Origin of the sequence: Shewanella sp. Actino-trap-3, from assembly GCF_002836275.1 — a bacterium.
GTDB classification, from domain to species: domain Bacteria; phylum Pseudomonadota; class Gammaproteobacteria; order Enterobacterales; family Shewanellaceae; genus Shewanella; species Shewanella psychromarinicola.
Map to the genome: position 1 here is coordinate 3,517,958 of NZ_PJCE01000001.1, position 115,343 is coordinate 3,633,300.

The window sequence follows — 115,343 nt, forward strand, 5'->3', positions numbered from 1 at the left end:
GTTAATTCTAAATGTAAGTCCAAAACTTCAATTTAACCAATTGCCTGCCGCAGGCTATCGTGCAGATAATCCAGCGAGACGCCGCAAGCACTTCCATGTGGGCTTAACCAAAACATCCCTGTTTAGGATACTCGCTGGCTCATCTGCACCTGAAATTTTTATTCCTTCGATTTAGCTTTATTTATGGCTGCCAGTTATTTAAAGCTTATAACTGATTTAACACTTTCAGGTTTCATATTATTGAGGACGTTGAAGAAAATGACGCCCCATCGGAAGTGTTAGCATTTTCGAATAAGTCCGAAGACGGTTACAAATGAAGTTAAAAGCTGGGTCAATCCCCATGGCGACCTTTTCGCTCTGTTATTTAAGTCAATAGGGAAAATGTAGCGGGGCGGCTGGGCCAATTCTTTAACAAAGAACCAAGAGGGAATAGCCGTTGATTTCCTCTTGGTCTGGTGTGGGTGAAGCGCCACGACGTTAGTGGCCGCAGGCCATATGACATCTTAATCCAAACGAAGTTTGGCCGTAAAAAGGTTATGAATACTTAATATTCATATCAATCATTGGTTCGCGCGAGCCTTTTTCTGCCCGTAATCTGGCTAAATACTGTTGCCATAATTCAGTTTGATTACTGCATAAGTTATGTAGCACCTTCCAAGAATACAAGCCTGTATCATGACCATCATCAAAGATGATTTTAACGGCGTAATGTCCAACCGGTTCGAGGGTTGTGATATTGACGGCTTTCTTATGGGTAACTAATATTGGGTTGCCATGACGCTGCACTTCAGCCGAGGGTGAGAATACCCGTAGCATTTCACAGCTGATGTTGTAGGTTTGGCTGTTATCGAAAGTGACTTCTAATAACTTGGATTGACGTTTAAGCTTAATGCCGGTCACAGTGGGCGTTGATTGAGTCATGGTATTTCCTGCACAAAAAAAGTGATTAGTCCATTGTGGCACTAATCACTCAATAGTTGCTATGGCAAGAGGGTGATAACAGGCAAATATAGCGTGATTTATCACACTTACTGACGGTTAACTATGGGCCATCTCTATAAAATGAAGCGGCTTAAGTCTTCATCTTGTATCAAGGTATCAAGATGGTCATTAACATACTTAGCGTCAATGACAAACGTCGAACCTGATTTTTCAGAGGCATCATAAGAAATCTCTTCCATCAATTTTTCCATCACGGTATGCAAACGCCGAGCACCAATATTTTCAGTGCGCTCATTGACCTGCCATGCGGCTTCTGCGATTCGTTCAATACCCGACGCTTCAAACGTAACGGTTACACCTTCCGTCGCCATTAAGGCAATATATTGCTCCGTAAGCGAAGCATAAGGTTCGGTTAAAATACGCTTGAAATCAGCAGCGGTAAGGGCGTCCAATTCAACTCGAATCGGTAAACGGCCTTGAAGTTCTGGGATTAAATCAGACGGTTTTGACATCTGGAATGCACCAGAAGCAATAAACAAAATATGGTCAGTTTTCACCATGCCATGCTTAGTGTTAACAGTGCAGCCTTCCACTAATGGCAGTAAGTCACGTTGTACCCCTTCACGTGATACATCGGGGCCAGAGCTTTCGCCGCGCCGACAAATCTTGTCGATTTCGTCTAAAAACACAATACCATTTTGCTCAACAAGCTCGATGGCTTGCTCTTTTAAGTCTTCTTGATTGACCAGCTTAGCGGCTTCATCTTCAACTAACTGTTTGTAAGCATCTTTAATTTTAAGCTTTTTATGCTTAGAAGTACTTTGACCAAGATTTTGAAATAAGCCTTGTAACTGATTGGTCATTTCTTCCATGCCTGGCGGTGCCATAATTTCAACTCCAACTTGAGGAGCCGCAATTTCGATTTCAATTTCTTTGTCGTCGAGTTGACCTTCGCGTAGTTTTTTACGGAAAACCTGACGGGTGGTAGAGTTATCTTTTTTGTCGGTATCCCAGTCATCTTTTGGCTTAGGTAATAGCGCATCTAGGATACGCTCTTCGGCCATTTCTTCGGCGCGATGACGGCATTTTTTCATTTGACGTTCGCGGGTCATTTTCACCGCAGAGTCAGTCAAATCTCGGATTATTTGTTCAACTTCTTTACCGACATAGCCGACTTCAGTAAATTTTGTGGCTTCAACTTTAATAAAGGGTGCGTTAGCCAATTTGGCTAAACGACGGGCGATTTCAGTTTTACCTACGCCTGTAGGGCCAATCATTAAAATATTTTTTGGGGTCACTTCATGACGAAGCGCCGGCTCTAATTGCATACGGCGCCAGCGATTACGAAGAGCGACTGCAACCGAGCGTTTGGCATTTTGTTGGCCGATGATATGCGAGTCTAGTTCGTGAACAATTTCACGAGGTGTCATTTCAGACATAACGGTTCCTTATCTTTACGCTCGAATTAGTAGTCTAACTTTTCGATAGTTTTAAATTGGTTGGTGAATACACAAATGTCGCCAGCAATCGTCAGGGATTTTTCTGCGATTTCTTCGGCGCTTAACTCGGTATTTTGCAGTAATGCTAAAGCAGATGCATGGGCATAGTTTCCGCCAGAGCCAATTGCAATCAAATCATGTTCAGGTTCAACAACGTCGCCATTACCGGTAATAATTAATGATGATTCAGTGTCTGCCACGACCAGCATGGCTTCGAGTTTGCGCAGCATTTTGTCGGTGCGCCAATCTTTGGCCAATTCGACAGCAGACTTTAATAAATGGCCTTGATGCATTTCAAGCTTAGCTTCAAATCGCTCAAAAAGCGTAAATGCATCAGCAGTACCGCCAGCAAAACCGGCTAAGACTTTATTGTGGTATAGGCGGCGCACTTTACGTGCATTACCTTTCATCACGGTATTGCCTAGAGACACTTGGCCATCACCAGCGATGACAACTTGATTATTGCGGCGTACGGATACGATAGTAGTCACGTTAAATCCTCTTTACTAATACATCAACGGGTGATTAGGGTGAATGCAATTGTTGATTGATAAAATGGATATGGGGACAAAATGACAGATATCAAGAGATACGTAATAAAAAGCCCTGTTCGAGTGGACAGGGCTAGGAGATTTATGCTTTATAACCGATCGCTAGCGTTAGTCCAACGACAAAAGTATGCAGCCATTTAAACCCGCTCGTTGCATTTTGTGGCGGTTATTTTCTGCATCGCGTTTGTTAGGAAAAGGCCCTAATACCACGCGAAACCACAATCCGTTGCTTCCCTCACTGCGGCGCACTTGTGCCTCTACGCCTTGGAAGGCTATTCTGGCTTTCATTTCATTTGCTTGCGACTCTTTCCTAAATGATCCACATTGCATTTGATAGATGCCGCTGGACACAACGCCTGACTGCGGCAAGTCTATTTCAACTTGTTTGTTTTCAAGTTCTTCCAGATAAGTCCACTCTTCCTGTGGCTTAGGTGGCAGTGCATTGGGATCTGTCTTGATGACTTTTTTAGGATCTTCTGCAGTCGAAGTTTGCACCGTTTTCGTTTTCGGTTGCTGAACGGGCTCGGTCACGACGGATGAGTCGGAGCTGCCATTAATGGACCATAAGAAATAGCCAAAACCGATGAGTAATGTGAGTATCACAAAAAAAGTCAAATAGGGAAAAGGGCCCTTAGGTGCTTTTTTTCGTTGTGGCGCGCGGGCTTTAGTGCCCGCACGAGGTTTGCGATTTGCGTAGTCACGACTCATAATTACATCCGCTCTAGGGTTTCAATGCCAAGTAGCGATAAGCCCGTTTTTAACGTTTTTGCGGTTAATTGTGAAAGTAATAAACGGCTCTGTTTTTCAGTCTCGGTTTCGGCAGCAAGCACAGGACAAGCTTCATAAAAACTCGAAAACTCGCTCGCAAGCTCATAAAGATAACCGCACAATACATGCGGTAAACCTTTGTCGGTCATGCGGGCTAATACTTCACCAAACTGCGCCAGTTTAGTGCCTAAGTCTTTTTCTTTTTGATGCTCAAGCACAATCTTAGCTTGGCTAAGATCAATATCTTCAGCACGCTTGAAAATACCGGCGACACGGGTGTAGGCATATAATAGATAAGGTGCGGTATTACCTTCAAAGCTGAGCATTTGCTCGAAACTGAAAATGTAATCACTGCTACGGTTTTTGGACAAATCTGCATATTTGACTGAGCTTATCCCCACTACGCGTGCAATTTCAGTCAGTGTGGCTTCATCCATATCTGGATTTTTGCTGCGAACCAGCTCAAGTGCGCGGACATCGGCTTCGTCAAGTAAATCAACTAATTTAACCACACCACCAGAACGGGTTTTAAAAGGGCGTCCATCTGCGCCATTCATGGTGCCAAAGCCCGTGTGCTCGAGTGACATTTCTGGGCGAACAAATTTGGCTAACTTAGCAAGACTAAACACTTGTTGAAAATGTAATGCTTGGCGTAAGTCGACAAAGTACAAGGCGCGATCGGCTTTTAGTACGTTTGAGCGATAACGCATGGCGGCAAGATCTGAGGTGGCATATAAATAACCCCCATCCGCTTTTTGGATAATAACAGGCAGAGGTTCACCCTCTTTGGTGCGAAAGGCTTCTTGGAATACCACTTTAGCGCCATTGCTTTCGACTAATAAACCTTGTGCATCAAGATCGTGAACCACTTGAGCTAAGTCTGCATTATAGGCACTTTCGCCGTGAACATCGGCACGGGTTAAGCTAACCCCTAAACGCTTATATACATCATGGCAGTGGCTTAATGATATGTCGTTAAACTCGCGCCATAATTTATTGCAGTATTCATCACCCGATTGAAGCGCGACGACCAGTTGGCGTGCCCGGGTGGCAAATTCGGTTGATTCATCAAAACGTACCTTGGCCGCACGATAAAAACTTTCTAAGTCAGACAATTCCATTTTGGCTTGTTCGCCATTGGCTGCGCGTAACTCTTCCATTAACGCCAGTAGCATACCGAATTGGGTGCCCCAGTCGCCTACGTGGTTTTGGCGAATGACGTTATGACCTAAATACTCGAGCGCACGCACCACGCTGTCACCAATAATGGTAGAACGTAAGTGACCTACGTGCATTTCTTTGGCTAAGTTTGGCGATGAATAGTCAACAACGATGGTTTGCTTAGCCGGCAGTGTGATGCCTAAATGCGCATCATCCAATGCATTTTGCAGTTGGTTGGCGAGGGCATTGTCATCAATGAAAAAGTTAATAAAACCTGGGCCAGCAATTTCCACTTTGGCCACATAAGATGATGCCGGCAAGGTGTCAATAATCAGTTGTGCTAATTCGCGAGGGTTCTTCTTAGCCACTTTGGTCAGCATCATTGCAAGGTTAGTCGCTAAGTCACCATGACTTTTATCTTTAGTGCGATCGACCTGAATGCGAGCTTGAAAATCAGCTGGCACAATTCCTTGTTTTTTGAAGGATTCGATGGTTTGTTCTAGTAAAGATTCAATATGTGATTTCATGGGCTTTTACTTGCACTAATTCGTTAAATGAATGACATGACGGAACCGCATATTTTAGCCGTTTATGGGGTGTGATTGCTATCTGCTTTAACGGAAATATGGGTTTTTTTGTATTGAATACTAACCTAAGTGAAGTTTAAGTCATATATAAGGTCGGTTAACCCAGCAATGTTGCTGTTTAATTACATCAAATCCTGTGGATCACGATCGATACTCCAACGACAACGCTTACTTTCAGGTATTTGTTCAATTTGGGTTAATACCCGTTCAAATTCAGTTTGTAAACGCTGCCTACTCTTGGCTTGCAGTATTAATTGGCGTCGATATTTGCCTGCTTTGCGATCAAGGGGGGCCGGAATTGGGCCAATGATTTCAAAGTCCTTATCTTGTGGTAATAGTTCACTGGTTCGGGCTAAAAAAGCATCAGCATCTTCTGCTAAATGCGCTTCTGCACGAATTAATACCATGTGCCATGCGGGTGGTAATAATGCTTGTTGGCGTTCTTTTAGCTGACTGCGAGCGAACTCACCATAACCGCGTTTCAATAAATCACGTAAAATGGGGTTATCACTTTGATGGGTTTGCAGTAGCACTTTACCGGGTTTGTCTGCGCGGCCAGCACGGCCCGATACTTGAGTATATAGCTGGCCAAAACGTTCTGGTGCACGAAAGTCAGCACTGAATAATGCGCCGTCAACATCAAGTAATCCGACTAAGGTCACATCTGGGAAGTGATGGCCTTTTGCGAGCATCTGCGTGCCGACAAGGATTTTATATTTTCCCATATAAATTCCCTGCAACTGCTGCTCTAGTGAGCCCTTTCTTCGCGTGGTGTCTCGGTCAATACGCACAACGGGGTGTTTGGGAAACAGTTTGATTAATTCTTGTTCTAGCTGTTCGGTGCCTAAGCCGTGACCCATTAGCATGGTGCTACCACATTGATGGCATTGGCGTGGGATAGCATATTGATTGCCGCAGTGATGACAACATATTTCATTTAAGCCTTGATGGACGGTAAAAAAGGCATCACAGCGATCGCATTCATGTAAGTGACCACATTCATGGCACAGCAAGGCGGGAGCAAATCCACGGCGGTTTAAAAACAGAAGCACCTGATTACCCGCGTCAAGGTGCATACGCATTTCATTAATCAATGATGTAGACATGCCGGCTTTTAGTGGCTGCGAAGTAATATCGACAATACCTTGCTTGACCTTTTGGGCCGCACCGGCACGTTCGCTCAGTTCAAGGTGATGATAGCGTCCTGATAATGCATTTTGTAAGGTTTCTAACGATGGTGTCGCCGACCCTAAAACCACCTGGATATCTTCAAGGTGTCCGCGCATTACCGCTAAGTCACGGGCGTGATAGCGCACTCCTTCCTGTTGTTTAAAGCTACTGTCATGCTCTTCATCCAGAATAATTAATCCAGGGTAGGCCATCGGCGTAAAGAGTGCTGAGCGAGTACCAATGATAATTGCCGCTTCGCCCACACGCGCTTGCCGCCAAGCCTCAAGTCGTTGATTATCGGTTAGTCCTGAGTGGATCACCGCAACATTGACTTCGAAACGGCGTTTAAAGCGATTAATGGTTTGCGGCGTTAAGCCAATTTCCGGAACAAGAATGAGTGCTTGTTTGCCTTGTTGTAAAATAGTCTCAAGCAAGGTTAGGTAGACTTCGGTTTTACCTGAGCCAGTAATCCCTTCTAATAAGGTGCAATGAAACCCTTGTTGTTGCGTTAGCACCGACACCGCGACGGCTTGTTGCTTGTTAAGCTTATGGGGTGATTCATTCATGATCAGCTGTTGACGCCAACTTAAATCATGGCTGAGCACTTTTTGTTGCCGTTCAATCCACTCTCTTTGCTCTAATGCCTTTAGCGCGGGTTTGCTTAATTGTTGGGTAATGAATTCATCGTGGCTAATTGAGTTGGCCAGCAATAACTCATACAGTTTTTTTTGTGCTGGCGCACGTTTTAATACGCTAGAATCAGCATTGCGTCCTTGTTGGCTTAAATGATATTCAATCACCGCCTGCGGTGCAGCGTCTAGGCCTTTTCGCAATGCAACCGGCAGTGCTTGGCTGAGCATTTGTCCTTGAGTGGTAAAGTAATACCGGGCGGCCCATAGGGTTAATTTATAGAGCGAATCAGGTAACAATGGGGCATCATCAAGTACAGCAGTGACAGATTTTATTTGTTGCGGTGCCAAGTCACAGCTATCAGTAATAGCGGTAATTAAGCCTATGAGTTGTTGAGGGCCAAATGGGACTTTAACTCTAAGACCTATTTGCAATCCCGCTTGATGTTGCTCTTTTACGCGATAACTAAAGTTTCTGCGCAAGGGGACGGGTAAGGCGACTTCAACAAACACGGGCATAAGGCTTCATCATTTTTCAATTTTATAGTGGATTGCTGATCAGTTTACCTCTAAGTGTCATCAAAGAGATAGGGCAACATATATGCGTAAAGGACTTATTGAGGTCGGCATCATAGTCTTTGGATTATTGGGTAATATTGCTGCAGTAACGGCTCAAGTGGATCATGTCAGTATCAATAGTCGTCAATTTGAATTGAATCAAATAGCCAGATTAAGAGTCAATATAGTGGCTCAAAATGATCATGTGTCGCGGCTAGGGTTTTATATTCATCAGTTATATGATGGTAAAGTTCAGCAGCAGCAGTGACGTTAGCGGTAGTGGCTGTTTTTGATGCACAGTATTCGGTTAATGGTGCTATCTTAGTCTCCAATGTTGATCATCAGCATCACCTTATCGAGAGTTTGCTCTTGTTTGTCAGTAATGGGTTGCAGCTGATTGTGTTAATTTATATAGTTGTTCGTGCGAATACTTTTGATCCTTATAGTTATTAAGGTTGAAAAGTAAACAATAATAATAAATTACAACCAGATAAGCTTAGTGTAAGAACATTATTAGTCAGTGCTGTTAGTAAGCGAAGTAGTGTATAAGGGCATTAAATATCATGGTTTTACAGCGTAATTTTGCGCTGTGTTGAAGCGATTTATAATCAAAAGGATTGATTTAATGAGAAGCTTTAAGGTGCTAGCAATATTAGCATTACTGGCTGTTGATAGTATTTCAACGGTTATTGCACAAGTCAGTCATATCAGTATTGATACCATTCCATTTGAAAGTGGACAATCTCCTAACCTAACCGTGCAAATCATAACCGATCAACATGATTTATCACGGCTGACTTTTTATTTACGACAAATTTATCAAAATAATATAGTGTTAGAAAAGCTTACTGTAGAACGACGCGATGGTGATGTCTTTGTGTTAAACGGTGCTGAAAAAATACACGATCCGGATGCAGCACTTATTGTATCTGAATACAGTAATGCTAAATGGCTGCAATATTCGCCGGTATCTATATTCTCTCAAGCCATTGTCCAGGATCAGTACCAGCCAGTTGCCATAAAAACGATGAAGTCTCCTTCGGCATTACCGACATCGATACCCAAGTCAATAAATACCAAGGCCATCGCATCACCTCAAGATGCGCCAATGCAAAAGAGAGTGGATCAATGTCAGATCACTTTGTTAGCAGATGATACCTTATGGAAAATTGCTGTGCGTTATCGCAAGCAATGGAATACAAACCTCTATGGCGCAATGCTTGCCCTTTACCAAACTAATCCATCAGCATTTCATCAAAATAATATTAGCCAACTGCGATTAGGAAACTCATTACGCTGCCCATCAGTGGAGACGCTTTCGTACTATCAAGATGTCGCTGTAGATAAAGTAATATTTGATAATTTAGTGGCTACTCAAGGTGGTCAGTCTCAAGTGGTACCAACGCCGGTGTTACCCGTTAGTACATCGGTTGTCGCGACTCAGCCGGTATCAACAAATGGCTCAATCAATTCAATCGACAGTAAAACATCTGAAAGTAATCAACAATTAGCGATTATTGATAAAACACAAATAGTGCCTCAGCCAACACCCGTCAATAAAGTAGCCAAGACATCAGCCCCTGCGCAAAAAGGCATGCAGACTGATGGACAGGATAAAATCTGTGTAATTGATAAATCTCCACAAGATACGTTATGGCGTGTTGCCGATCGTTACTATCGACAATGGCAAATCAGTGTCTTCGGGGCAATGCTGGCGATTTATGATGCAAATCCGAATGCGTTTGCAAATAATAAAATTTACTTACTGATGGCAGATAGCCGTTTAAAATGTCCCTCTAGGGTGATATTGAACCAATATCAAAATTCGTCGGAGGCCCAAGTTACCTACGAGGCTCTAGCACGCAGGCATAGGTAATCATAGTATCGTTTAGAAATTCTACTTGTTTGTGTACAGGAGACACTGTATTATCTTGCGCCTAAAACATATTGTTATTAACTGCATGTGGTGCTCAACTTCGGGTTGGGAGAGCGACATGGCCTTCAATTTAAGGTAACCCCAAATGAAAACAGGTATCCACCCAAATTACGCTGAAATTACTGCAACTTGTAGTTGTGGTAACATCATCAAAGTGAACTCAACTGCAGGTAAAAACCTACACTTGGACGTATGTGGTGCATGTCACCCATTCTACACTGGTACTCAGAAAGTTGTTGATACTGGCGGACGTATTGATAAGTTCAACAAGCGTTTTGGTATGCTTGGCAAAAAATAATTGCATTGCAATTATTTTTAATAAGGCGCCTTTGGCGCCTTTTTTATTGCTTATAGTTAACCAATCCCATCTCTTAACTCGAGTTGAGGATAAATAACCTCAATTCTGGCGAATAAACGGTTATCAACCAGCCCTTTGTTACGCTCTACGTGTTGTATCTACTTACCATAGGCCAGTTATTGCCGCGTCAATACGCCTTGTTAGCAAAACAAATGCAAGTTTGATATTGCAGACTTGAAATAAACCTATTTTTTACACGTTACTCCATCTCTTATCCCGAATTGAGGTTAACCAGTATTGTGCTGAGGCGAAAACTAATTTTTTAGTGATAAACAATATAAAAAAAATAAAGGCTACTTTATTGTTATTTAGACAAAATAAACTGCAAATATCAACCTCTATATCCGATTGTTATCGTAAATCTTGTTATTTTCCTACATTTTTAACTTATTGATTTATATATATTCATATTCGAAGAGTTAGATTAATAAAACATACCCTCTGTTTTGGCCCACAACACCTCCTATGATTAAGTTTTTGATTTATATCGTCCTTGTATTAGCGTATTGTGATTAAAATTTTCGATGGTTAGCAAGCTCACTGTAAGTGTGTACTGCGGATCATACTTTCCTTCATAGATAGCGCATTTCAGGATGTATAAAATGTCAGATATTCGTCAACAAGCCCTCGATTATCATGAATTCCCCATACCAGGTAAAACAGCTGTTTGCCTGACAAAACCCGCTCAATCGAGCCACGATCTTGCTTTGGCATATAGTCCTGGCGTGGCAGAGCCTGTTAGAGAGATCGCATCGAATCCTGAAAATGCCTATCGATATACTAATAAAGGCAACACTGTCGCGGTGATCACCAACGGGACCGCTATTTTAGGACTGGGTAATTTAGGTCCATTAGCTTCAAAACCTGTTATGGAAGGCAAATCTCTGCTCTTTAAACGTTTTGCTAATATTGACTCGATTGATATTGAAGTGAAACACCGCACCACTGAAGATTTTATCAATACCGTTGAGTCTATTGCCGATACTTTTGGTGGGATTAACTTAGAAGACATTAAGGCGCCAGAATGCTTTGAAATTGAACGAGAGCTCATTAAGCGTTGTAATATTCCGGTGTTTCATGACGATCAACATGGCACTGCTATTGTCACGGCTGCCGGCATGTTAAACGCGCTCGAAATTCAGGGTAAAAAAATTGACGATGCAGTATTTGTCTGTTTAGGTGCTGGTGCAGCTGCGATCGCGTGTATGACCATGATAGTAAAATGTGGTGCATTACGAGAAAATGTCTACATGCTCGACAGACAAGGCGTTATCCATACTCGTCGTGACGATATCAATGAATACAAAGCATTATTTGCTAACAATACTGACAAACGCACCTTGCAAGATGTGATGAAGGATGCCGATGTATTTTTAGGATTGTCAGGAGCGAACCTTTTGGCTGCTGATGATATCGCCTTAATGGCACCAAACCCGGTTATTTTTGCTTGTTCAAATCCCGATCCAGAAATTAAACCTGAATTAGCCCATAGCATCCGTAAAGACTTAATTATGGGTACGGGTCGTAGTGACTATCCAAATCAAGTAAACAATGTATTGTGCTTCCCGTTTATTTTTCGAGGCGCGCTCGATGTCCGTGCGGCTGTGATTAACGACGAAATGAAGCTGGCTGCTGTGTATGCTATTGCTAACCTTGCGAAGGAGCCTGTCCCTGCTGAGGTATTAGCCGCTTATCCAAACGTGTCATCATTGAGTTTTGGTTCACAATATGTGTTGCCTAAACCAATGGACCCAAGATTACTGCCGCTAGTTGCTCGAGCAGTATCACAAGCGGCAATCGATTCTGGGGTGGCTAAAATCATCACCTTGCCGACTGAATATCAGGTATAGACAGTTAGCTATAAATAATCAGCGATAGATGATCTGCTATAAGTCATCACATGATGGTAAAAAAATATCGTTAATTAAAGGGGCTTTTGCCCCTTTTTATTGGCTATTGCAAAAACATGATTAAAAACGAGTAGTGAACTTGCCGAGCACAATCGTTATACTGGACAAAATTTGAGTTATTAATAAAATAAATAAATCCAGCAGGATAGCGGATAAATGAAACTCACCAAGATCCTTACCAAAAAACTGACCAGCTTTTGGCTGCTTTCATTAGCCGCAGTGGCTTTTGTGTTTTTACTGTGTGCGGTGATGGGCTTTACTCAATTAACCTACACTTTTCAGCAACAGAAAGTCGCTGAATTAGAAACCATGTTAGCTGCTGACTATCAACAACATGGCAATAATCAATTTTCTACTTGGTTACCCCCTTTGCTAACGGCTTATAACGCGGTTGATTTTTCTCTGTCGCAAGGCAGCCAATTAGTTTATCAATTTCATCGCAGTAAAGCCGACACGCCCAGCAGTAGTTTGACCCTATATCAGACCCAGTTAAGTCATGGAAAATTATCGATGACGATAACCTTACCTCCACCATTTTCTTTACATGATCTTGGCTGGCATGAGCTGATTATGCTCGTCATTGGTTTTATCAGCATAGGTATTTTTGTGCGTTTTGGTTATGGTTGGTATTCCAGAGAGTTAGATGGGATTGAACAACTCGCTCTGCGCAGTAAGCTCATTTTAGACGGTCATTTAAAGCAAGCTGCCGATATGCCGACTAATGGTAAGCCAAGGATGATAAACCGTGCGATCAGTCAATTGCTCGCCGAGCTCGATGATGCTCGCAAAGAACGTGGCCGCTTAGATCAATTTATTCGTAAGGATACTTTCCTTGATAAACAAACTCAGATTGGCAACCCGATATTCTTTCAAAACCGTCTTGATGGATTGAGCCATAATCAAAAAATGATTGCTCATGGCGTACTGATGTTGATTGAGTTTGATGATGTTGATTTAGTCGAAGACCAATACGGTGAGAGCGGTGTTAAGACCATGCTTTCATTAACAACCCAAGCTATTACAGCTGCATTAGTCCAATATGAAGACAGTATTTTTGCGCGGCGTAGTTACTCACAATTAGCCATAGTCGTACCACAATTATCCCAGGTCGAAGCGGATCAGTTAGCCCAGCGAATACTCAAAACCTGCCTTGCATTACCTTTTTCTGGCATAGGTAATCCTGATAATTTTCTACACTTAGGCTGTGCGTTTTTTAAAATTGCAGATTTACAAGTTCAACTTGTTGAAGAAGCAGAGATGGCACTTCGAGCAGCACAATTACAACGGGTTAATAACTGGTTTATGTACGACAAAGGCGCGTTAGATGAACAAATTGCTAAAGGTTCTGTACGTTGGCGTAGTTTCATTGAAAATGCACTGGTTTCAAAAAGATTTTTTACCTTACAGCAAGTTATTGTCGATAGCGATAATCAGATTTTACATTATGAAATATTCAGTCGTGCTCGTGATTTACACGGTAATGATGTGCGCGCAACACTGTTTATTCCGATGGCCAATAAATGTGGATTGATGCCACAGATTGAACGCCAAATGTTGGAACAAGTACTCTTCAGGTTAATGTCCGAAAATACATCAACCTACAGTATCAACTTAAGTCTATATAGTTTGACCAGTAGAGCGTTTGTTCGTTGGTTACAATCGACGTTATTGGAACATCGCCCTTTAGCGGCTCGACTTATTTTTGAAGTGTCGGAAGACATCATTGTTAAAAACCAGAAAAATACTTCACTGCTTAAAACGCTCGATATGTTAAGAAAAATGGGCGCTAAATTAGCGGTAGATCATGTTGGCCAATATGTTGTGGGGACTCACTATATTCAGGAGTACCACTTTGATTTAGTGAAATTACATCGTTCGATCGTGCGACGAGTACATCAACGTTCAGAAAATCAATTGTTTATACGCAGTCTAATTGGTGGCCTTTATCGCGCCGAAGTGAAAGTTATTGCTGAAGGTGTTGAATGTTTTGAAGAATGGCAAACGTTAAAAATTCTAGGCGTGAGTGCTGCTCAGGGAGAGTTTTTGGGGCAAAGATCTGAAGTTTAAGTATTATAGTGCTATGTTTGCTGTAATTCATTCACGTTAGATCTTGTTTATCAATAGATTGCACTTTATCGTAAGTAGATATGTGGCATATTTATGATGATTTATAGCATTAACGCAATAATAACAAACTGTAATCGTGATAAAATTGCCCGGTAATACTAGAAAACACCATATATCTTAATCGAATTGTATCGATGTTACGTGTTGGTGTATTAGATTTATAATGTCGTTTTTTGATGTTGTACCTCTGCTCAGCAATCTTAACTAACTAATTAATATGTTAGTGAATATGGACTACCCAATGGACAATGGTTTTTTGAGTAAACTAGCTTTTTGGCAGACATCGCAATTTATGGGTAATGTAGGCGTATTTATCACTGGTAATTCGCTGTGGGTGTGTCACCCCCAACAAGGTCAAATCGCGCCAGTTATCAGTCAGATTTTAGTACAAAAAAACAATTTGCTTCAAGCCTTTGAAACACTAAAGAGCCAGTTTGGTCGAGTTCGGGTGCAATTAGTACTGTCGCAGCAGTATTATCAATTATTACAAGCTGACAAACCCAATGTCGAACCTGGCGAAGTGACTCAGGCGTTGATCTGGTCTGTTAAAGATATGGTGTCAGAGCCCGTCACCAATATTTATCTGGATTATTTTGAGTCCAGTCTTATCTCCAGTTCAAAAGTGAATGTGGTGGTTAGTAGCCGTCAGTTTTTAACTCAAGTGGCGAGTGCTTGTGATGCTAACGGATTAGATGTTGCTGGGATAAGCATTGAAGAATTAGCATTAAGCCATCTATTAGCCCACGATAATATGGCACATATGTTGGTAGCCCACTTGCCACAACAAGAGTTGTTGTTGTTGGTTGTTAAAGCGGGCGAAGTGTTAATGCAACGTCGAGTGAGAGGGTTTAATCAGCTTAACAAAGCGACTTTAGAAGAGTTGAAGCTGGGCTTAGCCGATAATCTCAGTTTAGAAATTCAACGGTCTATGGACTATTTTGAAAGCCAATTACGTCAAGCTCCAGTGGGATCGATTAGTATCTTGGCTGAAGGTGATAGTTCATCATTAGCCAATCTTGTCGGCGCTAACTTTAATCAAAAAGTGGTTTCCGTGACTCACGATGGCGTACCAAATTTACTTGCTCAGTTAGCGTTGCAGGAATTAGCTCGAGGTGAAGTGTGATAAAAACCGCTGTTAATTTATATTCCACAGATTTATTGCCGAAAAAACAAAGACTGACCTTTATAAGACTGATGCTTGCATTGGCCTTTCTCTGCGGATGCAGCGCGGTACTTTATGCAGTAGGACTGTGGCATGCCGATGAGTTGCAAACCCTAAACCAGCAGGCAAGCAGTGAGAAAAATCGTTTAAAAAACCAGAAAAGTCAGCTTGAACAACAAATTGCTGCCCGTAAGCCCAATGGGGACTTAGTGGCAAAGGTTGAGCTTGAACAGCAGCGTTTAGATCTAAAAAAACTGTTAAAAGATGAACTTAGTCAACGCAATACTCTGATTAGCCAAGGTTACTCGCCAATGCTGACTGACTTGGCCGCCGTGGCGGATAGCAGTGTGTGGTTGAGTCATATCACCATTGAACAGCAAAACAACGATGCTCAACGCATTGAGTTTGAAGGTTACGGTCGTCATCCGCAAAGTATTCCATTATGGATAGATAAACTCAAAACCACTTCAACATTAAAGGGTTATGCGTTTTCAGCAATGACGATGGATCGCGGCGAAGCACAACCGTTGGCGTTTAAATTAATAAGCCAACCCATTGCTAAGGAGTCAGCACAATGAAGCAGCAATGGCTGGTGTGGTCGTCAAAATTTGATGTGTTAAGCCCTCGAGAGCGGATATTGATTACGTTTGCTCTGCTAGTTGTGGCAGGGATGTTGCTGTTTATGCCATTAGAATCGCAATGGAAACAGCACCAAAGCTTACAAAACCAGCTTAAGGGACTAGAACAAGAAAATTCGATTTCCTTACAGCAAGTGGCACTCTATGAAGAGCGTTTACAACTTGACCCTAATAAAGATTATCAGCAACGGTTACAAATCATTACCGAGCAGATGCAATTGATTGATGCCGATCTCACCGATCAAATGGTTGATATGGTTCCCGCGGATTACATGCCAACAGTATTAGCCAACTTGTTGGGTAATGTGAAAGGCGTGACATTAATCTCGTTTGCCTCCATTGCACCCAAAGCCTTACTGAAAGTGGGTGATGGCAGTAAAGTTAACCTCTACAGTCATGGTATTAAGCTGATGTTACAAGGCGATTATTTTTCTATTTTAGCGTTTATTAAAGCCGTTGAAACAATGCCAGATAAATTGTATTGGAAACGTTTAGATTACCGTGTTGAATCTCATCCCGATGCGTTAGTTGAATTAGAACTTTACACACTGAGTGTGAATAAGGACTTTATCAGTGTTGCGAAACAAGATTAATCCCATGGCGTATGCATCCTGCCTAATGATGCTGTTAGTGTTTGCTGCCAACGCACAGACATTACGTGATCCAACCTTACCGGGTCAGGGCTTTATTGCCGTTAAGGCCAAAGCTGACAACCAATCTTTGGTGTTAAACAGTATTGTTAACGGCCAACATAGCTATGCAGTAATTAATAATATTATTCTTTCGGTGGGTGACGCAATTAGCGGCAGTGGATTACGTGTATCAAAGATTAGCAAAGACTATGTCACCTTGTCAGATGGAAGAAAACTTCAGCTATTTCAGTCGATAACAGAGCGGTAGGATAAGAATAAAAATGAATGTAATTAAATATGTTACTCCTCTGATGTCGCTGTGCCTAGTTGCTTGCCAAACGACAGATAGACCCGATCCACAAACCGCAAAAGCGGCCTTGAATGAGTCAAGGCAACAAGCTGAGACCCGTCAAGCCACTGTGCCACCACCAGCGGTTATGCCAGAAGATGTTCAACGTGAGCTTAATGGTAATAATGTGTTGAGCTCATCAGCAAGGGCCTTACCTGCAGAGCGTCGTTTTGATGTGTCAGCAAATGACGTTGATGCGAGAGTGTTCTTTCCAAGCTTAGTCAAAGACACGCCCTTAAGTGTTGCGGTACATCCTGATGTGCAAGGTAACATTTCGTTATCATTAAAAGCGGTCACCTTGGCAGAAACCATTCAGGTTGTTGAAGACATTTACGGTTACCAAGTTAAGCGCGAAGGTCGTATTTTACGGGTGTACCCATCGGGTATGAGAACCGAAACGTTCCCATTAAATTATATCTATATGCAGCGAGAAGGTTTGTCATTAACCTCGGTGAGCTCTGGTCGTATTTCCGATCAAAATAGTAACTCAAGCAGCAGCGGTAATAGCAGCTCGAGCAACAACAGTAGTTCGAGTAACAACAATAACAACAGTAGCAATGGTAATGCCAACAGCAGTGACAATACCAATGGTACGTTTATTCGTTCGACGACCAAGACGGATTTTTGGGGTGAGTTAGAAGCCACCTTAATGTCAATTATGGGTGAAACCGGTGGCGGGCGACAAGTCGTGGTGACACCTCAAGCAGGGCTGGTAACCGTTCGGGCTTTCCCAGATGAATTACGTCAAATCCGTAGCTTCTTACAAATAGCCGAAAGCCATTTACAGCGCCAAGTGATTTTAGAAGCAAAAATTATAGAAGTAACCTTATCTGATGGTTACCAGCAAGGGATCCAGTGGGAGAATGTTTTAGGCCATGCCGGCAATACCAACATTGATTTCAGTACCTCAGCAGGACAAGGCTTAAGTAATGCCATTACATCTGCCATTGGCGGTGTCACCTCGATTAATTTCACCGGAAGCGATTTTAGTAGCATTATTAGTTTGCTGGATACTCAAGGTGATGTAGATGTGCTTTCAAGTCCTCGTGTTACGGCTTCTAATAACCAAAAAGCGGTCATTAAAGTGGGTAATGACGAATACTTTGTCACGGATGTATCAACAACGACAGTGGCCGGCACCACTCCAGTAACGACGCCACAGGTTGAACTAACGCCATTTTTCTCCGGCATTGCCTTAGATGTAACGCCTCAGATTGACGAAGATGGCAATGTAATATTGCATGTTCATCCCTCAGTGATAGATGTGAAGGAACAAACTAAAGAGATAAAAATCAGTGATTCAACCTTAGAGTTACCGTTAGCGCAAAGTGAGATCCGTGAGTCGGATACGGTTATCCGCGCCGCTTCTGGTGATGTCGTGGTGATTGGTGGATTAATGAAGAGCGAAAACATTGAAACCGTATCAAAAGTACCGTTATTGGGTGATATTCCTTTTCTGGGCGAAGCTTTCACCAGCCGCACTAAATCTAAAAAGAAAACCGAATTGATTATTATGTTGAAACCAACGGTTGTCGGTGGTGACACATGGAAGGATGAGTTAAAGCGCTCACAAGATTTAATAGAGCGTTGGTATCCTTCTAAGTAGTGGCGGTTGGTGATTGATAGATAAGTTGCCGTAGGCGGTTGATAAGTTTGGCGGTTGAAATTGATAAGGGATAGCCAGTAATTATGTATTTGCAGCACTTTGGCTTAAGTCAGTTACCCTTTACACTTACCCCAAATACGGGTTTCTTTTTTGGGTTGTCGCCGCATGTGGAAGCCTTACAAGTACTCCAAACTGCATTACAGACAGGTGAAGGTTTTATCAAGGTCACTGGTGAAGTGGGCACAGGTAAAACTTTGGTTTGTCGTAAGCTGATAAATGATTTACCGGCTCAATACCATTGCGCTTACTTACCTAATCCCTATTTAACCCCTAAAGAATTACGCTGGGCTGTAGCGGGTGAACTTGGCTTGGCTTTACCTAACAAATTAGATCAGCAACAGCTGACAAGGCTTATCCATGAGCGTTTGTTAGCGTTAAATCACCAAGGCTTTCACGTAGTGTTAGTGTTGGACGAAGCACAATCATTACCTGATGACAGTATTGAAGCGTTGCGCTTATTTACTAACTTAGAAACCGAAAGTCGCAAGTTGTTGCAAGTCGTGCTGTTTGGTCAACCAGAATTAGACGAACGTTTGGCACAAGCTAAATTTAGACAATTAAGACAACGTATTACCTTTAGCTATGATCTGCGTCCGTTAACATGGGATGAAATACAAGCTTATATTCATCACCGACTTGCTGTTGCGGGTTATCAAGGGCCGGAATTGTTCGGTACCGCGGATATTAAACGCATTGCCAAAGCCGCTCGAGGGATCCCGCGTTTAGTAAATATATTGGCGCATAAGAGCTTATTGCTGTGTTATGGCCAAGGTGAAAAAAAGGTACTGTCGCGGCATTGTCTCGCGGCAATAATGGATACCGAAGATGTTAATTTACAACATAAAGTGACGTACTCTCGTGTCAGTATGCTGCTCATTATATTGCTTGGGGCTGTGATGTTGTTTATCGGATTGAATGGCCCAAATTGTTGTGGTGAATGGATGACACAAATAAGCGAAATTAAATGAGTGTGATTATCAAAATGCTCAAAGATTTAGAGCAGGGTCAGCAGCCCGGAATAGACAACCCATCGGCACCCCCCGTGGGAGAATTCGTGCGTCCTCAAATTCAGTATCAATCCGTCGCTAAATCTCGCTCAGCATCTATTGGTCTTATTATTGTTGCAGCACTATTGATCCCCACGTTGTGGTTTGGTGTGTCGATGTACCGCCAAGCCAATATTCAAATGGTCAGTGAGCCAGGCGCTGTCAGCGCTTCTGCGAGTAAAGAAACCCAATCATTTCTGAGTCAGCCACAAGATAATGATGGCGTTGCTACTGAGTCGCCTAAGTTGTTAGTTGTAAGCTCAACAGCGACACCCATTCAAGCTCCTATGCAAACAGCCACTCAGGCGAACACTGTCGCAATAACTCAAGACAGTATTCAAGATAATGTTCAAGACAGTACTCAAGACAGTACTCAAGTCAGTCAGACAACGGATACCTCAGCAGTGGGCACTGGGTTTGTGGCGACGGCTGAAACTATTGACATGTCTTCAGAATTGGCACCACAAACCAGCGTTAAAGTCGCTGAAACAGTCAAAACACCCGCGCAAATAGCGGCAGCCTTAGTCACAGAAATAGCCACAGAAACAGTCACAGATAAGCCCAGTGTTTTAGGCTCGAATAAGACAGCCCCAAATAACATCGGACCAAATCAGACTGTATCGAATAACGCGGTATCAAGTAAGATTGCCTCGACTAATATGTCATCTAATAACATTGCACCTAATAACATTGCCCCCACGCAAGGCTTAACCACAGCACCATCGTCTGGTTTGCCTGCACAAGCTCCAATTGTGATACAAAAGCCTGTGGAGATGACGGTCAAAGAAGTGGTTCTCACTAAGACGCAAATGGCGCAATTGCAATATCAAAAAGCGATGGATGCAGAGCAAGCGCAGCGCCTTGATGATGCAGCAGGTTACTATTTAGAAACGATTATTTTACAGCCGAGTTTACATAAAGCCCGTAAGCAATTGGCCAAAATTTATTATGGGCAAAGTAATTTTACGGCGGCAATGCTATTACTCGAAAGTGGAGTCAGTTTGTTTCCGCAGCAATGGGAGTTTTATGTGATTCTGTCGCAAATCCAAACTCAAATGAATGCTTATGATGCCGCATTGTCGACAGTGGCCATGATCCCCGATAACTCTTTATGGGCTCGTGATAAATGGATAGCCCAAACCGATTTAGCCCAAAAATCGAAAAATTTTGCTTTAGCCGAGGCTGCTTATCGTCACTTATTGTTATCCGAATCGACTAAACCTCGCTGGTGGATGGGCTTAGGTTATTCACTCGATTCGCAGAAAAAATATCCCCAAGCCGCTCAAGCTTACCGATCAGCATTAAGCTATGAAGGATTATCAACTTCAGCCATGACATTTATTGAAAAGCGTTTAGATCAGTTAGGAGCAAACCGATGAAGCCTAAGTTAAAGATGCGGTTAGGAGATCTTCTTGTTCAAGAGCTGATTATCACCGACGAGCAATTACAGCAAGCATTAACAGAGCAACGTAGCTCAGGTAAAAAGCTGGGTCGGACATTAATTGATTTGAACTGTATCACTGAAGATCAGTTACTTAAGTTTTTATCTCAGCAGCTTAATTTACCGTACCTTGATATTAGTCGTCGTCCGATTGCCGCCGAAGTGGTGAATATTCTCCCCGAAGTACAAGCGCGACGTTTTCGTGCTTTAGTGGTGGAGAGTCACTCTGACCATGTGTTAGTTGCCATGAGTGATCCCGCTGATTTGCAGGCTATCGACAACATTGAAGTATTAGTTGCCCCTAAGCAGTTAATGATCGCGGTGGCGCCAGAACAACAATTACTCGATGCGTTTGACAACCTTTACCGCCGTACCGATCAAATTGCAGCGATTGCCGGTAAGCTTGATGAAGAATATGCCGCTGATGACATGTTCGACTTGGCTAATTTGACGCAAAGCGACAGTGATAACGAAACCACCGTGGTGAAGTTATTACAGTCTATTTTTGAGGATGCGGTTCAAATGCGTGCCTCAGATATTCACATTGAACCCGGCGATAAAGTCTTGCGGATCCGCCAGCGTATTGATGGTCAATTGCATGAGAACATTCTCAGTGAGGTTAATATTGCCTCGGCCCTGGTATTACGGCTTAAATTGATGGCGGGATTGGATATTTCAGAAAAGCGTATGCCACAAGATGGCCGTTTTCATATGGAAATAAAAGGTCATCAAATCGACGTGCGGATGTCGACCATGCCGATTTATCATGGCGAATCTGTGGTGATGCGTTTATTAGATCAAACCACCGGCCTGCGCACCTTAGATGAAACCGGCATGCCAGCGCATATTGTGGCGCGTATTCGTAAACAGATTAAACGTCCTCACGGTATGTTGTTAGTTACTGGGCCAACAGGTAGCGGTAAAACGACCACCTTGTACGGTATTTTAAGTGAGCTTAACACTGCAGATAGAAAGATTATCACCGTAGAAGATCCGGTTGAATATCAATTACCGCGAATTAACCAAGTCCAGGTTAATCATAAGATTGGTTTAGACTTTTCTAACGTGCTGCGTACCACGCTTCGTCAAGATCCCGACATCATCATGGTGGGAGAAATGCGTGACCAAGAAACCGTGGAAATTGGTTTACGAGGTGCATTAACCGGTCATTTCGTGTTATCGACGTTACATACTAATGATGCTGTTACCAGTGCGTTGCGATTACTCGATATGGGCGCGGCAAGTTATTTGGTTGCCAGTGCGCTGCGGGTCATTATCGCTCAGCGTCTGGTTCGACGTGTTTGCCATAATTGTGCGGTAGATTATCTGCCCACAGCGGCTGAACGTAGCTGGCTTAACAGTGTGACTAAAAGAGATATTAGCAGCGCCACGTTTAAAGTGGGCAGCGGTTGTCAAACCTGTAACGGCTCAGGCTATCGCGGCCGAATTGGTATTTTTGAAATACTCGAACTCGATGAGAACATGATAGATGCCATGCGCACCGGTAATCCGCAAGATTTCGCTCGTGCAGCCCTGCGCAGCCCTAACTTTATCCCACTGGCACATTCCGCGATGGAGTATTTATTCTTAGGCACGACCACACTCGAAGAGGTGTCAAAACTGGTTGAAGATGTCAGTGAATCGAAAGTGGCCTTGTCGGAAGATTTGATTAGCCAACAAGATATTGGATTGTAATAATGCCAACATATCAATATCGAGGACGTAATTCACAAGGGCAGGCTGTTAGTTCACAGCTTGAGTCTGCCAATGAAAGCGCGGCGGCCGATGCGTTGCTTTCCCGGGGGATTATTCCACTAGAATTACGTGAAGTGAAAACCAAGCAATCTTTTTCAATGAGCTTGTTTCAAAGCAAAGTGTCGCTGGAAGAATTGCAAATATTTAGTCGGCAAATGTATTCACTGACCCGTTCAGGTATTCCCATTTTAAGGGCGATTGCAGGCTTATCAGAAACCACTCATTCTGATCGGATGAAACAAGCCTTAGATGATATTTCACAACAGCTCACTTCGGGCCGACCGTTATCTTCGGCGATGAATCAACATCCGGAGATATTCGATTCGTTGTTTGTGTCGATGATCCATGTGGGTGAAAATACCGGTAAGTTGGAAGATGCCTTTATCCAGTTGTCAGGTTATATCGAGCGAGAACAAGAAACTCGTCGGCGGATTAAAGCGGCAATGCGTTATCCCATGTTTGTATTGATCGCCATTACCATTGCGATGGTTATTTTGAATATTATGGTTATCCCTAAGTTTGCCGATATGTTCTCTCGTTTTGGTGCAGAACTACCATGGGCGACAAAAATATTAATTGGCACCTCTAGCCTGTTTGTTAATTTCTGGCCCCACATGATAGTGCTATTGATTGGCGTTGTAGTGGGTATTCGATATTGGCATCATAGTGCAAAAGGTGAAAAACAGTGGGACTTATGGAAACTGCATATTCCTGTTATAGGCTCCATTATTGAGCGTTCAACCTTGTCGCGTTATTGTCGCAGTTTTTCGATGATGATCAGTGCGGGTGTCCCCATGACCCAAGCATTAAGCTTGGTAGCCGATGCGGTGGATAACGCTTATATGCATGACCAGATTGTCGGGATGCGCCGAGGTATTGAATCGGGGGAGTCAATGCTAAGGGTATCCAATAGCAGTAAGCTGTTTACGCCGTTAGTACTGCAAATGGTGGCCGTGGGTGAAGAGACGGGCCAAATAGATCAGCTATTAAATGATGCCGCTGATTTTTATGAAGCCGAAGTCGATTACGATTTAAAAAATCTGACGGCAAAACTTGAACCTATTTTAATCGGCTTTGTTGCTGGCATTGTATTGATACTGGCACTGGGCATTTATCTTCCTATGTGGGATATGCTTAATGTGGTCAAAGGCGGTTAACGCATAATGCACATTATTGATGGGATAGCGGCATGCTGAGCCAGCAAAAAGCGGATCATGAACTGCTTAGCATTTATGGCAAGGTCATTGCTATTGTGGTGTTGTTAGTGTTGCTGGCTATTTTCGGTATACGTTATCTCAATACCGCGTCAAATATAGGTGGACGGGGTCTAGAGCTTGAACAAAATCGTTTTTTGAATGTGTTAGCTATGGTGCGCAGTCAATGGTTAGCTTCTGGTCGGCCGGATAAAATGCAGCTGTCATGGCATAATTTGGCATCAAATGTGCTTACTTCACAGAGCAATAAGACAGCGTCAAAAAACGGTCGAACCAACACCGACGAGATTAACGACGATGCTGATCTCGTTGGCACCGATAATTGGATTTCTTTATCTGACCAAGGTTGGCCAATCATTGATACGAATGATGTTCAAGGTTGCGAGCGACTATGGGGTCAATTACTGGCCACTAATCTTCAACAGTTGCATATTACGGTTGATTATCAGTCTGATACTAATATTTGCCGCTACTCTTCAGATAATAAAGCCAGTTTAAGTTATCAATTGCAAACGGGTAGAGTGATTTTTTTAATTAATGACGGATAGAGGGTGTTCCATCAGTGTTAAAGTGTTAATAAGCTGATAATATTAGCTAAGTTAGAGCTGAACCAATATTATTTCTGTTGTAGGCGCAATATAGAAGAGTAAAATATTATGAAATTGAAACAACAAGGTTTTTCATTGATCGAGTTGGTCATTGTTATTGTTATCCTCGGTTTATTGGCCGCCACAGCGATCCCGCGTTTTTTAAATGTGACCGATGATGCAGAAGACGCCAGTGTAGACGGTGTAGCGGGCGGCTTAGCCACTGCGGTGAGTTTTGTGCGTGCCCAATGGGAAGTCGATGGGCGTCGTAATGATAATGTCATTTTAGACGGCACCAGTGTGTCACTAGACATTCGTTTTGGTTATCCAACAGGCACCTCAAACACCAGTGCAACCGCTATGAATAGCACCCGATGTCAGGAAGTCTTTGATTCAGTGTTACAAAATGCGCCAAGAAACGTATTGGCTAACCAAGATGCAAGCGCTGTACGCTACACCGTTAGTGTACTAGACGGTGCTGGCGGTTCATCGATCGATATCGATGGCCAAACAGTCAACAACCTTGATTTATGTGTGTATCATCAAGTGGCCTCACTAGTACTCAATCAGAATGGTGTGCCTACACCTGCACCTGACTTAACGACTGCGGATGCAAAAGGCGTGATATATAATCCAGGTACAGGGCAAGTATTAAGCTTTACCCAAACACCCTTCACGCCATAAGTTAATAGTTTATAGTTTGAGGTGTTTACCATTGAAATGATTAATAAAATATGCTGTTATTAGTCTAAGTGTTATTTAGCTTAAGTGTTAAACAGTCACCGTGTTAAGCCGTCATTGTCACTAAAAGTGATAGTCGTTTTAATTGGTTATCGTTAATCAGTTATAGTCGTTTCAAACAATAGCTGGAAGTTCAGCTCGTGCCATGTTTTACCAAGGTTTAATACGGTTCAACGAGTTGAGATGTTAAATATCTGATTTTATTATATAAAAGGTAAGTTAAATGCAAGTTAACATGCAAAAGCAACAAGGTTTTACCCTAATCGAATTAGTGGTTGTGATCATTATTCTCGGTATTTTAGCGGTAACGGCAGCACCTAAGTTTATGAACCTGCAAGGTGATGCTTATCAATCGACGTTAAGTGGCTTAAAAGCATCGTTACAAGGTGCAAATACTTTAGTTTATTCAAAAGCTGCTATTGCTGGCGACGAGAAAGATGCTGATACCACTGTTCAGATTAGTTCAGACTCTAGTGACACTGCAAAGATTACTTATGGCTATTTACAAAATGATGCCACATCTTTAGGTGATATGTTACAAATAGATACAGCGTCAGATTGGACTATTGTTGCTGGTGCTGATTTGACAAAAGCAACCGTATTGTACCAAACCAGCTCGCCATATGCTGCAGTAGGTACAGGTACACCAGTAACCCCAGCTGTTGATTGTCATTTAGAATACACTCCAGCAACATCGACCACATTACCTATATATACATTAAAGACAGATGGTTGTTAATAATGTTTAAGTAATAAAAAGCCTGCTTTTGCAGGCTTTTTATTATCTGTGGTATATCTAAAAATAAGATAGATGCTTTCCACTATGTATTAAGTAATTGTCATTAACTCGGCACTTAAATGAGCTCATCAATATTACTGTTAGACAAAGTGCAAAGATGTAAACTCACTTAAAATCAATCCCAAATATTTATATGATAAGCGATTTCACACTATCCTTATCAACCCAGCTTTAGCTTAAGAATAAACAGACAATATCGGCTGTTGTTACCATAATGAATAAGTTAATATAAGTAGCTAAAATCATTATGGTTTAATGCATGTTGGACGGTATAAATGTTCATCAAGTAGAATGAGGACATCGCATAGTGAGTCAACAACGCAATATTCAGCTGGGATTTACCTTAGTTGAATTGGTTACCACCATGATTTTGATCGGCATTTTGGCCGTGGCGGTATTACCGCGGCTGTCATCTGACTCATCTTTTAGTGCCTATAGTTTGCGTAATGAATTTATCAGCGAGCTACGTCTGGTCCAGTTACAAGCGATGCAAAATACCGATCAGTGTTATCAAATTGAGGTGAATGCCAGTGGCTATACCTTAGGTTATTTTAGTGACCGTTCAGGTAATACGTGTAGCAATTCAGTCCGTACCGAGCAAGCACAATCTTTTAGTGGTGGCGCCCATATCGCCCTTGCCAGTACCGCCAGCCAAGTGTTTTCGATTACCTTTGATAGTTTAGGGCGGATAATATCTCCGCTGTGTTCAGGACATTGTTTTAATGCTGTGGCAGATGAAACCCTCGCCATAGCAGTAGAGTCTGAGGGTTATATTTATGCCCAGTAAGCCTCAACAGCCTCAAGGTCGTTATCCATCACAAGGTATAAGTGGCTTTACCTTAATCGAACTCGTGGTGGGTATGATGGTGATAGCTATTGCGATAGTGATGCTCACCAGTATGCTGTTTCCCCAAGCGGACAGGGCGGCAAAAACCTTGCACAGAGTGCGCTCGGCCGAGTTGGCTCATTCGGTAATGAATGAAATTTGGGGTAAGCGTTATGACCAAAATACTAATGCTAATGGCGGTGTCCCAGCCTGTGATAGTCCAGCAGGTTCAGCTTGTTCTTATGCTTTAGCAGTGGACGGAACCCCATTTCTTGGGCCTGACGGTGAAAGCCGCGACACCTTCAATGACATTGATGATTATGATGGGTTAAGTGAATCGGATAATATGCTCGACTCAAGCCAAACCTATGCCCAAGCCTATCCTCGTTATAAACTGAAAGTGTCAGTGTCATATATTGACTCGACTACGAAAGCGCAAAAATTAATTACCGTCGCCGTGACCACGCCTGCCAATGAAGTGATCAATTACCAAGCGCTAAGGAGTAACTACTAATGCCTTGTCGCCGCCGATCAAAACGTGCTGGTTTTACCTTAATAGAAATGGTTACAGTGATTTTAATCTTGGGCATTATTGTGGTTGGGGTCAGTAGCTTTGTTATTTTTGGCACCCGCATTTTTGTCGAATCAAGCGCGGTTGATCAAGTGCTCAGTCAGAGCCGATTTGGGATCGAGCGGATGACTCGGGATATCCGCCGTGCCGTGCCTAATAGCATGCGCGTGCTAACCGCAACCGATGGCAGTTATCAATGCCTAGAATTATTACCCATTAGCACCAGCACATCGTATCTTAATGCGCCGTTTTTTCCGCAAACAGCGCAAAATAGCTTAACGGCGATTAAAAGCGTTGGTTCAATTACCGCCGCTCAATCAGTGCTGATTTATCCATTAACAACGACAGAAATCTACCATCCCCTAGGGACAACCGCTAAACGATTTACCGTGCAAAGTGTGGCAGCATCGGGCGACCAGCTGACTATTAATTTAACTCAAAGCGTGCGCTTTACTGAGGCTTCGCCATTAAAACGCTTATACCTTGCCGATAACCCATTGAGTTACTGCTTTATTAACACCGCCAATAATATAGAGCTGCGCTTATATCAAGACTATGGTTACCAGCCCAATCAACCGTCACCAACAATGTCGCCAACAGTGATGGGTGATGGGGTATTGATGGCGCAAAATATTACTAATACCTTAGCGGTTAATCCAGCCATTATTTTAATGCCATCAACACTTATCACCAATGCTATTGTGCATTTACAACCGGTATTTAGCGTCAATGGTGAAACGTTCAATTATCAACATCAAGTGCAGGTGATGAATGTACCCTAAGCTGAAATTAAGCCAACATTCGCAACAAGGCAGCGCACTTATCATAGGCATTTTTGTGCTGACGGTGATGTTTCTTATTGCGGCGAGTCTGATCCGCATTGTTGGTGATGCTGATGAGTCAGTTAATCAAGAAGTGTGGGGCACTCGGGCATTATTTAGTGCTAACAGTGGCGCCGATGCCGCGTTAGCCCAGCTGTTTCCTGTCGATGGCACTGCCACAAGTTGTGATGATGTCAGTTCAACATGGATGCCGCCAATAGGGTTAGGCTTCAATGGGTTCCATAACTGCACTGTGTCGATTAGCTGTAATACTGCCACTGTGGGCAGTGTGATCCAATATCGCATTAACAGCTCAGCGGTATGCGAAACTGGTAATTGTGCTGGTAACTCCAGCAGTTCAACGTGTTTGCGAGTCAGTCGTCAAGTAGAGGTAGAAGCGCGTGGGGATTAATATTGTGCGCAATATATTACTGATTTGTCTTGGGTTAGGTTTTTTGCCTAAGGCCTGGTCCCAGTGCGAACAAATTTTCACTAAGCCGCCCAATCTATATCCTAATCCCCATTTGGCACTGCCAGCCAACTTGCCCCCCAGCGCTGGCCAGTTTGCCTGTGACAAAAAGGGCTGTACTCGTAGCGACAGCTTTTCAGCTGGGAATTACAACTTCAGTGCGGGATCCTTTAAGCAGGGTAATTTTATTAGCACCAATGGCACCACTACCCGCTTGTTTTTTGACTCATTGTCACTGAATCAAGCCGATATTAATATGTCGGGACTGGCCCGGGACTTGATTATCTATGTCAGGGGCAATCTGAGTATTGCAGGTAAGAGTAGCGTCAGGGCAATAATCTATGCATCAGGTAATGTCACCATTGCAGGTAATGCCGCCGTTTATGGCGCAGTAGCAGCGGGGGGGGATTACAATAGAAACGGCAATGGCAATGTCGACGTCGATCTCAATGAGGTGAGCAAGGCAGACTTTAATGGTATGTGCAATACCCAGCCTGTACTCAAGTTACATCATTTTGAGTTTGACTATACTAGCTCGCCATTGACCTGTAAGGCCGAAACCATGACGGTCAGAGCGTGTAAAGATGCGGCATGTAATTTATTTACTGATCCAGTGGAGGCTAATTTATCGCTTGCTCCTAATACCAATGGCGCTTGGTATGTTGACGCTAATAAAACCAATGTAGTGAAGTTTGAAAATGGCAGTGCAACGGTCGCTTTACGCAATAATGTGATTACGCCAATCACTATTGGGGTGACATCTTCCGTTCCTTCAACCATAGCAGGCAGTAACACCTTGTGCCGCAGTGGTTCGGGGGCGCTAAATACCGCAAGCTGTACTTTAAGTTTTGCCGAAAGCGGGTTTGTTTTTGATGTGCCAGATAAATTGGCCAATAAACCGACAGGCAATATTTCGATCAGTGCGGTGAAAACCTCAGATGAGACCCTGCAATGTGTCCCTCTGTTTTCCAAAACCACTAAAAATGTCGATTTTTGGAGCTCTTATATCAATCCCATCACTCCAATTAGTGGTCAAGCGATAACAGTAAATAATACTGAGGTAGGTAAACTGGAGAGCGCAGCAACCACGCTTGAGTTGACATTCGATGACACAGGTAAAGCTAACATCGACGTCAATTATCCCGATGCCGGAAAAATGCAGCTTGATGCTAAGTATACTGGCACAGGCGATGAGCAAGGCTTGGTGATGGTTGGCTCAGATCAGTTTGTCAGTTGCCCTGTGGGCTTGTGTGTTATGCCTGAAGATAATAATGCTAAGTGCTCTGCAGGAGATAGTAGCTGTAATCGATACAAAAAAGCCGGCGAGTCATTTAACGTAGTTGTTCAAGGTAAAGCCTGGGAGTCTGACGTTGATACTGATTACTGCGATAACATCAATACGCCAAACTATGGCCATAACGAGGTAACATTAGGCCATCAATTAGTTGCCCCATCTGGCGGCGTGCTAGGTGAGGTGGGAGCAGAAAAATATAATCATGTCGCCCAAACCACTAACAGTAATACCGTGTCTCAGTCGGTAACCGAAGTGGGGGTGTTTAAATTTACCGCAGATCCGGCGAGTACTTATTTAGGGTCGAGTTTCTATGATATTCCACTGGCAGCATCGCCTAACATCGGCCGTTTTGTACCAGACCGCTTTGTGGTGAGTAGCTCAAGTGTGTTGCCATCTTGCGGTAGCTTTACTTATATGGATCAACCTTTTGGTCTGACGTTGACTTTAAGCGCATTTAATACCGGTACTTATACCACTCAAAATTATCAAGGTGCCTTTGCTAAAGCCGGTGCCAGCTTAGTGGGCGAAAATGCCAATGATGGTGTGGATTTAAGCGGCAGATTAAGCGCGTTACCTATTAATGCCAGCTCTTGGGCTTTGGGTGAGGCAAACGTAGGATTATCTTATCAAGCTAATTTTAGTCGTACCGCACCACCGAGCGCCGATGGACCATTTAGTCAGTTAGCTATTGGTGTACAAGTATTTGATAACGATGGGGTGGTGTCCTTTATTGACTCACCTGATATGCGCGCAGACAGCAGCGATATTTGCGTCGACAGCAACAACTGCAACGCGAAACAGTTGTCGACCCAAGATTTACGTCATGGCAGAGTGGTGATGGACAATACCTTTGGCCCAGAAAATGAAATACTGCGCATGCCAACCTATGCCCAATATTGGAATGGTAGCGCTTGGATAACGAATGTTAGTGATAGCTGTACTAACGTTACAGATGCGCTTGATGGCACTGAAATATACGCGCCATCATTAACGGCTGGCCAAACGGTGACTCGCAGTGATGGCGGCAGTTTAGTCAGCGGTGGTCAGTTAATCTTATTATGGCAAAACAGCGGTTCGGTAGCATATCGCGGTCAAGTGACCGCACCGTTACAAGTTGACGGTTGGCTTAAGTGGTATTGGAATTGGGACCAAGTAAGTCCAACCCAGCTCTATGAGCCAAGAGCAAGTGCGTTCTTGGGCCGTTACCGAGGTCATGATAGGATCATTTATTGGCGCGAAGTCGGTCAATGATCTGCATAAAAAAGCGTCAGTTTTGCGCTTTTTTGATTTAAAACTGCGCGAATGTTGTTTTTTTAACAGCTTTTGTAAAAAAAAACGCCAGATTAGCAATTGTTAACCTATTCGGTATTGTAGAATGGGGGTGTCATTGATAAAGTTAGCTGATTTTTCTTCTTCTGACTCAACAGAATACAGGCCTGATACATGTTCAAAAAGTTGCGCGGCATTTTTTCTAACGACCTATCGATCGATTTAGGTACGGCAAACACTCTTATTTATGTTCGCGATGAAGGCATCGTTTTGAACGAACCCTCAGTGGTTGCCATTCGCGGCGAACGCAATAGCAATGGGCCAAAGTCAGTTGCTGCAGTCGGTAGAGAGGCAAAACAAATGCTAGGCCGAACGCCTGGTAATATTCAAGCTATTCGTCCAATGAAAGACGGCGTAATTGCTGATTTCTATGTGACTGAAAAAATGCTTCAGCATTTTATTAAGCAAGTACACAACAACAGTTTCTTCCGCCCCAGTCCTCGCGTATTAGTGTGTGTACCCGTAGGCGCAACTCAAGTTGAACGTCGCGCGATTCGCGAATCAGCAATGGGTGCAGGCGCTCGTGAAGTGTACCTAATCGAAGAGCCAATGGCTGCAGCGATTGGTGCTGGTTTACCAGTATCAGAAGCGACCGGCTCTATGGTTGTCGATATTGGTGGTGGTACTACCGAAGTGGCGATTATTTCGTTAAATGGCGTGGTGTATTCTTCATCAGTACGTATTGGTGGTGATAAGTTTGACGATGCGATTATTAATTATGTCCGTCGTAACTACGGTAGCTTAATTGGTGAAGCAACGGCTGAGCGTATTAAGCATACCATTGGCACCGCATACCCTGGTGACGAAGTACTTGAAATTGAAGTGCGCGGTCGTAACCTCGCAGAAGGTGTGCCAAGAAGCTTCACCTTAAACAGCAATGAAATATTAGAAGCATTACAAGAGCCGTTATCTGGCATAGTGAGTGCGGTGATGGTTGCCCTTGAGCAGTCGCCACCAGAGCTGGCGTCCGATATTGCTGAGCGTGGCATGGTCTTAACCGGCGGTGGTGCATTATTGCGTGACTTAGACCGTTTATTAATGCAAGAAACGGGCATTCCGGTGATGGTCGCAGACGACCCACTGACTTGTGTTGCTCGTGGCGGTGGTAAAGCCCTTGAAATGATTGATGTGCACGGTGGTGATTTGTTCTCTGAAGAGACCTAATTATCATCGGCTGAGCGGCTTTGTTAATGGCATTTTATGGGTTAACAAAGTTGCGAACAATTTATGAAACCAATTTTCGTTCGTGGCGTCTCTAGTCAATTTAGATTGACACTGGCAATTATTTTGTCGGTGGCATTACTGATGACTAATCATCGCCTGGATCCCATTCGCCAGTCTTTATCCTCGGTGTTAAGCCCGCTTCAATATTTAGCCAATGTACCAGGTGTGATGCTCGACTGGTCAGCCGAGGCATTTGCAACCCGCAACATGCTTGAATTGCAAAACAAACAACTATTACGCCAACAGCTGCTCATGTCAGAGCGTTTACAACGTTTTGAGCATGTTCGCCAAGAAAATGAGCGTTTACGGGCATTGCTCGGTTCACCTGTGCATATGGATTCTCGTAAAATGGTGGCCGAAGTAATGGAAGTGGCCAGCGATCCATTTAGACAGTTTGTAGTGTTAAATCATGGTTCGCAAACCGGCATTTATGTCGGTCAGCCTGTGGTTGATGGCCAAGGTGTTGTCGGGCAGGTGGTTGAAGTGAGTGAGTTTACCAGCCGTGTGTTGATGGTGTCAGATGCAACGCATGGTATTCCGGTGCGTGTTACCCGTAACGATGTGCGTGCAATTGCTAATGGCATGGGCGATATTGATCAAATTGAATTACGCCATGTGGCTAAAAGTACTGACATCATAGTGGGCGATTTATTAGTCACTTCAGGGCTAGGTAGTCGTTTTCCAGAAGGATATCCAGTAGCCCGTGTTATCAGTGTATCCCGTGATGATGGTCAGAGCTATGCAGTGATTAATGCTCAGCCTTTAGCGGCACTTGATCGCATACGTTACGTATTACTTATTTGGCCGGATGAAACCAAACCTTTTACGCTTCCAGCTGACGTACAAGAGTTGATAAAAAAGGCAGCCGAAGCCGCTGCGAATGAATCAGTATCTCAAGCTCCACCTTCAGAAACCACGACTACGCCAATAACCAGCGAGATAAACCAATGAGCGCGCATATTGCAAATGGTCGCTTAGTGGTATGGCTGACTTTATTTATCGGTATGATGTTTCAGATTATGCCGCTGCCCACAATGGTAGAAGCGTGGCGACCTGACTGGCTGCTTATGGTGATGATGTATTGGGCGATGGCATTACCGCATCGTTACAGTATTTTGACCGCGTGGTTGCTCGGCGTAATGCTTGATGTGCTATTGGGAGCCCATTTAGGCATCCGTTCATTAGCACTGTCGTTGGTTATTTATTTGGTGGTGATGTTGTGTCAACAATTACGCAATTATCCTCGCTGGCAACAGTCATTACTGCTCGCGTGTTTTATTTGTATTTATCATGTGGTGATATTTTGGGTACAGTTTGTTGTTGTTGGGGCTGCGCCGTTTAATTTTGAGATGTTTTTACCCGCGATTTCGAGTTTATTTATTTGGTGGTGGGTGTTTTGGATACTACGCAATCTGCGTCGCCATTATAAAGTACGTTAATTCACCCGATAGGGTGAATATTGTTTTTATGTTCGTTAATTAGAGTAAATATCAGATGACATGGGTACTGGCTTCAACATCGCCAAGAAGAAAAGAATTACTGGCTCAAGCAGGCTTTAGTCATCCCGGTTTTACGTTCGAGCTCGTCGCACCCAATATTGATGAAACGCCTTTATCGACTGAAACGGCAGAACAATATGTATGCCGTTTAGCGCTTGAAAAAGCCCTAGCAGGTTTGGCGCTCAGTGGTCATATTATCGCCCCTAAAGTACTGGGTTCAGATACAATCGTGGTGTTAAATCAGCAGATATTAGGTAAGCCAATGGACCAAAATGATGCCAAGCGTATGCTGACATTGTTATCCGGTCAAACTCATGAAGTGATGACAGCGGTGGCGTTAACGGATGGTGAACACACCTTTAGCCGATTATGTCGTACCCAAGTGAGCTTTTGTGAATTATCCGCTGCCGACATAGACGCTTATGTTGCCTCAAATGAACCAATGGACAAAGCTGGTGCGTATGGAATACAAGCCTTGGGTGGTTGTTTTGTTCAATCTATTAGTGGTAGTTATTCTGCCGTTGTTGGTTTACCCCTAGTAGAAACGCGTGAATTATTAGCCTGCATGATGCAGCACACTTAATAACCTTTTGCTTTAATCGGGCATCTACGGTGGTGCAACTACTGTCAATATTCCCATTGAAGCATGACCCGAATACTGGTGGCTTATGAACATAAAAGCACAACGTAAAAAAGGCACAGAATTGCTCATCAATGTCACGCCAACTGAAGCGCGTGTTGCATTAGTCGAGCATGGTGTTTTACAAGAGGTGCATATTGAACGCCGCATGAAGCGAGGTTTGGTCGGTAATATCTATAAAGGTAAAATCAGTCGAGTATTACCTGGTATGCAAGCCGCGTTTGTTGATATAGGCTTAGAAAAGGCCGCTTTCTTACATGCTTCAGATATTGTTCCTCATACCGAATGTGTTGCCGATGTCGAAAAGGGCAACTTTGTGGTGCGTGATATTGCCGAGTTAGTGCGTCAAGGCCAAGACATTATGGTGCAAGTGGTCAAAGATCCACTTGGCACTAAAGGTGCCCGCCTGACAACGGATATTACTTTACCCTCGCGTTATCTAGTGTTTATGCCTGGCTCTAGTCATGTTGGCGTATCGCAACGTATTGAACTTGAAGAAGAACGTCAACGCCTTAAAAATATTACCCTACCTTATGTTGATGATGACGGCGGCTTTATTATCCGCACCGCAGCTGAAAATGTTGGCGAAGATGAACTCGCCCAAGATGCGGCCTTTTTGCGTCGGGTGTGGGCTAAGGTCAGTGAACGACGTAAGCGTAAAGGCGTTATATTACTGTATCAAGATTTGGCATTACCTGTGCGGATAATTCGTGATTTTGTCGGTACTGAGCTTGACCATATTCAAGTCGATTCGCGCCGTACTTATGCTGAATTACAACACTTTGCCCAAGAGTTTATGCCTGAAATTGCTGAAAAAATTGAGCATTATGCGGGCCCAGCACCTATCTTTGAATTGTATGATGTTGAGAATGAAGTTCAACGGGCCTTAGGCCGTAAAGTTGAACTTAAGTCTGGCGGATATTTGATTATCGACCAAACCGAAGCCATGACTACGGTCGACATTAATACCGGTGCATTTGTTGGCCATCGCAACTTAGAAGAAACCATTTTTAATACTAATCTTGAAGCCACTCAAGCGATAGCAAGGCAACTGCGGTTACGCAATTTGGGTGGGATTATCATTATCGATTTTATCGATATGCAGATTAAGGAACACCAAGCGCGGGTGTTAGAAAGCTTAAACGCGGCATTGGCGTTAGATAGAGTCAAAACAAGCGTCAGCGGTTTTTCGGGTCTGGGCTTAGTTGAAATGACCCGCAAACGTACTCGCGAAAGTTTAGAACATGTGGTGTGTGGTGAATGTCCGTCTTGCAAAGGCACGGGTACCATGAAAACGATTGAAAGCGTGTCATATGAAATTTTCCGGGAAATTATTCGTTTAGACCGAGCTTATAAAGCCGATGAGTTTTTACTGTATTGCTCGCCGGCAGTGTATATGAGCTTTAGTGGTGAAGAATCGCATTTGCTGGCAGAATTAGAAGTTTACATCGGTAAGCGTATTCGTTTGCAAAATGAACCCTTATACATTCAAAGTAAATATGATGTGGTGATGATGTAGTGTCGACAACTCAGGCGGTAACGATTAACAGATTATCTTGGCAAATTTTGGCTATTGCACTGGTGCTATTTGCATTGGTCGTTAGCCTCATTCGTGGTTTATTGCCTCATATTCCTGAAGTCCGTACTGAATTAGTTCATTATCTTCAAAACGAATACCAACTGCATGTGCAGATGGGCGAGCTCAGTGCCGAATGGCAAGCTTTTGGGCCAGCACTGACCGTGAGCAATTTAGTGTTACTGCCACAAGATAATCTGCCGATTACCGTTATCAGCGAAAATGTGCATATCAAACTCGATTTTTGGCAGTCACTTTTAACCTTGAGCCCGCAGATTGAAACCGTGGTATTTGATGGTGTTAAAGTGGCATTAAATCTCGATGAGTTGGCGTCTACGGATGAGAACGCTACCGCGGGTGATATGGCTAATCTCGATTGGTTGTATGGATTGTTATTAGAACAGTTAGGGCATTTTTCAATCACCGATGCATCATTACAACTGTTTAGTAAACAACAGGATTATCGACCGATTTTTATCGATAATCTGCTGTGGCAAAACAGTGCCAATCGTCACCAAGCACAAGGTACGATCCATGTGGATCAACTTGAATCGCAGCAAGAACAGTTAACCTTACGTATTGATCTTAGCGGTGATGGTTATCAACCTGATACGGTCGCAGGCCAACTTTACGTTAGCGCGGATTCATTAGACTTAGGTGAATGGGCATCTAGACAACATATTGCGCAACAAAACACTGACAACATTGAATTTCAAGGCGTGATTAACCTCGATGCGTGGATAACATTTGCACATCGTCAGATCCAAGATGGTGTATTAGTGTTTAAACCCAGTTGGTTACAATGGCGTGACGCTGACACCCAGCAAAAATTTGCTATCAACTCAGGTTCATTGCAATGGACACCGCAGCCTGATGGCTGGAAAATCGCCAGCCATGATTTAGATTTATCGACTAATGATCAAACTTGGCCATCTCTTAAGTTAGCGATAGGCAATCGTGATGGTGATTTTTTTGGTTATGCCAACCAGATTACTCCGTCGAACTTAAAGCCAATGCTGCCGTTAGTGCCCGGTTTGGGCAAACAGCAAGTGAACATTTGGCAACAACTCAATCCTCAAGGTCAAATTGGCCCCATTAGGCTGTATAAAGCGGCCGACAAACCGCTTATCGGCAACGTTGAAGTTCAGCAATTACAGTGGCAAGCTTATCAGTCGATACCGGGTGTGAGTCCGATTGATGCTCAATTGACATGGGCGAATAGCCAGCTTGAATTTAGTTTGCCAGAACAAGAGTACAGTGTCGATTTTAACGGTGGTTTTAGCCAACCATTAGCGCTTCACGGCAGCGCAATGATGGGCCGCTATGATTTAGAACAACAGCGTCTTACCGTGGCTGATATTGAATTAATTAATGATGATATTACCTTGCAAGCGAGCCTGAATCTTGAGTTTGTTGACGAGATTCATATGGGGTTGGCGGCTCACGTAAGCATTAATGATGTGGCCGATGTTGGACGTTATTTCCCACAGATGGCCATGAGTCCAAAATTAGTCAGTTATCTTAATGATGGTTTAGTCGCAGGGCGAGTCAACGACGCGCAGATAGTGTGGCATGGTGCGTTAGGCGGTTATCCCTATCAAGATCACAGTGGTGTATTCCAAGCTGCATTTCGCCTCGACAGTGGCACCTTTAAATTTCAACCTAATTGGCCAGAGGTCAGCGAACTCACGCTATCAGCCTTGTTTGAAAATGCCATGATGGATTTGCATATTGATCAGGGCAAACTCGATAACGTTGCGGTTGACGGCGCGCGAGTCTCTATCCCGCAGTTGGGTAAACAGTCTTTATTAAGAATTGAAGCGGATATCACCACCGACGCGCAAGCCGCTGCCAAAGTGATTAACGCCTCTTCACTTCGTGATTCAGTAGGTGCCACGTTAGATGTGGTACAAATTCGACAGCAAATCAATACCCAATTAGATCTGGCGATCCCGTTATACAAAGGCGGTGAAAAATTGATTAAAGGTCAGGTTACCTTTGATAATAATCCGCTGTTTATAACCACTCCCGGCTTAGATTTACAAGGCGTATCTGGACAAGTTAATTTTGTGAATCAGTTGGTTGAAGGCAAAAATATCAAGGCGAGGTTATTTCAACAACCGTTGAAGTTTAGTGTAAAAACCAAGAAAAATAATAGCAATTTTAGCTTAACTGTTGATATGAATGGTCGCTGGGATCTCGACTCATTACCCGCCAGCTTACACAATCCATTGAGTGACACTTACCAGGGCAAAATGGACTGGAATGGTGGCTTAACCATGATTTTTGACCCAAGTGGTTATAGCTTACAAGTCTCTGCTAATTCCGATCTTATCGGCACCTCACTGGATTTACCGATGCCTTATCAAAAGTCGGCCGCTGAACCTAGAAAACTAAGCGTGGATCTTATTGGCGATAATAAACAATCATCGTTAAGCATTAAGTTGGCTAATGATGTCGAGTTTTGGGGTGAATTTAATGCCGACAGTGGCAGCCGGCTTGCTTTTTATGACGTGATGATTGGTCGTCATTTTAAATTGGGTGACAGATTAAATAAACAACAAGGCCATATACATGTAGACCTGCCTAAAGTCGATTTAGCGCAGTGGTTGCCGATTATTAATCGCTTCAGTGTTAGCGCTGAACCAGATGTCGTGAGGTCGTCGGTACGCGATCGTATTTTAACAGCAGATGAGTTGCCGGGGATGGCAACTCAAGACAATCGAGCTGAAACCACAGTGATTATCAATGCCGCAAGGTCATTCCCTCGATTAGCTGGGATTCATGCCGACATCGAGCAATTAAATGTGTTGGGACAATCATTTGATAAATTAAATTTTTATGCCGAACCCACAGAGCAGGTGTGGCGCTTTGACGCTGAGTCGCAACAGTTTGATGGCCGGATCGATTTTTACCCTAACTGGCGCGATCAAGGGATTAAAGTGGTCGCTAAAAAGTTGTATTTATACCCTAGCGTCAGCATGGCTGAACAAACAGAGCCGACAGCGGCATCAATGCTGCAATATCTGCCCACTTTAGCAATAGATGTGGATGATTTTAAGGTTAATGACTTATCGTTAGGGCACTTAGTGTTACAAGGCTTACCCCATGAACTAGGATACCAATTTCAAACGCTGTCATTAACGCAACCCACCGTTACCTTACAGGCCAATGGGTTATGGTCGCTTGAAAATGGCACCGATAAAACGGTGTTCGATGTCAATTTACAGGCTGAAAAGTTTGATGACCTATCAAGGATATTAAACATCAATCCTGGATTACAAGATGCGCCATTGGATCTCAGCGGTCAGTTATCTTGGCAAAGTGCGCCCTATTACTTCACTCTCGACACGCTAAACGGCCAACTTAAGTTTGCACTAGGCAAAGGTCATCTTTCGGAGATTAGCGATAAAGGCGCGCGAGTGTTTTCATTGTTTAGTTTAGATTCATTATTGCGTAAATTATCGTTAGACTTTTCGGATGTGTTCGGCAAAGGCCTATATTTCAATACCTTTAACGGCAATCTTATGATCGATAATGGGGTGGTTAAAACCACCGATACTGAAATGGACGCCATTGCCGGTAATATGCGAGTACGAGGTTACACCGACTTAACCACCCAAAGCTTAAATTATGACATTCGTTTTGTGCCGCAACTTGCGTCCAGTGTGCCAACCGTGGTGTTATTGAGTACCAGTGCGTGGACTTTGGGGTTAGGGGCGTTTGCCCTGACAAAAGTGTTAGAACCGGTTATTGAAGTGATCTCAGAAATTCGTTTCCGAGTCACCGGTACCATGGACAATCCGCAACTAGAAGAGCTTGAGCGTAAGAGTAAAGAAATCGAAATCCCAAAGGCAATATTGCCGCAGGTAGACGAAACCAGTATAGAAACTAACCTTAATACTAACGCCAATGCTAAAGTAGAGGCTAAAGTAGAGGCTAAAGTCGAAACTGAAGTCGAAACTGAAGTTGACTCAGATGTTAAAGCTCAGTAATAAAAGCGATAGATCGTGAGGCCATACTCCATCGAGCGCGCCATCAACTCAGCTCGTTCCGGTTATCGATAATTGACCTTAAGCTGACCGACTGCCAGGTAGCGATGCTGAAGTCGGTCCAATGAGACAGGCTTGGGTTTACTCATCAACTAATGTGTTTATGCGATAAGGAGTTCGAGATGCAAATCAGCTTATTACAATCCCAAAGCGGCCGCGATGTCAAAGCCAATCTTGCGTTTATCGACTCGCAACTCAACGCCTTACCCCGTGATGCCAATGAGCCACAATTAGTGGTGTTACCTGAGTGTTGTTTATTGTTTGGCGGCCATGAAAGTCAACAGCTTGAATATGCTGGCAGTCAGCATCAAAGCGAACTAAAAAGCGCATTAGCCGCGTTGGCAAAGCAGTACCAAGTGTATGTTATTGCCGGCACCATTCCCATGCGTGCCGACGATGGTAGAGTGTTCAGCCGCTGTTATTTTTTTGATGATCATGGCGCCACCCTAGGTCATTACGATAAACTGCATTTATTCGATGTTGAGGTGAGTGATGACACCAAAACTTATCGCGAAAGTGATACCTTTCATCCCGGTGATCACATTAGTGTCATTGATACCCCTTTTGGCAAAGTTGGTCTAGCCATTTGTTATGACATTCGCTTCGGCGATATATTCCGGGCTTTGCGTTTGGCGGGGGCAGATTATATTGCCCTACCTTCGGCATTTACTAAAGTCACCGGTGAAGCGCATTGGCAAGTGTTATTACAAGCGCGTGCAATTGAAACTCAATGTTATTTGTTGGGCGCAGGCCAATGGGGGCAACATAATCAAGGTAGTAGAGAAACATGGGGTCACAGTATGATAGTCGACCCTTGGGGCCGAGTCATTGCTGAGCGAGCCACTGAATGTGGCTGGGTACAAGCTAAAGTCGATTTAGCCGAATTACGCCGTATTCGTCAACAAATGCCGGTGATGGGCCATAATCGATTTATGGCGCCACAGTTGAAATAACACTGGATACTACTATTAACACTGAATTCGCAGTATGCGTTACCCATTAATAAAGAGAATTTTAATGCCATTTTTAACCCAAATAGAGCAGAGTTTATTGCAAGATGGATTAACCTTAGATGGACTACAAGGTTACTTAAATACCATTCATCAACACAATATCGATTTTTCAGACCTGTATTTCCAAGGTAGCCGTCATGAGTCTTGGGTATTAGAAGATGGCATAGTCAAAGAAGGCAGTTTTCACATTGAGCGTGGTGTGGGTGTGCGTGCCATTAGCGGTGAAAAAACTGGTTTTGCTTATGCAGACGAGATTACTCCAGCCGCCCTTGATGCTGCAGCAAAAGCCGCCCGCGGCATTGCTAGCGCAGGTGAACAACACAAGGTGCAAGCCTTTAAACGTCAAACGGCTCATAAACTGTATGACAGTGCCGATCCGATTGCGGCTATGGACGAAGTCAAAAAAATCGACCTATTAAAGCAAGCCGATGCCTATATTCGTAGCCTCGACAGCCGTATTATTCAGGTAGTGGTCAGCTTATCTGGCGTGCATGAAGAAATATTAATTGCCGCAAGTGATGGCACGTTAGCGGCAGACATTCGTCCGTTAGTGCGTTTTAACTGTAGCGTTATCTTAGAAGACAAGGGCAAACGCGAGCGTGGTAGTGCTGGTGGCGGTGGTCGTCACGATTACAGCGCCTTTTTAGCCACAGATGAAGCAGGCTTACCGTTAAGCTTTGAATTTGCCCGTGAAGCGGTGCGCCAAGCACAGGTTAATGTTAACGCTATTGATGCCCCAGCAGGTGAAATGCCAGTGGTACTAGGTAATGGCTGGCCAGGTGTTCTACTGCATGAAGCGGTCGGTCATGGTTTAGAAGGTGACTTTAATCGCAAAGGCAGCAGTGCTTTTAGCGGTAAGATGGGTCAACAAGTGGCGTCCACTTTAGTCACCATAGTCGATGATGGCACCATGGAAAATCGTCGTGGTTCATTAAGTATTGATGATGAAGGTGTGCCAAGCCAAAAAACCACCTTGATTGAAAATGGTATTTTGAAAGGTTACATGCAAGATAAGTTAAATGCCCGTTTAATGGGGCAAACACCAACCGGGAATGGTCGCCGCGAATCTTATGCGCATTTACCTATGCCGCGAATGACCAATACTTACATGAAAGCCGGTGATTCCAATCCAGCAGACATTATTAAGTCAGTGAAAAAAGGCATTTACGCACCTAACTTTGGTGGCGGACAGGTAGATATTACTTCAGGCAAGTTTGTGTTCTCGGCTTCTGAAGCATATTTGATTGAAGACGGTGAAGTCACTCAGGCGATTAAAGGCGCGACCTTAATTGGTAACGGACCTGAGGCCATGGGATTAATTTCAATGGTGGGTAATGACTTAGCCCTAGATAAAGGCGTCGGAGTGTGCGGTAAAGACGGACAAAGCGTGCCTGTTGGTGTGGGACAACCAACATTGAAAATTGATCGTCTAACGGTCGGCGGCACAGCTTAACGTTAAGCTTCTATTATTAGTATTTTGACGGCTTGCTGAGTGTGATTACTCAGTGAGCATTTGTGATCTGAGCATCATTTAATGGCTTATCGTGGCTCATGTCATTTTACTGGTATCGATGCCAATTCTATTCGTGTCTGGGTATGTGTGGTCACTGGCGCTTATTTCTGAACCATCGGTATTAGCATCTCAAATTATTCCTGCAGTGCCTGCTATTATGGGAATGCTCGAGCAGAATCAATTAGGAGTAGGTTGGTTGGCTGTAATGCCTAAATGGCAGCAATTGTGGGGCTTGTTTGCGCTATTCGTCACCATGGTCATTATGGCAATTGCGCGTAAACAGCAAGATTTTAAGGTTGCATCATAAATACCTACGACACCTGCATCATACCAAATCAGCACCATAGTAGGTGAAGTCAGTAAGCTAACGTTACTCGGTTTAAGAAATGGTATAAGAGGTGGTATCAGTAAGCTAAAATCAGCCTCTTTCACCTATTTCACCTCCAACATCCCTTTTTTGTTAACAAGGTGCCTTCACGTGTTAATAGCAGCGCTAATAGTGGGTCTATTGCAAGGTAGTTAGCAGGGCAAAGGGTGCTGATAACCGTTTATTATCTCGCGGTGAGGTGAAGTAAGCAGGGCTAGCGCTTAGTTAATGTGTCTGGTTAAAAGTACAATGTTTCTTGCTTGGTGCCATCGATAAAGATGTCGCACTTATCTGCCGTGCTCGATTTTGCCGATTGTATAATGCTAGCAACAATACCAAAGCGTCCACCTTGATCACCGAGTACCGAGCCAAAGTAACAATCACCTTTAAACTTCATGTCCTCAAAGTTTGCATTGAGATTTTGTGTAGGCGTCATAGGCGGGAATCTGCCTTGCATGATCGCGTCACCATTGGCGGTCAGTAGCAGTTTCTTCTTTTCTGTATCATACGAGCCGCCAAGCACGATGGTTTGTTCATTGACGACAACCGTTTTATTTTGAGCCACGATCGGTGGTTTAGCTGCACAAGCGGTGAGTAGTACGCCTGCTGTAAAGGTAAAAAGTATAGAAATTATGCGCATTATTATTCCTTAGTATGCGTCGAGAGTCATAAGTCGGTCCCTCGTGATAGTAAACTAGCCCTGTCTACATATTCATTGTAACAAGTTATCAACAAATTCCAATAAAAAAACAGCCTGCTAAATAGCAGGCTGGTTAGTTAGTTTGTCGTTGTATTTTGGTTAGTTACAACAAGGTGACATAAAACGACAGCACAGTTTCAATGCCTTTAGGCGTAGTGGCTGTTAGTGTTACCAAGCTTGTACCAGCAGTACCATCATTTTCCATGCTAAATGAGGTTGATGTTCCACCTGCAGCGGTCTTGTTTGGCACGGTATAGCCAGAGAATTGCAAATCACCCTCTGTGCTAGCCACGGTTAAGGTCGTGCCAAAGGGTAATATTTGCTCAGCATTGTCGGTTAATACCACAGTAAACTGAGCAATATCGCCATTTGCAATTTCTTCATTGTTAGTGATCAAACTACCATCTCTGCTTACTGTCATCGTGGCCGTTGAACCTGACATTGTTAACACCAACGCCTTACGGATATAAGTGGTCATGGCATTGCTATCGCACAAGCTACCTTGGCACTGTGGGCCGTTAAACTTACTATCAGCCGCTTGGTATGTGTCACTCGCTTGAATATTAAAGTACGGTTCACCTGATTGATGTGTTCCTGACTCATCGTCATCTCTAAAAGCATCAGGCAAATCAACAAAACCGCCGTCATGGTAGGTTTCTACATCCATGCCGTTACCACTTCACGCTACAGACGTTGTACCGCTTAAACAGCCGTTAACCACGCAGCCATCGGCATCATCAAATACATTATTACCATTGGTATCAAAAAGGTTTCGTGGCCTAAAGCATAAGCTAAAATGGTGATGCGGTGATCGCTCACCCTAGGCGATGTTGAAGTCCAAGTGACTGAACATGTTCCGTTTACTATGGTACACGATGGCTCAATTTGACCACCTTCTGCGGTAAAGTTTATGGTGGTGTCGTCCGGTGCTGGGTTAGCAAAACTATCAGAGGCATAAGCTGTAATAGTGACTTCTTCACCATTGTTATCTCCAGCTTCTGGGTTACCGGTCGATCTTGAAAGACTAAACCCCAACTGTTGCGGTAAACCAGTGTTAACCGTTAGCTGTTCTGATTGGCTGGTAATGGTTTGATTAGTGTCGGCGTCAGTGGTTGATGCCATCACTCTTACCGGGGTAGGAATGGTGCCAGCTTGCACTCTTACACTCACTAAACCTTCTGAGTTAGTGATGCTGCTATCCGTTTCGCCGCCATTAGCAAATTGTAAGTCGCCAACTATGGTGTCGAGGCTAAAGTTAACTGCTTGTTGCGCCGCTGGTTGGCCATTAGCACTGCTCACTAAGAAGGTCACTAACGATGATTCTGTTGAACCAGTGCCGCCTGAACCTTTGATGCGGATTTGGCTTGGGTCGGCTGACACAAAGCTCACATTAGATAACGTTTGGCGTGCTAAGGCAAAAGGCAAACTTGCACTTAAACTGGTGCCATTAACGGTTGCTGTGGCGGTAATAGTATCACTGCGCTCACTATTGCCACTGCAGCTGACATCTGAAAAGGTTGAGCTAGCGGAGCCTGATAAGCTGGTAATAGGCGAGTCGAGTGAGGCATTATCATTGGTGGAACAGTCTGAGCTAAAGCTGATGCTGGTTGGGCTTTGCAAGCGTGTTAATGTGCCATCGGTGCTTTCGGTAACCAAGGTAGCAGTAATCCCAAATGTGCCACCTGCGCTAATGTTATAACTGCCATCAGTTGTTGCGACTAACGTTGTCGCTAATTCACTTTCAACAAACTCACCATTAGCATTATACGAGCCCATCTTAACATTACCATTCGTGGCAATATCGTCAGACGCTAACACTTCAAAAGCACTGCTGCTGGTGAGAGTGCGACCTTGATATTCTGTGGTGACGGTTAACAGGCTGGCACCTAACTCTGCCTCGGACGGCGTGTAGTTAAGCGTAGCAATACCTGAGGATTTTGTCAGTGCAGTTGCTGGCGCTAACGTAGCGCTACCGGCATTGAATGTCACAATTTGGTTAGCAATAGCTTGATTATTACTGTCAGTAAGCAAGGCATTGAGCTGAACTGTTTTATCAATATTAAAGCGAGTAATCGGACCGGTTGCGTCACTTATCGAAACGGTTAATTTAATCGCTTAGACAGGGGTACTGGTGTCATATTCTTTAAATTGATAATTACGAGTCGCACTGACTGAATCGTCATCACTTGATGTATAAGTTGCGGTGAGGACGCCGGCATCGCTGCTGCTTGATGTGACAACTGTTGTTGCAAGACCAGAAGATAGGGTTAACACCGTTGTAGGGGCTATTGCTGCATTGGTTGTGCTAAAGGTAATGAGTGCCCCACTGACGTTGGTATTACCGAACTTGAGGTGAGCTACGGCACAAAAACTGCCATCGATATCAAAAATAAGTCCATCGGTGCTGGAATCACATTGGCCATTAACCACATTTTGATAACTAACCGATAAACCATAACTGTCATCTGATGTATCTGAGTCGGTGCCGTCTGCGGCACCGTTACAAGCTGTCAATAACAACACTGAAGTCAGTAATAACCATAGTGTGCGAGCCATCATTTTGAGCCGCATTAGCAACATCCTTATTCTATTACACGGTTTAGTCTTTTATTTCAGCTCGCAAATACTTAAACAACTCTCTTGATGATTTTGATTCAGCACCTTTAGCCAGTTCTTTATTGGCTTGGCGGATCAATTGACGCATTTTTTGACGCTCAAGTTGTGGGTATAGATCCAATAACACTTGGATTTCATCATCGCCATTAGTTAATAAACGTTCGCGAATTTTTTCAAAAATTTGCACTTGAGCTGCTTCATTATTGTTTTTATTCAACACTTTATCGAGTGCAGCTTGAATAGGTTCATGCTCAAATCCGCGCATCAATTTACCAATGTATTGCAAATGGCGACGATAGGCTTCAGTTTTTTGTTTAATCAGTTTTGTTTTTAGAATCGCATCATACAGAAATTCATCTAAACCCATTTTGTCTAATTGAGTTTTGCTCAGGGCAATCAAACGCATGCCAAGTTCTTGAGCATCCTCACTTTCTTTTTTTACACCCGTTCTGCTGACATAGTTGTCATCATTATCATAGGGCTGCTGAAATAGCTCAGAATCGCCAACAATTTTCATAGTCATAAACCTCAAATCAATATGCATCAATGATAACATTTATTTGGCCTAGAATATGCAGAATTTATTGCTGATAGGCAGCGATATAAATGCTCGGTTATCAATCGCCATTTGAATTTGATATGCTAAGGTCAATTAGACTAATCAAAGAGTAAATTTGTGGCTTCTCATCCTTCTCCAGCGCCTAGCGCAAGTGAACCAACACCTAGAATTGATGCTGAATTATCGGCGTTAAAAGACGCTGTCACTGTTGCGTTAGAATACGCAAAAGTGTTGGGGACTTCGGCCGCTGAAGTGGCCATCAGTAAGCAGCAAGGTTTGTCGGTTTCGACCCGTGAAAAAGAAGTTGAAACCGTTGAGTTTAATAAAGACGGTGCATTAGGCATTACCATTTATCGTGATGGCCGCAAAGGTAATTCATCAACTTCAGACTTAAGCCCTGAGGCGATTCGCCAAGCGGTAAAAGCGGCCGATGGTATTGCGAAATATACCTCAGAAGATCCGTTCAGTGGCTTGGCTGATCCCGCTTTGATGGCGCAAGATATTCGCGACTTAGAGTTATATCATCCACAAGATATCGATGCAGAAGAGCTCGCTCAGTTGGCCATTCGTGCAGAAGAAGCCAGTTTGTCAGTTGATAGCCGTATCCGTAATTCCGATGGTGCAAGCGCCAACGCGCATACTGCCGCCAGAGTTTATGGTAACAGCCATGGTTTTCTTAACGGTTATTGCAGCTCTCGCTACAGTTTAAGTTGTGTTGTAATAGGCCAAGAGTCTGATGGCAATATGCAGCGCGACTACGATTATACGGTGGCCCGTAAGTATCATGATTTACTGTCACCTGAAGTGGTAGGTTTGCAAGCAGCAAACAAAACCTTAAGCCGTTTGGATGCGCGTAAAATTCCTACTGCAAAAATGCCAGTGTTATTTGCGCCTGAAATTGCCACAGGCCTCATGGGTCATTTAATTGGTGCGATTAGTGGTAGCAGTATTTACCGTAAGTCGAGCTTCTTAATGGAAGCGTTGAACACTCAAATATTCCCTGACTGGTTTAGCATTGAAGAGCAGCCGCATTTGGTTGGGGCGCTGGCTAGTGCTAATTACGACAGTGAAGGCGTGGCAACTCAAGACCGACGTATTATTGACCGTGGCCAACTAGAGACCTATTTATTAACCAGTTATTCCGCGCGTAAATTATCGATGACCAACACTGGCCATGCCGGTGGTATTTATAACTGGACCTTGAGCCATTCAAACCAAACATTTGACGACTTAGTGAAAGCCATGAATACCGGCTTAATTGTGACGGAAGTGATGGGCCAAGGCGTTAATGGTGTCACCGGGGATTATTCTCGCGGCGCGGCGGGGTTTTATGTTGAAAACGGCGAGGTGTTATACCCCGTAGAAGAAATTACCATCGCAGGCAATTTAAAAGACATGTTTATGGGAATACAAGGTGTAGGTAAAGATCGCGATTTACGTTCATCAATCCGCACCGGCGGTATTTTACTGAGCGAGATGAAGGTCGCGGGTAATTAACACCTTTTGCTGAAAAACGCATTTATGGTTTAAATGTAAAAATAATCAAAGCCTCTTATCTAATTGATTAAGAGGCTTTTTTTTGGCTTTAATTTGTCTCTTGACGCTTTATATCTTTACTTTACCTTTCTTGACAGTCGTTTACAGGCAAAGGTTGTCATAACTCTTGTAAATGTAACTAGATGGTTAATGGAGTAAATATGTTTAACAAAAAAATAAGTCGATTGATGATGGTGTCTGCAATGGGAGCCTTGTTATTAGGGTGTGGCTCAGACAGTGAAGAAAGCAGTGATGATGTCGCATATGTGCAGTTTTATAATGCATCACCTAATAGCACATCGACCTCGTTAGTGCTCGATGACTATTCATATACTGCGGTTGATTTTGCTGATGCAATGCCGCGTTATGCTTATAGTACAGGGAGTACAGAACTGGAAATTTATGGTCAAGATGAAGATAGTGAAACGGTAACCGTTTACAGCGATACCATTGATTTAGCGAGGGACTCGAACCATTTGTTTGTGCTTTATGGTGACTATCACGATCCTGAACTATTGGATATTAACTATTCACGCGATGAAATAGACGAGTTAAATGCCGACGATGATAATGACTACAGCAAAATGGAAGTGCTGGTGGCTAACGTAGCGACTGATGAAGGTACTTTTGATACCTATATTTCACTCGATACCCAAACCATTGACGAAGCGGTGATGCTCGGTAATGTGCCGTATAGCAGTTACACCAGCGAACAGATATTCGATACTGATGATTATATTGTGTATCTGACCGAAACCGGCACTAAAAATGTGATTTACACAACAGGTAGCATGAGTTTAACCTCGGAAACTGCCTATAAATTGATGATTCGCAACAGTTTTGGTGCAGGTGATATTAACGTCACTATCGACAGTATTGACTCAACTACAACGCCTGTTACTTACGCCGCGTTAGAGGCAACGGCCGATTATCGCGTGTTTAATGGTTTAGAAACTCAAAGTATTGACCTTGATGTGGCCAGTAAGCAAGAGACACAATACTTGTATGGTATTTCACCCTTCACAGTAACGGGTTACCAATCAACATCGTTTAATGATTATGGTATCACTGCTAAAGATGCGACGAGCAAAGCCAAGTTGTTCGATAACTTGCTAGTAACGTTTAACCAAGATGAAGTGAAGTCCTTACTGATTTATCAACAAGAAGACAGTTCTGTCAAAGGTATGGTGATCGAGCAAGACTTACGACCTCGAGCTTTTGAATATAAAGTCGATGTGGTCAATTTGGCTTACGATTATGATGATCTAACCGTGTATTTTGTCCGCGCTTCAGAAACTATCGAAACCGCCGAATACAGCTTAACGGATTTAGATTTTGTCGAGCAACTAAGCCTAACACTGCCTGAAGATTATTATGAGATTAACATTGTTTACGAGGCCGATAATGGCACGCAAACGTTAGTTTATCAGTCTGATGCAATCAGCTTTGATGGCGACAGTAACTATACTTTCGTGCTGACTCCAGACAGTACCAGCACTTTAGGTCATAGACTTACGTCATTACAGTAATGTTAAGTTAATTGAGAGTGAGTTAAGCCACTGCTTATAAAACATCAAAAAAGCCGATATCATCGATATCGGCTTTTCATTTAGCGCTTATATTCAAATGGACATACAAACGAGTAAGTTAGTTAGCCTAAGGCTAATTAGTGCGGTATTGGCTTAAAATTTTACCTAAATCAGCGGATGCTTTTGATAACGCTTTAACACCGCTTGAAGACTGTTGTGATAAACCCCTAATAACATTTGATTTCTGTCTTATATCCGTCAGTTCTTTGGCAATGTCATTTGCCACTGCACTTTGTTCTTCTGACGATGTAGAAATTTGGAAACTCATGTCCATAATTGAACGTGATGATTCTGAAATCGCATTAATATCAGTACCAATATTAGTGATCAAATCGCTGCTGGTTTGTGCCTGCTTAACCGTATCTTGAGTGATACTGTCGATATTGAGTGTTTCACTTTGCAGGAGTTCAATCATTTTATGAATTTCAACAGTCGCTGCTTGAGTACGACCTGCAAGGGTTCTTACTTCATCGGCAACAACGGCAAACCCTCGTCCCATTTCACCCGCGCGTGCTGCTTCAATGGCAGCGTTTAATGCCAGCAAGTTGGTTTGATCAGAAATAGCATTAATGGTGGTGATCACGTCATTAATATTGGTCGCATTAATTTTTAGGGTATGGACCGAGTTTGACGTTTGTTCAATGTAGGTCGATAACTGTTTAATTTCATTAATGGCACGCTTGGCTCGGTCATAACTCTGACGTGTATACTCCGAATCTTGTTCAACTTTTTGGGTTGAATTGCGGGCAATATTGGACACTTCAGCGGCTGATGCGGTCATTTCTTCCATTGCCGTAGCAACCGAGTCAAGTGATGCATATTGTTGATCAATTTGTTCAGCACTTTGAGTCGTTTCACTGGCAAACGAGCTGGAAGTCGTTTCCAATGTTTCGGCACTTTTTTTCACTGTAACAACAAGCTCGGTTAATGTGTCCATGGCTTTATCTAATGCACAACCAATGGTGCCGAATTCATCACGACCAGGATGGAAGCCTAAACGAGAGGTGAGATCTCCTTTGGCAATTTTTTCCGTGGTATCCCATAACACCCACAGCGCTCCACCAATAAAAGTGGCATTCCAGTAAAGCACGATAGCAAAGGGCAAGATCCATAACAATGATAGCAATAGTGACATTAATGCAGCTTGCTTAGCATTGGCTTCTTGACCATAGACTGATTCACTCAGCGTATAATATTGGCCATCTAATGCATAAACTGCAGTAACGGTATCTTGTTGGCGTGAACTGATTTGCGAACGACCAGACACCTGTAAGCCTAAGTTTGAAGCTTGTGCAAGCTGGCTGGTAGCATCTAGTGCTTGAACGGTAGCTGCCATTTTTTGTTCTAAAACATGTAATGATTGCTGTTCAATATGTTCAATTTTATTTAAGTAACCACTAATCGATACACTGGATAAAATGATCAGGAACAGTCCGAAGACAGTCCAAAACTTATCGTTAATGGACATTTTGATGAAGAGTTTATCGATATTTCTAAAATCAACTTGTTTCATGGTTTTGGTACCTGAACCGGTAAAGACAATAAATTCAAAGATTAGATAAGCTTGTCATATTTTAATATTAAATAGACAGCTTAATCGTATTTTGTGTGTGATGAACATGACATTCAATCATCATCAATACATGATCAATATCGACAATAAATCGAATATCTTAAGTTATTTATTGGATTTTTTGTACAATGTCTATTTAACGTACTAAGTCACTTACTGTTGGTGGAAATGTCATCGCGACAATCTGATAATGTCTGACATTTTCAAGATGATTAGATGAGAGGAATATACGGCACGCAACAGTATGTTGTAAGTTTTTTCTTTTTTATTTAAACAAGTGTTACAAAGTTTATTTTAACGTGTGCATATTAAAATGGAGGGGTGTTTTTATGTTAACTATTGTTTTTAATTGGTTATTTACCTCTCAAGTTACCCCTGTTCTGTTGTAAGTATAAAATATTAAAGCTAATCAATGAGATAGCTATTTTCTTGTCTCGTTAATGTGATCTATGTTGTTATTTATATAATCAAACTTTGACACAATCCAGCCGCATATTACAAAAAAATAGCATTTTGATTACAAAATATGGGGTTAAAAAATGAAAGGACTGACTAAACTAACGGCGGTTTCACTCGCAGTTGCTGCAGCATTGCCAATGATGGCAAATGCAGATGTATTGATTAGTGAATACGTTGAAGGTAGTTCATACAATAAAGCGATTGAGCTTTACAACAACAGTGATGTTGAAATTGATTTAACTGGTTATAAATTAGTACGTTATAAAGATGGTGATACCGTTGCGGAAGAGATGGTAGTGTTTGCTGACTCTATATCGGCCAAAAGTGTCAAAGTGATTTTGCATCCAAGTGCAGCGATTACCGTTCCGGCGGCTACCGACTCTATGACGGGAAATGTAAATTTCAATGGCGGCGATGCAGTTGGTCTGTTAAAAGACGGTGTGCTAGTTGATGTGATTGGTGACATTCCAACAACGACAGATTGGGGGAAAGACACTACATTTCAGCGTAATTTAGATGCCTTAACGGCGAGCCCTACATATGATGCAACCCAATGGGCCTCGTTAGATAAAGACACCTTTAGTGGTTTAGGCTCGCTTGACGCAGCTACCATTCCAGATACAGTCGCATTTACCTGTAATGGCGCCACACTAACCAATATTTATGATGTCCAAGGCGCTGGAGATTCTAGCCCATTGATTGTTGATGGTAGTTTTTCATCGGCTAACGAAGTGACCGTAAAAGGGATTGTTACTGCGAGAAGTGACAGTTTATATAAGGGTTTCTTTATTCAAGACATGCAAGGCGACAACTCGCCTTATACCTCTGATGGCATTTTTGTCTTTCTAGACCAAGCCGCGCCAGACTCGATTCAGCCAGGTGCTGAAGTGTGTGTGCAAGGTAAAGTAAACGAGTTTTACGGCTCAACTCAGATAGACCTTAAAGCCGATCAAAAATTTGAAGTGGGCGCATTAGGTGAAGTACCTGCCGCCAGTGCATTTTATGTTGCCGATGGTGAAACCCTAGCGCAAGCATTAGAGCGTGTCGAAGGCATGAAAGTGATATTAGATGCCGGTAGTGAGATGAAAATCACCCGCAACTTTAGTTTCGATTATGATTCATATCGTAACAATATGGTGTTATCTCATAAAGCCCCATTAATGAAGCCGACCCAAGTGTTTGAGCCAAATTCAGCTGAGTCTGTTGCATTAGGTGAAGCCAATGCTGTTAATCAGTTATTTGTAGAATCTGACTATAAGGCTAAAAGCGGCGAAGTACCTTACTTCCCAGATTTTAACGCTGAAACCGGCTACATCCGTGTTGGCGACCAACTAACAAACCTTGAAGGTGTGATTGGTTATAGCTACAGTGCATACCGTATTTTAGCGACCAACACCATTACGGCTGGTGATTTTATCCGCGCGAATGACCGTACCTATGCACCTACTGTGGCAGATATGGGTGATATTCGGGTTGCTAGTTTTAACGTATTAAACTTCTTCAATGACTCGGTTGGTGGTGATGTTAATCCATCAAACAGCAATCGCGGTGCGAAAGTAGAAGCTGAAATGGTATTGCAGCGCACTAAAATTGTGACTGCGCTAGTGGCCATGAATGCTGATGTTGTTGGTTTAATGGAAATTGCTAATAATGGCTTTGGTGAGCTTAGTGCAATCCAAAACTTGGTTGATGCTCTTAATGCCGAATTAGCGGATGATCAAGCCTATCGCTTTGTTGAAGTTGAAGATGCTGATAAATATGACGGCAAATTCATCGGTGGTGATGCAATTACCGTTGGTATGCTATATCGCCCCGCGCGTATCAGCTTAGACGGTGCAGCAAACGTTATCGCAACGCCAGAGCAACATGCTGCCGAAGGTGCTCAAACCCGCGAGAAAGACAGCGTGGTTGAGCAAAGCCCAGGCTATGATAAGTTCCAACGTCACAGCTTAGTGCAAAGCTTTAGCATTAATGATGAAAAACTGACTATTGTTGTTAATCACTTGAAATCGAAAGGTTCAGGTTGTATTGAAGACTGGGCTGAGTTTAACGAAGATTCAGAACCCGCTGACATGCAAGGCAAGTGTAATGCGTTCCGAGTGTCCGCTGCCAAAGTATTAGGTGAGTCACTAAAAGATGTTGAAGGTGATGTACTGGTTATTGGTGACTTAAATGCCTACGGCAAAGAAGATCCGGTTGCAGTATTGACTGACTATGATGCGTCAACAACTGATCATATTATCCGCACCGCTTCTTGGACAACCTTAAACGGTAAAGTGTACGAGCGCGAAGGTAGTGTGATTGATAAAGGTTATGGGTTAATTAACTTAAACACTCAAGCACATGGTGCAACGACTTACTCATATAGTTATAACGGTGAGTTAGGTAACTTAGACCATGCTTTGGGTAATGCGAGTTTAGCGGCTAAGTTAGTCGATATTGACGACTGGCACATCAACTCGGTTGAATCTAACCTGTTTGAATATGGCAGCAAGTACACTGGTGATTTGGTTAAATCAGAGAATGCATTTTCTGCCTCAGATCACGACCCTGTGATCATTGCATTGAGCTATCCAGAACCAGTAGTGGTATTACCTACGCCAACACCTGAACCTGTGAAAGACAGCGATGGTGGTAGTTTAGGTTACTTTGCGTTGATGTTATTAGGTGCACTAGGCTTACGCCGTCGCAGTTAATGATGAGGTGATAAAGAAGTATCATCGTTCATTGATGATGCAGAAAAAAGGATGACAACTGTCATCCTTTTTTTATGATACAACGACTCTTGGCTAGGGGTTAACGTCAAACGGATGCCTACCCATTTTGATAAGGACAGCCAATACGGTTCAAAGCATTGGCGATTCAACGCTTAAGGCTTGCTGACGACGATTTTGTATTGATTTCAGCCGCTGTTTACGACGATGCCAGTACAAATAAGGCGCCATAGGCGCCTTATTTGTAATTGGGGAAACGTTATTTATACAATTAAATCATATTGTTCACGTAATACTTTAATAATGTCTGCTTTAGGGTTAGCTGGGAGTGAAATCGTGGCTCCGGTGACTTTTTCTGCAACACCAATATAAGTACGAGATACGTTCATCATTGCTGCTAACGGTAGCTCGTTATCTCGAGCAAGGGCTTCACGTTCTGGCATTCTGTCTTTGTTTAACAAAATGTCGGCATCGTCAAAGTGATTTAATAAAAACTGACGGAAACCTTCTTTTGAGTTTTCAACAATCTTACCTTCGCGATAAGCTGCGCCATCCCAAATACGTGATGAATCAGGAGTGCCGACTTCATCCATGTAAATCAGTTTAGCGTTGCCGTCTTTATCGTTGACATAGCCAAACTCAAACTTAGTATCAACAAACACTTGGTCAAGCTTGGCTAGCGCAGCTGATATCACTTTAAAGCCTTGCTTGAGCAGGACTTCATACAGGTCGATATCTTGTGGTTTTTCAAAGCCAAATGCTTGGTAGTTGGCTTCAATGTCGCTACGACTAATATTGACGTCATCCTGTGCTGGTACACCCGGAATGCCGGTTAAAATGCCTTTGGTAGACGGAGTGATCAGTAGCTCAGGTAGCTTTTGATCTTTGTTTAAGCCTTCTGGCAGGGTAATGCCGCAAAATACTCGTTCACCTTTTGAATAAGCCCGCCACATAGAGCCGGTAATGTACTGACGACAAATGGCTTCCACTTTAATTGGTCGGGCTTTTTGCACTATCCACACAAAAGGATGTGGGATATCTAAAATGTGACTGTCGGCCAAGCCATTTTCGGCAAATAAACTAAACCAATGGTTGGAAATGGCATTGAGTGCCGCGCCTTTGCCTGGAATGCCTTGCAAGTTACCTTCGCCATGAAAAATACAATCAAAAGCAGAAATTCTGTCACTGATCACCATAATCGCTAGTGGCGTATCTTCAGGTACATCGTAACCTTTGTCGCAAATTAAGCGGCGGCTATCAGTATCGGTTAACCAGTAAACACTGCGAACTTTGCCACTGTGGACAGGCTTGTCAGTACGTATAGGTAAATCATTGTTCACGGCAAGAACGGAATCAGCAAGACTCATGCGAATGTTCCTTAGGTTGAAGGGCGTATAGGGTTTTTATGGCGGCTATGTTACCTGCATTAAGCGGGTTTGCCACGGGAAAGGGTGAGTTGAAATAGGCTTTTTTGTTATGCGAACAATCATCGACTAGTTTAGCAATATCTTGATAAAGACTTTGTCAGGTTAATCAGGCAAAATTCACCCCTAAAATAGTGTTTGGAATAACAAAAATTGAACAGCGAACAAGAAAGTATTAATAACCGTTTAGGGCTGATATTTGTGTCTATTGCGGTATTTTTCTGGGGTATTTTACCTATTGCGTTAAAGCTATCAGGTGGTTTTATTACCCCGGTAACCCTGACTTGGTTTCGGTTTTTAATGGCCTTGGTGGTGACCGGATTAATTCAATGGCGCTTAGGGGCATTAAGGCAATTTGTCGGTTTGTCTGTATCCGTTTGGGTTAAGTTAGCATTGGCGGGCGTATTGTTGATGTGTAATTACGTGTCGTTTGTGTATTCATTGGGATACTTAGCCCCTGGAACCGCGCAGCTTAATTTTCAAACCGCTCCGTTTTTCTTGGCTTTTGGCGGGGTGCTATTTTTTAAAGAACGTTTTAACGCATTTCAACTGAGTTGTTTTGCCACGTTAGCCTTAGGTATGCTGATGTTTTTCCATCCACAGCTCGATTTAAACCAAGCCAGTGATCATCAGGTACTGGTTGGGATTATGATTGTGCAGTTTTCGGTGATGTCGTGGACCAGTTATGCCTTATTACAAAAGTCGGTGAGCCAGCGTTTATCACCCAGTAACGTGTTGTTATTTATCTATGCATTAGGGATTGTGGCAATGGCGCCATTTAGCGACTTTAGTCAGTTTGAAGCGATGACATTGGATCAATGGTGGATAGTACTTTTCTGTGGTGCCAATACCTTGATTGCTTACAGCTGTTTTGCTCAAGCGCTGCATTATTGGCCGACAGCGCAAGTGAGTGCGATGTTGTCTTTAACCCCGGTATTAAGTTTTACGGCTACCGAGTTGGTGGTCAGTTTAGGCTGGTGGAGTGGGGTGTTTTCCAGCGCCAATATTGATGCACTGTCATTCATGGGCATAGTGTTAATTGTCTGTGCGGTGTTTGCGGTGCAAATTTTGCCCATGTATCAAAAGCGCAAACAGGCAAAAGCATTCAGAACTGTGTTGTAGTGCTTTAGTGATACGGATTATACCCAAACGACCTCGACATGCAGGCTAGGGCGGACGCTGTCCTACTAGAGTCGCTTCGCTGCTAGGGCGGACTGCGTCCTGCTAGAGTCGCTTCGCTGCTAGGGCGGACTGCGTCCTGCTAGAGTCGCTTCGCTGCTAGGGCGGACTGCGTCCTACTAGAGTCGCTTCGCTGCTAAGATTTTATAGCATCTAGCCGCGCAGCGTCCTAGCAGCGTAGCGATCTAGGCTCCTGCTATAGCATCTAGCCGCATAGTGACCTAGAACCTAGGAATAGTGATATTAAAAAGATAATCGGCAAGTTAATGGATGCTAATGATGTTTAGACTTATTTTGTCATTAGAATAGAAAACAAAAATGGAGCCCTTAGGCTCCATTTTTTATGTCATTCAACAGAATGATTAGCCGTTGTCACGAGGCTTACGTGGACGATCACTGCGAGCACGATCTGTGCGCGGACGACGTGGAGCACCTGCGCCGCGAGTCGTATCAGCAAAGACTTCATCACCCGCTTCACGAATGTTTAAAGGACGACCACAAACACGCACTTTTCTAAGGTGTGAAAGGATGTCTTTAGGCATTCCGTCAGGTAAATCAACGGTTGTAACTTGATCAAATAATTGAATTTGACCAATGAAACGGCTATCGATGTTCGCTTCGTTAGCAATCGCGCCAACGATGTTACCTACACCTACGCCATTTTCACGACCAACATCGATAACATAACGATTCATTTTCACGTCTGGATTATCTTTTAAGCCTTCTGCATCACCAAAACTATTTGGTGCTGGACGGCTACTACGTTCGCCACGGTCACTGCGTTCACGACGTGGACGGTCGCTGCTATTACGGTCATTACGATCGTTTCCGCGCTCGTCACGTGAATCACGCTGACGCTCTGTAATTGTCGGTAATTGTAGAGGGCGCTCTTGCTGTACTTGTTTCAACAAAGCAGCAGCCAATAAATCAGTATCAACTTCAAGTTGTTGGCATAATTCAGCAACGGCATTTTTCATGAAATCTAAGTCACCATTAATGGTCTCTTGGATTTGCTCACCTAAGCGAGATAAACGACGCTCTGCAACTGACTCTGGGCTAGGTACTTTCATTGGCGAAATACGGCTGTTAGTGGCGCGTTCGATAGTGCGTAACATGCGCATTTCACGATTGGTCACAAACAAGATCGCCATACCAGCACGACCAGCACGACCGGTACGACCGATGCGGTGAACATATGCTTCTGAATCATAAGGAATATCGTAGTTTACTACGTGTCCAATACGTTCAACGTCTAGGCCACGTGCCGCAACATCTGTCGCGATTAAAATGTCTAACTTGCCGCGCTTAAGCTGCTCAACAGCACGCTCACGAGCTTGTTGATTCATGTCACCATGTAATGGTGATGAAGCATAACCACGGGCTTCTAATTTTTCAGCTAATTCAACACAGCTGTTACGAGTACGGACGAAGATGATGATACCTTCAGTATTTTCAACTTCTAATACACGCACTAACGCTTCTAGTTTGTTGTGCTGTGATACTTGCACATAACGCTGATCAATAGACTCAACAGTTGCCTGGCTTGAGGCTATGCTGATGTTCACTGGATTGTTTAAGTGCTTAGCAGCAACACGCTTAATTTGCTCAGGCATAGTGGCCGAGAATAAGGCTAGTTGGCTATCAGCTGGCTTGTGCTCTAATACCCATTCGATATCGTCGATAAAGCCCATTTTTAGCATTTCGTCGGCTTCATCTAATACTAAGGCTTTTAGGCCATCTAGCTTTAATGTGCCACGGCGCATGTGATCCATTACACGACCTGGTGTACCGACAATCACTTGTGGTCCACGCTTAAGGGCGTTTAATTGTTGTTGCATGCTTTGACCACCGTAAATCGGTAGTACGTGGAAGCCTTTCATGTGTTTAGCGTAGCTACCAAATGCTTCGGCAACTTGAACCGCTAATTCACGGGTTGGTGCTAACACTAAAATCTGTGGAGCATTGATTTTCATGTCGATTTTGTTTAGTAAAGGCAGGGCAAACGCACCTGTCTTACCAGTACCAGTTTGTGCTTGACCGATAATATCTTTACCAGCCATAAGCGGGTCGATACTCGCCGCTTGAATTGGCGTTGGGTTTTCATAACCTAAGTCGTCAAGCGAACGCAACAAAGACTCAGACAGGCCGAGTTCGCGGAAAGTTTTTTCAGATGACATTGAGTTGTAGCCTTGTGGATGCGCACGAAGTTCGGAAGCTCGTGCTAAAGTTTCACAGACAGAAAATCAACCCCGTGTCGATTTCCCGCGCCGATATAAGGGGGCGTATTATAGCAGCAACTATGCTTGTTGACCACGTAAAAACTGAAAATAAACATTAATTTGCCTATTCGAGGTTAATATTGGCCTGATTCTTGATTTTTAGTTTTTGTTAATTGGTTGAAATGTGAACAGTTGTTGCTGTGAATTAGGTGATTTATGGGGCCTTAGTCAGTTTATCTATACTGAGCATTTGATACACTGTTTCAGCTACTGCCACAATAAAGTCGATGTCTAAGGTGCTTATTGTGTCGTCTGGCGTGTGGTATTGTGCATGGGGTGGTACGCCAAAATACACCCAAGAGTAACCAGCCTTATGAAATGCATAATGGTCTGATGCCCTTAGCCAATCACTTTTTCTCATCCGCCCACTTAACAACCTCGTGTGATGAGTACGGATACACAATTGATTTTGCTGCATCAACCCTGGCTCGATAAGTGCAAAATCAGCCAGATTGTGTTGACCTTTCATGTAGATTGCCCTGCGGTGGTCTGGGTGACCTATCATGTCTAAGTTAATGCTTAATTCAATATCCATCTGTGGCTGTTGTTGTAACAACGCCACCAAGGCATCGCTGCCATACAAACCGGGTTCCTCAGCATCAGTGGCAACAATCATTACATTGACATCATCTAACGGCGGATTGCGTTGCCATTGGGCGGCAATGGCCATCATTCCGGCAATACCTGAGGCGTTATCATCTGCTCCCGGATACATGTTTCTTGCCGTTTGACCTAAATGATCATAATGCGCGGTGATCACTCGCCATCGAGTGGAGTGGTTTTTTGCCGCAATGGTGGCGATGATATTAACCCCAGAGACGGCCGAAAATTGATGCTGATAGCTAAACGGTACTGCAAATGTTGGCTGCCAAGGTTGTAATCCCATCTCAGTAAACCGCTTTATTAAGTAGTCTTGAGTGAGACGCGCACCGTGTGTGGCAGTCTTGCGGCCTTGAAATTTCGCAGAGGTTAAGATGGATATGTCTTGGGTGACTTGTTGATTGGCATCGGGCCAGGTGGTAGTGATATTAGATGAGCATTGGCGCGGTGTTTGGCTACAGCCGATTAATAAGCTGCATAATAGGCTAAAACCAGCCACCTTAAGGCGAATTTGAGCAGTAAACATGGTGTGTTATCTCCTCTTATTCGCTTAAGGCTTGGTCGTTGATCTAAGCCTCTGATTTGGCTTTTTTCGCCTTTACCCGTTTGTTGTGTAACGCAAGCTTGGGCTTTAAGAATCTGGCCGTATGCGACTCTGGATGCTCTGCGATATCTTCTGGGCTGCCGGTGGCTAAAATCATTCCGCCGCCAGCACCACCTTCAGGGCCTAAATCGATAATCCAGTCTGCCGTTTTAATCACATCTAAATTATGCTCAATCACCACCACAGTGTTGCCGTGAGATTTTAAGCGATGTAATACTTCCAACAATAGTTGAATGTCGGCAAAGTGCAGGCCGGTAGTCGGTTCATCCAAAATATACAAGGTTTTACCCGTGTCGCGTTTAGACAACTCTTTAGCTAATTTAACCCGTTGGGCTTCACCGCCAGACAAGGTTGTTGCACTTTGGCCTAGACGAATGTACGACAAGCCTACATCCATTAAGGTTTGCAGTTTACGTGCTATTGATGGAATAGCAGTAAAATAGCCACGAGCATCTTCAACCGTCATTTGCAGCACTTCGTGAATGTTCTTGCCTTTGTATTTTACTTCTAAGGTTTCGCGGTTATAGCGCTTACCTTTACAAGCATCACAAGGCACGTATACGTCTGGTAAAAAATGCATCTCAACTTTAATTAAGCCATCACCTTGGCAGGCTTCACAGCGACCGCCTTTGACGTTAAACGAAAATCGACCTACCAGATAACCCCGGGTGCGCGATTCTTGTGTGCCAGCAAATAGCTCACGTATTGGGGTGAAAATACCCGTATAAGTGGCAGGATTAGATCGTGGCGTGCGGCCAATGGGGCTTTGATCGATATCGACTACTTTGTCGCAATGATCCATGCCTTTAATGCTTTTGTAGGGCGCGGGTTCGTCAACGGTGGCGCCATTGAGCATATGATGAGCTATTTTAAAGAAGGTGTCGTTAATCAGTGTCGATTTACCTGAGCCAGATACCCCGGTAACACAGGTAAATAATCCCACTGGAATGGTTAAATCAACATCTCTTAGGTTATTACCCGATGCGCCAAATAACTCAATTACCTTTTTCGGATCGATTGGGGTTCGCTCGTCACTAATGTGTATTTGCTTTTTACCGGAAATATACTGACCCGTGACAGACGCTTCACAGTTAACAATATCTTCTAGGGTACCGTCGCAAATGACTTCACCGCCATGAACACCAGCACCAGGGCCGATATCAATAATGTGATCAGCAAGACGAATAGCATCTTCATCGTGTTCGACCACAATGACAGTGTTACCTAAATCGCGCAGGTGGATTAACGTTTGTAATAAGCGTTCATTGTCGCGTTGATGTAAACCAATTGACGGCTCATCAAGCACGTACATTACGCCCATTAAACCAGCACCAATCTGGCTGGCTAAACGAATACGTTGTGCCTCGCCACCCGATAAGCTGTCGGCTGAGCGTGACAAACTTAGGTAGTTAAGGCCTACATTGACCAAAAAACCGAGGCGTTGACTGATCTCATTTAAGATTTTTTCGGCAATTTTAGCCCGTTGACCTTCAAACACGACCGTGTCGAAGTATTGTTTGGTTTCGCCAATCGACCACATCGTTAGCTGGGGTAAATTGAGTTCGCCAATAAACACGTTGCGGGCTTCTTCACGTAAGCGCGAGCCGCCACAGCTGTTACAAGGTTGCATATTAATAAACTTAGACAGTTCGTCGCGTACCGAGTTACTTTCGGTTTCGCGGTAGCGGCGGTCCATATTATTTAAAATGCCTTCAAACGGATGATTACGCACCACTACGTCGCCGCGGTCATTAATGTATTTAAAGGCGATGCTTTGTTTGCCAGACCCATACAGGACTATTTTTTTGATTTTGTCGCTAAGGGCTTCAAATGGCTGTTCGACATCAAATTTATAGTGTTCGGCCAGTGAACTGAGCATTTGGAAATAATAAAAGTTACGTCTGTCCCAACCGCGGATAGCCCCTCCAGCCAACGACAATTCGGTATTGGTGATAACGCGTTCTGGATCAAAAAATTGCTGCACGCCTAAACCGTCACAGGTTTGGCACGCGCCAGCCGGATTGTTAAATGAGAAAATTCGTGGCTCAAGTTCTGCCATCGAATAGCCACAATGTGGACAGGCAAAATTAGCCGAGAATATCAGCTCTTCAATATTGTTATCTTCCATACTGGCAATTTTAGCGATACCACCAGACAGTTCTAAAGTCGTTTCAAACGACTCCGCTAAGCGCTGTTTCATGTCTTCGCGAACTTTGAAGCGATCGACAACCACCTCAATGGTGTGTTTGATGTGTAAATCTAATGTCGGAGGATCGGTTAAGTCACACACTTCACCGTCAATACGAGCACGGATATAGCCTTGTGCCGATAAGCTTTCAAGCAGCTTAACGTGCTCACCTTTACGATCGTTTACCACAGGCGCAAGCAGCATTTGGCGGCTGTCTGCTGGTAAGGCTAATACTCTATCAACCATTTGGCTGACCGTTTGCGCCGATAAAGGCTGGTTATGCGTTGGGCAACGAGGCTCACCCACACGGGCAAATAATAAACGTAAATAGTCATAGATTTCGGTAATGGTACCGACGGTGGAGCGCGGATTGTGTGAGGTTGATTTTTGTTCAATTGAAATGGCAGGACTTAAGCCTTCAATATGATCAACATCGGGCTTTTCCATTATGCTCAAGAATTGACGCGCATAGGCCGACAGCGATTCGACATAACGACGTTGACCTTCTGCATACAAGGTATCGAAGGCTAATGATGATTTTCCTGAACCGGATAACCCTGTTATCACAATAAGTTTGTCACGGGGTATGGTTAGATTGATGTTCTTAAGATTGTGGGTTCGGGCACCGCGTATTTCAATTTTATCCATCGACTCGCTCTATGACTTATGTAAAACAAAACAGCAATCAGTATCGCATAGTTTATTGGCGGACTTCATATCAATTTTGTCTATGGTGGTTTTAAGATACGCATCGAACAGACCTAAGGTTTAACGTGCACCCATAAAACATCTTATATCAAAAACTGTGATTTCCTTTTGAGCTAATTTATGTCGCTGTGATAATATGCGCAGCTCATAATATTGTTGAATCACTTATCAAAGGGCACCGCATGGCCAGTAATGGACTGTCAGGTTTGGAGAAAAAGGTCGCATTTTCGTTAGCCGGAGTGTTTGGTTTACGAATGATGGGATTGTTTATGATTATGCCTGTCTTCGCGCTGTATGGTCAGCATTTAGAAGGCTTTTCACCGCTGTGGGTAGGTATTGCCATTGGTGCTTATGGATTAACCCAGGCTTTTTTACAGATCCCTATGGGTATTTTGTCCGACAAATACGGACGTAAGCCGATTATTCTCGGTGGTTTAGTCTTGTTTGCGATTGGTAGTTTAATCGCCGCATCGTCGGACCACATTTATGGCGTGGTATTTGGCCGTGCAGTACAAGGTATGGGAGCCATTGCTGCAGCCGTGTTAGCCCTTGCCGCCGATTTAACCCGAGACGAACAACGCACTAAAGTGATGGCCGTCATTGGCATGTGTATTGGTTTTTCATTCGCCTTGTCATTATTAGTCGGACCGATTGTGGCGCAGTATTTAGGCTTAACAGGGTTGTTTTTGTTAACCGCAGTATTAGCCGTATTGGGTATGTTAATCGTGCAGTTTTTTGTGCCCAATCCAATTAGCCAAGCGCCTAGAGGCGATACGGTAGCAACCCCGACAAAACTCAAGCGTATGTTGTTAGACCCACAATTATTTCGCTTAGATGCAGGCATTTTTATTCTGCATTTAGTGCTCACCGCGGTGTTTGTCGCCTTACCATTAGATTTGGTTGATGCTGGTTTAGTCAAAGAAAAACATTGGATGCTGTACTTTCCCGCGTTTGTTGGGGCCTTTTTCTTAATGGTGCCGCTGATCATCATTGGGGTTAAACGCAACAACACCAAAACCATGTTCCAATTGTCGTTGATGATCATGATGGTGTCACTTGGCATGATGGGGTTTTATGCTGATAATATTTGGGTGCTCAGTGGCGCCGTAGTATTATTTTTCACCGGCTTTAACTACCTTGAAGCATCACTACCGAGTTTAATTGCTAAGTTTTGTCCTGTCGGTGATAAAGGTTCGGCCATGGGCGTGTATTCGACCAGCCAGTTTTTAGGTGCCTTTTGCGGCGGCATGTTAGGCGGCGGAGCCTATCAACTCGTCGGCGCATCCGGGGTGTTTTTTGTCGCACTAGGACTGATGTGTGTGTGGTTATTCTTGACCATAGGCATGCAAAAACCTGTACTATTGAAAAGCTATACCCTTGAAGCTACAGTAAAAGATAAATCCGATGCACAAAATATGGCCAGCAAATTGTCGCAGTTAATTGGCGTCGTTGAAGCCATTGTGGTACTCGAAGAGAAAGCGGCTTATTTAAAGGTCGATGATAAATTCAATTTAAGCGAAGCGCGAGCTGTGTTAGGCTCTGTGGATTAGATCGTATTGATCGCTAAGCTTAGTATTCAGATAAGTAAACAGATAAAAATCTCAGGAGATTTCGATGGCCAGTCGTGGTGTGAATAAAGTCATTTTGGTAGGTAACTTAGGTAAAGACCCTGAGGTTCGTTACATGCCAAATGGCAATGCCGTAGCTAACTTTACCGTAGCGACAAGTGAGTCGTGGAAAGACCAGCAAGGTCAAACGCAAGAGCGGACCGAGTGGCACAACATTGTAATGTATCGTCGTCTTGCGGAAATTGCAGGCGAGTACTTAAAGAAAGGCTCTAAAGTTTATTTAGAAGGCAAATTGCAAACCAATAAATGGCAAGATCAGACTACCGGTCAAGACCGCTATAAAACTGAAATCAACGCCATGGAAATGCAAATGTTAGACAGCCGTAACTCGGGTGGTGATAACGCCAGTGGTGGTCAAGGTCAAGGTCAATATCAGGGGCAAGGACAAAACTCGGGGCAAAACCCTGGACAAAAGATGGGACAACAACAGTCTCGTCCCGCGCCAGCACCTCAAGCTCGTCCGCCACAAGCACAATATAATCAAACTGCACCTGCTTACCAAGCTCAACCAGATGCTGGCCAGCAAGGTGGTTACCAGCAACAACCGGCGCCAGCGCAACAAGCCGCTCCAGCTTATGCTCCAAAGCCAGCCGCTGCACCACAGGGTAATTTCCAACCACAAAATGCCCCTGCACAGCGCCCAGCACCACAGCCACAACAAAACTTCACTCCAGATTTGGATGAAGGCTGGGATGACGATATTCCGTTTTAGCAGACGGTTTATTTAAAACTGTAAATTGCTTAAAGCCACGTCTGTCGTGGCTTTTTTGTGTTTGAAAAATCAATATCGGTTGTGTGTTTTATGTAGGATGTAGAGTAGTCTTGTATGGTTAGTTTTGTAAAAAGACCACAGATGAGCTGCAAAGCAAAAATGGTAAGCTCGATGATACGAGTGATTTAGCCATATTTATCGTTGATGAGATTGGCATTTCGGTTGATTTACCCTATCGTTATTTATTCGCTATGCGCGAGATGTTTGCGATTCAAACAGTGCTAAATCTCGGCAAGAATATCTTTAAATTATATCACTGGGCTGACGAGAACCCTTGCAACGTCTATGAATGTATTCGTTCGGGGTATGTTTTTATTATGTTGCCAGCAAGCGTAAAATGCATAACGAAGATGATCTAAATAAAGTTCGACTTTAGTACTGACTTAGCGGTCAAGTTGAGGCTGCAGATGTTTCAAAAACCTGTTAGTAATGCACTGCGAAAGTGAACACTCGCGGGTCGTGTTAAAAGATTTGGATATTCTGGTTAATATACAGCAAACAACTCCACTGAACGCCTATGATTGCTACCGCATTACGCCGCTCGCTTTACGTTGGTCAATCGAGTTTTGGCGACTAGCTGCAACATGGTTTACTATGACTCTTGATATTCGTTCTTGTCAGTTGCCACAGCTTATAGGTGGTAATTTAGGTGTCAAGGTCGTCAATTTTGACGAAAAGTAGCAACTAAAAACTGACCTATTGATTTAACATATGGAGCTGCATGGCCTATGGGAGTATACTTGGCGCTATATTTAGAGTTTAAGCTCTAAAAAAGGATGAGTATGAATTTTTATGATCAAAGCCGCGCCCTACTTGGGCGCTTTAATTTAGCCAAAGTGCAGCTTAAAAGCCTTACTCGTCGTCTGTTCAGCCGTCCAACGAGGAATCTGGCTACTTTAGTATTTACGGGTGTTTTGACTGTTGTCAGTCAGCCGCTGCTTGCCGATGAGGTAGTCGCTTTGTCATTTGCTAAGGCTTGGCAACAAGTACAAAGAGTCAGTGATTCACAGCAGGCCCAATCGGCTCAAGTCGCCCGAGCAAAAGGGCTCGAAGAGGCTGGTGAAGACATGGACTGGCCATCGTTACAGCTCACTAGTAGTTATTCCTTGTTAGAAAAACCCTTAGCTCTGGATGTGGCCGAGCTTGGGATCGATGCAACAAGCTTACCGCCAGCTCTGGGTCAGATGTTAGGGGCACTGCCGAGCCAGTTTGCCTTTTCAGAGCAAGATATTTTTCGCACTAGCTTAAAAGCCATGTGGCCTATTTATACCGGTGGTCAGATCACCGCGGCTCAAGGGATACATAAGGCCAAAGTGGAGGAGAAAAAACAGCAGCAGGCCTTGGCGACAAGAGAGTTATTCCTTCTTCTCGTGAATCGCTATTACGGCGTTGCTGTCGCTAAAGCTACGGTGGAAACTAACCAGACCTTAGTCGATTCCTTAGCTGTGCATTTAGATCATGCTACTAAGCGCGAACAGCAAGGGCAAATCGCGAGAGTCGAAGTGCTCAATGCTGAAGTGGCATACAACAATGGCAAAATTAATTTAGCCAGCACAGTTCGCCAATGGGAAATGGCCAATATTGCTATGGCACGTATGCTAAAGCTACCTTCGGTAAATTTATATTCGGCACTTTTCATGCTCGATGAGTCGCCTTCTTTGCCTTATTTGTCGCAACTAACCCTAACGCAGCATCCCGCACTAAAATTACTTCAGGCGAAGGAAGCTCAAGCAGAAGGGCTGATTGATGTGGAAAAAGGCTTGTATAAGCCTAAGGTGTTTCTGTACGGTAACTATACCTTGTATGAAGATGACAGCACTTTATCCCATATTGAGCCAGACTGGATGGTAGGTGTTGGCCTGACTATGCCGCTTATTAGCCGAGACGGGCGCAGTGGTAAGGTTCGGGCGGCCAAGAGTGCGTTGCTGCAAGCTCGTTATACTAAGGCACAAACTCAGCAAGATCTCAGTTTGCTGCTCGATCAAAACTACCGTCAACTGTTACAGGCCAAGGAAGAAAGTCAGTCCCTCGATACCAGCTTAGCTTTAGCGAAGGAAAACCTACGATTAAGAGACATTGCCTTTAATCAGGGATTATCGACTTCCATAGACAGGGTTGATGCTGAAATCAAACTCAAAGCCGTGCACACTCAGCAATTAGCTGCCAAATATCGCTACCTACAGGCCTATGCGAGTCTGATGACGATAAGTGGTCAGCTTGATAAATTTATTAATAATAGCAACAGCTTGGAGAAATGATATGCAAGCTAACCGTATTCTAGCCCCCGTGGCGTTAGTGGCTTTAGGCTGTATTCTTGCCTACGGCGTGCACCTTGCATTTGTGCCAAAACCTTTATTGTTACAGGGGCAAATTGAAGCCAGAGAATATAATATCTCTTCCAAAGTACCTGGGCGCGTAGATCAGGTGCTGGTTAGGCGCGGGGATAACGTTAAAGAGGGTGATCTGTTATTTGCTATTAGTAGCCCAGAGCTTGATGCTAAGTTACTGCAGGCTCAAGGTGGTCTCGACGCGGCAACGGCTATGCAGCAACAAGCCATTAATGGTGCGAGGCAACAGCAAATAACGGCAGCCAAAGATCAATGGTCAAAAGCCAAAGCTGCGACGGAACTGAGTGACAAAACCTATCAACGAATTGAAAACCTGTTCGATGAAGGTGTTGTTGCACGGCAAAAGCGCGATGAAGCTTATACACAATGGCAGGCCGCCAAATATACCCAGCAAGCAGCCTATGCCATGTATCAAATGTCTTCCGAAGGTGCGCGCGTCGAAACCAAAGCCGCAGCAGCAGGTAAGACACGTATGGCAGAAGGTGCGGTTAACGAGGTGAATGCGATTTTAGCCGATAGCCAAATGCGCTCACCCAAAAAAGCTGAGGTGAGTGAGGTGTTATTACAAGCCGGTGAGCTCGCACCGAGTGGGTTTCCTGTGGTGAGCTTGATTGATATGCAAGATGCCTGGGCGGTATTTCAGGTGCGTGAGGATCTGCTATCTGAATTTACCTTAGGGCAAAACGTTCGCCTAACACTGCCTGCACTCAAACAGAGTTACCCCTTTCAAGTAACACATATTAGTGTGATGGGAGATTTTGCTACTTGGCGTGCCACCGAAAGCGGCCATGATTTTGACATGCGCACCTTTGAAGTTGAACTACGGCCTGTTGAGCCCATCTCTGGGCTACGTGTTGGCATGTCAACCTTGATACAGTGGTAACCCGTAATGCGCCCCCCCCTTAGTGCGTTAGTCATCAGAGAGCTTAAGGCCCTATGGCAAGATCCTTGGCAGCTGGCCTTGGTGAGCTATTTGCCATTAGTTGGGATCTTCATGCTCTGGTGGTTATTTAGTGCCGGACTGCCCCGAGCTTTACCTGTGGCTTTGGTTGATCAAGATATGAGCCAGCTAAGCCGCAGTTTAGGGCGTAACTTAGCGGCAAGCCCGGTGATCACCCCTATTAGTTATCCTGATTTACTCAGTGCACAACAAGCCATGAAAGAGGCGGAAGTATATGCCATGGTGGTGTTGCCCTATGGGCTTAGAAAGGATTTGCTCACAGCAAAACAGCCCGTTATCGACATTCGTTACAATGGACAATTTCTGCTGGTGGGTAAATTACTGGTAAGCCAAATCCAGCAAAGTTTAGGGGCGGGATTGTCTGAACTTGCGGGGATCAAGCAGATGGCCGCTGGGGTGCCTAAGGTCAAGGTAGAAACTCGTCTTAGGCCGGTGGCTAGCCAAGTGACGCCTTTATTTAATATGAACAAGAGTTACCTAGTGTTTTTATTGCCGCCAGTGTTAATTGCCCTCGGGCAGTTATTAGCTATGCTAGTGTTTGCCAACTGTTTAAGCCGCGAGGTGCGTTTAGGCAAGCTAACACAATGTTATCGTGCCGGTATTTGGCGGGTAATCGGGGTTAAGTTTTTGCTGTACACCCCATTGCTTATTTTACAGGGGAAACTTATTTTAGCCGTTTTATATCAATATCTTGCCTTACCTTTGGCGGGGAAGTTTGGTCAGTTATTGTTGGCACAATTCCTTATGATTTCGGCGGTATGGTTAATTGTGTTGGCGATCTTCTTTTTACTCTTAGATGCCACCCGACTTGTGAGTTTTTGTACCGCGTTATTTGCCCCAGCATTCCCCTTTATGGGCATTACCTTTCCCACTCAAAATATGCCGGTTTTAGCCCAGTGGTGGCGTCAAATTATGCCTTCAAGCCACTATATTGAAACCCATGTTGGGGTGGTTAGTTATGGCCAGAGTTGGTTTAATATGCTGCAACAAGTGGCCAGTTACTGGGGGTTTTTATTGCTTGTTCCGGTGATATTTTATTTAGTTAAGCGGCAAAGAAAAGCCTTGGCTGTGATGAGCACTGCCGATAAGCCCGATGATATTACGCAACCATCAAGGGGCATCTAATGCAGTTTTGGCAGTTAGTCTACTTAGATATTAAGCACCTAATAAAAGATAAAGCCATTTCATTAACCTTATTTGGTGGGGTGATTTTTTATGCATTACTTTACCCTTTGCCTTACCTTAATCAGGTGGCGACTGAGCAAGAAATCGTTTTGGTGGACTTAGATAAATCGAGTCTTAGCCGCACTTTGGCCCGCCATGTAGATGCCAGCCCTAAGATAGCATTGGCCGCGTCATTAGATTCTATAACCAGCGCCCAGGAGTGGATTGAAGCCGATAAAGCCCATGGTTTACTGGTGATCCCTGAAGGTTTTCGTCGGAATTTAATTTTGGGTAAAGGGGTAACCTTAAGTTATAGCGGCGATGCTAACTATTTCTTAATCTATTCCGCGATTGCCGGAGGTTTAGTGGCCTCAGGGCTAGATATGGCTAAACAGGTGCAGTTTGTGGATTTATTAAGTGCAGGGGTTCAGGCCAAGCAGGCAGAATTATCCCTCAATCCAGTGACCCTTAATGCTGTGCCTGTGTTTAACCAAAGTTTAGGTTACCTTCCCTATGTGGTGCCCGCGGTATTATTACTGGTATTGCATCAGACGCTACTGATCGCCAGTGGCATTTTGGGGGCAGGCCAATGGTTGCATGACGGTTATTGGCAGCAAGTGTCGGCGTTAGAGTTAGTCTGTGGCAGAATTGTGGCACTCCTGTGTATTTATGCGTATTTAACCAGCTTTTACCTAGGATTTTGTTTTTATGCCTATGACTTGACACTGCAAGGCTCGCCCATAGAGTTAGCCCTGTTGATTAGTGTCTTTTTATTGGCAACCGCGGCAGCAAGTGTGGCGTTTAGTTGCCTATTTACCCGCAGAGATTTACCCACTCAAGTGCTGTTGCTTATTTCTATGCCGATATTGTTTGTTTCAGGCTTTGTGTGGCCATTAGAGCTTATCCCAACACCTTTGATCTGGCTGTCGCAAACCATCCCCGCCGTACCAGGCATGATGGGGCTGCTTAAACTTACCCAAATGGGCGCCGACTGGCACAGCTTGATAGGGCTTTGGCTACAACTGTGGGGACTGTTTGTTGTCTTCTTTGTCTTTGCTATTATTGGGGTTAAGTATCGACAGCGGCAATTTAAGTTATCGAAAAACTATCATTAGCCTTTGAGCACAAAGAAAATAACATATCCACTCTGTTGTTCTGCTTGTTTTATTTTTTCACTCATCAAGGTTAATAGCCCTAACAAATTCTGCTTGGTGAACATGTGGTCAATAGCAATGCTTGGCTCAATGACATCATAGTGTCTATTTGTTTAGGCTTTAGTGCGTTTTATGAGTTGCTCGAATGGTGGGTAGCGCTAGCAACAGGTGAAAATGCCGAGGCCTTCTTGGGTGCTCAAGGTTATATTTGGGATACACAATCAGATATGGCGTTGGCGTTAGTCGGCGCGCTCAGCGCACTGGTGATATTGAGCATTCCCCATGATAAGCAATTACACGCTGTGGCCTAGATTAAACCGCGGTAAAGGCTTTCAATGAGTATTGCCGAGCATAAACAAAAAAGAGGCGCATTTAATGCTCCTCTTTTTTGGTTAACTGACGTTTTTTATGAGCAAGACGCTTAAAGCACCTATAAACAATAAATGTTTGTTATTATTCTTTTAAGGCTGAAGGCGCTTAATGCTCTAACCATTCGAGCATGACCCGATTAAACTCCTCTGGCTCTTCTGCCATGATCCAATGGCGGGTATTGAAAGGAACCACCTTATTACCTGGAATAGACGCCATCTTGTGTTCCCATTCCTTAGAATGGAACATGCCGGGCTTGTTCTCGCCATACATAAATAGCAGTGGGCAGTTAACAACGAGTGGCAGATTGCCTAGGGGCTTACCTGTGAGGGTTTTGCTCCATTTCCAGTAATAGGAATAGGTCATGGAAGAGGTAATTAGCTTTTGATCTCCAGGGGCTTTTAACATCTTGGCCATCTTGCGTGTCATGGCATCACCTAAGCTGCCGCCTAGTTTCCAAGCCAGCGCTAGCCACATCTGGTAGCTGAACATGAATAGCTTCACTTTAAGGCTTAATTCATGTTCTATTGATCCAGCATCACCAATGTCTACCCCAATGATTCTATTTACTTTTATTTCATTCCTTAGGTAGAACTGGTAACCAAAGAAGCAGCCCCAATCGTGCAGCAACAAAGTAACGGGCTGACCATCGCTAACAGCATCGACGACTGAATTAATTTTGCTAATAATTTCTTCTAGTGAGTACATACGTCTGTTGGAGTCGAGTTCATAGCCTGGCAAGGTAAAGCGCACACAGCGGTATTTATCTTTGAGCACCTCAACTTGTTTGTCCCACAGCCTGTAGGTATCGGGCCAACCATGGATCATGACGATGGTTTCTTCGCCGCTGCCTTCTATGATGACGTCAAGATCATCGACTTTTATTATGTTACTCATCCTCTTCCCTTTCTATTGAGTAAATGCCTGCATTATTTGCTTAAATCCGCTTGATAGGGATTGGCATTAAAAATTTTATTTAACGTAACCTAATGTTGTAGTACTGATGTTATTCACTTTTATGAGCCATTAGCCGATGAACTTTTATCTTTTACTAGGGGCTTGTTGGCACTGCTATTGACGCAGGCATCTAAGCTTTCAGCCAGTACATTTAAGGCGCTCACTTGTTGAGTGAGCGCGGTCCCTTGGGCTGCTACTGAGTCTGAAATATGGTGTGTATTAACCACGCTGGTGGCCACGTGACTGCTGGCACAATTTAATTCGTTTAAGGCAAGCACTTGCTGGGACATAATATCTGCAAGCTGGTTGATATCCCCAAGGACTGGAGTAATTTGCTCAAGGATGCCCGAAACTTCGGTGGCCGTGTGTTGTATCACCTTTTGACCTTGAAGTACTTGCTCCTTGCTATTGTCCAGAAGTGTGCGAATTTCAATGGCTGAGTGTCTACTCTTAGCTGACAGCTCTCGTACTTGATCTGCAACCACAGAAAAGCTTCGGCCCTTGTCACCTGCTCTGGCGGCTTCGATAGCAGCATTGAGTGCCAGCAAGTTAGTTTGATCGGCAACCGAGGAGATAAGATCCGCGACAGACATAATTGCTAGGTTGCTATCAAGAATATGGTCAATTGCCTGGGTCGATGCCAGTAAAGAGCTAGCACTTCGTTCAGCTTGAGTGCTAATGACTTGGCTGCGCTCTTTAAGGCCGCAAACAAATTGCTCTGACTGGGCGATGTCTTGGGTCATCTGCTGTAATTGTTGGTTCATTTGCTCTGTGGCACTGGCTTGGGCATCACAGTTAGTGTTTAGTGAGGTCACTTGGCTGTGAAGTGCATTGGCTTGCAAGGCAAGCGAACCGGCCACTTGGCTTAATTGGTTTGCATTTTCACCGGCACTGCTAAGCACCCCCGAGAGCTGTTCTTCCCCTGCTAAAGATTTCGCTGCAGCTTGTTGCATTTGTTGCTGAGATTCTTGGGTGAGCTTATGGGCTTTATCCCGTTGAATCGCGGTAAAACCTTGGGCTATAACAATCACGATAAGCGGCAGTAATACCCCAGCCCAAGTTTCGACATTGGCTTGGTCTGCAGTCAGGATTAGATGAGGTAGGGGGATATCAGCTAATACGCGCATTAACATAGCACTGGTTGCAGCTATGACGACTAGGCTCCAGATGACGGCGTTGATTAATCGAGTTGTAAGAAAAATCGCTATTATTATCAATGGGATCCAAAAAGCTTGTGCCGATATAGGCCCACCACTTTGATACACAAGATTGAGGGCGTGTAGCACTACGCCAGCCAAGCCCAGATTAATCGCCAGCCAAGGGCTGCGAAGCCACTTAATTAACAAACCTGCGCCAATTTGTGTGATGACCACACCAACAGAGGTGTATAACAACAGTTGGTTTTCGTATTGGTTCCACTTCATTATGCTGTAAAGGCCAGTACAGATGGAGAGTAAAGTGAAAAACAACAGCGTGTCGATATTGCGAAGCTCATCAGAACCCCAGCTGTGGAATTTGGGTAAAAAGGCACTGCGCCAGAGGGTGAAGGGGGTCATGGCTTATCCTTTTCCGGTGGTAAAAAGTGAGCAAGTAGCCTTGCTCACTCACTTATAGGGCAGGTAGTTATAGATCTAACATGGCCTCTTTAAGATCATCATCAGTAGGATCTTCACCCAGCCAGATAGCCAGTAAGGCTTTTCTAAAGTCTTCGCCTTTGGTGACAGACAGTTGCTTGTCGTTTTTATAGCTAATTACCCCTTGGCCAACGATGCTGACTAAGGTGAATTTATCTCCGGTTTTAATCGGCTCAGCAAAGGTGGCAATAAAGGCACTAATACCACTATCTATGGCCGAAGTATCGCCATGGGTAGCGAGCTGGAAACCATCATTCATGGCATCGGTCATTTTTTCTGAGGTGATCATATCTGAGGTGATATTGAGCTGGATAACCACAGGCGTTTGGCCATTAATAACCATTTGGGCATTGTCTGTTAGGGTTAAGGTAAATAGCGAGCCTACATATAAATCCATGAAGAATTTACTGCGAATGCCGGCACCATTGAGTTGCAAATGTTGTTCTTGCACTGTGAGGGTGTCGGGCAAGGTAACATCGCCGATCTGAGTATCGGCAAAGGCTGAGCTGCTACATAAGAGGACTAGGGCTAACCCAAGAGATTTTTTTATCACGATGAACTCCAATTTATAGATAAAACAAGGTTGTTGATAACAAACGCTTTAGACTGCTAACTGTTTAGGCAACATATGATCTAGCTGACAATTATGTTAAAACTCGTCAGCGGGCAGCACTAATGCTGCCCGCCTTGATGATTAAAATGCCTGGTTGTATTCAACCCAGTAAGAGTCATCAGTGTCGTCACTGTTGTCAGTTTTGTAGTTTAAACGAATGTTTTGACGCTTGTTCATTTGATAGGCGACGGCTATTTCACCTTGAAAACTTGGCATTTGTAGGCCGCCATCGAGCACGTCATCATGCCAAGATTTACCTTGTAGTTCTTCGGTGTAAGAGGTGCTTAACAGTACCCAGTAGTGCTCAGAAAGGGTGTAACGGGTGTAGATCATACCTGTCATGATTGTTGATGCTATGTCGATACCACTGCTAGACATGTTAGCGGCCGCAGCCTTTTCTGGTGGCAGCAGTTGCGACATATTGTCTTCAACTACCACGGCGCCAGCATACAGAATTGGCCATATGTATAGGTCTTTGGTGACGGGAATGGTCATCACAGGACCTGCTTGGATGACAGCAAAGTTACCGTAGAAGGGATGGTCACCAAACACGGCATCGGCTGACCAGCCTATACCATTGTTAGTGTTAATTGTGCCGTAACGTAGACGGAAAGACCGTTCAATCTTAGTATCGTTAAAGGTTGGAACTGATCCATAGGTAGGGTGAGAGACCATGCCACTAAACTTAGGGGTGTCGGCATCTTCATTGAAGACGTTTTTCGCTTCGAAAATCACCCCGCTTTTTTGACCGCTGGTGGCGCTCTTTTCAGACAACATCAACTGACCTTTGATGTTAAAACCATCGTTACCATAGGATGCGCCAACTGAGGTAGACACGTCTGTGGGGTCAGACATGTCAATATCATTATTTATCTCTTCGGCAATGGCGCTAGCAGAAATCATTGAAGAAAGGATTGCTATGGTAAGTAATTTTTTTTTCATGTTTTACTCCAGAATCTTATCATTATCATTAATGTGTTTTATTAACGTATGGTCAAGCAGTGGAACGGTGGCATCAGCAGGGTGAGTGACTGATGCCCTGAGTTAAGCTAAGTTAAGTTGGTGATTTTTCCATTTTTTACTAAAGAAAACATAAGCATAAGTACTATTGATTAGGAAGCTGGCAAGGCCTGCCGCTAACATAAGTTCATCATTACGGGGTAAAGGCACTACGTTGCTTTCGTACATAAACGGAAAGCAGAAGTAGTACATAAACGAGCCTGCCAACGTAAATGCGCGGGCTTGTAACCAAGTGCCTTTTTTCACAAACAGGGCCGGTAGGGTCGCCGCAAGTAACACCATGGCTTGGGCTGTGGCAGAACCGGGGAAATTAAGGTAGACAAAGACGATATTCCACACGTCGTAGGCGATGATCCAGAAGGTGGTCATGGCAGGCCAGATCATGTCTTGTTGTTTGCTCTTGTCGGCGGCAATCATGGCCCAGCCAGTCAAGGTGATGATGGAGAGCACGCCACCAATGGCATTTAAGATATTGGCCATATTACCCATAGTGAAATCTTGGGTCACGGCTTCGGCAATGTTAACGGCTAGGAAGGCGGCTGCGCCGAACTTAGCCCATTTCATATTCCCAATCTTAGTGAATCGTATTAAGGTGAATAGTCCAGCAGCGAAGATAACTGAATAGAGTTTTACCCATTTAAACCAGTAGGTGATGCCGTAGCTTGACCAGAGTGGAATAAGGACGATGGGCAGCAGGAACCAGAGTACGTAGTTACTCCATTTATAGCGGCGACAGATTTCATTGAGTAGCATCAAACCACACAATACAAACAGAACATGGATGACAGCACGAACCATGTGCCATTCGTGGATCTTAAACTTGTCACCATCGAGGCTAAATTGGATTTGGCTGTCGTCGATGAACGTTAAACGGGCACCATCAAAATCAGTGATTTCATTGCCTGGGGTGCTAGTAATGACTAGCTCGCCTAAATGTTCATGCCATTGTTGTTGCTCAACCTTGTTAAACCCGCCAGATTGTTTCATGACGTTAACGTGGTTATTTTCAGTGAACTCTAGGCGATAGAATAAACTGCCTTCACCGGGTTTTCCGTCTCTTGTGCCTTGCCAGACTTCCCCTTGAAGCTGCAGTGCATCTTGGCTTTGGGTGTCTGCAATGGCTTGCTGAGCACTGCCGGTGCCAAGGAGCAATAGCAGAGACAAGGCCATGGATTTGAGTGTGATAAATTTCATACGCTTCCTCTCTTAGCGTGGATTTGTGCGCAGTGTTGGCGTTGGCTTAAGCTTTTTGGCTTAAGCCAACGCCTTGCAGTACTAGGCCGTTTGTTTCACGAGTTTTGGTTCAAGGTCGCTAATTAAGGGCGCAGGATGGTCACCGCAGGGAGGTTCGTTTGTTGGGCTGGTTTTCTGCTTGTAGAAGTACCAGATTGCAAACGGGATATGCAGAGCCAAGTTGACAGCGCCCCAAACCCATAACACATTGTCATTAGCCCAGCTGCGGGAATCCATCAGGGGAGTGAATATGTCGGAATTGGCTCTTATCAAGATGTGAAAAGCTAAGGTGTAAACACGCGCTATGATATATAGCTCTGGGCGGCCTTTGATGATGGGGTAAAGCTCAGCCGCCATCAAAATACAGAAGGAGCTAGCGAAGAAGCCAGGGTTTTCACCGAAGACGAAAGCTAAGTTCCAAGTGGTGTAGAGGAAGTTCCACGCCGCCGTTGAATAGAGTAGAAGATCGTTTGGCTTGTCTCTGCCTATAACCCAGAACTGACGCTTGCCATTCTTATAGCGAGGGAATGGAATTGTGATACATAAGATGAAACCACAAATAGCGTTGAAGTAGTTTGCCGTTGCAAAGTCTTTTAGCGTCGCTTCAGCAATGTTAAGGAATAACACTGCATAGAGCACTTTAAGTACCCAGTCACCACGGAAGAAAGACAGCACCCGGTTTGGGTTATCGTTATAGAGCCAGGCAATCCTAGCACCACCGACGACAATAGCCGTGGGTAATAAAACGCTAACCGTTTTTACCCAGCGAAACCAGCCGTCCAAGTGATCAACCCATAAAGGGGCGGTGAGTAGGGACAGCACCCAAAACGCTGCCGTTAGTCTTGGTGTCCGGCGCATGCCTTCAACCAATAAGAGTAAGAAAACGATGTAACCACTCATCGATACAACATATTGCCACACGGGGATTTCCATAATGCCTCCAGATAGCCCATTGAAAGAGTTAACAACCCTATAACTAGTTAGAGTATATACTCTAAATTAGAGTATATACTCTAGCTTATTGAAGGTTATGACTGTGATCTAGCTCCCATTCGTTATCTCTCTGTTTTTGTTGTTAGGTTGATTTTGAAATTTTGTGATCCAGTGTTGGTTTTTTGGTGGAAAATGTACTTTAAAAGTTACTTTATTAGGCTGAACTTAGATTGAACTTAGGTTGTTTAGTGTGTTTAAGAGATATTTTGGGAGGCGGTAGGAAGGGATCGGTATTATATTTAAGCGCCAATAGGTACAAAAAGGAGCCCTTAGGCTCCTTTTTTGATCTACAGGATTAATCTCAAGGATTGACCATATTGTTTCTTGGTTTACGTAGACGATACTTACGGCAGCTTCTGGACGGTCACGTTGAGGAGCTCAACGACTAAAGTCTTTAGCGTTCTCACCACCAGAGTCTTAAGCTATCTCACCACCAGCTTCACGAATGTTCAGCGCTCTGTCACATACGTGAACTTTACGTAGATGCTGTAGAGCGTCTTTAGCATACTTTCTGGTAAATCAGCGGTTGTTACTTGATCCTATTACTGGATTTGACCAATATAACGGCTGTCTATGTTAACTTCGTTAGCGATAGCACTAACGATATTACCCACACCATGTTCACGACCCATATCGATAACATAAGGTTTTATCTTCGCATCTGGGTTATTGTTAAGGCTGTCGGCGTTGCCAAAACCAGTCTATGAAGTTTATATAATCCATTTTTATATTGCCTATTAACTACAATGATATTGGCAAGTAACATGTTTGTGTCCTAGCAACAGGCTGACGCTTAACCAATATTGCTTATTGAATCGATCTACCAGTGAAAAAGTTTATTAAGCAGTTGATTAAATTCATCTTACACTTGCTCTCTTTTTGAACTAAAACCATTAGCTCCTGTCATAAAAAACACCTTGCCAGTGACCTGGCAAGGTGTTTGATTTATGCAATAAACGTGTGTGTTAACACCAGTATTATTGGTTTACTCTTTGTATTTTAATGTGCCATTGGCTTTAATTTCGTCGTACCACAAGTTGTGGTGCTGTGAAGCCCAGTTTTCGTCGCAATAGCCCGAGACCATACACTCCATACCGCCTTCACTGAGTACGGTCGCCATCCAAATATGCACTATGGTAAACGCGACAATAATCACAGCGCTGACGCCATGTATAAGCAGTGCAAGCATTGACCATATTCGTGGTAAATCAAGTGTAGGGAAGACTAACATTATCCCGGTCACACTGATGCAAAGACCGAAAATAGCTAAGCTCCAGAACCACATTTTTTCACCCGCATTGGCAAACCCACTGTCTGGGTGTTTACCTTTAAACGGGCCAAAGTTAATGTAGCCACCGACTACTAAAAACCATTTTAAATCATACAGCTTAACGGTTTGCAGTGGCATCCACTTGATAACACACGCCAGCCAAGACACCATAAAAATGGGGCTAGACCAATCGTGGCTAAACTTGCTAAAGGCGATTATTCCTGCCCAAATATCGTCGCCGACATACGGGGCTAAGAAATGGCGTCCCAGCATAATGACCAAACCAGTTAACATCATGATTAGGCACGATACGGCCATAATCCAATGCAACCAAAGATCCGCTTTGCTCCAACGAAATACCATTTTGCCGGAAAAGCCTTTACTCAGTGTAGATGGACCATTAACAAAGTAAAATACTAAAAAAGCTATAAAAACCCCGACAAAAGCTAGGCCTAGTAACGGTTTTAGATAAGTATTGCGTAATATTTTGCCTTCATTACCCGCGACATTTATTAGAATATCAGCATCTACACCTTTATATGTGCTGTAGCCTGATTCACCGGCTTTTATTGCACGCCAGAGATCGGCATCACTGGTCATCGACTTTGCTTGTTGCTGGCTTGATTGTTCATCGGCGGCATACACAGGCGCTGTAGCCAACCCCAATCCCATACACAGAACCAACAGAGCAAATATCCTGCGCAATGATTTGTTTAACATTAACGTTAACATTGTCACTCCTTAAAATGGCTGCGAACAAGGTCGCAGCCCATGCTCTGATTAGATTATTTCGCCTGTTTTAGGATCGTAACCCCAAATTGCATTGGGATTACCACGTGCTGCCATGCGCTGACGATAAATGTCAGACACTATGCCAGCGTCGCCCGCAAGTAATGCCTTAGTCGCACATAACTCGGCACACATGGGTAATTTACCTTCTGCGATACGGTTTGAACCGTATTTTAGATGCTCAGCTTCTGAATGATCTTCTTCTGGGCCACCGGCACAGAAGGTACATTTATCCATTTTGCCGCGGCCACCATAAGTACTCTTTTGCGGGAACTGCGGCGCACCAAATGGGCAGGCATAGAAGCAATAACCACAACCAATACAAGTATCTTTGTTGTGTAGCACTATGCCGTCTTCGGTACGGTAGAAACAATCTGCCGGACACACAGCCATACAAGGTGCATCGGTACAATGCATACATGCGACTGAGATAGACACTTCACCAGGAACACCGTCGTTCAGTGTCACCACGCGACGACGTTGAATACCCCACTCTAAAGCAGAGTCGTTTTCGTTTTTACACGCTGTGACACAACCGTTACATTCGATGCAGCGCTTGGTATCACATAAAAATTTCATTGTAGCCATATTGGCAATTCTCCTCGCTTAACTGCAATTACGCTTTTTCAATCTGACAAAGCGACGCCTTGGTTTCCTGCATTTGAGTTACAGGGTCATAACCATAAGTCAATGCCGTGTTAGCAGATTCACCAATAACGTAAGGCACTGTGCCTTCTGGGTAGTTAGCCGCTAAACTTTCGCCATGCATGACACCGGCAAAGTGATAAGGCATCCAAGTCACACCAGGCTTAACGCGTGGCGTTACCATGGCCTTAATCTTAATGCGTCCACCTTCAGCGCCTTCTAACCATATTGAGTCACCATCGCGTAGTCCGCGATCCGCTGCATCCGCTGGGTTAATTTCAACAAACATTTCTTGCTGTAATTCTGCCAGCCAAGGGTTAGATCGCGACTCTTCACCACCGCCCTCATACTCAACTAAACGGCCAGAAGTCAGTATTAATGGATATTTAATAGAACTATCATGCTGTTGAATTGATTTATATAAGGTCGGTAAACGGTGAACTTGCATATCATCGTAAGTGGGATATTTAGCGACTAAGTCACGACGCGGGGTATACAAGGGTTCACGGTGAATAGGCACTTGATCGGGGAAATTCCACACGATACAACGCGCTTTAGCGTTACCATAAGGGCTACAGCCATGCTTCACCGCGACACGCTGAATACCGCCAGAAATATCGGTTTTCCAGTTTTTGCCTTCAGCATATTGTTTCTCTTCAGCCGTTAAATCATCCCACCAGCCAAGCTGTTTAAGCATGCCTGAAGTGAACTCAGGGTAACCGTCTTGGATTTCTGCACCTTGAGAAAAGCTATCTTCTGCTAATAGATTTTTTCCCTGGTATTCAACACCGTAACGGGCGCGGAAGTTACCCCCCCCCTTTGACACATGTTTACTTGTGTCATACAAAATTTGAGTACCTGGATGTTTCTGTTCTGGTGTTCCCCAACATGGCCAAGGTAAGCCGTAGGTTTCACCTTTTACTTCGCCACCGGCAGCTTCTAGGGTCTTATTGCTGAATAAGCCCCAGTTTTGGGTGTGTTGCTTAATACGCTCTGGGCTTTGGCCAGTCATACCAATAGTCCACATACCACGGTTAATTTCGCGAGTAATGTCTTCTATCACCAACATGTCGCTTGAATCTTTAGCGATACGCTTGGTGTACTCTTTATCAAAGCCCAGTTTTTGCGATAAGCGGTACATGATTTCAAGGTCAGTTTTCGATTCAAATAATGGCTCGATCACTTTTTCACGCCATTGTTGGCTACGACCAGAGTTAGATACCGAACCCTCTGTTTCAAATTGAGTCGTTGCAGGTAACAAGTACACGCCATCTTGACGACGGTGCATAACTGCTGCCATGGTTGGAAATGGATCAACCACCACCACAGTGTCCATCTTGTCTAGTGCATCACGTACATCAGCCTGACGAGTTTCAGTGTTAACCGATTGTCCCCAGAAGAAGCCCATACGCACACGGTCTTTCTGAGCTAAATGTTCAGGCGTTTCTAACACACCATCGTGCCAGCGAGAACATGGAATACCCGGGGTATTCATTGGTACACGGCCTAAATATTCGTTTTGATCAAAGCGTGATTTAACCCAATCTAAATCTAGGCTCCAGACATTGGTCCAATGTTCCCATGCGCCAGAGGTTAAACCGTAGTAACCCGGTAGATTATCGAATAATAAACCTAAGTCAGTCGCGCCTTGTACATTATCGTGACCACGGAAGATGTTAGTACCACCACCTGAGACACCCATGTTGCCAAGCGCAAGCTGTAAAATACAATAAGCACGTGTGTTAGCATTACCCACGTGATGCTGAGTACCACCCATACACCAAATAACGGTACCAGGACGGTTATCAGCCATTAGTTTAGCGGCTTGGTAAACTTCTTCTTCGCTACAACCTGTGACACTGGCCACTTCTTTAGGTGGGAACTTCTTGGCTTCTGCACGAATGGATTCCATTTCGAAAACACGTTCTTTAATAAAGGTTTTATCTTCCCAACCATTTTCAAAGATGTGCCATAACATTCCGTAGATAAACGGAATGTCAGTACCAGGACGTAGGCCACAATGTAGGTCTGCGTGTGCAGCAGTACGGGTAAAGCGAGGATCGACAACGATTAATTTAGCGTTGTTTTTCTCTTTTGCGATCATGATATGTTGCATTGCAACCGGATGCGCCTCTGCAGGGTTAGCACCGATAAAGAAGATTGCATTGGCATTTTGAATATCATTAAAAGAGTTAGTTTGCGCACCGTAACCCCAAGTGTTAGCAACACCGGCTACCGTGGTAGAGTGACAAATACGAGCACAATGGTCGATGTTGTTCGTGCCCCACATGGCGGCAAATTTGCGATACATGTAGCAGCCTTCGTTCGAAAACTTAGCGCTACCCATAAAGTAGATCGAATCAGGACCTGACTCTTTACGAATATCCGTCATCTTGTCGCCTACTTCGTTAAAAGCTTGCTCCCAAGATATTTTTTTCCACTTGCCGCCGACCAATTTCATTGGGTATTTAAGGCGTTTTTCACCGTGACCATGTTCGCGTAATGCCGCACCTTTAGCGCAATGTCCACCATTGTTAAATGGGTGGTCGAATGCAGGCTCTTGACCAGTCCACACGCCATTTTGTACTTCGGCATATACACCACACCCTACGGCACACGCACTACATACAGTACGTTTGATTTCAGTGGGTGCATTGTGGGGCACATCTTTCGCTTCAGCACGACGGATCATGCCAGTGCCCATCATTGATGCTGCCGCAATACCGCCGGTGGCAACACTCATTTGCTTCATAAATTGACGACGATTAATACCAAGCTTGTTTGAAGCTTCATTGGTAGGAGCCGTGATTGATTTGCGAGTTAATTTCATCGCTTAAATTCTCCTAAACTAGCCGCGTAAGCTATCGTAATAATTGCGAATGTGAGTTGTTTCTTGATAGCCTTTAGTGCGAGAAGTGCTAGCACTTTTTTCTGTTGCATTAGCAATATTCATGCCAGTTGCGGCAATCGCGACACTTGCTGTACCACCAATAGTGATGGCTTTTAGTAAAGATCTGCGATTCAAATCAAGTTGTTGCTTACTCATTAAATCTCCCATCGAAACGACTATTTTCTGCAACATGTTGTAGAGGTTGCATTTTTGTTGTATAAAAATGAATAATCACTACACATATATGTAGTGCTTATTTTCGCGGTCATACTAAAAGAATGAGAATAGGCTTAATTGATCTATATTAAGAATGTGGAGGTTTATTCATAAAAAAGCTAAAAATGTTTGCCAGATCACACAGGTGACTGTTCACTAAAACAGCAGCGATATAAAATCAATAGTCAGCGTCTGGCGAACGACGTCTTGCCTAGATTAATGCACCAGGGAAAGAGGCTGTTGAGATCGCAGTTTGGGTAGGATAATGGCTCTAAGCAGGGTTAAATGTTATCGAATGGTGTTAGCCCATTCGCTTTAGCCGCAAGCGTCTTAAGCAAGCATTGCTTAAGACAATCAACATACTTGGGTAGGCTATCAGGTACAATTTTCTTAGAATGATTATATCAAATATCAGCCTAATCAAGACCAATACCGTGATCTATATGCTGGCGTTAAGCATAGATGCTGTTAAGGACCTCTTGAGTAGCGCGGCCGGATTGCTGTGTAGCAGGCTGATTGATTAGCTATCGGTATTAGTAGGTAATTGGCCCTGCGATTAACCATCTTAATCAGCAAATACACAGCCGTATAGTACCAGCGAGAAGTGCGTTGCATTCTTGTTTAACAGTAGCGGTTTAGCAATAGCGGTTTAACACTAGCGATAAATTAGCTTGGCAGTAGGACGAATTTGCCAAAATGCTGTTTTTTCAAAAACTCAGTTTGAGCCTCTACAATATTTTCTAAAGCATATGTTCTTGCGACCAAAGGTTTTATTTCATTGTTTTCAATGTACCTTATTAGGTTGGGGAACACGGGTTCATCCCATGCCGTTGTACCGATCAACCCAATATCTTTTAAATAGAGTTGGCGAAGGTCTAATGACACAATCGGTCCCGCTATAGCTCCTGAAGTCACCAGACGGCCACCGCGTTTTAATATTTGCAGAGCACGGCCGAACTTATCACCGGCCACATTATCAATAACGACATCTATTGATGATTCCCCCAACTCCTTAACGAGATTTGCCTCACGATCAAAGACACTATCTGCGCCCATTTTTTTCAGCTGGGCATGGTTTTTTAATGATGCGACCGCAATGATGTGCGCGCCTCGACGTTTCGCTAACTGAACAGCCGCTGAACCTACGCCGCCAGATGCTCCCATAATTAACACACGCTCACCTTGGATAACCTGTGCTCTATGAAGCATGTTTTCTGCGGTGCCGTAAGCACACGGTATGCTCGCCAATTCATCATCTTGCCATGTTGAATCAATAGGGAAAACTTCTGTAGCCCATACTTTTACGTATTGGGCGAATGCACCATCAAAGTCAGATGCCATCCAGATATTGTCCAACGAACCAAATCCATTTACCCGGATACAAGGTCGAATTAACACTCTCTTGCCAACAAGATGTTGATCGTGGTTCTCTGCTGTTTTTAAGACCTCGCCACAACAATCTGTTCCCTGGATCAGCGGAAATGGTGTTGCCGCATTCCAGCCTCCATCAGCTAACGCTTGTTGATCCACGTTGTCGGCCATATTATTGGTTGACTCACTCACCTTGGCAGAATACCAGCCTAAACGAGTATTAATTTCGGTGTTGTTCACACCCGCTGCGAGCACACGAACGAGAACTTCATTTGCTTGCAGTTCTGGAATGGGGACATCTTTATAGACCAGTTGCTCCATTCCGCCACTGCCCATGGTCACAACGGCTTTCATTGTTTTATTCATCATTAGCACATCTTTCCTATAGAATGGTATTCGTTGTATAGTGGTCACTATACTTGCATGTAGAGGCGAAAATTGTCAAAAAAAAATGATATAATGCACACCGCTGAAAAGTTATTTTATGAAGAGGGTTTTCATCGCACAGGTGTTGCAAGGATAGCTTCAAAAGCAGGGACAACGCAGAGAACGCTCTATAAGCACTTCCCGTCCAAGGAAGACTTAGTTCTATGCATTATGGGTGAACGTGAGTCTCGCTACTTTCAAGATTTTGCTAGATTAGCGCGCTTAAATACATCTCACTTCCATGCACTGATCCCGTTTTATTCATTGCTGAATTGGTTAGAGAAAGAGGCTAGTCATGGCTGCTTTTACATGCACGCTTTAGCAGAATATAAGGGTAAGCACTCACGTATCGAGAATTTCGTCTTGGAGCACAAGCAGCGAATGCGAGTCGACCTTACTCAACGCTTACAGCATGACGGTATTTCTGATGACGATTTGGTTTCAATATTGATAATACTACTCGAGGGCGTAACCGCTATATCTGCAATTGGCTCACCTCGTGATAACTGCCTGCAGGTGATCAAACAGGCTGAATGGATAATTAAGCAGAGTGCTAAAATCAAACACAATCAATAGCCTTGAGTATGACTGCAATTATGTTCAATAAGTTAATGTCGATTTTATAGCTGTCATAACCGTGGCGGTAGCTTTTTGGGCGCGACGCTAACGAAGAATTGACCGTGATATACCACTTTTTAAAATATCTGCAGATAATTTTTTGCGATGGCGATATCCTATAAACACCATCTGCTGATGGCTATACACTATCCGAGACAAACTATCCGAGACCCGAGGCAAACTACCCGAGATAAATGATGAGAGATGAATTAAGAGCTAAAATTATCGACGTTTGTGATAAAAAAATTGCCAGTAAAGGCGATAATGTGGGGTTGTCATTTTATGCTTTTTTTGCCAATAAAAATGATAATCCTGAGCTACTGATGGAAGTGGCGACATGGTGGATCCAGACTCATCAATTAGATCATTTCGTTAAGGCTGATAAAATTAAACAAATGATTAATAATGGCTTGTAATGATCTGCAGCACTTATGCGCGTTAAGTCATCAACAATCGGTTATGAACAACCCGTCATCAACAACCCGTCATCAACAAACGATCAACGAGCATGTTAAGCCATACCTTAATGGATAAGGTGGGTTATTTAGCTGATTCGATCACGACATAAGTTATTTTTGAACGATCAATCAAACTTGTATTAATGGTTTCAGTGGTTTTAATGTTATATTTCCAATCTTGAGTATCGTAAACGATAGTAAATGTTGTGCTCAATACCAATATAGAGAGCAGATACTTTTGAATAAAAGCCGGAGGAATGGGTGGCAGTAATGGGTCGACTATTAGTTATTATGTTCACGCTACTGTTTTTAAGTGGATGTGCTAGCACCTCCACACCGGGTGATCCACTAGAATCGGTTAATCGAAAAAGTTGGTATTTCAATTACCAGATAATGGATAAACATCTGCTAAAACCCGCCGCCGAAGGTTATGAATATGTTCCTCATTCTATCCGAAATGGTGTGACGAACCTGCTATCGAATTTAAGTGAACCGCTCTACGCCGTGAACAATCTTCTACAAGGTAAAGTGACCGACAGTGGCAGCACAGTGTTACGATTTGTATTGAACACAACAATTGGTCTTGTCGGTATTTTTGACCCCGCCACTGGCATGGGATTACCTAAGAAAGAAGAGACCTTTGCGCAAACATTTGGTGCATGGGGGATCGGTAATGGGCCTTATATTATGTGGCCTGTTTATGGCGCCAGCACGGCACGCAATACCGTCGGTGATTTTGTTGATATTTTTGTCTATCCTTTATCTATTCTTTCATTTGAGCAAAGAGCCGGTAAATTTGTAGTGGAAGGTTTAGACAGTAGGATTGAATTTCAGCAATATGAACCCATATTAGACGGGTCGTTAGATCCCTATGGCTATGTTAAAGATGTCTATCTGCAACGGGATGCGCACTTGGTCAATGATGGCCAGACCGATGAGATTGAGACTGATGAGTTTGACTTAGAGTTTGACATGGAGCTTGATGACGAACTATTAGGTGACGAACCACTTGATAACGAATTAGTAGATGAACAACCTTTAGATATTAAAACGTTAGAGACCAAACCATTAAATAACCAAGCAGTAGACGATAAACCGATAGACGATAAACCAATAGATGACAAAAAAGTAGACGACAAAACTCATTTCGAGATAACGGACTAGCCAATGTCAAACATCAAAACGTTTTCCTCTTGTACGAGTGAATTAAAAAATATTCGCGGATTTGTGATAGATGCTTGCCGCGACTTTCCTTTTAGCGAAGGTAAAGTCAATGAAATCGTATTAGCCGTTGATGAGGCTTGCGCCAATGTTATTCGTCATGGTTACCACATGTCGAGCAAAGGCTGTTTAGAACTAGTGATTAGCAGTCATGATGATCATGCGCTATTTGTGATTAAAGATGTGTGTTCGCAGATTACTGACAAGCAATTAACACCGACAGAAAATGATTTATGTAAACCCGGTGGATTAGGCCTTTGCCTGATCCATTATGTGGCAGAGAAAGTACGACTTATCCCGCATAAAGGTAAAGGCAATTGGTTAGAACTGACGGTTAAATTTAAGTGATATAAAATGAATATTGAAATTGAAACACAGAACAATTACCAAGTGATTAAGCTTTATGGTGAAGTGGATCTGAACAATTCGCGCAGTATCAAACTCGACATTATAAAATTAATTAAGAGTAAAAATAACATCATTGTCGACTTTACCCATCTGCAATATATCGACAGCTCAGGTATGGCGTCACTGGTTGAGGCGTTCAATGAAGCCAGAGAAAACGACACTGAGTTTCATATAGCTGGTGCCAACGGTTCCCCTCTTCAAGTACTGCAATTAACTCGGTTAAACACAGTATTTAACTTAGTAGATTCAGTAGCAGCTGTGAGTAACAATGGTTAAACCAATCATTACCGTAGAACATTTGTTTGCCCAATATGGCGACACCCATGTACTCAAAGATGTCAATTTAGAGGTCAAACCCGGAGAAATTCTGGTGGTGATGGGCGGATCTGGCTCAGGAAAAAGCACCTTGTTCAACCATATGCTTGGGCTTAAAACCCCGACTTCAGGCACTATCATGATTGATGGTGTGAATATTTTTACGGCCAAAAATAAGCCATTACGCAACTTATGTCAAAAAATGGGCGTGGCGTTCCAAGGCGGCGCACTGCTCAGTTCATTGACGGTGGCCGATAATGTCAGGCTACCCTTAGAGCAAAATACCGCTTTAGATACTCAAACCATTGATATTATGGTGCGGATGAAGCTTGAATTAATGAATATGGCTGGCACTGGTCATCTTATGCCCTCTGAGCTGTCTGGCGGCATGCTCAAGCGAGCCGGATTAGCTCGGGCCGTGATTATGGACCCTAAGTTACTGTTTTTTGATGAACCTTCTGCAGGGCTTGATCCCACCACCGCGGTAGAATTGGATGAGCTTATTTTAACCCTAAGAGATGCGATGAACATGACCATAGTGGTGGTGACTCATGAGCTTGAAAGTGTGTTTAAAATTGCCGATCGCGTGGTGGTATTATTTGCCGGAGAAGTGGTGGCTAACGGCACCGTTGATGAGATTAAAAATTCGCCAGATGAACGCATTCAACACATGATCAACCGTCAACCTAATACTCACAGAGATGATGGTGAGGTTTACCTTAATCGATTGTTAGATAAGGAAAAAACTTGATGTCGACCTTATTTGATTCGGTTAGTAAATTGGGCGCGGCAACCCGAAAAAACATTGATAGTTTAGGCTTAGCGACGTTATTTTTACTGCGCATTGTTAGCAGCCTATTCACTGGGCGGGTGTCATTTAAGCAAGTGATTAAGCAAATATATTTTATTGGTAATCGATCGTTAATCGTCATTATTGTGGCAGCATTATTTACCGGTATGGTCGTGGCACTGCAGTTTTACGATACCTTAGTGCGATTCGGCTCGGTAGATTTATTAGGGTCGGCAGTAGCCTTGAGCCTGATTAAAGAATTGGGCCCGGTGATGACCGCGTTAATGGTGATTGCACGGGTAGGGTCTGCGACCTGTTCAGAAATTGGCATTATGCGTAATGAGCAACAATTTGATGCGCTTGATTGCATGGCGATTAACAGTTACCGCTATGTAATGTTGCCAAGACTGCTGGCTGCGTTGATTTGTGTCCCTATTCTGACGGCCGTGTTTGACTTGGTGGGTATTGGCGGTGGTTATATTGTCGGCATACACATTCAAGGAGAAAGTCCTGGTGCGTATATTCAAGGTGTGATGGATACGATTAGCTTTAAAGATGTGTTAGTCGGTCAAATAAAGTCGTTGGTATTTGGTTTATTCATTATGTGGATACCCTTGTATTACGGCTATTATTTACACCGGAATCAAAAGAATATGGGCGCAGAGGGGGTCAGCAATGGCACCACTCAGGCGGTGGTAATGAGTGCAATTATTATGTTGTTTAGTGACTATATCGTTAGCTCATTAGCGCTTTAACTAGAGGTAACAATGAAAAACAATTACGTCAATTTTCTCGTCGGCCTATTTGTGTTAATCGGGAGCGGGGCCTTGGTATTTATGTCTGTTACCATTGGCGGGGCATCCATTTCTAATAGTGGTCAATATACCTTAGTTGCTAAATTTGAAAATTCTTCAGGTTTGAAAGAAGGTGCCTTTGTTGAAATGTCTGGTGTACGTGTTGGATTAATTCAATCAATTAATTACGACCCCAAAGCGTATGAATCTGTCGTTAAGGTGTCATTAGATAATTCGATTACCGTGCCTGATGATTCCGTGGCCGCTATTCGTACATCCGGTATTATCGGCGACAGATTTCTTAAAATTGCCAGCGGTGGCTCAGATATCAATATGACCGATGGTGATGAGTTTATTGATACTGAATCATCAATCAGTATCGAAGAGTTAATTAGCAAGTATATGTTTAGTCAGGATAAATAATGAAATCGATAATTTTTTTAATCATGTTGTTAGTGATGCCGTCTTTAGCTTTAGCGGCTCAAGAACCAACGGATCGCGTTAAATTAGGTGTGGCTGATATTATAGGTATTGCATCTGATAGTGCATTGTCAGCGGAACAGAAAAAACAATCACTCAGTAATGTGATTGAAAAGCATGTTGATCTACAAGCCTCAGCCCAACGGGTGTTAGGTAAGTATTGGAGACAGGCAAACGATACCGAAAAACGCCAATTTATGCTGTTATTAAAAGGTGTGTTAGTCGATACCTATATTATATTGCTAGAGGAATATGATAACCAAACGGTTGATTACACCAGTGAAACCATTAAGAAAAAAGTCTATGCGACGGTTGATACTGAAATTCATACCAAAGAGAATGTTATTCCGGTTTCGTATCGACTTTATCAACGTAATAATGAATGGAAAATTTACGATTTTGTCGCCGAGGGCTTGTCGATGATCCGTACATTTAGCAATGACTATCGAAGAACGTTGAAACAAAGTGGTGTCAGTGGGTTAAATGAAGCCCTTGCTGCTAAATTAGCCCAAAAGTAAGGTTTTCCTTTGAGCATAGATAAAGCGCTAGCCAACAATATCATTGATGAAACCTTATGGTTTAAAACCACTTTGGCAGCCACATTAAGTGAGTTTAGTTATTACTTAATTAAGAAGAATGGCCAAATTAGCTGTAATTTTTCATCCCTGTGTGATGATCATTACAGCAGACTCTATACGCAGTTTACAGCCATGTCGTTGCAACATAGCCTTGCTGAAATAATGCCATTAAATGATGATGGCAAGACATGTTGGGGGCTGCCCTTTGGTAAAGAATCGAGCTTATTTGATTGTATCATTTTGCTCGATTTACCTGCCGGCGTTGAGTCGCATCATGTTAGCGCCTTGTATTTCAAGCTACTGTACCAGTTAAAAAGTTTTCAATTTTCAGAAGCCTCTTCACAGCTTAATGCTGCTCAAGTGTGGATCCGCGACGAAATAGATGAGATTTCGCGCTTGCAACAATTGATGTTGCCAGACAAAGGTATCGAACTCAGTTCGGTCAAAATGGCTTATACCTATAAAGCGATGAAAGGCGCCGGAGGCGATTATCTAGATATTGTCGATTTGGGTAAAAGTCGCCCGGACGTCCGAGGCGATGTAGGAATGATTATTGCCGACGTATCGGGTCACGGCCCCGCCGCGGCAGTAGAAACCGCCATGATAGACGCCATACTGCGCACCTTTGAGCCAAAAGATTTAAACAGCAGTTCTTCTGAAGTACTCAATTATATCAATCAACATTTTTTCACTAAAAAGCCTCGCGGCAGTTTTCTAACCGCGACAGTGTTACGTTATAATTTCAAAGAAAAAGAACTTATTTATGCTAATGCCGGTCATCCCCACGCGTATTTGAAAAAAGCCAATAGACTCGTAGCCCTAGATCAAGGCGGCATTCCCATTGGCGTGCTGCGTGAACAAAATTGGGATACCTATAGTGTCAGCGTAGATGTAGGTGATATTTTGTTTGTGTATACCGATGTGGTTATCGAAACGCAAAATGCTCAAAAAGAGTTATTCGGTTTCGATCGTTTAGAAAAAGCCATCAGTGCTGCGCCCGATCAACCCGAGGCGATGCTGGAATATCTTGAGCAGCAAATGAAACTGTTTTGCGGTTATTCAGAATTTCAGGATGATTTGACCATGTGTGCTATCCAGTTTATTTAAGTTCAACTCGGGTTAGGGGACGGGATGCTCTGGATAATAAATACGATTTGGGATATGAGATAAAGTCGGGGATAATAAACTGATAGCACTCAGTCTATTTTCAAGCTCGATATGTCAAACAATCAAACAATCAAACAATCAAACAATCAAACAATCAAAAGTATTGGCCGTTAATTCTGTCGACATGATACTCATCGCAGTAACAACATGGTTAACCAGACTGCGCTAAAGGTAACGTCTAATCCAGAGTTCTTTAGCCCAGCTTCAGTGCCACGGTATTCACAGCACTTCACTCAAGATTTAAATCAGGTTGGGATGACGTATTTTTTATGTAAACTACCGATCTAGCCCCACTCTTAAAGATTACTAAAAAGCCCTGACTGAATAGTCAGGGCTTTCTTATACTCTGTTATATTTGTTGGGCTCTTAAGCGGTTAACGCTTCAGCTGGGCCGAAGAATTCATAATGAATTTGGCTTTCTGGTACACCTAAGCTGGTGGCGATGGCCAATGCTGCTTTCATAAAACCAGTAGGGCCAAGCAGATAGAATTCTACATCGCGGTCTGCGGGGAGCTGCTCTGCAATCATTGAGGCATCAATAAACCCAGTCGCATGAGGTTGGCAATGAGGTTCTGGTTGACTGTAAACATACAGCGGCTTGATATGTTCATGGACAGAGGCCAGTTGGTCAACATGTTGTTTAAAGGCGTGCACATCACTATTAAGGGCCGCATGAATAAAGCGAATATCACGGCCTGAACCGGCTTCAGTATTGAGCATACTGATCGCAGGAGTAATGCCCACACCGCCAGTCAATAAAATTAACGGTTTGGTGTTTTTACGTAAGGTGAAATCGCCACTGGGTGCACGTAATTTCACTTTATCGCCTAACTGAATCTTGTCATGTAAGTGATTTGATACCACACCATTGGGTTCACGTTTGACACTAATTCTTAAGTGATCTTTACCGGCCGCGTCAGACAAGCTGTAGTTACGACGCATCGGTATTCCGCCGATATCATCAAATACCAGCGTCAGGAATTGTCCCGCTTCAAAGCTTGGAATGCCGTTGTCATCTTGTGGTTGAAAGTAAAATGAGCTGATTACTGAGCTTTCATCCACGCGTTTGACTAAAATAAACTCTCGCTCGCCACGCCAACCACCTGGCTGTTGCTCTTTAGCAGTATAAATTGACTCTTCTGCGGCAATCAAAATGTTGGCTAATTGGCCATAAGCTTTGGCCCAAGCGTCCATCACTTCATCTGTCGCAGCATCACCGAGTACGGCTTTAATGGCTTGTAATAAACAACTGCCAACAGCGTCATATTGTTCAGGTAAAATGCCTAATGCAACATGCTTTTGAACGATTTTACTGACCGCTTCGCTTAGGTTTCCCAATTCATCAATATTGGCGCCATAAGCAATAACCGCATTTGCCAGTGCTTTAGGCTGAGTACCTTTGCCTTGGTTCGTTTTATTGAAAAATGGCAATACTTCTGGATACTGGGCGAACAGTAATGGGTAAAAATGGCTAGTGATGTCATTAGCGTAAATTTGCAGAACCGGAACGGTGGCTTTAATGATTTGAACAGTTGCAGTGTCTAACATTAATGATTTCCTTTAGGGAGTAAAATAGCGATAAGCTTCAATCAATTACCTTGTCTATCCAGACACTGCACAGAACACGCCAATATTTATCCACCTGATTTATAAGGTGTAATTTTGTTAAGGGTTAATTTGACCTAGATCAATATGTGTGTCAAATTAACCTAAATTGGGTTAATTTGACTTATTATGAATATTGCTCCCTTTATAGACATTGTAGAAGACTTAAATCGTGATCTTGTAAAATCTGAACGTTACTTGCGCCTGATTTTGGCGATTCAACGCGCGATACCATGTGATGTGGTGGCCTTGTTGAAGCTTAAACACGATCATTTGGTGCCTGTTGCGGTCGTAGGCCTTAAACAAGAGGCACTTGCGCGGCAATTTGCCATTAGTCATCATCCACGCTTACAGCAAATTTTAGCTAATCCACACATTACTCGCTTTGATGCTGAGTCGACACTGCCCGATCCCTACGACGGTTTAGTCGATGATGACAGTGAACAATTGCATGTCCATGACTGCATGGGCAGCACTATTTACATCGATGGTAAACCTTGGGGCGTGCTGACCTTAGATGCGATGCAAGCGGGTAGCTTTGATACGCTTAACCCAACAGAAACCCGTGCTTATATTGCCGCAGTGGCCGCTGCGATTAATACCAGTGAACATATTGAAGCGTTAGAAGTTAAAGTTGAGCGCAACCATCAAGTGGCGCAATACATGCTAGCGACCACGGGACCGTCGAGTATTATTGGTAACAGTGTCGCGGTCCGGGATTTATTGTCAGAGATAAATACTGTTGCCAGCAGTGACCTATCGGTATTAATTACTGGTGAAACCGGTGTGGGTAAAGAGCTGGTTGCCAAAAGCATTCATCAGCAATCACGTCGAAGTGAGCAACCGCTAGTGCAAATTAACTGTGCTGCATTGCCTGAAAACATCGTCGAAAGTGAACTCTTTGGCCATGTAAAAGGCGCATATTCTGGGGCAGTAAGTGATCGTCGTGGCCGTTTTGAACTGGCAGATGGTGGTACGTTATTTTTAGATGAAGTGGGTGAGTTGCCACTAGCGGTACAAGCTAAATTACTGCGTACTTTACAAAATGGTGAGATCCAGCGCGTCGGCAGTGACGATACCATTGTTGTTGATGTCAGGATTGTGGCGGCAACCAATCGTAATTTACAGTTAGAAGTTAAAGAAGGCCGCTTTAGGGCTGACTTATACCATCGCTTGAGTGTGTATCCTTTGCCTGTACCGCCATTGCGTGATCGCGGTAAAGACGTTATTTTACTGGCGGGCTATTTTCTAGAGAAAAATCAACATCAGCTTGGGGTGACTAAACTCAGGCTGCAACAAACCGCGATTGATCAGTTAACCCAATACCATTGGCCCGGCAATGTGCGCGAGTTAGAACACGTACTAAGCCGTGCGGCGCTTCGTGCCACTAGCGAGCAAGGTCGTCATGCCAGCATTATTAGTATCAGTCGTGTTCATCTCGGTTCCGAGTTTTCCCCGAGTCATTCTGCCGCATCAGCGATAGCCGAGGTTGATAACATCAGCGACAATCATTCAACTATCGAGTTATCACAGGTGTTAACCCTAGGATTACGTGATTCAACCGATGAGTACCAGCGGCAAGTGATCCAGACAGTATTAGCGGCCGAACGAGGTAATTTAGCCGCCGTTGCTAGGTGTTTAAAGCTGGATAGAAGTAATTTAATTCGTACCATGCAGCGCTTAGGGCTTGATCCTAACGCTGCGTATTAATCGTAAAAGAGCTACAAAATTAGCCAGATTATTTGGCAAAATTATTTTTTATGTTTTGTCAGAAATTTATGTCGATAATTTCAGGTCAATATAAGTTGGATTAAGTTAGCTCAACTAGAGTCTTCTAAAGGATAGGTGTGATGCAAAAAGATAATTTAGGCAAGGTCGCATTAGTGGTTGCATTGGTCGCAGTGGGGATAGCGGCTTTAATGGTGTTTGGATCGTCAATGGGATTGTGGGAACCCATCGTCGGCTTTATGGCCAGCCGTAATTACAATAACCTGTTGGGTTATGTGGTAGTGGTTTTTTCGGTGCTGGCATTAGTCACCAGCTTTAGTGCTAAAAGTAGTGCTAAGCAAGACAGTCGCGCTAAGGGCAAAGGCATATTAACCTCGACAATAGCGTTATTACTGGGTTTAGCTATATTGTCGCCGCGCATTATGGCGTTGGTTATCGAACCGGTGAAATATCCACCCATTCACGATATTACTACCAATACTCAATCACCACCGCAGTTTGAGTTTTTAACTGACAGCCGTATTGGAGCAAGAAATAGTTTGGTTTATGGTGGAGAAGAGATTGCCGCGCAGCAACTAAAAGCTTTCCCCACTATTGGGCCTATAGCATCAGACTTATCGGTTGAAGCGGCTTATCAAAAGGCATTAACTGTCGCTAAAACCATGGGCTGGATCATTGTCGCTCAAGACCCAAAAGCACTGCGCTTTGAAAGTACGGCAACAACGCCTTTTTTCAATTTTGCAGATGATGTAGTCATCGTTGTGTCTGCACTAGAGCAGGGCAGTCGTATTGATTTACGCAGCGTGTCACGGATTGGTATTGGCGATGCGGGTGTCAACGCGAAACGCATTCAAGAATTTAGTCAGCGATTCTCAAGATGATTTAAACGGTAGATTGTTACTCGGGAAGGGAGCATGAAAATGCTCCTTTTTTGTAGGTTTGATTAATGGGGTTTAACATAAAGATAAAATGAAATAGAGTCCGCATTCTGACATTGTATTGTGCATAGAATATACTTTAATGCTAAGGCATTTATGGACAAAAGTGCATTAGATCTCATACTCAAAATCCTATAATTCACACTACGATAAGTATGGTAAAACTCTAAAGCTTAAGCCTGCTGGATGGTATTTACTGAAAAAGGGATGGATCGACGTTCACTCTCGAAACAAAGAAGCTAACCAGAAATGTAACTTAGGATTTGCATTGCAGTAAGTCCTCGACGCAAGCATTCTGCTTCGCTTATTGCCTAAAATCGTGGTCAAATTTAGTTAACCATAGATATCATGGTTAACATTTAATTTGGATTAATGGGCATTAGAACGCCATATCTTTTAATGTCTAAATGGTTGGTTTTTATTTTTTATTGGCAGAGATTTTGTTCCAGTAATTTATTTTTTTCGCCTGCTTTCCAGCCTGTTTCAGTTAAGAATAAAGCAAAGAGAGCAAATAGAATTGGAGCGAAACATGTCAACGACAAGGCGGTCTTGAGACCATAGAGAGAGCCCAGCCAGCCTGTCAGAGCGCCGCCAACAGCACCTCCTAAACCACTCAATGAAAAGATAAACCCAGTCCCCATTGATACCGCGCGAGGAGACATGCCTGTCTTATAAAGTGTCGTTAACGCTAGAGGAACAAAGTTGTATGCGGCATACCCAGTGACAAAAGAGACTAAGGACAGTACTGTAATATTGTCGGACAACATCAAGCCATAGTACGAGAAAGGCAATACTACGCCGGAAGCAACAATAAGTGGCTTGTCATAGCCCCATGTTTGCGCAATTACAGGTGAAACTAAGCAAGCAATAGCAGAGCCAATAGGTATAAAACCAAGGATCATGCCCGCTTCCGCGGTTGATAATCCAATATTTTCAACCGCGTAGGTGGCCCAGAATGTGTATATTGCAATCCACGTTAACGACGTTGCAGGCCAGGCCAAAGCCAGAAGCCAGGTATTTTTATAAGCCAATGCCTCTTTCAGAGGCTGGAGTATAGGCACTTTTTCATAATGGGTTGATTGCCAAGGTTGATTGCACTCTTTCGCCACAAACATCCAAACGAACGCAAGCAAAAAAGCAAAGACCCCCATAGCTACCATGACTTCACGCCAGCCTGCCATCATAGCCAAAAACATCGGAAATGCGGCAGTTCCCAGAAGCTGTCCTGCAGGACCAGTAAACATTTCTATGCCGTTCACTGCACCCATTTTTTCTGTTGGGATCCACTGGATCTTAAACACAACCAACACAGAAACAATTCCTGCCGTTACCCCCATCACAAGCAGTCGACCAACAAACAGCATAAATGTGTTTGTTGCAAAACCTTGCAGAAACATACCAATGCCGAGAAGAACAAAAATGCTAAGCAAAACTATCTTCGGTTTTCCTTTACTGATCAGGCAAGTAATTGGAATGGTTAAAAGTCCCTTACCAATCCAGGCTATTGCACTCAGATACCCCGCGGTCTGCAAATCAAAGCCAATATCAGATCTCATATCAGGTAAGATCACACCAAAGGCAAAGTTTGTTAAATTAGCGACCATAAAGGCTAACCATGCTATCCATAAGATAGACCAGCCTCGGACAGGTATTTTACCCCCTCTGTTCATTGCCTCTGTTTCCCTTAGTCAATATTCAAATTAAACAGTCTGTAATGGTCAAGTTATTTTGGCCAATATGCTATAAATCAATCAGTCACTGATTCGGTGTTTATCATTAGATATAATGATGTCACTAGCAATAGCGCGTCACTCACTTTGGGGCATGAACGTGTTAGTCGTTGTTTTGCTCATTTTAGTCAGTTCGATATCATCAGTATTCCATCGGTTAAAAATCTCCCAAATAGAACCCTTGAGGCATTCAAGTTCGGTGAGCTTTATGTTTAATCTACTTACAGGATTGATTACTCATACATTTCCCTCTACATAACAAACATACACATTCCTCACCATGAAATAATAGAGCTATACCGCGCTTCGGTTAATGAGCGGGATGAGTAATGATTTGCGGGGAACTGATATCAATCGTTAAATACGCATCTTAAATCAATCAACTCACTGAGAGTACGATGGAGATAAGTGCATTTATGTAAAAATTTGTGGATAAAAATTCGCCTATAAAAAAAGCCACAGCAATGAACTGTGGCTTACTGATACTAGCGAGTCAGTTAATTCTAAATCGATTAGTTCTTCTTAGAATATTTCGCTGCTTCTTCACCCGCTAAACGACCAAAGGTGACGATGTCTGAAATGGCGTTACCACCTAAGCGGTTTGCACCATGAACACCACCGGTTACTTCACCAGCGCCATATAGGCCAGGAATAACTTGCTTCTTAGCATCCATGACTTCTGCTTTAGTATCGATCATCACACCACCCATGGTGTGGTGAACACCAGGTGTTACTTCGATCGCGTAGTAGTTACCTTCGTTTAGTGCACGAGGTAGGTTTGGACGCTCAAAATCAGTGTCTTTACCGCTAGCGACTAAGCTGTTGTAACGCGCAACGGTTTCAGTCAACGCTTTACCGTCAATGCCTTCCATCTTGCCTAACTTAACTAAAGTATCCGCAGAAGGTGCAACACCTAAACCAATATACTTATCAATTTTAGACAGTGATTTACGCACAGAATCTTCGAAGATTAAAAACGCTGATTTGCCGGTTTGCCCCAAGATAGCCGCAGACGCTTTATCACGTGTAGTGATTTCGTTTACGAAACGCTTACCTTCACGGTTAACCAAAATAGCACCATTACCACGAACCGCTTCAGTGACCATTACGCCACCTTTAACAGATAGGGTTGGGTGAGCTTGGATATACTGCATGTCTTTCAATGCTGCGCCTGCATTTTCGGCAACATCAAGACCATCACCTACCGCACCAGGTTGGTTAGTAGAGATAAAGCCTTTTAGCTTAGGATCAAGCTTAGCGACACGTTCGTTATTTTTAGCGAAACCACCGGTTGCTAATACTACAGCATCCGCTTTCACCCAGTAGTAGCCTTTGTACATACCCTTAACTAGGATACCTTTGACATTACCACTGTCATCTTTAAGGATTTCGATACCACGAGTGTTCATGCGTATGTCGATATTGCGTTTCATGGCATTATCATAAAGCACTTGAACAATATGAGCACCAACACCAGCACCACCGGTTGGACGGTGTGCACGGTTAGCAGATGCGCCGCCCATACGACCGACATCATTTAAATCGGCGCCCATTGCGGTCATCCAATTAACAGAGTCTTTAGAGTGCGAGGTTAAGATTTCAACCAATGCAGGATCGTTTAGGTTACGGCCACCTTTCATGGTGTCTTTGTACATTGATTTAGGGCTATCAGTAATGTCTTTCGCTTTTTGTTGATCAGTCCAAGCAGCGTTCATGCCACCTGCGGCCAATTTAGCGTTACCACCGATAACAGGCTCTTTCTCAATAATAATGACTTTAGCGTCATTATCATATGCAGAGATTGCCGCAGAGAAGCCTGCGCCGCCAGAACCGACAACAATGACGTCAACGGTATCTTGAGGTGCGCTAGCAAGGGCTGCTTGACGTTCTGATTTATCTTTGGCCAATTCTGCAATAGTCGGTTCGTCACGTTGCCATTTTTTAGCATATGGCATGTTGAAATCGAAGCTGTGGCACGAGTCGCAGTACACCATAGATTTTTCGTGAGCGCTGTGACATGTGGTACATGATACATCGCCAGGAAAATGCGAGTCATGAGCATTGTAATGTTCATGCTTAGTGGTTTCAGCCACTTCTGCTAGTGTTCCATGACAAGAAACACATTGGGCATTTTCATAAGTTAAGCTGTCATTTGATAGTTCACCATCTGGTGTATGGCAGCTATCACATTCTTGGTTTTGAGCGTGGAATTCGGCTAAGTCATCAGCCGCAACTGCATTGCCCATTAGACCAGCTGTGCCCATTAATGTGGCTAGACAGACTGCAAGTTTCATCTTTTTCATTTTTGCTCCCCCCTCTACATTTAATGACGCTTAGTCGATTAACTATAGAAGTACTCTCATTATTTTATTAAGGTTGAAGTGGCGTTCACTTTCAAAAGTATCGGCAAAACTCATCTCGATTTTATCGGCGATTACTTTTACTCGATTTAATCTTCACCTATGACACTAAGGCCAGCAATAAGATAATCAACAGGGGGGTCAGAAATGTTTCCTCAATCACAAGCAAAAAAACTAACTATGCAAAGATGCATAGTTATAAAGGGGTATATGCGATTTTGCATAGCCTATGTAGAGATAGATCACAGTCTCTAAATATCATCGAAAAAGCTACTTAACGATCTGCTAATTCGCGTAATGCTGCACAGTTTAAGCTGCGGGTGGTGTGTATCATCGCAACATGAGATTTTTATTGCTATTACTTATCATCCTCTCCTTACCTGTGCTCGCTCAAGAAAGCATTGTCTTTGGGGTACACTCAAAAACGGCGCCATTAGAATGGCGTAAAAATGGTGTCGATCAAGGCTTTAATGTCGAGTTGATGAATCGAATCGGTCAGCTCACTAATAAGCGCATCATCGTTCGGCGTAAGAGTTTTCAGCAATTAGTAAAAGATGTTCATAATCCTAACAGTGATATCGATGTGATTGCTGTGGTTAGCCCCGTCAATTTGGACCGCAAGTTAAGCCAATCCGATCCTATCTATGCCACCCATGCTAGAGCCTATACCTTGCAGGGCAAGGCGTTAATAAACAATTGGGCTGATCTCGTTGGTAAGCGTGTCGCCATCAAAATAGGGGCTTTTGTCGATGTATACCTGTCAGGCTATCCGCAAAATTTCGAGCGCGTGGATGTCGATCTCTATGAGACAGGCTTTCAACAACTGATTAGCAACCAAGTCGACGTGGTTATTGCTGAAAGCTTTGTTGCTCGGCGCTTACTTCCTTTGTATCCCTCGGTTCGCAGTTCAAGTGATGCGCTGATCTACGGTGACTTTAATTTTGTTGGTAATGTTAAGAAAACATTATTAATGTACAAAATCAACGAGGCGCTTAGGCAACTAAAACTATCAGGTGAATACGACAAACTAGTCAATAAATGGTTTGGTATTGGGCGTGAGAAAGTGGATTTAACCTCTAATGAACAGCGAATGCTTTCAGTCGCGATGTTGGTCGCGCTTGTCTGTGCAGTAGGCATGGTATACACCGGGTTTATTAGTGCCAGTTTGCGCCGCCACACGAAGGCGCTCGATGCCGAATTAATTCAACGCCGGCGCATTGAAGCTGAGATATTTGAACTGTCGAAACAGTTTCAGTCTGTTCTCGATGGGATCCCCAATGGCGTGACCATAGTAAACCAGGACCTCCAGCATTTATGGAGTAACGATAACAATATTCACCTGTTAGATTCAGATGAATTTTACTATGTCGACAACGATGTTTTTAAGCTTAAAGCCGCAGTATTAGACGTGTTATCGACCCAAAAGTCGTTTACTGCCGATATGCGGTATCAGCAGCAGTGTTGGCAATTACAAATTCATCCTATTGCAAACCATCAGGTGGTGATTCTACTTGAAGAATCAACCGAGCAGCATCGATTGCGCCAGGCTAATGAAGAAGCCAGTCGTTTAGCGTCATTAGGAGAGTTGTCTGCGGGAATTGCCCATGAAATCAACAATCCAACCGGCCTCATTGTACATGCGGTAGCACTATTTACTGCGGCCATGCAAGACTTAACGCCTGCCGCTAAGCACTATCAAAAACAAAATCCTTTCTGGCTTATTGCAGGGCTAAACCCAGACATAGCGATAGAAGAGTTACAGTATAGTTGCGGCTCTATTGAAGAGGGCGCTAAACGTATCAGCCGAATTGTTAATGACTTAAAACGTTACGCCATGCCGCATATTGCCGACCAATATAACCGAGTGTGTTTAAATGATGTGGTGCAAGTTGCCCTACGTCTCACCGCGAATCAAACAAAATTCCATCAGATCACCCCCATGCTGTGTGAACCAAGCCCAAAAATTGAGGGTGATGCTCAGCAGTTACATCAAGTATTAATTAACCTCATTCAAAATGCTTGTCATGCCTGTTCTGAGCAATCGGGATTTATAGTCATAGATACCCATGTTGAAGGTGATAAGGCTATCCTGAGTATCACCGACAATGGCTGCGGGATGGATAGCGCCACATTAACGCGTATAACAGAGCCCTTTTTCACCACCAGGCGAAACGAAGGCGGCAGTGGGTTAGGATTATCGGTATGCAGTAGAATAATAAAAGAGCATCACGGCGAAATGCAGATGCTGTCGAGTGTAGGTAAAGGCACTCGAATTCGCCTAAGCTTTCGCATTGGAACAACAGGATTGGTATAACAAATGAAACTAGCCAGAAATATTCTTTTAGTCGACGATGAAGCCGCTTGGTTAAGAACGTTAGCGGTCACCCTTAATCGTCTGGTTCCGGAAGCGGATATTGACAGCTGCGTAGATAGTCGCCAAGTGAAGAATCGATTACAAGTTGGCGACTATGCGCTAGTGCTACTCGATCTCACCATGCCATTTCACTCTGGCGAAGAGTTATTAGCGATGATCCGCAGTGATTTCCCCAACACCCGAGTCATTATTGTGACGGGGGTTAACGAAGTCGACACCGCAGTACGTTGCATTAAAAAAGGCGCCTATGACTACTTTATTAAAACCGACAATGTCGATGACCTCGCGCATACAGTGCGCCGAGCACTGGAAGTCGTCGGGCTGGAAAGAAACTATCTCTATATTAAGGAGAAATTTCTAAGTCGTACTTTAGACACCCCGCAAGCGTTCAATAATATTTTAACTTGCGAGCCACAGCTATTGGATCAGTTCCGCTATCTCGAAGCCGTCTCATGCAGTCCTGAGCCCTTATTAATTGTTGGCGCTAGCGGCACAGGTAAAAGCGAATTTGCCAAATCTTGCCATACACTTTATAGCCCTAACGAACCGTTCATCAGTCTCAATCTCGCGGGCATTAGTAGCGAGTTCTTCGAGCAGAAAATGTGTGGTCAACTGTATCATCACAGTAATGGTGAATTAGACGCGGTTGCAGGCTTACTGCATCAAGTTGGTAGCGGGGTGATCTATCTTAACGAGATAGGAGCCCTGCCGCTAAACGCACAAGTTAGACTATTAGAGTTTTTAGAAACCAAACAATATTACCCCTTAGGAAGCGACACCGCCTACCCAGTAAAATGTAAGTTTGTGGTCTCAACTCAAGATGATTTACGTAAACTTCACCAAGCGGGTGAGTTTAGGAGCGATCTACTCTACCGTTTACGCGCCCATAAAATTAAATTACCGCCATTAGCGGCCCGCCAGTTAGATATCGCTATGTTGATCAATCATTTCATCGCCCTAGCAGCCGCTGAAATGAATTTACCCGCACCGATCCAACCCGCAGACTTAGCGCCTAGCTTAGCTAGCTATGACTTTCCCGGTAATCTACATGAGCTCAAAGGGATGGTATTCGATGCGGTAAGTAGAAGTGATGGTATAGCGCTTAACACTTCTGCTTTTATGGAAGCGATTAATGAACACAAATTATTGACTGAAGCCCCTCAAGATCTCATCATCTTCCCTAAAGTGTTGCCAACACTCGCGCAGATGAATCAAGCCTTAATGGATGAAGCGATGAGCCGTACAGCCAACAATCAAACTGCCGCTGCGCAGGTGCTTGGGATCAGTCAAAGTGCATTGAGTCGACGACTCAAAGGACATTAGCGCTGAATGTGCTGCAGTTTAGTTAAACATGTATAAATAGTGGCGATTGAGTGCAGGTCTTGTGACATGTTAACGATACATATTTCAACATTAGTCTTAGTGCTACACAAAAGCTTGTTAATGCCATTGTGCGGCCTTAAAAGCTGGCCAAACAATAGCCAATGTAATACACCAATTAATGCTTTTTACGAGGTTTTGATTGATATTGGATGATCATCATTTAACTGCAGTAAGTCCCAAAGATTGCCATAGAGATCTTCAAATACTGCGACAGTGCCATAATCTTGTTCTTGTGGCGGCCTAACGAACTTTATCCCGTCAACTACCATGCGGTGATAGTCTCGCCAAAAATCATCGGTGTTCAAAAAAAGAAAAACACGTCCGCCAGTTTGGTTACCGATAACATCATTCTGCTCCGGCTTCGATGCCCGTGCTAACAGTAACGACACTCCGCTTGAACCTGGAGGGGAAACAACTACCCAACGTTTGTCCTGTTCTGCTTGATAGGTATCTTCGATTAACTCAAATTTCAATTTATTGACATAAAACTCGATAGCTTCATCATAATCTCTCACGACTAAAGCAATGTGAACTATTGATTGTTTCATTGTTATTCCATTGAATTTATTATCGTATTTCTAATAGATGTTCTCGTGTAAAAGTTTAACTAGACATTATTGATTTCAATCATGTTTTTCATTTTGAACTTTAGCATGTTATTAGACTTACATCCTTGCGCGTCTTCTCTTCCTAAAGGGCATGGCGAAAGTTCACTAAATAATGCTGTATTAATACTAAATAGTCCTTTTTCTTTTTTTAACATACCTTGCTTCTTTAAGCTTCCTAACATTAAGTCCAACTTTATGATGCTAATATGTAATATATCTGCAATCTCTTCTCGGGTTAGTTTTATATCAATGGTAAGCCACATTGATGAAAATTCTGTTTTAAAAGCAACGAGAATATCAAAGAGAAATTTAATGAGTTTATCTTCTGGTGAAGAGGTTAATAAGAAAATAGCCAGTGCAGTTTGTCTTTCAGTAAAATAGTTTGCATCAAACATAAAACGAGTAAAAAGCTCAATATCTTCTTTTATTAGGTTTTTTATCAAAGATTTGTCAACAATCGTTATCTGACTGTCTCTTGCGACCTTAATGCTTTTACAGCAAGTACAATTATTCTCTAATAGTAAATGATAATCAGTCAATCTATGTGGGATAATGACATTTACAAATTTAGGTTTGGTATAGTTGTTTGTTCGTTTTATATAAAATATCAAGCCTGTATTTAAATAGATAAAATTGTTAAGTAGGATGCTTTTTGGGATTAACTCACCTTTGCTTAAGGTTATTAGTTCACCATTTTCTTTAATGAAACTCATTATGTCGGGTTTAACTATGTCAGGAAAGAATATAGTAGATTTACCTTTCATTTCAGGACTTAAGGACATAACGCGAGCCATATAAATACACCTTAATGTTTAATTATCATTACATAAATTACCAATCACATATGTACCAGTATAAACCCAAACCGGATAGAACAAGTTTAAATTCTATACATATTAATATTGTGTGGTGCTAATCACATGTTTTTCTAAGTTGTGACTAACACAGCTAATAATTAACAAATACCATTAGTTTTATTTTTTGTTAAGTTAATCACATGTTATTTACAATTGTTTATACCTGTATAAAGGTTTTTGGGTGGATGATTTGGTTAAATTAGCTCAAGAAATTTGAAGGTGCTAAAAAAATATTAAGTAGAGCCCCCGACTGGTTAACATTGTTTGGCTTCGATAGTGATGCAATAAAATAAGTTTATGATTTTATTTTCTAAAATAAATATAAAAACTTATTTTAAAGAAGTAATTATTTTACAGGTAATAAAATGAAAGTAAAAATTTCAGATTTTGGGAGGTATTTAAAAATGAGATCTATCTATCAACTAGCCATACTCATAGGTTGCGGATTATTCGTAATGCAAAGTTCTCATGCGTTACCTTGGGACGATTTAACCACAGAACAATTAGAAATACAGCTACAACAAAAGTTTGATGAGGGGAAATATTCTTCTAAAGGGGCAGACTCCTGCCTTATGTGTCATAAAAAAAATGAACAGGTGATGGACTTATTTAAGGGCACCCATGGAAAAGTTATTTCCGAGGATTCCCCAATGGCAGGTTTGCAATGCGAAGCATGTCATGGCCCTCAAGGCCAGCATAACCGAGGTGGTAAGGAGCCCATGATTGCTTTTGGTCCTCAAAGTAAGCTGCCGGCAAGTTCTCAAAACAGCGTATGTGAAGGTTGCCATAACGATGCACAGCAGATGAGTTGGCATAATAGTACTCATAATCTTGAAGAAGTTGCCTGTGTAGATTGCCATAAGATCCATGCGGCAAAAGATCCTGTTATGGATAAACTGACTATCAATGACACCTGTGTCAGCTGTCATACCAGCCAAAAAGGCGATATGAATAAGCGCTCTTCACATCCCTTGAAGTGGAACAGCATGACATGTGTTGATTGCCATTCACCTCATGGCTCAATGAGTGAGAATGCGTTAGTTAAACCCACAGTAAATGATACTTGTTATAGCTGTCATGCTGAAAAACGCGGTCCTTTCTTATGGGAACATGCGCCAGTAACTGAAAATTGCGTTACCTGTCATAACCCTCACGGCAGTGTTAATGAATCCTTAGTCAAGCATCGTGCACCGCAATTATGTCAGCAATGTCATGCTAATGATGGACATGCTAGTCGAGTCGTCGCTGAGTCAGGTATTGATGCTTTTGGTGGCGGTAAAAGTTGCCTGAATTGCCATAGTCAAATTCATGGTTCAAATCATCCCTCAGGCAGCTTGCTGCAACGCTAATGGAGAGCAAGATTATGTCATTCAAAATCAATCTTATTACTGTATCGATATTAGTGGCGATATCTGGGCCCAGTTTCGCAGCGAATTTTGGGGTGAACAATGCCAACACCAATAATGTAAATAGTAGCAACTATGAATGTAACCGTTGTGTTGAAAATTCAGCTTATAGCGGCAAGCTAGATGTTGCTCTTGGCTATAACGACATTGATGATATACATGCAGGTAACGCACTCGGTACTTCAGAGGATGGCGCTATTGGTTCAGTGAGCAGTGATATTCTGTTTCAAAATAAATCTGGATATCAAGCTCAATTAATCGCACATCAGTTGGGTTTCGATAATAGCTTTGCCAGTTTACAAATCGGCGATTCAGGTTTATATGAGTTGGTCTTAGATTACGCTTCAATAAAAACCATTAAAGCAGGCGATGTGAATAGTCAGCTTTGGCATAACGACGGCATGCTAACCCCAAGTGCTGATGTCAATACGTTTAACTTAGCACTAGAAAGAGAGAAGCTGGGGGTAGGGGTTGTCTATAAAAATGACGAATACAATAGTTTTGTCAGTTACAACCAAGAAGATAAAACCGGCCACCGTTCAAGCAGTATCGTGACGCCTAGCCCTATCAATATCGGCTTACCCGTTAACGCGACTACTTCGCAATGGGATGCGGGGATAGGTCTTAATGGCGATAACTGGACCACTGATCTGAGTTATTCTGGAAGCATTTACAATAATAAAATAAGTGACTTAAGCCTACCTTATTTAAATGATGTCTATGCTGCAGCTCCAGATAGTCAAGCTCATCAAATATCACTTTCTGGCAATTATCGCATTGATCAGACCGTGATGAGTGGACGTGTTGCGACTGGACGAATGATCCAAGATGAAAATTTAATTCAAATGAGTGGTAATCCACTGCAAAGCTGGGACGGTCAAGTCGATACTATCGATGGCCGGTTTGCGGTGACATCCATGCTAAGTAATCGACTTCGCTTGGGTGGGAAAATCGATTATAACAAGCGTGATAATAAGAGTTCGACTGCAGAATTTGCCCAATACAACTTCAATAGTTTAACCGGTGCGTTTAGACAAAATACGCCTTTAGATTATGAACGTAACAATTATGGTGTGAATGCGAGTTACAGAATCGCCAGCGGTTATCGTTTACAGGCAGGTTATGACAGTAAAGAAATTACTCGTAATTATAGTGAACGTGAACAAACTCAAGATGACACATTATGGGTGAAATTAAACATACGTAAGTTTGAAATGTTCAATATCAATTTAAAATCTGAGTATGCTAATAGAGATGGTTCAAAATTTGAATCAGATATTTTAACCGCATCCGAAGAAAATGCATTACTCAGAAAATATTATTTAGCTGACCGAACTCGTAATGCTTATGAATTAAAATTATCCCATACACCTAATGATTGGATGAGTGTTGATGTGACATCTCGATATGCCAAAGATGAATATAAACATACCGAAGTTGGATTATTAGATTCAGAAGATTATGGCTATGACGCCAATATAAGTATTCAGATTAGTAAAAATGTTGATACTTATGGTTTTATCGGTCAGCAATGGATTAATTCGTCTCAAGCAGGCAGTCAAGTCAGTAATTCATATTGGTATACAGATGTAGAAGATGAATTTATTAACGTTGGTGCTGGATTTAATTATAGAGGGTTAATGCAAGATAAATTAACAATAGGTATGGATTATCTATTTGCTAATTCAACGAGTAATACCAATGTGAATGTAGATAATAGTCTCCCATATGGTGATTATTACAGTTATAACCACAGTGCCAGTGTATATGCTGATTATGCATTAAATCCACAAATGGCACTTAAACTAAGTTATCGATACGAGCGTTATTACGACACCGATGCTGCATCTGTTGAGATCGCCAGTATACCCGGACTAGTAACACTTCAAGATATAAACCATGACTATAACGCACACCAAGTGATGTTGTCATTTAGCTACAAATTGCATTAAACGTATCGTAAATACTACGCGAGGATATAGAAATGGAACGTAGAAATTTCTTAAAAATGAGTGCAGCAATAGGCGCTGCAGCAACTATCACTGGGTGTGAAGATAGTGCGAAAGAAATCAATGTAATACCGCCTGGAGTACCAGAAAGTTCGCTTGAACAACTTAACTGGTCTGCATGCTTGGTAAACTGTGGTTCAAATTGCCCTATTAAAGTATTCAGTAAAGACGGGGTTATCACTCGAATAGAAACTGACCATGAAACAACCGATGAATATGGTGTAAACCATCAGGCTCGAGCATGTCCACGTGGTCGTTCACTTCGTCAAAGAACCTATGCAACTGACCGACTACGTTCACCAATGAAACGTGTGGGTAAACGAGGCGAGGCAAAATTTGTCCCTATCAGTTGGGAACAAGCTTATTCAGAAATAGGCTCAAAATTACAAGCCATTAAAGATAACTACGGCCCTGAATCCATTTATATGCATTACGGTACAGGCGCTTATTATGGTTTCTCATCGAATACCGCAACCTGGGGTCGATTACTGAATTTAAATGGCGGTTTTCTAGACCATCATTGGGATTATTCATGGGCCGGTGTGTATCCAGCGTGTATGGCGACTTATGGCGATCAATGGGATAGCATTGGCGGCAGCTCATTAAGCGAAATCGTTAACTCTGATTTATTTGTTGGCTTTGGTTTTAATCCAAACGAAACACGCATGAGTGGTAGCGGTGAAGGCTATGATTTTGTTAAGTCTTTAGAAAATAATAAAAAGAATATTAAAGTCTGGATGGTAGAACCAAGATACACAGATTCAATGCGTGGCAATGAAGATGAGTGGCTTGCGATCCGCCCTGGTACTGATGCAGCGTTAATTGAAGCGGTTATTTATCAAATGATTAATAGTGGCTGGGTTGACCAAAACGCGAAACCATTTTTAGATAAATATGCTGTGGGTTATGACAAAGCATCGCTAGTCAATACTAAGGCGTCTGTTACGCTAAACGCCGATCCGTTCATTGCTTCACATGCTGAATTTATCGACCCAGACCAAAATTACCATGATTACATTATGGGCCAAGGCATATTTGAGCAAGATGGCGCTAAAACGCCAGATTGGGCTGCAGTGGTATGCGGAGTCCCTGCGTATAAAATTGAACAGTTAGCTACCGCTATGATGGCCGCTGAAGCCCCCTATATTTCTGCAGGTGCAGGTATTAGTCGACATGCCAATGGCGACCAAGCCACTAGAGCCGTTTACACCTTAGCCATTATGACCGGAAAAATAGGTCGTGCTGGTGTCAATAGTGGTGCAATGCCTTCAAGCTATAGCTTTGGTGTTGCAGGTATGCAAGCAGGTAGCAATCCAGTAGATGTTACCATCCCTGTTTTCACATGGTCTGATGCCGTTGTGCGCGGTGAAGACTTTAGCGGAACGTCAGATGGCGTTCGCTTTAAATCTAGCGGTAGCCAAGAGCGGGTTGATAACAATCCAGCTAAACTGGGTACCAATATTAAGGCTATTATCAACTGCGCGGGTAACGCTTTACTGAATCAACACTCAGACAGTAATGGCACCGCTCAAATCTTACAAGATGACAGTAAGTGTGAACTGATTATTGTCAGTGATTGCTGGATGACATCGTCAGCTAAATTTGCCGATTACTTACTGCCAGATAGCACTTGGCTAGAATCAGTAGATTATGCAAACGATTCATATGCATCTGGTCAAATGGCCTATGCAACCTTTATGAGTACCTCACTGAAGCCGTTAGGCGAATCGCAATCTATGTATGAAATCTGTGCTGGTATTGCTAACGCTATGGGTAATGGTGCTGCATACACTGAAGGGCTTACCGGTGAACAATGGTGTGAAAAGCTTTATCAAGAAACTAAGTCGATGAATGCCGATGTCGATATGCCTGATACATATCAAGAAGCCCAGAAAGTGGGGGTTTTCCGTAAATATATGTCTTCACCAGTTATCGCATTCCAATCCTATATTCAAGATCCCATTGCGAATCCAAGACCAACAATATCAGGAAAATTTGAGATTTTCTCATTATCACTGGCACGAAAAGCGGCAACGTGGTCTCTGCCTACTGGAGATGAAATTACCCCATTACCGCAATATGTTGTGACTTGGGATGGCTATCAAGATCAACAAGCTATTGATGCAGGATACCCATTGCAATTATGTGGCTACCACACTAAAGGCAGAACGCACTCAAGCTATCATAACGTGCCGTGGCTTCGCGAAGCGGTCGAAGATGCGGTATGGATGAACCCCAAAGATGCCTCTGCTCGAGGATTATCTGATGGTGATATGGTTCATGTTTATAACGGTAGAGGAACAATTGAAATGCCGATAAAACTCACGCCCAGAGTCACTCCTGGAGTATGTGCTTTAGGGCAAGGTGCTTGGTATAAACCAGATGCGAGTGGAAAAGTCGGTCCATCTGGCCATGTTGTAGATATTGGAGGCTGTATTAACACACTAACAAAATATCATCCTTCCCCAATATCAAAGGGAAATCCACAGCACACCAATCGTGTTCAGGTAGTCAAGGCTTGAGGGGTAAATTAAAATGACACAAGAAACTCAATTAGGATTCTATTTCGATAGCAGTAAATGTACTGGCTGTAAAACTTGCCACATAGCCTGTAAAGATCGAATGGTTGGTATAACGCGTAATAAAGATGATGTCAGCACTCAAGGTGTATCCGCATTACCCGGCATGCTATGGCGAAGAGTCTATGAATATGGCGGTGGTACGTGGGAGCAAAATAGCGATGAGAGTTATGAGCAAAATATATTTGCCTATTATGCCTCTATCGGTTGTAACCATTGTAATGAACCTGTGTGTGTAAAAGCATGTCCCACAGGAGCCATGCATAAAAGAAAAGAAGATGGTTTGGTACTGGTTCAAGAGTCGTTATGTATTGGCTGCGAAAGCTGTTCAAGAGCTTGCCCGTACGATGCGCCTCAGATTGATATTGAACGCAAAGTCATGACCAAATGTGACGGTTGTTCTGATAGGCTAGCAGAAGGTAAAAAACCGATTTGTGTTGAGTCATGCCCTTTACGAGCGCTGGACTTTGATACGATGGAAAACCTTCGCGCTAAATATGGCAACGGCGATGGCCACTTTGCTCCATTACCATCAGAATCGATTACATCGCCGAACTTAATTGTTAAGGGTTCTAGGAAAGCACAACCCGTTGGTTCGAGCATGGGTCGGATCTTAAACGTTCGAGAAGTATAAATTAGTAAATACAGGGTGTAATAATGTTATTACACCCTTCTTTCCTAGTTAAATTTATAACCAAATGTGAATGATATGAACATTGAAAAGCTTCAAGATTTACAGGCAATTGCCAATGTATTGCATTCTGTACTGACCGTTTATCCCGAGTCGGACTTAATCAATACCTTTAAACAGCAAGATATTGTTGAAAACTGGCCTAAGTTGTTAGCCACAGATCCCGACAATAAAGGATTAACGCACCTAAAAGCTTATATTGATCAATGGACCGATAATGAAGAAGAGCTACTTAAGCTGAAACTCGAATATGGAGTACTATTCTATGGCCCTGGTACGCCTTTAGCCGCGCCTTGGGGCTCAGCCTATACAAGTTCTTCACAGTTGCTTAATGACCACAGTACCATTACTTTAAAACGGTTTTATGCCGCTAACAATATCAATATCGACATGAAAATGAATGAACCTGTCGATCATATTGGGTTAATATTTGCGGTACTGTCATTCTTATTGAACAAAGCGATTGAAGCACCACAAAATCCAAATATTCAACAAGCGATAGATGAATTACTAGAGCAACATTTGCTGCCTTGGGCTTACCGATGTCTGGAGCTCGCCTATACCCATGCTGAAACAGACTATTATAGAGGATTCTCCATTTTAGCGAGAGATTATCTGTTGTATCTTGAACAAACATTTGAACTTACACCCAAAAAAATCGCAATTTATCGGTAGGTTAATATCAATGGCATTTCTTCAATCATTAGTACAACAATGGCACAAAGCTGATTTAGGTTATAGCTTGTTGTTAAACTTTCGGCGTTCAGAAGAAATAATGCAATTATTTAATGGTGCTACTGATATCAAGACGGTAACTAACTTAATCGCCGCGTTAGTGTACTGTGAGGGTGAACCAATATGGTTAACAAAAGAGAATCAAGATACTGAAAGTCCTCTAAAAGATGAATTAGTTTTTAAATGCCTAGTCATAAACTGCCAAATTTTATTTATAAAAGTATCTCAAAGAAATAATTTAAACCAAGCGGAAAGGCTAATTCTTACTTTATCTAATGTATGGGTTAATAAAAAACGTGATGATCAAAGTAGTGGGGATTTTATTAATCTTATTAAAAGAATATATGCTCAGGTTTATTCAATAGATCTAGAAAGTAGAGTTAACATTAAAAACATGAAATAAGTACTTAATTATATATATCATCTGCAATCTGTAACTGAATTAACACCAAAAAGATAGATCCTCAAAAAGTCAAAAGATAACATTAACGTTAAAAATCCGAGTAAGTTTGACTGCTATGGCAACGTTAAACATTAGAGTAAAAGTCGGCAGTTAATTTTACAGTCATACTTAAATTATTCATTAATATCATATTGTTAAGTCTAGGGCTTGCAAGTCGATAACGAGTTTATTACTCAAGCTCAATTAGGTAAAAACCATTCTCGATTAACATAAAAATATGTAGTTATATTATTTAATAAAACTAATATTCAGTTATACACTGAGGTAGTAATAATATTGCTGTTTCATATAATATTTTTATTCAAAGGCTGACTGAATAATTAGATTTAATGTTAAGAAAAAGTAATAATAATGCCTATCTAATCCACATACAAAGTATTAGTTCACACTAATTCATCTAGTTGCGATGTTTATCTAACAACTCACTTACCTCGTTGAGATGCTTAT

General features: G+C 43.2%; 89 protein-coding genes and 4 pseudogenes. 62 read left to right on the plus strand and 31 right to left on the minus strand.

Going from position 1 to position 115,343, the window contains the following annotated elements:
* Positions 1 to 534: 534 nt before the first annotated feature.
* The 6 genes from CXF80_RS15185 to priA all read right to left on the minus strand — a co-directional run bounded on the left by CXF80_RS15185 (position 535) and on the right by priA (position 7,826).
* The gene (locus tag CXF80_RS15185; RefSeq protein ID WP_101033787.1) at positions 535 to 921 is read right to left on the minus strand and encodes a gamma-butyrobetaine hydroxylase-like domain-containing protein; all 387 of its coding nucleotides are present in this window, start codon (positions 919 to 921) and stop codon (positions 535 to 537) included.
* Between the two features lie 134 nt (positions 922 to 1,055).
* Positions 1,056 to 2,381 carry an ATP-dependent protease ATPase subunit HslU gene (gene hslU / locus CXF80_RS15190; RefSeq protein ID WP_101033788.1) on the minus strand — a complete coding sequence of 442 codons (1,326 nt, stop codon included), beginning with the start codon at positions 2,379 to 2,381 and terminating at the stop codon, positions 1,056 to 1,058.
* A 26-nt stretch (positions 2,382 to 2,407) separates the two neighbouring features.
* Complete coding sequence (gene hslV, locus CXF80_RS15195; protein ID WP_101033789.1) at positions 2,408 to 2,932, minus strand: ATP-dependent protease subunit HslV; 525 nt, start codon at positions 2,930 to 2,932, stop codon at positions 2,408 to 2,410.
* Between the two features lie 168 nt (positions 2,933 to 3,100).
* A complete protein-coding gene (locus CXF80_RS15200; protein ID WP_198554833.1) occupies positions 3,101 to 3,703 on the minus strand; it encodes an SPOR domain-containing protein in 603 nt (200 codons plus the stop codon).
* Positions 3,703 to 5,448 carry an arginine--tRNA ligase gene (gene argS, locus CXF80_RS15205; protein WP_101033791.1) on the minus strand — a complete coding sequence of 582 codons (1,746 nt, stop codon included), beginning with the start codon at positions 5,446 to 5,448 and terminating at the stop codon, positions 3,703 to 3,705. The genes CXF80_RS15200 and argS overlap by 1 nt, the downstream gene beginning before the upstream one ends.
* Before the next feature lie 182 nt (positions 5,449 to 5,630).
* Positions 5,631 to 7,826: a primosomal protein N' gene (gene priA, locus CXF80_RS15210; protein WP_101033792.1), complete on the minus strand. Its 2,196-nt coding sequence runs from the start codon at positions 7,824 to 7,826 to the stop codon at positions 5,631 to 5,633.
* A gap of 82 nt (positions 7,827 to 7,908) precedes the next feature.
* On the opposite strand from priA, the gene CXF80_RS15215 reads away from it, so the two are divergent.
* From CXF80_RS15215 to CXF80_RS15370, 31 genes and pseudogenes are all read left to right on the plus strand, one after another.
* Positions 7,909 to 8,133: a hypothetical protein gene (locus tag CXF80_RS15215; protein ID WP_101033793.1), complete on the plus strand. Its 225-nt coding sequence runs from the start codon at positions 7,909 to 7,911 to the stop codon at positions 8,131 to 8,133.
* 357 nt (positions 8,134 to 8,490) lie between these two features.
* Complete coding sequence (locus CXF80_RS15225; RefSeq protein WP_101033795.1) at positions 8,491 to 9,741, plus strand: FimV/HubP family polar landmark protein; 1,251 nt, start codon at positions 8,491 to 8,493, stop codon at positions 9,739 to 9,741.
* A 145-nt stretch (positions 9,742 to 9,886) separates the two neighbouring features.
* Complete coding sequence (gene rpmE, locus CXF80_RS15230; protein WP_101033796.1) at positions 9,887 to 10,099, plus strand: 50S ribosomal protein L31; 213 nt, start codon at positions 9,887 to 9,889, stop codon at positions 10,097 to 10,099.
* 662 nt (positions 10,100 to 10,761) lie between these two features.
* The gene (locus tag CXF80_RS15235) at positions 10,762 to 12,009 is read left to right on the plus strand and encodes a malic enzyme-like NAD(P)-binding protein (RefSeq protein WP_101033797.1); all 1,248 of its coding nucleotides are present in this window, start codon (positions 10,762 to 10,764) and stop codon (positions 12,007 to 12,009) included.
* A gap of 216 nt (positions 12,010 to 12,225) precedes the next feature.
* Positions 12,226 to 14,136 (plus strand): RNase E specificity factor CsrD, encoded by a 1,911-nt coding sequence (gene csrD / locus CXF80_RS15240; RefSeq protein WP_101033798.1) that lies wholly within the window; start codon positions 12,226 to 12,228, stop codon positions 14,134 to 14,136.
* A 301-nt stretch (positions 14,137 to 14,437) separates the two neighbouring features.
* Entirely contained in the window at positions 14,438 to 15,319 is an 882-nt protein-coding gene (locus tag CXF80_RS15245; protein WP_232772115.1) for a biogenesis protein MshI, read from the plus strand.
* On the plus strand, positions 15,316 to 15,936 hold the full coding sequence (locus CXF80_RS15250) for a fimbrial assembly protein (protein WP_101033800.1): 621 nt from the start codon (positions 15,316 to 15,318) through the stop codon (positions 15,934 to 15,936). The genes CXF80_RS15245 and CXF80_RS15250 overlap by 4 nt, the downstream gene beginning before the upstream one ends.
* Entirely contained in the window at positions 15,933 to 16,589 is a 657-nt protein-coding gene (locus CXF80_RS15255) for an MSHA biogenesis protein MshJ (protein WP_101033801.1), read from the plus strand. The genes CXF80_RS15250 and CXF80_RS15255 overlap by 4 nt, the downstream gene beginning before the upstream one ends.
* 4 nt (positions 16,590 to 16,593) lie before the next feature.
* Positions 16,594 to 16,896, plus strand: a complete 303-nt coding sequence (locus tag CXF80_RS15260; RefSeq protein WP_198554769.1) for an MSHA biogenesis protein MshK — start codon at positions 16,594 to 16,596, stop codon at positions 16,894 to 16,896.
* Positions 16,897 to 16,909: 13 nt separating this feature from the next.
* Positions 16,910 to 18,583, plus strand: coding sequence for a pilus (MSHA type) biogenesis protein MshL (gene mshL, locus CXF80_RS15265; RefSeq protein WP_101033803.1), 1,674 nt, complete (start codon positions 16,910 to 16,912; stop codon positions 18,581 to 18,583).
* 83 nt (positions 18,584 to 18,666) lie between these two features.
* Positions 18,667 to 19,611 (plus strand): ExeA family protein, encoded by a 945-nt coding sequence (locus tag CXF80_RS15270; RefSeq protein ID WP_101033804.1) that lies wholly within the window; start codon positions 18,667 to 18,669, stop codon positions 19,609 to 19,611.
* On the plus strand, positions 19,608 to 21,068 hold the full coding sequence (locus CXF80_RS15275; RefSeq protein WP_101033805.1) for a tetratricopeptide repeat protein: 1,461 nt from the start codon (positions 19,608 to 19,610) through the stop codon (positions 21,066 to 21,068). The genes CXF80_RS15270 and CXF80_RS15275 overlap by 4 nt, the downstream gene beginning before the upstream one ends.
* Positions 21,065 to 22,825, plus strand: coding sequence for a GspE/PulE family protein (locus CXF80_RS15280; protein WP_101033806.1), 1,761 nt, complete (start codon positions 21,065 to 21,067; stop codon positions 22,823 to 22,825). Before CXF80_RS15275 ends, CXF80_RS15280 begins: the two co-directional genes overlap by 4 nt.
* A gap of 2 nt (positions 22,826 to 22,827) precedes the next feature.
* Positions 22,828 to 24,042, plus strand: coding sequence for a type II secretion system F family protein (locus CXF80_RS15285; protein WP_101033807.1), 1,215 nt, complete (start codon positions 22,828 to 22,830; stop codon positions 24,040 to 24,042).
* Between the two features lie 32 nt (positions 24,043 to 24,074).
* A complete protein-coding gene (locus CXF80_RS15290) occupies positions 24,075 to 24,647 on the plus strand; it encodes a hypothetical protein (protein ID WP_101033808.1) in 573 nt (190 codons plus the stop codon).
* Positions 24,648 to 24,755: 108 nt separating this feature from the next.
* Complete coding sequence (locus tag CXF80_RS15295) at positions 24,756 to 25,370, plus strand: pilin (protein WP_101033809.1); 615 nt, start codon at positions 24,756 to 24,758, stop codon at positions 25,368 to 25,370.
* Positions 25,371 to 25,662: 292 nt separating this feature from the next.
* Positions 25,663 to 26,166 carry a type II secretion system protein gene (locus CXF80_RS15300; protein ID WP_101034788.1) on the plus strand — a complete coding sequence of 168 codons (504 nt, stop codon included), beginning with the start codon at positions 25,663 to 25,665 and terminating at the stop codon, positions 26,164 to 26,166.
* A 364-nt stretch (positions 26,167 to 26,530) separates the two neighbouring features.
* Positions 26,531 to 27,013 (plus strand): type II secretion system protein, encoded by a 483-nt coding sequence (locus CXF80_RS15305; protein WP_101033810.1) that lies wholly within the window; start codon positions 26,531 to 26,533, stop codon positions 27,011 to 27,013.
* Complete coding sequence (locus CXF80_RS15310) at positions 27,003 to 27,566, plus strand: type II secretion system protein (RefSeq protein WP_101033811.1); 564 nt, start codon at positions 27,003 to 27,005, stop codon at positions 27,564 to 27,566. Before CXF80_RS15305 ends, CXF80_RS15310 begins: the two co-directional genes overlap by 11 nt.
* Positions 27,566 to 28,405 carry a PilW family protein gene (locus tag CXF80_RS15315; RefSeq protein WP_101033812.1) on the plus strand — a complete coding sequence of 280 codons (840 nt, stop codon included), beginning with the start codon at positions 27,566 to 27,568 and terminating at the stop codon, positions 28,403 to 28,405. The genes CXF80_RS15310 and CXF80_RS15315 overlap by 1 nt, the downstream gene beginning before the upstream one ends.
* A complete protein-coding gene (locus tag CXF80_RS15320) occupies positions 28,395 to 28,856 on the plus strand; it encodes an MSHA biogenesis protein MshP (RefSeq protein ID WP_101033813.1) in 462 nt (153 codons plus the stop codon). Before CXF80_RS15315 ends, CXF80_RS15320 begins: the two co-directional genes overlap by 11 nt.
* Before the next feature lie 4 nt (positions 28,857 to 28,860).
* Positions 28,861 to 31,458 (plus strand): DUF6701 domain-containing protein, encoded by a 2,598-nt coding sequence (locus CXF80_RS15325; RefSeq protein ID WP_198554770.1) that lies wholly within the window; start codon positions 28,861 to 28,863, stop codon positions 31,456 to 31,458.
* A gap of 192 nt (positions 31,459 to 31,650) precedes the next feature.
* Positions 31,651 to 32,700, plus strand: a complete 1,050-nt coding sequence (locus tag CXF80_RS15330) for a rod shape-determining protein (protein ID WP_101033814.1) — start codon at positions 31,651 to 31,653, stop codon at positions 32,698 to 32,700.
* A 63-nt stretch (positions 32,701 to 32,763) separates the two neighbouring features.
* Positions 32,764 to 33,711, plus strand: coding sequence for a rod shape-determining protein MreC (gene mreC / locus CXF80_RS15335; RefSeq protein WP_101033815.1), 948 nt, complete (start codon positions 32,764 to 32,766; stop codon positions 33,709 to 33,711).
* A complete protein-coding gene (gene mreD / locus CXF80_RS15340) occupies positions 33,708 to 34,199 on the plus strand; it encodes a rod shape-determining protein MreD (RefSeq protein ID WP_101033816.1) in 492 nt (163 codons plus the stop codon). The genes mreC and mreD overlap by 4 nt, the downstream gene beginning before the upstream one ends.
* Before the next feature lie 55 nt (positions 34,200 to 34,254).
* On the plus strand, positions 34,255 to 34,842 hold the full coding sequence (locus tag CXF80_RS15345) for a Maf family protein (RefSeq protein WP_101033817.1): 588 nt from the start codon (positions 34,255 to 34,257) through the stop codon (positions 34,840 to 34,842).
* Positions 34,843 to 34,927: 85 nt separating this feature from the next.
* Positions 34,928 to 36,418, plus strand: coding sequence for a ribonuclease G (gene rng, locus CXF80_RS15350; protein ID WP_101033818.1), 1,491 nt, complete (start codon positions 34,928 to 34,930; stop codon positions 36,416 to 36,418).
* Positions 36,418 to 40,470 (plus strand): YhdP family protein, encoded by a 4,053-nt coding sequence (locus CXF80_RS15355; protein ID WP_101033819.1) that lies wholly within the window; start codon positions 36,418 to 36,420, stop codon positions 40,468 to 40,470. The genes rng and CXF80_RS15355 overlap by 1 nt, the downstream gene beginning before the upstream one ends.
* 179 nt (positions 40,471 to 40,649) lie before the next feature.
* Complete coding sequence (locus CXF80_RS15360; protein ID WP_101033820.1) at positions 40,650 to 41,480, plus strand: carbon-nitrogen hydrolase family protein; 831 nt, start codon at positions 40,650 to 40,652, stop codon at positions 41,478 to 41,480.
* Positions 41,481 to 41,544: 64 nt separating this feature from the next.
* Entirely contained in the window at positions 41,545 to 42,993 is a 1,449-nt protein-coding gene (gene tldD, locus CXF80_RS15365) for a metalloprotease TldD (RefSeq protein WP_101033821.1), read from the plus strand.
* A gap of 100 nt (positions 42,994 to 43,093) precedes the next feature.
* Positions 43,094 to 43,360, plus strand: a pseudogene (locus CXF80_RS15370) (ABC transporter permease); the annotation flags it as partial.
* A gap of 298 nt (positions 43,361 to 43,658) precedes the next feature.
* On the opposite strand, the gene CXF80_RS15375 reads toward CXF80_RS15370, so the two are convergent.
* From CXF80_RS15375 to yjgA, 3 genes and pseudogenes are all read right to left on the minus strand, one after another.
* A complete protein-coding gene (locus CXF80_RS15375) occupies positions 43,659 to 44,060 on the minus strand; it encodes a hypothetical protein (protein WP_101033822.1) in 402 nt (133 codons plus the stop codon).
* Between the two features lie 163 nt (positions 44,061 to 44,223).
* Positions 44,224 to 46,691, minus strand: a pseudogene (locus tag CXF80_RS15380) (hypothetical protein).
* Positions 46,692 to 46,719: 28 nt separating this feature from the next.
* Complete coding sequence (gene yjgA / locus CXF80_RS15385; protein ID WP_101034789.1) at positions 46,720 to 47,253, minus strand: ribosome biogenesis factor YjgA; 534 nt, start codon at positions 47,251 to 47,253, stop codon at positions 46,720 to 46,722.
* A 159-nt stretch (positions 47,254 to 47,412) separates the two neighbouring features.
* Between yjgA and pmbA the strand changes: the two genes are divergently transcribed.
* Together pmbA and CXF80_RS15395 are read left to right on the plus strand one after the other, a co-directional pair.
* Entirely contained in the window at positions 47,413 to 48,792 is a 1,380-nt protein-coding gene (pmbA, locus tag CXF80_RS15390) for a metalloprotease PmbA (RefSeq protein ID WP_101033823.1), read from the plus strand.
* Positions 48,793 to 48,992: 200 nt separating this feature from the next.
* Positions 48,993 to 50,360, plus strand: coding sequence for a hypothetical protein (locus CXF80_RS15395; RefSeq protein WP_101033824.1), 1,368 nt, complete (start codon positions 48,993 to 48,995; stop codon positions 50,358 to 50,360).
* A 133-nt stretch (positions 50,361 to 50,493) separates the two neighbouring features.
* On the opposite strand, the gene CXF80_RS15400 is transcribed toward CXF80_RS15395, so the two are convergent.
* Positions 50,494 to 51,933, minus strand: a complete 1,440-nt coding sequence (locus tag CXF80_RS15400; RefSeq protein WP_101033825.1) for a methyl-accepting chemotaxis protein — start codon at positions 51,931 to 51,933, stop codon at positions 50,494 to 50,496.
* A 599-nt stretch (positions 51,934 to 52,532) separates the two neighbouring features.
* Here CXF80_RS15400 and exeM point away from each other — a divergent pair.
* Entirely contained in the window at positions 52,533 to 55,148 is a 2,616-nt protein-coding gene (gene exeM, locus CXF80_RS15405) for an extracellular exonuclease ExeM (protein WP_101033826.1), read from the plus strand.
* 281 nt (positions 55,149 to 55,429) lie between these two features.
* Here the strand turns inward: exeM and CXF80_RS15410 are convergent, their stop codons facing one another.
* On the minus strand, positions 55,430 to 56,533 hold the full coding sequence (locus CXF80_RS15410) for a phosphoribosylaminoimidazolesuccinocarboxamide synthase (RefSeq protein ID WP_101033827.1): 1,104 nt from the start codon (positions 56,531 to 56,533) through the stop codon (positions 55,430 to 55,432).
* 210 nt (positions 56,534 to 56,743) lie between these two features.
* On the opposite strand from CXF80_RS15410, the gene CXF80_RS15415 reads away from it, so the two are divergent.
* Positions 56,744 to 57,712: a DMT family transporter gene (locus tag CXF80_RS15415; RefSeq protein ID WP_101033828.1), complete on the plus strand. Its 969-nt coding sequence runs from the start codon at positions 56,744 to 56,746 to the stop codon at positions 57,710 to 57,712.
* Positions 57,713 to 58,131: 419 nt separating this feature from the next.
* Here CXF80_RS15415 and CXF80_RS15420 read toward each other — a convergent pair whose 3' ends face one another.
* From CXF80_RS15420 to uvrA, 3 genes are all read right to left on the minus strand, one after another.
* Positions 58,132 to 59,946 carry a DEAD/DEAH box helicase gene (locus tag CXF80_RS15420; RefSeq protein ID WP_101033829.1) on the minus strand — a complete coding sequence of 605 codons (1,815 nt, stop codon included), beginning with the start codon at positions 59,944 to 59,946 and terminating at the stop codon, positions 58,132 to 58,134.
* A 256-nt stretch (positions 59,947 to 60,202) separates the two neighbouring features.
* On the minus strand, positions 60,203 to 61,174 hold the full coding sequence (locus tag CXF80_RS15425; protein ID WP_101033830.1) for a M20/M25/M40 family metallo-hydrolase: 972 nt from the start codon (positions 61,172 to 61,174) through the stop codon (positions 60,203 to 60,205).
* A gap of 43 nt (positions 61,175 to 61,217) precedes the next feature.
* Positions 61,218 to 64,088, minus strand: a complete 2,871-nt coding sequence (gene uvrA / locus CXF80_RS15430; RefSeq protein WP_101033831.1) for an excinuclease ABC subunit UvrA — start codon at positions 64,086 to 64,088, stop codon at positions 61,218 to 61,220.
* Positions 64,089 to 64,330: 242 nt separating this feature from the next.
* Between uvrA and CXF80_RS15435 the strand changes: the two genes are divergently transcribed.
* The 7 genes and pseudogenes from CXF80_RS15435 to CXF80_RS15470 form a co-directional block, all read left to right on the plus strand.
* Positions 64,331 to 65,698: an MFS transporter gene (locus tag CXF80_RS15435; RefSeq protein ID WP_101033832.1), complete on the plus strand. Its 1,368-nt coding sequence runs from the start codon at positions 64,331 to 64,333 to the stop codon at positions 65,696 to 65,698.
* A gap of 64 nt (positions 65,699 to 65,762) precedes the next feature.
* Positions 65,763 to 66,488, plus strand: a complete 726-nt coding sequence (locus CXF80_RS15440; protein ID WP_101033833.1) for a single-stranded DNA-binding protein — start codon at positions 65,763 to 65,765, stop codon at positions 66,486 to 66,488.
* 842 nt (positions 66,489 to 67,330) lie between these two features.
* The gene (locus tag CXF80_RS15450; protein WP_101033835.1) at positions 67,331 to 68,806 is read left to right on the plus strand and encodes a TolC family protein; all 1,476 of its coding nucleotides are present in this window, start codon (positions 67,331 to 67,333) and stop codon (positions 68,804 to 68,806) included.
* A gap of 1 nt (position 68,807) precedes the next feature.
* Entirely contained in the window at positions 68,808 to 69,779 is a 972-nt protein-coding gene (locus tag CXF80_RS15455) for an HlyD family secretion protein (protein WP_101033836.1), read from the plus strand.
* Positions 69,780 to 69,785: 6 nt separating this feature from the next.
* A complete protein-coding gene (locus tag CXF80_RS15460; RefSeq protein WP_101033837.1) occupies positions 69,786 to 70,982 on the plus strand; it encodes an ABC transporter permease in 1,197 nt (398 codons plus the stop codon).
* Positions 70,982 to 72,136 (plus strand): ABC transporter permease, encoded by a 1,155-nt coding sequence (locus tag CXF80_RS15465; protein ID WP_101033838.1) that lies wholly within the window; start codon positions 70,982 to 70,984, stop codon positions 72,134 to 72,136. The genes CXF80_RS15460 and CXF80_RS15465 overlap by 1 nt, the downstream gene beginning before the upstream one ends.
* 83 nt (positions 72,137 to 72,219) lie before the next feature.
* Positions 72,220 to 72,486, plus strand: a pseudogene (locus tag CXF80_RS15470) (DUF2238 domain-containing protein); the annotation flags it as partial.
* Positions 72,487 to 72,652: 166 nt separating this feature from the next.
* On the opposite strand, the gene CXF80_RS15475 reads toward CXF80_RS15470, so the two are convergent.
* The 12 genes and pseudogenes from CXF80_RS15475 to CXF80_RS15525 all read right to left on the minus strand — a co-directional run bounded on the left by CXF80_RS15475 (position 72,653) and on the right by CXF80_RS15525 (position 86,544).
* Positions 72,653 to 73,441 carry an alpha/beta fold hydrolase gene (locus CXF80_RS15475; RefSeq protein WP_101033840.1) on the minus strand — a complete coding sequence of 263 codons (789 nt, stop codon included), beginning with the start codon at positions 73,439 to 73,441 and terminating at the stop codon, positions 72,653 to 72,655.
* A gap of 119 nt (positions 73,442 to 73,560) precedes the next feature.
* Positions 73,561 to 75,057 (minus strand): methyl-accepting chemotaxis protein, encoded by a 1,497-nt coding sequence (locus CXF80_RS15480; protein ID WP_101033841.1) that lies wholly within the window; start codon positions 75,055 to 75,057, stop codon positions 73,561 to 73,563.
* Between the two features lie 67 nt (positions 75,058 to 75,124).
* A complete protein-coding gene (locus CXF80_RS15485) occupies positions 75,125 to 75,688 on the minus strand; it encodes a chalcone isomerase family protein (RefSeq protein ID WP_101033842.1) in 564 nt (187 codons plus the stop codon).
* Between the two features lie 141 nt (positions 75,689 to 75,829).
* Entirely contained in the window at positions 75,830 to 76,690 is an 861-nt protein-coding gene (locus tag CXF80_RS15490) for a hypothetical protein (RefSeq protein WP_101033843.1), read from the minus strand.
* Between the two features lie 102 nt (positions 76,691 to 76,792).
* On the minus strand, positions 76,793 to 77,962 hold the full coding sequence (locus tag CXF80_RS15495; protein ID WP_101033844.1) for a DUF5692 family protein: 1,170 nt from the start codon (positions 77,960 to 77,962) through the stop codon (positions 76,793 to 76,795).
* A gap of 81 nt (positions 77,963 to 78,043) precedes the next feature.
* Entirely contained in the window at positions 78,044 to 78,934 is an 891-nt protein-coding gene (locus CXF80_RS15500) for a hypothetical protein (protein WP_101033845.1), read from the minus strand.
* A gap of 483 nt (positions 78,935 to 79,417) precedes the next feature.
* Positions 79,418 to 79,686, minus strand: a pseudogene (locus CXF80_RS20525) (DbpA RNA binding domain-containing protein); the annotation flags it as partial.
* A gap of 293 nt (positions 79,687 to 79,979) precedes the next feature.
* Positions 79,980 to 80,996: a formate dehydrogenase subunit gamma gene (locus CXF80_RS15505; protein WP_101033846.1), complete on the minus strand. Its 1,017-nt coding sequence runs from the start codon at positions 80,994 to 80,996 to the stop codon at positions 79,980 to 79,982.
* Between the two features lie 48 nt (positions 80,997 to 81,044).
* On the minus strand, positions 81,045 to 81,641 hold the full coding sequence (gene fdh3B / locus CXF80_RS15510) for a formate dehydrogenase FDH3 subunit beta (RefSeq protein WP_101033847.1): 597 nt from the start codon (positions 81,639 to 81,641) through the stop codon (positions 81,045 to 81,047).
* A gap of 28 nt (positions 81,642 to 81,669) precedes the next feature.
* Entirely contained in the window at positions 81,670 to 84,528 is a 2,859-nt protein-coding gene (locus CXF80_RS15515; protein WP_101033848.1) for a molybdopterin-dependent oxidoreductase, read from the minus strand.
* Positions 84,529 to 84,546: 18 nt separating this feature from the next.
* Positions 84,547 to 84,744, minus strand: coding sequence for a twin-arginine translocation signal domain-containing protein (locus tag CXF80_RS15520; protein ID WP_101033849.1), 198 nt, complete (start codon positions 84,742 to 84,744; stop codon positions 84,547 to 84,549).
* Positions 84,745 to 85,470: 726 nt separating this feature from the next.
* A complete protein-coding gene (locus CXF80_RS15525) occupies positions 85,471 to 86,544 on the minus strand; it encodes an alcohol dehydrogenase family protein (RefSeq protein WP_198554772.1) in 1,074 nt (357 codons plus the stop codon).
* Between the two features lie 69 nt (positions 86,545 to 86,613).
* Here CXF80_RS15525 and CXF80_RS15530 point away from each other — a divergent pair, with 69 nt between their 5' ends.
* The 10 genes from CXF80_RS15530 to CXF80_RS15575 all read left to right on the plus strand — a co-directional run bounded on the left by CXF80_RS15530 (position 86,614) and on the right by CXF80_RS15575 (position 93,370).
* Positions 86,614 to 87,177: a TetR/AcrR family transcriptional regulator gene (locus tag CXF80_RS15530; protein WP_101033850.1), complete on the plus strand. Its 564-nt coding sequence runs from the start codon at positions 86,614 to 86,616 to the stop codon at positions 87,175 to 87,177.
* Positions 87,178 to 87,416: 239 nt separating this feature from the next.
* Positions 87,417 to 87,635 (plus strand): DUF6500 family protein, encoded by a 219-nt coding sequence (locus CXF80_RS15535; protein WP_101034791.1) that lies wholly within the window; start codon positions 87,417 to 87,419, stop codon positions 87,633 to 87,635.
* Between the two features lie 312 nt (positions 87,636 to 87,947).
* The gene (locus CXF80_RS15540; protein WP_101033851.1) at positions 87,948 to 88,841 is read left to right on the plus strand and encodes an MlaA family lipoprotein; all 894 of its coding nucleotides are present in this window, start codon (positions 87,948 to 87,950) and stop codon (positions 88,839 to 88,841) included.
* Between the two features lie 3 nt (positions 88,842 to 88,844).
* Complete coding sequence (locus CXF80_RS15545; RefSeq protein ID WP_101033852.1) at positions 88,845 to 89,246, plus strand: ATP-binding protein; 402 nt, start codon at positions 88,845 to 88,847, stop codon at positions 89,244 to 89,246.
* 6 nt (positions 89,247 to 89,252) lie between these two features.
* Positions 89,253 to 89,582 carry an STAS domain-containing protein gene (locus CXF80_RS15550; protein ID WP_101033853.1) on the plus strand — a complete coding sequence of 110 codons (330 nt, stop codon included), beginning with the start codon at positions 89,253 to 89,255 and terminating at the stop codon, positions 89,580 to 89,582.
* On the plus strand, positions 89,575 to 90,372 hold the full coding sequence (locus tag CXF80_RS15555; RefSeq protein WP_101033854.1) for an ABC transporter ATP-binding protein: 798 nt from the start codon (positions 89,575 to 89,577) through the stop codon (positions 90,370 to 90,372). The genes CXF80_RS15550 and CXF80_RS15555 overlap by 8 nt, the downstream gene beginning before the upstream one ends.
* Positions 90,372 to 91,166, plus strand: a complete 795-nt coding sequence (locus CXF80_RS15560) for an MlaE family ABC transporter permease (RefSeq protein ID WP_101033855.1) — start codon at positions 90,372 to 90,374, stop codon at positions 91,164 to 91,166. The genes CXF80_RS15555 and CXF80_RS15560 overlap by 1 nt, the downstream gene beginning before the upstream one ends.
* Positions 91,167 to 91,178: 12 nt before the next feature.
* Entirely contained in the window at positions 91,179 to 91,628 is a 450-nt protein-coding gene (gene mlaD, locus CXF80_RS15565; protein WP_101033856.1) for an outer membrane lipid asymmetry maintenance protein MlaD, read from the plus strand.
* Complete coding sequence (locus CXF80_RS15570; protein ID WP_101033857.1) at positions 91,628 to 92,203, plus strand: MlaC/ttg2D family ABC transporter substrate-binding protein; 576 nt, start codon at positions 91,628 to 91,630, stop codon at positions 92,201 to 92,203. Before mlaD ends, CXF80_RS15570 begins: the two co-directional genes overlap by 1 nt.
* A gap of 9 nt (positions 92,204 to 92,212) precedes the next feature.
* Positions 92,213 to 93,370, plus strand: a complete 1,158-nt coding sequence (locus CXF80_RS15575; RefSeq protein WP_101033858.1) for a PP2C family protein-serine/threonine phosphatase — start codon at positions 92,213 to 92,215, stop codon at positions 93,368 to 93,370.
* 426 nt (positions 93,371 to 93,796) lie between these two features.
* Here CXF80_RS15575 and hmpA read toward each other — a convergent pair whose 3' ends face one another.
* Positions 93,797 to 94,978, minus strand: coding sequence for an NO-inducible flavohemoprotein (gene hmpA / locus CXF80_RS15580; RefSeq protein ID WP_101033859.1), 1,182 nt, complete (start codon positions 94,976 to 94,978; stop codon positions 93,797 to 93,799).
* Positions 94,979 to 95,164: 186 nt separating this feature from the next.
* Between hmpA and norR the strand changes: the two genes are divergently transcribed.
* Entirely contained in the window at positions 95,165 to 96,745 is a 1,581-nt protein-coding gene (gene norR, locus CXF80_RS15585; protein WP_101033860.1) for a nitric oxide reductase transcriptional regulator NorR, read from the plus strand.
* 140 nt (positions 96,746 to 96,885) lie between these two features.
* A complete protein-coding gene (locus tag CXF80_RS15590; RefSeq protein ID WP_232772116.1) occupies positions 96,886 to 97,644 on the plus strand; it encodes a DUF1499 domain-containing protein in 759 nt (252 codons plus the stop codon).
* Between the two features lie 482 nt (positions 97,645 to 98,126).
* On the opposite strand, the gene CXF80_RS15595 is transcribed toward CXF80_RS15590, so the two are convergent.
* Together CXF80_RS15595 and CXF80_RS15600 are read right to left on the minus strand one after the other, a co-directional pair.
* Positions 98,127 to 99,371 carry an MFS transporter gene (locus CXF80_RS15595; protein ID WP_101033862.1) on the minus strand — a complete coding sequence of 415 codons (1,245 nt, stop codon included), beginning with the start codon at positions 99,369 to 99,371 and terminating at the stop codon, positions 98,127 to 98,129.
* Between the two features lie 572 nt (positions 99,372 to 99,943).
* Positions 99,944 to 101,734 (minus strand): flavocytochrome c, encoded by a 1,791-nt coding sequence (locus CXF80_RS15600; RefSeq protein ID WP_101033863.1) that lies wholly within the window; start codon positions 101,732 to 101,734, stop codon positions 99,944 to 99,946.
* Positions 101,735 to 102,131: 397 nt separating this feature from the next.
* Between CXF80_RS15600 and CXF80_RS15605 the strand changes: the two genes are divergently transcribed.
* Both CXF80_RS15605 and CXF80_RS15610 read left to right on the plus strand, forming a co-directional pair.
* Positions 102,132 to 104,105, plus strand: a complete 1,974-nt coding sequence (locus CXF80_RS15605; protein WP_101033864.1) for an ATP-binding protein — start codon at positions 102,132 to 102,134, stop codon at positions 104,103 to 104,105.
* A 3-nt stretch (positions 104,106 to 104,108) separates the two neighbouring features.
* A complete protein-coding gene (locus CXF80_RS15610) occupies positions 104,109 to 105,488 on the plus strand; it encodes a sigma-54-dependent transcriptional regulator (RefSeq protein WP_101033865.1) in 1,380 nt (459 codons plus the stop codon).
* A 185-nt stretch (positions 105,489 to 105,673) separates the two neighbouring features.
* Here CXF80_RS15610 and CXF80_RS15615 read toward each other — a convergent pair whose 3' ends face one another.
* Together CXF80_RS15615 and CXF80_RS15620 are read right to left on the minus strand one after the other, a co-directional pair.
* The gene (locus CXF80_RS15615) at positions 105,674 to 106,096 is read right to left on the minus strand and encodes a VOC family protein (RefSeq protein ID WP_101033866.1); all 423 of its coding nucleotides are present in this window, start codon (positions 106,094 to 106,096) and stop codon (positions 105,674 to 105,676) included.
* A gap of 59 nt (positions 106,097 to 106,155) precedes the next feature.
* Positions 106,156 to 106,950: a Crp/Fnr family transcriptional regulator gene (locus tag CXF80_RS15620; protein ID WP_101033867.1), complete on the minus strand. Its 795-nt coding sequence runs from the start codon at positions 106,948 to 106,950 to the stop codon at positions 106,156 to 106,158.
* 518 nt (positions 106,951 to 107,468) lie between these two features.
* Here CXF80_RS15620 and CXF80_RS15625 point away from each other — a divergent pair.
* From CXF80_RS15625 to CXF80_RS15650, 6 genes are all read left to right on the plus strand, one after another.
* Positions 107,469 to 108,362 carry a DmsE family decaheme c-type cytochrome gene (locus CXF80_RS15625; RefSeq protein ID WP_269801262.1) on the plus strand — a complete coding sequence of 298 codons (894 nt, stop codon included), beginning with the start codon at positions 107,469 to 107,471 and terminating at the stop codon, positions 108,360 to 108,362.
* A 14-nt stretch (positions 108,363 to 108,376) separates the two neighbouring features.
* Positions 108,377 to 110,371 (plus strand): MtrB/PioB family decaheme-associated outer membrane protein, encoded by a 1,995-nt coding sequence (locus CXF80_RS15630; protein WP_101033869.1) that lies wholly within the window; start codon positions 108,377 to 108,379, stop codon positions 110,369 to 110,371.
* Between the two features lie 32 nt (positions 110,372 to 110,403).
* Positions 110,404 to 112,950, plus strand: a complete 2,547-nt coding sequence (locus CXF80_RS15635; protein WP_101033870.1) for a DMSO/selenate family reductase complex A subunit — start codon at positions 110,404 to 110,406, stop codon at positions 112,948 to 112,950.
* 13 nt (positions 112,951 to 112,963) lie between these two features.
* On the plus strand, positions 112,964 to 113,641 hold the full coding sequence (locus tag CXF80_RS15640; protein WP_101033871.1) for a DMSO/selenate family reductase complex B subunit: 678 nt from the start codon (positions 112,964 to 112,966) through the stop codon (positions 113,639 to 113,641).
* Between the two features lie 75 nt (positions 113,642 to 113,716).
* Positions 113,717 to 114,373 carry a TorD/DmsD family molecular chaperone gene (locus CXF80_RS15645; protein ID WP_232772117.1) on the plus strand — a complete coding sequence of 219 codons (657 nt, stop codon included), beginning with the start codon at positions 113,717 to 113,719 and terminating at the stop codon, positions 114,371 to 114,373.
* Positions 114,374 to 114,383: 10 nt separating this feature from the next.
* The gene (locus tag CXF80_RS15650; protein WP_101033873.1) at positions 114,384 to 114,836 is read left to right on the plus strand and encodes a hypothetical protein; all 453 of its coding nucleotides are present in this window, start codon (positions 114,384 to 114,386) and stop codon (positions 114,834 to 114,836) included.
* Positions 114,837 to 115,343: the final 507 nt, after the last annotated feature.

What these genes read in the sequence shown, in the direction of transcription:
- CXF80_RS15475 (WP_101033840.1), bottom strand. Translation starts at nt 73,441, where the DNA reads ATGAGTAACATAATAAAAGTCGATGATCTTGACGTCATCATAGAAGGC.
- CXF80_RS15185 (WP_101033787.1), bottom strand. Translation starts at nt 921, where the DNA reads ATGACTCAATCAACGCCCACTGTGACCGGCATTAAGCTTAAACGTCAA.
- CXF80_RS15290 (WP_101033808.1), top strand. Translation starts at nt 24,075, where the DNA reads ATGCTGAGCCAGCAAAAAGCGGATCATGAACTGCTTAGCATTTATGGC.
- CXF80_RS15310 (WP_101033811.1), top strand. Translation starts at nt 27,003, where the DNA reads ATGCCCAGTAAGCCTCAACAGCCTCAAGGTCGTTATCCATCACAAGGT.
- CXF80_RS15255 (WP_101033801.1), top strand. Translation starts at nt 15,933, where the DNA reads ATGAAGCAGCAATGGCTGGTGTGGTCGTCAAAATTTGATGTGTTAAGC.
- CXF80_RS15595 (WP_101033862.1), bottom strand. Translation starts at nt 99,371, where the DNA reads ATGAACAGAGGGGGTAAAATACCTGTCCGAGGCTGGTCTATCTTATGG.
- rpmE (WP_101033796.1), top strand. Translation starts at nt 9,887, where the DNA reads ATGAAAACAGGTATCCACCCAAATTACGCTGAAATTACTGCAACTTGT.
- CXF80_RS15615 (WP_101033866.1), bottom strand. Translation starts at nt 106,096, where the DNA reads ATGAAACAATCAATAGTTCACATTGCTTTAGTCGTGAGAGATTATGAT.
- mlaD (WP_101033856.1), top strand. Translation starts at nt 91,179, where the DNA reads ATGAAAAACAATTACGTCAATTTTCTCGTCGGCCTATTTGTGTTAATC.
- norR (WP_101033860.1), top strand. Translation starts at nt 95,165, where the DNA reads ATGAATATTGCTCCCTTTATAGACATTGTAGAAGACTTAAATCGTGAT.
- CXF80_RS15285 (WP_101033807.1), top strand. Translation starts at nt 22,828, where the DNA reads ATGCCAACATATCAATATCGAGGACGTAATTCACAAGGGCAGGCTGTT.
- CXF80_RS15420 (WP_101033829.1), bottom strand. Translation starts at nt 59,946, where the DNA reads ATGTCATCTGAAAAAACTTTCCGCGAACTCGGCCTGTCTGAGTCTTTG.
- CXF80_RS15635 (WP_101033870.1), top strand. Translation starts at nt 110,404, where the DNA reads ATGGAACGTAGAAATTTCTTAAAAATGAGTGCAGCAATAGGCGCTGCA.
- CXF80_RS15550 (WP_101033853.1), top strand. Translation starts at nt 89,253, where the DNA reads ATGAATATTGAAATTGAAACACAGAACAATTACCAAGTGATTAAGCTT.
- CXF80_RS15315 (WP_101033812.1), top strand. Translation starts at nt 27,566, where the DNA reads ATGCCTTGTCGCCGCCGATCAAAACGTGCTGGTTTTACCTTAATAGAA.
- CXF80_RS15410 (WP_101033827.1), bottom strand. Translation starts at nt 56,533, where the DNA reads ATGAGTCTTGCTGATTCCGTTCTTGCCGTGAACAATGATTTACCTATA.
- CXF80_RS15600 (WP_101033863.1), bottom strand. Translation starts at nt 101,734, where the DNA reads ATGAAAAAGATGAAACTTGCAGTCTGTCTAGCCACATTAATGGGCACA.
- CXF80_RS15515 (WP_101033848.1), bottom strand. Translation starts at nt 84,528, where the DNA reads ATGAAATTAACTCGCAAATCAATCACGGCTCCTACCAATGAAGCTTCA.
- CXF80_RS15465 (WP_101033838.1), top strand. Translation starts at nt 70,982, where the DNA reads ATGCAGTTTTGGCAGTTAGTCTACTTAGATATTAAGCACCTAATAAAA.
- CXF80_RS15535 (WP_101034791.1), top strand. Translation starts at nt 87,417, where the DNA reads ATGAGAGATGAATTAAGAGCTAAAATTATCGACGTTTGTGATAAAAAA.
- CXF80_RS15620 (WP_101033867.1), bottom strand. Translation starts at nt 106,950, where the DNA reads ATGGCTCGCGTTATGTCCTTAAGTCCTGAAATGAAAGGTAAATCTACT.
- CXF80_RS15345 (WP_101033817.1), top strand. Translation starts at nt 34,255, where the DNA reads ATGACATGGGTACTGGCTTCAACATCGCCAAGAAGAAAAGAATTACTG.
- CXF80_RS15495 (WP_101033844.1), bottom strand. Translation starts at nt 77,962, where the DNA reads ATGAAATTTATCACACTCAAATCCATGGCCTTGTCTCTGCTATTGCTC.
- CXF80_RS15450 (WP_101033835.1), top strand. Translation starts at nt 67,331, where the DNA reads ATGAATTTTTATGATCAAAGCCGCGCCCTACTTGGGCGCTTTAATTTA.
- CXF80_RS15640 (WP_101033871.1), top strand. Translation starts at nt 112,964, where the DNA reads ATGACACAAGAAACTCAATTAGGATTCTATTTCGATAGCAGTAAATGT.
- fdh3B (WP_101033847.1), bottom strand. Translation starts at nt 81,641, where the DNA reads ATGGCTACAATGAAATTTTTATGTGATACCAAGCGCTGCATCGAATGT.
- CXF80_RS15330 (WP_101033814.1), top strand. Translation starts at nt 31,651, where the DNA reads ATGTTCAAAAAGTTGCGCGGCATTTTTTCTAACGACCTATCGATCGAT.
- mreC (WP_101033815.1), top strand. Translation starts at nt 32,764, where the DNA reads ATGAAACCAATTTTCGTTCGTGGCGTCTCTAGTCAATTTAGATTGACA.
- mshL (WP_101033803.1), top strand. Translation starts at nt 16,910, where the DNA reads ATGAATGTAATTAAATATGTTACTCCTCTGATGTCGCTGTGCCTAGTT.
- CXF80_RS15300 (WP_101034788.1), top strand. Translation starts at nt 25,663, where the DNA reads ATGCAAAAGCAACAAGGTTTTACCCTAATCGAATTAGTGGTTGTGATC.
- CXF80_RS15500 (WP_101033845.1), bottom strand. Translation starts at nt 78,934, where the DNA reads ATGGAAATCCCCGTGTGGCAATATGTTGTATCGATGAGTGGTTACATC.
- hmpA (WP_101033859.1), bottom strand. Translation starts at nt 94,978, where the DNA reads ATGTTAGACACTGCAACTGTTCAAATCATTAAAGCCACCGTTCCGGTT.
- CXF80_RS15625 (WP_269801262.1), top strand. Translation starts at nt 107,469, where the DNA reads ATGCAAAGTTCTCATGCGTTACCTTGGGACGATTTAACCACAGAACAA.
- CXF80_RS15505 (WP_101033846.1), bottom strand. Translation starts at nt 80,996, where the DNA reads ATGTTAACGTTAATGTTAAACAAATCATTGCGCAGGATATTTGCTCTG.
- CXF80_RS15215 (WP_101033793.1), top strand. Translation starts at nt 7,909, where the DNA reads ATGCGTAAAGGACTTATTGAGGTCGGCATCATAGTCTTTGGATTATTG.
- CXF80_RS15400 (WP_101033825.1), bottom strand. Translation starts at nt 51,933, where the DNA reads ATGAAACAAGTTGATTTTAGAAATATCGATAAACTCTTCATCAAAATG.
- csrD (WP_101033798.1), top strand. Translation starts at nt 12,226, where the DNA reads ATGAAACTCACCAAGATCCTTACCAAAAAACTGACCAGCTTTTGGCTG.
- argS (WP_101033791.1), bottom strand. Translation starts at nt 5,448, where the DNA reads ATGAAATCACATATTGAATCTTTACTAGAACAAACCATCGAATCCTTC.
- CXF80_RS15540 (WP_101033851.1), top strand. Translation starts at nt 87,948, where the DNA reads ATGGGTCGACTATTAGTTATTATGTTCACGCTACTGTTTTTAAGTGGA.
- CXF80_RS15440 (WP_101033833.1), top strand. Translation starts at nt 65,763, where the DNA reads ATGGCCAGTCGTGGTGTGAATAAAGTCATTTTGGTAGGTAACTTAGGT.
- CXF80_RS15650 (WP_101033873.1), top strand. Translation starts at nt 114,384, where the DNA reads ATGGCATTTCTTCAATCATTAGTACAACAATGGCACAAAGCTGATTTA.
- tldD (WP_101033821.1), top strand. Translation starts at nt 41,545, where the DNA reads ATGCCATTTTTAACCCAAATAGAGCAGAGTTTATTGCAAGATGGATTA.
- mreD (WP_101033816.1), top strand. Translation starts at nt 33,708, where the DNA reads ATGAGCGCGCATATTGCAAATGGTCGCTTAGTGGTATGGCTGACTTTA.
- CXF80_RS15555 (WP_101033854.1), top strand. Translation starts at nt 89,575, where the DNA reads ATGGTTAAACCAATCATTACCGTAGAACATTTGTTTGCCCAATATGGC.
- CXF80_RS15245 (WP_232772115.1), top strand. Translation starts at nt 14,438, where the DNA reads ATGGACAATGGTTTTTTGAGTAAACTAGCTTTTTGGCAGACATCGCAA.
- CXF80_RS15630 (WP_101033869.1), top strand. Translation starts at nt 108,377, where the DNA reads ATGTCATTCAAAATCAATCTTATTACTGTATCGATATTAGTGGCGATA.
- CXF80_RS15435 (WP_101033832.1), top strand. Translation starts at nt 64,331, where the DNA reads ATGGCCAGTAATGGACTGTCAGGTTTGGAGAAAAAGGTCGCATTTTCG.
- CXF80_RS15570 (WP_101033857.1), top strand. Translation starts at nt 91,628, where the DNA reads ATGAAATCGATAATTTTTTTAATCATGTTGTTAGTGATGCCGTCTTTA.
- exeM (WP_101033826.1), top strand. Translation starts at nt 52,533, where the DNA reads ATGAAAGGACTGACTAAACTAACGGCGGTTTCACTCGCAGTTGCTGCA.
- CXF80_RS15560 (WP_101033855.1), top strand. Translation starts at nt 90,372, where the DNA reads ATGTCGACCTTATTTGATTCGGTTAGTAAATTGGGCGCGGCAACCCGA.
- CXF80_RS15280 (WP_101033806.1), top strand. Translation starts at nt 21,065, where the DNA reads ATGAAGCCTAAGTTAAAGATGCGGTTAGGAGATCTTCTTGTTCAAGAG.
- CXF80_RS15590 (WP_232772116.1), top strand. Translation starts at nt 96,886, where the DNA reads ATGCAAAAAGATAATTTAGGCAAGGTCGCATTAGTGGTTGCATTGGTC.
- yjgA (WP_101034789.1), bottom strand. Translation starts at nt 47,253, where the DNA reads ATGAAAATTGTTGGCGATTCTGAGCTATTTCAGCAGCCCTATGATAAT.
- CXF80_RS15395 (WP_101033824.1), top strand. Translation starts at nt 48,993, where the DNA reads ATGTTTAACAAAAAAATAAGTCGATTGATGATGGTGTCTGCAATGGGA.
- CXF80_RS15460 (WP_101033837.1), top strand. Translation starts at nt 69,786, where the DNA reads ATGCGCCCCCCCCTTAGTGCGTTAGTCATCAGAGAGCTTAAGGCCCTA.
- CXF80_RS15545 (WP_101033852.1), top strand. Translation starts at nt 88,845, where the DNA reads ATGTCAAACATCAAAACGTTTTCCTCTTGTACGAGTGAATTAAAAAAT.
- priA (WP_101033792.1), bottom strand. Translation starts at nt 7,826, where the DNA reads ATGCCCGTGTTTGTTGAAGTCGCCTTACCCGTCCCCTTGCGCAGAAAC.
- CXF80_RS15455 (WP_101033836.1), top strand. Translation starts at nt 68,808, where the DNA reads ATGCAAGCTAACCGTATTCTAGCCCCCGTGGCGTTAGTGGCTTTAGGC.
- CXF80_RS15425 (WP_101033830.1), bottom strand. Translation starts at nt 61,174, where the DNA reads ATGTTTACTGCTCAAATTCGCCTTAAGGTGGCTGGTTTTAGCCTATTA.
- CXF80_RS15270 (WP_101033804.1), top strand. Translation starts at nt 18,667, where the DNA reads ATGTATTTGCAGCACTTTGGCTTAAGTCAGTTACCCTTTACACTTACC.
- CXF80_RS15645 (WP_232772117.1), top strand. Translation starts at nt 113,717, where the DNA reads ATGAACATTGAAAAGCTTCAAGATTTACAGGCAATTGCCAATGTATTG.
- CXF80_RS15320 (WP_101033813.1), top strand. Translation starts at nt 28,395, where the DNA reads ATGTACCCTAAGCTGAAATTAAGCCAACATTCGCAACAAGGCAGCGCA.
- rng (WP_101033818.1), top strand. Translation starts at nt 34,928, where the DNA reads ATGAACATAAAAGCACAACGTAAAAAAGGCACAGAATTGCTCATCAAT.
- CXF80_RS15225 (WP_101033795.1), top strand. Translation starts at nt 8,491, where the DNA reads ATGAGAAGCTTTAAGGTGCTAGCAATATTAGCATTACTGGCTGTTGAT.
- CXF80_RS15490 (WP_101033843.1), bottom strand. Translation starts at nt 76,690, where the DNA reads ATGAAAAAAAAATTACTTACCATAGCAATCCTTTCTTCAATGATTTCT.
- uvrA (WP_101033831.1), bottom strand. Translation starts at nt 64,088, where the DNA reads ATGGATAAAATTGAAATACGCGGTGCCCGAACCCACAATCTTAAGAAC.
- CXF80_RS15375 (WP_101033822.1), bottom strand. Translation starts at nt 44,060, where the DNA reads ATGCGCATAATTTCTATACTTTTTACCTTTACAGCAGGCGTACTACTC.
- CXF80_RS15610 (WP_101033865.1), top strand. Translation starts at nt 104,109, where the DNA reads ATGAAACTAGCCAGAAATATTCTTTTAGTCGACGATGAAGCCGCTTGG.
- CXF80_RS15260 (WP_198554769.1), top strand. Translation starts at nt 16,594, where the DNA reads ATGGCGTATGCATCCTGCCTAATGATGCTGTTAGTGTTTGCTGCCAAC.
- CXF80_RS15605 (WP_101033864.1), top strand. Translation starts at nt 102,132, where the DNA reads ATGAGATTTTTATTGCTATTACTTATCATCCTCTCCTTACCTGTGCTC.
- CXF80_RS15235 (WP_101033797.1), top strand. Translation starts at nt 10,762, where the DNA reads ATGTCAGATATTCGTCAACAAGCCCTCGATTATCATGAATTCCCCATA.
- CXF80_RS15525 (WP_198554772.1), bottom strand. Translation starts at nt 86,544, where the DNA reads ATGATGAATAAAACAATGAAAGCCGTTGTGACCATGGGCAGTGGCGGA.
- hslU (WP_101033788.1), bottom strand. Translation starts at nt 2,381, where the DNA reads ATGTCTGAAATGACACCTCGTGAAATTGTTCACGAACTAGACTCGCAT.
- CXF80_RS15275 (WP_101033805.1), top strand. Translation starts at nt 19,608, where the DNA reads ATGAGTGTGATTATCAAAATGCTCAAAGATTTAGAGCAGGGTCAGCAG.
- CXF80_RS15480 (WP_101033841.1), bottom strand. Translation starts at nt 75,057, where the DNA reads ATGACCCCCTTCACCCTCTGGCGCAGTGCCTTTTTACCCAAATTCCAC.
- CXF80_RS15520 (WP_101033849.1), bottom strand. Translation starts at nt 84,744, where the DNA reads ATGAGTAAGCAACAACTTGATTTGAATCGCAGATCTTTACTAAAAGCC.
- CXF80_RS15295 (WP_101033809.1), top strand. Translation starts at nt 24,756, where the DNA reads ATGAAATTGAAACAACAAGGTTTTTCATTGATCGAGTTGGTCATTGTT.
- CXF80_RS15360 (WP_101033820.1), top strand. Translation starts at nt 40,650, where the DNA reads ATGCAAATCAGCTTATTACAATCCCAAAGCGGCCGCGATGTCAAAGCC.